At 68.7% G+C, this 111,690-nt stretch carries 106 protein-coding genes, 1 tRNA gene and 1 pseudogene (1 of these 108 only partly in view); 60 read left to right on the top strand and 48 right to left on the bottom strand.

Annotated elements, in window-relative coordinates; genetic code table 11:
• The 3 genes in view from KL771_RS08895 to KL771_RS08885 are tightly spaced (at most 7 nt apart) and all read left to right on the top strand, a layout consistent with a single transcriptional unit that may run on beyond the window.
• Positions 1–123: the end of a YciI family protein gene (locus KL771_RS08895; protein WP_261968195.1), read on the top strand. The gene continues 168 nt to the left of window position 1, outside the view; the window shows 123 of its 291 coding nt (coding positions 169–291); its start codon lies beyond the left edge, outside the window; the stop codon is at positions 121–123.
• 7 nt (positions 124–130) lie between these two features.
• Complete coding sequence (locus KL771_RS08890) at positions 131–547, top strand: EVE domain-containing protein (protein WP_261968194.1); 417 nt, start codon at positions 131–133, stop codon at positions 545–547.
• On the top strand, positions 544–1,218 hold the full coding sequence (locus KL771_RS08885) for a class I SAM-dependent methyltransferase (protein WP_261968193.1): 675 nt from the start codon (positions 544–546) through the stop codon (positions 1,216–1,218). Before KL771_RS08890 ends, KL771_RS08885 begins: the two co-directional genes overlap by 4 nt.
• Positions 1,219–1,230: 12 nt before the next feature.
• Here KL771_RS08885 and KL771_RS08880 read toward each other — a convergent pair whose 3' ends face one another.
• The gene (locus KL771_RS08880) at positions 1,231–2,916 is read right to left on the bottom strand and encodes an EAL domain-containing protein (protein WP_261968192.1); all 1,686 of its coding nucleotides are present in this window, start codon (positions 2,914–2,916) and stop codon (positions 1,231–1,233) included.
• Positions 2,917–3,137: 221 nt separating this feature from the next.
• Between KL771_RS08880 and KL771_RS08875 the strand changes: the two genes are divergently transcribed.
• Complete coding sequence (locus tag KL771_RS08875; RefSeq protein WP_261968191.1) at positions 3,138–3,476, top strand: hypothetical protein; 339 nt, start codon at positions 3,138–3,140, stop codon at positions 3,474–3,476.
• 65 nt (positions 3,477–3,541) lie between these two features.
• Here KL771_RS08875 and KL771_RS08870 read toward each other — a convergent pair whose 3' ends face one another.
• The 4 genes from KL771_RS08870 to mtgA all read right to left on the bottom strand — a co-directional run bounded on the left by KL771_RS08870 (position 3,542) and on the right by mtgA (position 6,887).
• A complete protein-coding gene (locus KL771_RS08870; RefSeq protein WP_261968190.1) occupies positions 3,542–5,131 on the bottom strand; it encodes a gamma-glutamyltransferase family protein in 1,590 nt (529 codons plus the stop codon).
• A gap of 141 nt (positions 5,132–5,272) precedes the next feature.
• Positions 5,273–5,692: a hypothetical protein gene (locus tag KL771_RS08865; protein WP_261968189.1), complete on the bottom strand. Its 420-nt coding sequence runs from the start codon at positions 5,690–5,692 to the stop codon at positions 5,273–5,275.
• A gap of 124 nt (positions 5,693–5,816) precedes the next feature.
• A complete protein-coding gene (gene rpmF / locus KL771_RS08860) occupies positions 5,817–6,002 on the bottom strand; it encodes a 50S ribosomal protein L32 (protein WP_054359841.1) in 186 nt (61 codons plus the stop codon).
• 204 nt (positions 6,003–6,206) lie between these two features.
• A complete protein-coding gene (gene mtgA / locus KL771_RS08855; protein ID WP_261968188.1) occupies positions 6,207–6,887 on the bottom strand; it encodes a monofunctional biosynthetic peptidoglycan transglycosylase in 681 nt (226 codons plus the stop codon).
• Between the two features lie 83 nt (positions 6,888–6,970).
• Between mtgA and KL771_RS08850 the strand changes: the two genes are divergently transcribed.
• On the top strand, positions 6,971–7,909 hold the full coding sequence (locus KL771_RS08850; protein ID WP_390866568.1) for a polyprenyl synthetase family protein: 939 nt from the start codon (positions 6,971–6,973) through the stop codon (positions 7,907–7,909).
• 93 nt (positions 7,910–8,002) lie between these two features.
• Here KL771_RS08850 and KL771_RS08845 read toward each other — a convergent pair whose 3' ends face one another.
• From KL771_RS08845 to KL771_RS08815, 7 genes are all read right to left on the bottom strand, one after another.
• Positions 8,003–9,214 (bottom strand): extracellular solute-binding protein, encoded by a 1,212-nt coding sequence (locus KL771_RS08845; protein ID WP_261968187.1) that lies wholly within the window; start codon positions 9,212–9,214, stop codon positions 8,003–8,005.
• Positions 9,215–9,702: 488 nt separating this feature from the next.
• Positions 9,703–11,115 (bottom strand): pyruvate kinase, encoded by a 1,413-nt coding sequence (pyk, locus tag KL771_RS08840; protein ID WP_261968186.1) that lies wholly within the window; start codon positions 11,113–11,115, stop codon positions 9,703–9,705.
• A 201-nt stretch (positions 11,116–11,316) separates the two neighbouring features.
• Positions 11,317–12,279 carry an ABC transporter ATP-binding protein gene (locus tag KL771_RS08835; RefSeq protein ID WP_261968185.1) on the bottom strand — a complete coding sequence of 321 codons (963 nt, stop codon included), beginning with the start codon at positions 12,277–12,279 and terminating at the stop codon, positions 11,317–11,319.
• Complete coding sequence (locus KL771_RS08830) at positions 12,276–13,406, bottom strand: ABC transporter ATP-binding protein (RefSeq protein ID WP_261968184.1); 1,131 nt, start codon at positions 13,404–13,406, stop codon at positions 12,276–12,278. The genes KL771_RS08835 and KL771_RS08830 overlap by 4 nt, the downstream gene beginning before the upstream one ends.
• Positions 13,403–14,284, bottom strand: coding sequence for an ABC transporter permease (locus tag KL771_RS08825; RefSeq protein ID WP_261968183.1), 882 nt, complete (start codon positions 14,282–14,284; stop codon positions 13,403–13,405). The genes KL771_RS08830 and KL771_RS08825 overlap by 4 nt, the downstream gene beginning before the upstream one ends.
• A 4-nt stretch (positions 14,285–14,288) precedes the next feature.
• Complete coding sequence (locus KL771_RS08820; RefSeq protein ID WP_261968182.1) at positions 14,289–15,245, bottom strand: ABC transporter permease; 957 nt, start codon at positions 15,243–15,245, stop codon at positions 14,289–14,291.
• A gap of 145 nt (positions 15,246–15,390) precedes the next feature.
• The gene (locus KL771_RS08815) at positions 15,391–16,953 is read right to left on the bottom strand and encodes an ABC transporter substrate-binding protein (protein WP_390866579.1); all 1,563 of its coding nucleotides are present in this window, start codon (positions 16,951–16,953) and stop codon (positions 15,391–15,393) included.
• 570 nt (positions 16,954–17,523) lie between these two features.
• Between KL771_RS08815 and KL771_RS08810 the strand changes: the two genes are divergently transcribed.
• Positions 17,524–18,705 (top strand): hypothetical protein, encoded by a 1,182-nt coding sequence (locus KL771_RS08810; RefSeq protein WP_261968180.1) that lies wholly within the window; start codon positions 17,524–17,526, stop codon positions 18,703–18,705.
• A gap of 75 nt (positions 18,706–18,780) precedes the next feature.
• On the opposite strand, the gene KL771_RS08805 is transcribed toward KL771_RS08810, so the two are convergent.
• From KL771_RS08805 to KL771_RS08790, 4 genes are all read right to left on the bottom strand, one after another.
• Positions 18,781–20,076 (bottom strand): TRAP transporter large permease, encoded by a 1,296-nt coding sequence (locus KL771_RS08805; protein WP_261968179.1) that lies wholly within the window; start codon positions 20,074–20,076, stop codon positions 18,781–18,783.
• Positions 20,073–20,570 (bottom strand): TRAP transporter small permease, encoded by a 498-nt coding sequence (locus KL771_RS08800; RefSeq protein WP_261968178.1) that lies wholly within the window; start codon positions 20,568–20,570, stop codon positions 20,073–20,075. Before KL771_RS08800 ends, KL771_RS08805 begins: the two co-directional genes overlap by 4 nt.
• A gap of 178 nt (positions 20,571–20,748) precedes the next feature.
• Complete coding sequence (dctP, locus tag KL771_RS08795; protein ID WP_261968177.1) at positions 20,749–21,750, bottom strand: TRAP transporter substrate-binding protein DctP; 1,002 nt, start codon at positions 21,748–21,750, stop codon at positions 20,749–20,751.
• A 97-nt stretch (positions 21,751–21,847) separates the two neighbouring features.
• Positions 21,848–22,816 carry a shikimate dehydrogenase gene (locus tag KL771_RS08790; protein WP_261968176.1) on the bottom strand — a complete coding sequence of 323 codons (969 nt, stop codon included), beginning with the start codon at positions 22,814–22,816 and terminating at the stop codon, positions 21,848–21,850.
• Positions 22,817–23,171: 355 nt separating this feature from the next.
• Between KL771_RS08790 and KL771_RS08785 the strand changes: the two genes are divergently transcribed.
• Complete coding sequence (locus KL771_RS08785; protein WP_261968175.1) at positions 23,172–23,846, top strand: TetR/AcrR family transcriptional regulator; 675 nt, start codon at positions 23,172–23,174, stop codon at positions 23,844–23,846.
• A 59-nt stretch (positions 23,847–23,905) separates the two neighbouring features.
• Positions 23,906–24,532 carry a bifunctional nicotinamidase/pyrazinamidase gene (gene pncA, locus KL771_RS08780; RefSeq protein ID WP_261968174.1) on the top strand — a complete coding sequence of 209 codons (627 nt, stop codon included), beginning with the start codon at positions 23,906–23,908 and terminating at the stop codon, positions 24,530–24,532.
• Between the two features lie 55 nt (positions 24,533–24,587).
• Here the strand turns inward: pncA and KL771_RS08775 are convergent, their stop codons facing one another.
• The 4 genes from KL771_RS08775 to KL771_RS08760 all read right to left on the bottom strand — a co-directional run bounded on the left by KL771_RS08775 (position 24,588) and on the right by KL771_RS08760 (position 29,438).
• Positions 24,588–27,815, bottom strand: coding sequence for an efflux RND transporter permease subunit (locus tag KL771_RS08775; protein ID WP_261968173.1), 3,228 nt, complete (start codon positions 27,813–27,815; stop codon positions 24,588–24,590).
• Complete coding sequence (locus tag KL771_RS08770) at positions 27,812–28,792, bottom strand: efflux RND transporter periplasmic adaptor subunit (RefSeq protein WP_261968172.1); 981 nt, start codon at positions 28,790–28,792, stop codon at positions 27,812–27,814. Before KL771_RS08770 ends, KL771_RS08775 begins: the two co-directional genes overlap by 4 nt.
• Positions 28,793–28,805: 13 nt before the next feature.
• Complete coding sequence (locus tag KL771_RS08765) at positions 28,806–29,006, bottom strand: YgaP family membrane protein (protein ID WP_261968171.1); 201 nt, start codon at positions 29,004–29,006, stop codon at positions 28,806–28,808.
• A 96-nt stretch (positions 29,007–29,102) separates the two neighbouring features.
• Positions 29,103–29,438, bottom strand: coding sequence for a rhodanese-like domain-containing protein (locus tag KL771_RS08760; protein ID WP_261968170.1), 336 nt, complete (start codon positions 29,436–29,438; stop codon positions 29,103–29,105).
• Between the two features lie 123 nt (positions 29,439–29,561).
• Here KL771_RS08760 and KL771_RS08755 point away from each other — a divergent pair, with 123 nt between their 5' ends.
• Together KL771_RS08755 and KL771_RS08750 are read left to right on the top strand one after the other, a co-directional pair.
• The gene (locus KL771_RS08755) at positions 29,562–30,854 is read left to right on the top strand and encodes an NAD(P)/FAD-dependent oxidoreductase (protein WP_261968169.1); all 1,293 of its coding nucleotides are present in this window, start codon (positions 29,562–29,564) and stop codon (positions 30,852–30,854) included.
• A 154-nt stretch (positions 30,855–31,008) separates the two neighbouring features.
• Positions 31,009–31,977 carry an SLAC1 anion channel family protein gene (locus KL771_RS08750; RefSeq protein ID WP_261968168.1) on the top strand — a complete coding sequence of 323 codons (969 nt, stop codon included), beginning with the start codon at positions 31,009–31,011 and terminating at the stop codon, positions 31,975–31,977.
• 65 nt (positions 31,978–32,042) lie between these two features.
• Here the strand turns inward: KL771_RS08750 and trxC are convergent, their stop codons facing one another.
• The 6 genes from trxC to KL771_RS08720 form a co-directional block, all read right to left on the bottom strand.
• On the bottom strand, positions 32,043–32,477 hold the full coding sequence (gene trxC, locus KL771_RS08745) for a thioredoxin TrxC (protein ID WP_261968167.1): 435 nt from the start codon (positions 32,475–32,477) through the stop codon (positions 32,043–32,045).
• A gap of 10 nt (positions 32,478–32,487) precedes the next feature.
• Positions 32,488–32,829: an ArsR/SmtB family transcription factor gene (locus tag KL771_RS08740; RefSeq protein WP_261968166.1), complete on the bottom strand. Its 342-nt coding sequence runs from the start codon at positions 32,827–32,829 to the stop codon at positions 32,488–32,490.
• A 115-nt stretch (positions 32,830–32,944) separates the two neighbouring features.
• The gene (locus KL771_RS08735) at positions 32,945–34,042 is read right to left on the bottom strand and encodes a YeeE/YedE family protein (RefSeq protein WP_261968165.1); all 1,098 of its coding nucleotides are present in this window, start codon (positions 34,040–34,042) and stop codon (positions 32,945–32,947) included.
• A 97-nt stretch (positions 34,043–34,139) separates the two neighbouring features.
• Positions 34,140–35,222, bottom strand: coding sequence for a YeeE/YedE family protein (locus tag KL771_RS08730; protein WP_261968164.1), 1,083 nt, complete (start codon positions 35,220–35,222; stop codon positions 34,140–34,142).
• Positions 35,223–35,243: 21 nt separating this feature from the next.
• The gene (locus tag KL771_RS08725; RefSeq protein ID WP_054359863.1) at positions 35,244–35,627 is read right to left on the bottom strand and encodes an ArsR/SmtB family transcription factor; all 384 of its coding nucleotides are present in this window, start codon (positions 35,625–35,627) and stop codon (positions 35,244–35,246) included.
• Positions 35,624–35,998 carry a hypothetical protein gene (locus tag KL771_RS08720; RefSeq protein ID WP_261968163.1) on the bottom strand — a complete coding sequence of 125 codons (375 nt, stop codon included), beginning with the start codon at positions 35,996–35,998 and terminating at the stop codon, positions 35,624–35,626. Before KL771_RS08720 ends, KL771_RS08725 begins: the two co-directional genes overlap by 4 nt.
• A 185-nt stretch (positions 35,999–36,183) precedes the next feature.
• On the opposite strand from KL771_RS08720, the gene KL771_RS08715 reads away from it, so the two are divergent.
• Together KL771_RS08715 and KL771_RS08710 are read left to right on the top strand one after the other, a co-directional pair.
• Positions 36,184–36,921: a cytochrome c biogenesis CcdA family protein gene (locus KL771_RS08715; RefSeq protein ID WP_261968162.1), complete on the top strand. Its 738-nt coding sequence runs from the start codon at positions 36,184–36,186 to the stop codon at positions 36,919–36,921.
• A gap of 36 nt (positions 36,922–36,957) precedes the next feature.
• Positions 36,958–37,524 (top strand): thioredoxin family protein, encoded by a 567-nt coding sequence (locus KL771_RS08710; RefSeq protein WP_261968161.1) that lies wholly within the window; start codon positions 36,958–36,960, stop codon positions 37,522–37,524.
• A gap of 69 nt (positions 37,525–37,593) precedes the next feature.
• Here the strand turns inward: KL771_RS08710 and soxX are convergent, their stop codons facing one another.
• Positions 37,594–38,229, bottom strand: coding sequence for a sulfur oxidation c-type cytochrome SoxX (soxX, locus tag KL771_RS08705; protein ID WP_261968160.1), 636 nt, complete (start codon positions 38,227–38,229; stop codon positions 37,594–37,596).
• A gap of 12 nt (positions 38,230–38,241) precedes the next feature.
• On the bottom strand, positions 38,242–39,030 hold the full coding sequence (soxA, locus tag KL771_RS08700) for a sulfur oxidation c-type cytochrome SoxA (RefSeq protein WP_261968526.1): 789 nt from the start codon (positions 39,028–39,030) through the stop codon (positions 38,242–38,244).
• A 231-nt stretch (positions 39,031–39,261) separates the two neighbouring features.
• On the opposite strand from soxA, the gene soxY reads away from it, so the two are divergent.
• The 7 genes from soxY (at position 39,262) to KL771_RS08665 (ending at position 45,735) form a co-directional block, all read left to right on the top strand.
• Positions 39,262–39,726, top strand: a complete 465-nt coding sequence (soxY, locus tag KL771_RS08695) for a thiosulfate oxidation carrier protein SoxY (protein ID WP_261968159.1) — start codon at positions 39,262–39,264, stop codon at positions 39,724–39,726.
• A gap of 53 nt (positions 39,727–39,779) precedes the next feature.
• A complete protein-coding gene (soxZ, locus tag KL771_RS08690; protein ID WP_261968158.1) occupies positions 39,780–40,109 on the top strand; it encodes a thiosulfate oxidation carrier complex protein SoxZ in 330 nt (109 codons plus the stop codon).
• A gap of 118 nt (positions 40,110–40,227) precedes the next feature.
• Positions 40,228–41,925: a thiosulfohydrolase SoxB gene (soxB, locus tag KL771_RS08685; RefSeq protein WP_261968157.1), complete on the top strand. Its 1,698-nt coding sequence runs from the start codon at positions 40,228–40,230 to the stop codon at positions 41,923–41,925.
• 40 nt (positions 41,926–41,965) lie between these two features.
• Positions 41,966–43,258 (top strand): sulfite dehydrogenase, encoded by a 1,293-nt coding sequence (soxC, locus tag KL771_RS08680; protein ID WP_261968156.1) that lies wholly within the window; start codon positions 41,966–41,968, stop codon positions 43,256–43,258.
• Positions 43,242–43,898 (top strand): c-type cytochrome, encoded by a 657-nt coding sequence (locus KL771_RS08675; RefSeq protein ID WP_261968155.1) that lies wholly within the window; start codon positions 43,242–43,244, stop codon positions 43,896–43,898. Before soxC ends, KL771_RS08675 begins: the two co-directional genes overlap by 17 nt.
• An 80-nt stretch (positions 43,899–43,978) precedes the next feature.
• A complete protein-coding gene (locus KL771_RS08670) occupies positions 43,979–44,347 on the top strand; it encodes a c-type cytochrome (protein WP_261968154.1) in 369 nt (122 codons plus the stop codon).
• Positions 44,348–44,460: 113 nt separating this feature from the next.
• Positions 44,461–45,735 (top strand): NAD(P)/FAD-dependent oxidoreductase, encoded by a 1,275-nt coding sequence (locus tag KL771_RS08665; RefSeq protein ID WP_261968153.1) that lies wholly within the window; start codon positions 44,461–44,463, stop codon positions 45,733–45,735.
• A 192-nt stretch (positions 45,736–45,927) separates the two neighbouring features.
• Here the strand turns inward: KL771_RS08665 and KL771_RS08660 are convergent, their stop codons facing one another.
• The 3 genes from KL771_RS08660 to KL771_RS08650 all read right to left on the bottom strand — a co-directional run bounded on the left by KL771_RS08660 (position 45,928) and on the right by KL771_RS08650 (position 49,659).
• Complete coding sequence (locus tag KL771_RS08660) at positions 45,928–46,482, bottom strand: YeeE/YedE family protein (protein ID WP_261968152.1); 555 nt, start codon at positions 46,480–46,482, stop codon at positions 45,928–45,930.
• A gap of 11 nt (positions 46,483–46,493) precedes the next feature.
• The gene (locus KL771_RS08655) at positions 46,494–47,045 is read right to left on the bottom strand and encodes a YeeE/YedE family protein (RefSeq protein ID WP_261968151.1); all 552 of its coding nucleotides are present in this window, start codon (positions 47,043–47,045) and stop codon (positions 46,494–46,496) included.
• A gap of 118 nt (positions 47,046–47,163) precedes the next feature.
• Complete coding sequence (locus KL771_RS08650) at positions 47,164–49,659, bottom strand: ATP-binding protein (protein WP_261968150.1); 2,496 nt, start codon at positions 49,657–49,659, stop codon at positions 47,164–47,166.
• A 145-nt stretch (positions 49,660–49,804) separates the two neighbouring features.
• Between KL771_RS08650 and KL771_RS08645 the strand changes: the two genes are divergently transcribed.
• On the top strand, positions 49,805–50,650 hold the full coding sequence (locus tag KL771_RS08645; protein WP_261968149.1) for a response regulator transcription factor: 846 nt from the start codon (positions 49,805–49,807) through the stop codon (positions 50,648–50,650).
• An 8-nt stretch (positions 50,651–50,658) separates the two neighbouring features.
• Here KL771_RS08645 and KL771_RS08640 read toward each other — a convergent pair whose 3' ends face one another.
• The 3 genes from KL771_RS08640 to KL771_RS08630 form a co-directional block, all read right to left on the bottom strand.
• Positions 50,659–51,003, bottom strand: coding sequence for an Hpt domain-containing protein (locus tag KL771_RS08640; protein WP_261968148.1), 345 nt, complete (start codon positions 51,001–51,003; stop codon positions 50,659–50,661).
• A 590-nt stretch (positions 51,004–51,593) separates the two neighbouring features.
• A complete protein-coding gene (locus tag KL771_RS08635) occupies positions 51,594–52,925 on the bottom strand; it encodes an HlyD family type I secretion periplasmic adaptor subunit (RefSeq protein WP_261968147.1) in 1,332 nt (443 codons plus the stop codon).
• Positions 52,922–54,709: a type I secretion system permease/ATPase gene (locus KL771_RS08630; RefSeq protein WP_261968146.1), complete on the bottom strand. Its 1,788-nt coding sequence runs from the start codon at positions 54,707–54,709 to the stop codon at positions 52,922–52,924. Before KL771_RS08630 ends, KL771_RS08635 begins: the two co-directional genes overlap by 4 nt.
• A 232-nt stretch (positions 54,710–54,941) precedes the next feature.
• On the opposite strand from KL771_RS08630, the gene KL771_RS08625 reads away from it, so the two are divergent.
• Both KL771_RS08625 and KL771_RS08620 read left to right on the top strand, forming a co-directional pair.
• Positions 54,942–55,631: an ankyrin repeat domain-containing protein gene (locus tag KL771_RS08625; RefSeq protein WP_390866567.1), complete on the top strand. Its 690-nt coding sequence runs from the start codon at positions 54,942–54,944 to the stop codon at positions 55,629–55,631.
• A gap of 61 nt (positions 55,632–55,692) precedes the next feature.
• On the top strand, positions 55,693–57,894 hold the full coding sequence (locus KL771_RS08620; RefSeq protein WP_261968144.1) for a glycoside hydrolase family 3 N-terminal domain-containing protein: 2,202 nt from the start codon (positions 55,693–55,695) through the stop codon (positions 57,892–57,894).
• 73 nt (positions 57,895–57,967) lie between these two features.
• On the opposite strand, the gene KL771_RS08615 is transcribed toward KL771_RS08620, so the two are convergent.
• The 3 genes from KL771_RS08615 to KL771_RS08605 all read right to left on the bottom strand — a co-directional run bounded on the left by KL771_RS08615 (position 57,968) and on the right by KL771_RS08605 (position 60,814).
• The gene (locus tag KL771_RS08615) at positions 57,968–58,939 is read right to left on the bottom strand and encodes an NADPH:quinone oxidoreductase family protein (RefSeq protein WP_261968143.1); all 972 of its coding nucleotides are present in this window, start codon (positions 58,937–58,939) and stop codon (positions 57,968–57,970) included.
• 90 nt (positions 58,940–59,029) lie between these two features.
• The gene (locus tag KL771_RS08610) at positions 59,030–60,199 is read right to left on the bottom strand and encodes a dipeptidase (protein WP_261968142.1); all 1,170 of its coding nucleotides are present in this window, start codon (positions 60,197–60,199) and stop codon (positions 59,030–59,032) included.
• 24 nt (positions 60,200–60,223) lie between these two features.
• A complete protein-coding gene (locus KL771_RS08605) occupies positions 60,224–60,814 on the bottom strand; it encodes a sigma-70 family RNA polymerase sigma factor (RefSeq protein WP_261968141.1) in 591 nt (196 codons plus the stop codon).
• Between the two features lie 394 nt (positions 60,815–61,208).
• On the opposite strand from KL771_RS08605, the gene KL771_RS08600 reads away from it, so the two are divergent.
• From KL771_RS08600 to KL771_RS08560, 9 genes are all read left to right on the top strand, one after another.
• Positions 61,209–61,745: an invasion associated locus B family protein gene (locus KL771_RS08600; protein WP_261968140.1), complete on the top strand. Its 537-nt coding sequence runs from the start codon at positions 61,209–61,211 to the stop codon at positions 61,743–61,745.
• A gap of 131 nt (positions 61,746–61,876) precedes the next feature.
• Positions 61,877–63,133, top strand: coding sequence for a 23S rRNA (adenine(2503)-C(2))-methyltransferase RlmN (gene rlmN / locus KL771_RS08595; protein ID WP_390866566.1), 1,257 nt, complete (start codon positions 61,877–61,879; stop codon positions 63,131–63,133).
• A gap of 176 nt (positions 63,134–63,309) precedes the next feature.
• Positions 63,310–63,771: a hypothetical protein gene (locus tag KL771_RS08590; RefSeq protein ID WP_261968139.1), complete on the top strand. Its 462-nt coding sequence runs from the start codon at positions 63,310–63,312 to the stop codon at positions 63,769–63,771.
• A gap of 131 nt (positions 63,772–63,902) precedes the next feature.
• Positions 63,903–64,520 carry a hypothetical protein gene (locus tag KL771_RS08585; RefSeq protein WP_261968138.1) on the top strand — a complete coding sequence of 206 codons (618 nt, stop codon included), beginning with the start codon at positions 63,903–63,905 and terminating at the stop codon, positions 64,518–64,520.
• Positions 64,517–64,876, top strand: coding sequence for a hypothetical protein (locus KL771_RS08580; protein ID WP_261968137.1), 360 nt, complete (start codon positions 64,517–64,519; stop codon positions 64,874–64,876). The genes KL771_RS08585 and KL771_RS08580 overlap by 4 nt, the downstream gene beginning before the upstream one ends.
• Before the next feature lie 105 nt (positions 64,877–64,981).
• Positions 64,982–66,172 (top strand): NAD(P)/FAD-dependent oxidoreductase, encoded by a 1,191-nt coding sequence (locus tag KL771_RS08575; protein WP_261968136.1) that lies wholly within the window; start codon positions 64,982–64,984, stop codon positions 66,170–66,172.
• A complete protein-coding gene (gene pdxY / locus KL771_RS08570) occupies positions 66,169–67,131 on the top strand; it encodes a pyridoxal kinase (RefSeq protein ID WP_261968135.1) in 963 nt (320 codons plus the stop codon). The genes KL771_RS08575 and pdxY overlap by 4 nt, the downstream gene beginning before the upstream one ends.
• An 80-nt stretch (positions 67,132–67,211) precedes the next feature.
• Positions 67,212–67,895, top strand: a complete 684-nt coding sequence (locus tag KL771_RS08565) for a DUF429 domain-containing protein (protein WP_390866578.1) — start codon at positions 67,212–67,214, stop codon at positions 67,893–67,895.
• A gap of 149 nt (positions 67,896–68,044) precedes the next feature.
• Positions 68,045–69,097: a MaoC family dehydratase gene (locus KL771_RS08560; protein WP_261968133.1), complete on the top strand. Its 1,053-nt coding sequence runs from the start codon at positions 68,045–68,047 to the stop codon at positions 69,095–69,097.
• A 28-nt stretch (positions 69,098–69,125) separates the two neighbouring features.
• On the opposite strand, the gene KL771_RS08555 is transcribed toward KL771_RS08560, so the two are convergent.
• Positions 69,126–70,532, bottom strand: a complete 1,407-nt coding sequence (locus KL771_RS08555) for a hypothetical protein (RefSeq protein WP_261968132.1) — start codon at positions 70,530–70,532, stop codon at positions 69,126–69,128.
• 301 nt (positions 70,533–70,833) lie between these two features.
• Here KL771_RS08555 and KL771_RS08550 point away from each other — a divergent pair, with 301 nt between their 5' ends.
• The 6 genes and pseudogenes from KL771_RS08550 (at position 70,834) to KL771_RS08525 (ending at position 75,850) form a co-directional block, all read left to right on the top strand.
• Positions 70,834–71,340, top strand: coding sequence for a DinB family protein (locus KL771_RS08550; RefSeq protein WP_261968131.1), 507 nt, complete (start codon positions 70,834–70,836; stop codon positions 71,338–71,340).
• Between the two features lie 611 nt (positions 71,341–71,951).
• A complete protein-coding gene (sdhC, locus tag KL771_RS08545; RefSeq protein ID WP_261968130.1) occupies positions 71,952–72,359 on the top strand; it encodes a succinate dehydrogenase, cytochrome b556 subunit in 408 nt (135 codons plus the stop codon).
• A gap of 11 nt (positions 72,360–72,370) precedes the next feature.
• Positions 72,371–72,715 (top strand): annotated as a pseudogene (gene sdhD / locus KL771_RS08540) (succinate dehydrogenase, hydrophobic membrane anchor protein); the annotation flags it as partial.
• A gap of 55 nt (positions 72,716–72,770) precedes the next feature.
• A complete protein-coding gene (gene sdhA / locus KL771_RS08535) occupies positions 72,771–74,600 on the top strand; it encodes a succinate dehydrogenase flavoprotein subunit (protein ID WP_261968128.1) in 1,830 nt (609 codons plus the stop codon).
• A gap of 1 nt (position 74,601) precedes the next feature.
• Complete coding sequence (locus tag KL771_RS08530; RefSeq protein WP_261968127.1) at positions 74,602–75,054, top strand: DUF3052 domain-containing protein; 453 nt, start codon at positions 74,602–74,604, stop codon at positions 75,052–75,054.
• A gap of 16 nt (positions 75,055–75,070) precedes the next feature.
• Positions 75,071–75,850 carry a succinate dehydrogenase iron-sulfur subunit gene (locus KL771_RS08525; RefSeq protein ID WP_261968126.1) on the top strand — a complete coding sequence of 260 codons (780 nt, stop codon included), beginning with the start codon at positions 75,071–75,073 and terminating at the stop codon, positions 75,848–75,850.
• A 188-nt stretch (positions 75,851–76,038) separates the two neighbouring features.
• Here the strand turns inward: KL771_RS08525 and KL771_RS08520 are convergent, their stop codons facing one another.
• Together KL771_RS08520 and KL771_RS08515 are read right to left on the bottom strand one after the other, a co-directional pair.
• On the bottom strand, positions 76,039–76,575 hold the full coding sequence (locus KL771_RS08520) for a GNAT family N-acetyltransferase (protein ID WP_261968125.1): 537 nt from the start codon (positions 76,573–76,575) through the stop codon (positions 76,039–76,041).
• 237 nt (positions 76,576–76,812) lie between these two features.
• Complete coding sequence (locus tag KL771_RS08515) at positions 76,813–77,388, bottom strand: GNAT family N-acetyltransferase (protein WP_261968124.1); 576 nt, start codon at positions 77,386–77,388, stop codon at positions 76,813–76,815.
• Between the two features lie 499 nt (positions 77,389–77,887).
• On the opposite strand from KL771_RS08515, the gene KL771_RS08510 reads away from it, so the two are divergent.
• The 3 genes from KL771_RS08510 (at position 77,888) to KL771_RS08500 (ending at position 80,724) form a co-directional block, all read left to right on the top strand.
• Entirely contained in the window at positions 77,888–78,454 is a 567-nt protein-coding gene (locus KL771_RS08510) for a protease inhibitor Inh/omp19 family protein (protein ID WP_261968123.1), read from the top strand.
• Positions 78,455–78,765: 311 nt separating this feature from the next.
• Positions 78,766–79,164: a carboxymuconolactone decarboxylase family protein gene (locus tag KL771_RS08505; RefSeq protein ID WP_261968122.1), complete on the top strand. Its 399-nt coding sequence runs from the start codon at positions 78,766–78,768 to the stop codon at positions 79,162–79,164.
• Positions 79,165–79,227: 63 nt separating this feature from the next.
• Positions 79,228–80,724, top strand: coding sequence for a hypothetical protein (locus KL771_RS08500; protein ID WP_261968121.1), 1,497 nt, complete (start codon positions 79,228–79,230; stop codon positions 80,722–80,724).
• 24 nt (positions 80,725–80,748) lie between these two features.
• Here KL771_RS08500 and KL771_RS08495 read toward each other — a convergent pair whose 3' ends face one another.
• Positions 80,749–81,123, bottom strand: coding sequence for a YkvA family protein (locus KL771_RS08495; RefSeq protein WP_261968120.1), 375 nt, complete (start codon positions 81,121–81,123; stop codon positions 80,749–80,751).
• 162 nt (positions 81,124–81,285) lie between these two features.
• Entirely contained in the window at positions 81,286–81,900 is a 615-nt protein-coding gene (thpR, locus tag KL771_RS08490) for an RNA 2',3'-cyclic phosphodiesterase (protein ID WP_261968119.1), read from the bottom strand.
• Between the two features lie 268 nt (positions 81,901–82,168).
• Here thpR and leuD point away from each other — a divergent pair, with 268 nt between their 5' ends.
• The 9 genes from leuD to KL771_RS08445 all read left to right on the top strand — a co-directional run bounded on the left by leuD (position 82,169) and on the right by KL771_RS08445 (position 90,766).
• Entirely contained in the window at positions 82,169–82,774 is a 606-nt protein-coding gene (leuD, locus tag KL771_RS08485; protein ID WP_261968118.1) for a 3-isopropylmalate dehydratase small subunit, read from the top strand.
• 189 nt (positions 82,775–82,963) lie between these two features.
• Positions 82,964–83,590, top strand: coding sequence for a LysE family translocator (locus KL771_RS08480; protein ID WP_261968117.1), 627 nt, complete (start codon positions 82,964–82,966; stop codon positions 83,588–83,590).
• Positions 83,591–83,612: 22 nt separating this feature from the next.
• On the top strand, positions 83,613–83,996 hold the full coding sequence (locus KL771_RS08475; RefSeq protein ID WP_054359906.1) for a RidA family protein: 384 nt from the start codon (positions 83,613–83,615) through the stop codon (positions 83,994–83,996).
• Between the two features lie 206 nt (positions 83,997–84,202).
• Positions 84,203–85,480, top strand: coding sequence for an acetylornithine deacetylase/succinyl-diaminopimelate desuccinylase family protein (locus KL771_RS08470; protein WP_261968524.1), 1,278 nt, complete (start codon positions 84,203–84,205; stop codon positions 85,478–85,480).
• Between the two features lie 53 nt (positions 85,481–85,533).
• Entirely contained in the window at positions 85,534–87,015 is a 1,482-nt protein-coding gene (locus KL771_RS08465) for an ABC transporter substrate-binding protein (RefSeq protein WP_261968116.1), read from the top strand.
• Positions 87,016–87,046: 31 nt separating this feature from the next.
• Complete coding sequence (locus tag KL771_RS08460) at positions 87,047–87,994, top strand: ABC transporter permease (RefSeq protein ID WP_261968115.1); 948 nt, start codon at positions 87,047–87,049, stop codon at positions 87,992–87,994.
• Complete coding sequence (locus KL771_RS08455) at positions 87,994–88,827, top strand: ABC transporter permease (protein WP_261968114.1); 834 nt, start codon at positions 87,994–87,996, stop codon at positions 88,825–88,827. Before KL771_RS08460 ends, KL771_RS08455 begins: the two co-directional genes overlap by 1 nt.
• The gene (locus KL771_RS08450) at positions 88,824–89,795 is read left to right on the top strand and encodes an ABC transporter ATP-binding protein (protein WP_261968113.1); all 972 of its coding nucleotides are present in this window, start codon (positions 88,824–88,826) and stop codon (positions 89,793–89,795) included. Before KL771_RS08455 ends, KL771_RS08450 begins: the two co-directional genes overlap by 4 nt.
• Positions 89,792–90,766: an ABC transporter ATP-binding protein gene (locus KL771_RS08445; RefSeq protein WP_261968112.1), complete on the top strand. Its 975-nt coding sequence runs from the start codon at positions 89,792–89,794 to the stop codon at positions 90,764–90,766. The genes KL771_RS08450 and KL771_RS08445 overlap by 4 nt, the downstream gene beginning before the upstream one ends.
• On the opposite strand, the gene KL771_RS08440 is transcribed toward KL771_RS08445, so the two are convergent.
• A complete protein-coding gene (locus tag KL771_RS08440; RefSeq protein WP_261968111.1) occupies positions 90,713–92,956 on the bottom strand; it encodes a glycoside hydrolase family 3 N-terminal domain-containing protein in 2,244 nt (747 codons plus the stop codon). The genes KL771_RS08445 and KL771_RS08440 overlap by 54 nt on opposite strands.
• 161 nt (positions 92,957–93,117) lie before the next feature.
• Here KL771_RS08440 and KL771_RS08435 point away from each other — a divergent pair, with 161 nt between their 5' ends.
• The 3 genes from KL771_RS08435 to KL771_RS08425 all read left to right on the top strand — a co-directional run bounded on the left by KL771_RS08435 (position 93,118) and on the right by KL771_RS08425 (position 95,369).
• On the top strand, positions 93,118–93,588 hold the full coding sequence (locus KL771_RS08435) for a tellurite resistance TerB family protein (RefSeq protein WP_261968110.1): 471 nt from the start codon (positions 93,118–93,120) through the stop codon (positions 93,586–93,588).
• Between the two features lie 76 nt (positions 93,589–93,664).
• Positions 93,665–94,426 carry a glutamine amidotransferase gene (locus tag KL771_RS08430; protein ID WP_261968109.1) on the top strand — a complete coding sequence of 254 codons (762 nt, stop codon included), beginning with the start codon at positions 93,665–93,667 and terminating at the stop codon, positions 94,424–94,426.
• A gap of 604 nt (positions 94,427–95,030) precedes the next feature.
• Complete coding sequence (locus KL771_RS08425) at positions 95,031–95,369, top strand: DUF2794 domain-containing protein (protein ID WP_054362133.1); 339 nt, start codon at positions 95,031–95,033, stop codon at positions 95,367–95,369.
• Between the two features lie 192 nt (positions 95,370–95,561).
• Here KL771_RS08425 and KL771_RS08420 read toward each other — a convergent pair whose 3' ends face one another.
• Complete coding sequence (locus KL771_RS08420; RefSeq protein WP_261968108.1) at positions 95,562–96,284, bottom strand: DUF1223 domain-containing protein; 723 nt, start codon at positions 96,282–96,284, stop codon at positions 95,562–95,564.
• 221 nt (positions 96,285–96,505) lie between these two features.
• A complete protein-coding gene (gene acnA, locus KL771_RS08415; protein WP_261968107.1) occupies positions 96,506–99,196 on the bottom strand; it encodes an aconitate hydratase AcnA in 2,691 nt (896 codons plus the stop codon).
• 289 nt (positions 99,197–99,485) lie between these two features.
• On the opposite strand from acnA, the gene ccmA reads away from it, so the two are divergent.
• The 3 genes from ccmA to KL771_RS08400 are packed head-to-tail and all read left to right on the top strand — an operon-like array spanning position 99,486 to position 101,919.
• Positions 99,486–100,130 (top strand): heme ABC exporter ATP-binding protein CcmA, encoded by a 645-nt coding sequence (gene ccmA / locus KL771_RS08410; protein WP_261968106.1) that lies wholly within the window; start codon positions 99,486–99,488, stop codon positions 100,128–100,130.
• Between the two features lie 5 nt (positions 100,131–100,135).
• Complete coding sequence (ccmB, locus tag KL771_RS08405; RefSeq protein ID WP_261968523.1) at positions 100,136–100,795, top strand: heme exporter protein CcmB; 660 nt, start codon at positions 100,136–100,138, stop codon at positions 100,793–100,795.
• 56 nt (positions 100,796–100,851) lie between these two features.
• A complete protein-coding gene (locus tag KL771_RS08400) occupies positions 100,852–101,919 on the top strand; it encodes a hypothetical protein (RefSeq protein ID WP_261968105.1) in 1,068 nt (355 codons plus the stop codon).
• 13 nt (positions 101,920–101,932) lie between these two features.
• Here KL771_RS08400 and ftsY read toward each other — a convergent pair whose 3' ends face one another.
• The 3 genes from ftsY to dapF are packed head-to-tail and all read right to left on the bottom strand — an operon-like array spanning position 101,933 to position 105,265.
• A complete protein-coding gene (gene ftsY / locus KL771_RS08395; protein ID WP_261968104.1) occupies positions 101,933–103,042 on the bottom strand; it encodes a signal recognition particle-docking protein FtsY in 1,110 nt (369 codons plus the stop codon).
• Positions 103,043–103,085: 43 nt separating this feature from the next.
• Positions 103,086–104,369, bottom strand: a complete 1,284-nt coding sequence (gene mtaB, locus KL771_RS08390; protein WP_261968103.1) for a tRNA (N(6)-L-threonylcarbamoyladenosine(37)-C(2))-methylthiotransferase MtaB — start codon at positions 104,367–104,369, stop codon at positions 103,086–103,088.
• On the bottom strand, positions 104,366–105,265 hold the full coding sequence (gene dapF / locus KL771_RS08385; protein WP_261968102.1) for a diaminopimelate epimerase: 900 nt from the start codon (positions 105,263–105,265) through the stop codon (positions 104,366–104,368). Before dapF ends, mtaB begins: the two co-directional genes overlap by 4 nt.
• A gap of 38 nt (positions 105,266–105,303) precedes the next feature.
• Between dapF and KL771_RS08380 the strand changes: the two genes are divergently transcribed.
• The 5 genes from KL771_RS08380 to KL771_RS08360 all read left to right on the top strand — a co-directional run bounded on the left by KL771_RS08380 (position 105,304) and on the right by KL771_RS08360 (position 111,286).
• Positions 105,304–105,963, top strand: coding sequence for a class I SAM-dependent methyltransferase (locus KL771_RS08380; protein WP_261968101.1), 660 nt, complete (start codon positions 105,304–105,306; stop codon positions 105,961–105,963).
• Positions 105,964–106,074: 111 nt separating this feature from the next.
• Positions 106,075–106,749, top strand: coding sequence for a GyrI-like domain-containing protein (locus KL771_RS08375; protein WP_261968100.1), 675 nt, complete (start codon positions 106,075–106,077; stop codon positions 106,747–106,749).
• A gap of 216 nt (positions 106,750–106,965) precedes the next feature.
• Positions 106,966–107,041 (top strand) — tRNA-Thr (locus KL771_RS08370).
• 196 nt (positions 107,042–107,237) lie between these two features.
• Positions 107,238–108,923 (top strand): vWA domain-containing protein, encoded by a 1,686-nt coding sequence (locus KL771_RS08365; RefSeq protein WP_261968099.1) that lies wholly within the window; start codon positions 107,238–107,240, stop codon positions 108,921–108,923.
• A gap of 311 nt (positions 108,924–109,234) precedes the next feature.
• Positions 109,235–111,286 carry a DUF4139 domain-containing protein gene (locus KL771_RS08360; RefSeq protein ID WP_261968098.1) on the top strand — a complete coding sequence of 684 codons (2,052 nt, stop codon included), beginning with the start codon at positions 109,235–109,237 and terminating at the stop codon, positions 111,284–111,286.
• The last annotated feature ends 404 nt before the right edge of the window (positions 111,287–111,690 follow it).

Raw genomic sequence — 111,690 nt, 5'->3', positions numbered from 1 at the left:
GAAACCGCGGATCTCGCCGCCGCCAAGGCGCTGTTCGCCGAAGACCCCTATGCCAAGGCCGGCCTGTTCGAGAGCGTCGAGGTCAAGCCCTGGCGCTGGACCATCGGCAATCCGGCGGCGTGAGGGCGCGATGGCGCATTGGCTCTACAAATCCGAACCCGGCGTCTGGTCCTGGGACGACCAGGTCGCGGCCGGGCCGGCAGGCACCTTCTGGGACGGGGTGCGCAACCATCTCGCCAACAACCACATGAAGGCCATGCAGGTCGGCGACCGCGGCTTCTTCTACCATTCCAACGACGGCAAGGCCGTGGTCGGCGTGGTCGAGGTGGTCAAGCCCTGGGCGCCCGACCCCAAGGACGAGGCCGGCAAGTTCGGCGCCGTCACCCTGAAGGCGGTCGCGCCGCTGAAGGTCCCGGTCGAGCTTTCCGCCATCAAGACCGATCCGCGCCTCGCCGAGATGGTGCTGGTCAAGAATTCCCGCCTGTCCGTGCAGCCGGTCACCGACGCCGAGTGGGACGCCATCCTGGAGCGCGGCGGCGGCTCGTGAGCGAGGCGCAGGCCGATCCGGATCTGGCGGCGCTGGCGGCCTTCGTGGCGGCCAATACCCGCCTGCAGGCGCCGCCGCATGTGCCGGAGATCCGGCTCCATCTCGCCGACGAGGCGGTCGATCTCTGGCACCGCACCGAGGCGGAGCTGGAGACGATCGGCCTGCCGCCGCCCTATTGGGCCTTTGCCTGGGCGGGCGGGCAGGCACTCGCGCGCCATGTGCTCGATCACCCGCACCTGGTGGCGGGCCGGTCCGTGCTGGTCTTCGCGGCCGGCTCCGGCCTGGAGGCGGTGGCAGCCGTCAAGGCCGGCGCGCGCCACGTGCTGGCGACCGACATCGACCGCTACGCGCTTGCCGCCATGACGCTCAATGCGGCCGCCAACGGCGTCGAATTCGCGATGTCGGGCGCGGATTGGATCGGCGCGCCGGTCGACGGCTACGAGGTCGTCCTGCTCGGCGACGTTTTCTTCGAACGTCCCTTGGCCGATCGGGTCGGCGCCTGGGCGGCATCGGCCGTTGCGGCCGGCGCGCTTGTGCTGGTCGGCGATCCGGGCCGGAGCTACTTGCCGCGCGACCGGATGGACGCGCTGGCCGACTATCGCGTGCCGACGACGCGGGCGCTCGAGGACGCCGAGGTCAAGCACACCACGGTCTGGCGGTTTCGCGGGTAGTGCGGGCCGGGTTCAGGCCGGCACCGACAGGGGATCGGGCGCGGGCGACGGTCGGTCGGCGACGCCCGGTCCGGCGAAGGGGCCGGTCATGCGGGAGGCACCCAGGGCGCGCAGGCGGATGGCGGCGGCGGCATCCGCAACGGCGTCGCCGGTCAGCTCCGCGCCGAGCGAGCGGACCATGGCGGCCAGCGCCGCGAGAAGGCCGGTCGCGCCGTCCTCGGCCGACTGCGCGACCAGTTCGCCGGCCAGTTCGATGCTGTCCGGGGCCAGGCGGCGCAGTTCGGCCAGATCGATCGGACCCCTGCCGAAATCGGTCGCCGCGATCCGGATCCCCAGCCCGCGCACTTCGGCGATCGCCTCGCGGACCGTGTCCGCCAACTGGGTCAGGGCCCGGCCGGGCAGTTCGATCGTCAGGCGGCCGGCCATGTCGGGCCTGCGCGCGAGGCGCTTGCGGATGACGGCCGTCCAGCGGCTGTCGCAGAGAACCTCCGGCATCGCCTGGATGGAGAGCCGAAGGGACGGTTCGGCCGCCAGATCGACGACGGCGCGGTTCAGCGCGCTGAGGTCGAGCGCGGCGGAGAGACCGGTGGTGGCAGCGACCCGGGCGATCCGCTCCGGATCGGGGTCGGCGCTGCAGACCAGGCGGTAGGACAGGATGCGGCGACCGCCGGCCTCCCGGCAAGGCTGGTAGAGATAGCCGACCGTTCCGGCGGCCAGCGCGGTGCCGAGGCTGCGGGCGAGCTCCAGATCGCCCGCGGAAGCGTGACCGGCCTCCGACAGGCTGCCGGCCTGGAACCCGCCGGGGCGTCGTTCGCGGCCGGCGGCCAGGGCGCGTTCCGCGGCGGTGACGATCGCCTCCAGGTCGGTATCCCGCTTGGCGATGCACAGGCCGCCGAGCGAGACGGACAGACCGAGCGGACCGGATCGCGTGTCGACCAGGGATCGCCGTACCGCAGCCGCGAAACGCTCGCCGACGACCGTGAGGGCCTTGTCGTTGCAGTCCATGATCAGAAGGCCGAACCGGTTTCCCGACAGGCGGCCGATCAGGTCGCCGGCCCGCAATTCTGCGCGGATGCGGTGTGCCGCCTCGGCGATCATGCGGTCGCCGATCTCGCTGCCGAAGGTTTCGTTGAGTTCGGCGAGTCCGTCGATGGCGGCGATCAGGAAGGCGGCCGGCTTGCGCCCGCGCCCCATGGCCGGCAGGGCGGCCTGGACGGCCGCGAGGAACTGGCTGCGCTCGAGCTGTCCGGTCAGCACGTCGTAGCGCGATCCCACCGTTTCCTTGGCGGCCTCCGCGCAGCTTTGGTCGAGAACGCGGATCAGGCCCTGGGCGCGCTCGGGGCGGCCGCGCGCATCGGCAAACCATCGGCCGACATCCTCGATGGCGAGCGCGGGCGAATCCGGCCCGTTGAGGCGCAGCCGGTATGTGGCCCGATACGGGACACCTTGCCCGCCGTCGGTATTCGCCGTCGCCCTGATCGCGTCGGCGCGGCCCTCCGGTGTCTCGGGATCGAGCAGGGCGTCGAAGCGCGAACCGGTCGCGATCCGGTCGAAGCCGGGCAGACCGAGGACGTCGGCGGCATTGGCTCCCCAGACGAGCGCGTCGGTGCGAAGCGTCCACTCGTAGACGGCGGCACGCACCGTCAGGAGAATATCGCGAGCGCTCGTTGGGCGGATTTCCGCGGGTTTCGTTGCCAAGTCCGCCTCTGATCGGGGATCGACACCAGGTCCGCCGGTCCCCCCCGCGAGATCCGGCGGCGCGCAGTGTCCTCCAGGATCGTCGAAATTCCGTTTAAGCCGGACGGTCGCGGCCGCAAGTTGCCTGTGGGCCCCTCCCCATCGGCACCGCTCTTGCCTATGTGTTACCGAAAGGTTGATCGTTCGTCCCGAAATGGGACGGATGATCGTCGGTGAGGCGGATGCGGATCGAAGCTGGCCCGAGCATCATGGCGGCGAACCCGAATGCGGGTCGCGCCCTGGTGCCCGTGGCCCGTGTCGGCGATCCGGCCGGCGACCGCCGGTCCGAAGACCGAGGCCGGCCGTCACGTCATCCGGCTACCCCCGAACCCGATCCGCGCCTGCCGCCCGGCCGCCTGTTTGCCCCGATCGTCGCGCAGATCCTGTCCGGCCGCGATACTGCGGCGGGCGCAGGTCCGGACCGCCGGGCCGGCACGGAAGCGGCGAACCGGGCCTATGGCGAGGCGATGCGCCGCACGGAAAGACTGCCGGCCGGCACCATGCTGGCCCGTTCTGCCTGACCGGGCAGGCCCGTTCTGCGTGACGGGCAGGCCCTTTCACCGGACCGCGGTTTTCGGCGGATCCGTCAATAGCCGAGCGCGCAGCCGTCCTTGCGCGGATCGGATGCGCCGATCAGCAGGTCGCGCTCCCAGTCGATCATCACGGCCTGACCGCCGCCGAGCGCAGCCGGGCGGCGTTCGACCGTGTGGCCCTTGGCGGTCAGGCCGGCGACGGTCGCGTCGGCAATGCCCGCCTCGGCTTCCACCACAGCGCCGCCGTCGCGCCAGAACAGGCGCGGGGCGTCGAGGGCTTCCTGCAGATCGAAACCGAAATCCACGACATTGCTGATGAAATGGGCGTGGCCGCAGGCCTGATACGCGCCGCCCATGACACCGAAGGGCATCACGGGCCGGCTGTGCTGCAACGCGAAGCCGGGGATGATGGTGTGCATCGGCCGTTTGGCCGGGCCGATCGTGTTCGGATGGCCGGGTGCGATGCGGAAGGCGGAGCCGCGATTCTGCAGCATCACGCCGGTCTTCTCGGTGCAGATGCCGACGCCGAACCCGTCATAGATCGAGTTGATGAAGGAGACCGCCATCCGGTCGCGGTCGACGATCGACAGATAGACCGTGTCGGCCTCCGGGATGCGCTCCGGCGTCACGTCCGCAAGGCGGTGCTGGCGGTCGATCCGGTCGGCAAGGCCGGCGCCGTAGCCGTCGGAGATCAGCGTGTCGACCGGCACCCGCATGGCGGCCGGGTCGGCGATGAAGGCGTCCCGGCAGGCATAGGCGAGGCGGGAGGCCTCGATCTCCAGATGCAGGCGCTCCGGCCCGTTCGGGTCGAGTCCGGCGAGATCGAACCGCTTCAGGATGTTGAGCATGATCAGGGCGGTGATGCCCTGGCCGTTCGGCGGCAGTTCGGCGATTTCGAGATCGCGATAGGCGGAGACGACCGGCACCACCGGCGTCGCCTCGGCACGGGCGAAATCGTCCAGCGTCAGAAGGCCCCCTCGGGCCGCCAGCGTGGCGACGATCTCGGCGGCGGCTTCGCCCTCGTAGAAGGCCTTGGCGCCGCCGGCCGCGACCGCCCTGAGCGTGCGCGCCAGCGCCGGCAGGCGGACGCGGTCGCCGATGGCCGGGGGTTGCCCGCCGGGGAGATAGTGCAGGCTGGCGCCCGGATCGGCAGCCAGTTTCTCGATGAAGCCGGCCCAGTCGTGGCCGACGCGCGGCGCCACCGCGAAGCCGTCGTCGGCGAATTCGATCGCCGGCGCCAGGCAGCGGTCGAGGCCGAAGCGGCCGAACCGGTCGAGCAGATGGGCCCAGGCGGCGATCGTTCCCGGCACCGTGACCGCATGCGGGCTGGTGGCCCCGATTTCGGTGAAGCCGCGCTCCAGGTACCAGTCGGTCGAGGCCGCGGCTGCGGCGCGCCCGGATCCGTTGACCCCGGCGAGCGCTTCTCCCGGTTTCGCCACGATCGCGAAGCAGTCGCCGCCGATGCCGGTCATGTGCGGCTCGACCACGGCCAGAACGGCCGCGGCGGTGACGGCGGCATCGACCGCGTTGCCGCCGGCCTTCAGGCAATCGAGTGCGGCGCCGGTTGCCAGCGGATGCGAGGTGGCGGCCATGCCGCGGCCGGCATGGACGGTGGAACGGCCCGGATGATGGAAATTGCGCAAGGGCGCCTCGGCTCGATCACGGAAAAGCGGCCGGCTGGATGCCGGTCTCGGCGGGTCTTCGGTCTCGGCGGGCTGCCGGGCCGGCAGGGCGCTTCGGCGCGCCGCCCGGGGGTGGGCCGGCGCGCCGGATCGCGGGACCGATCAGAGCTGGTCGGTTCGCTCGTAGCCGAAGTCGCGCCGGGCGCCGCGGATCGTGATCGAGAAGCCGCCGATCACGTCGATCAGCGAAATGGTCAGCAGGATGAAGAACACCCAGGTGGCGCAGTAGGACACCGCGATGAACTCGATCAGATAGACCACGAAGACGGCCATTGAGGCGGCATGGTCGAAGATCGAGTTCGAGCTGGTATGGGTCGCCTTCAGGATCTCGACGAACAGGAAGACGAGACCGGCGAGGACCATCAGGGCGCCGACCGTCAGCTTGAACTCGGTCCCCGAGACCATGGTGATCGACAGGATGGCATGTTCCCAATTGGCATCGGAATAGCCACCGAGCAGGCCGAGGCCCGTCAGATTGTAGACGATCAGCGGAATAATCGTGAAGGGAATGGCGAGCAGCATGTGCATAGTCCGTGATTGACCTGACCAGCCACCACCTATGCACGGGGTTCGCGAAAAAACAAAGGCCGGCGGGAGCCGGCCTTCGCACTTTCCGTTCGGTGAAACCGCGGCGCATCGGCGCCGATCAGGCGTCCGCCTTCGGCTCCAGGACCTGCTTGCCCCGGTACATCCCCGTCTTCAGGTCGATGTGATGGGGGCGGCGCAGTTCGCCCGAGTCCTTGTCCTCGGTATAGGTCGGCGCCTTGAGGGCGTCGGCCGAGCGACGGAATCCGCGCTTCATGCGCGACGTTTTTCTCTTGGGTACGGCCATCGTCGAAACTCCGGTCAGAACGGCGGACGACCTTACCGTCTTCCTGCCGAGGATACTGGCACCTGGTCGAAAACCGCTCGACCCGGATGGTGTCGCCCGGGGCCGAGGCGGTCGAATTCGGTGGAATGGGCGGCCTTATACAGAACTCGTGCCGGCTTGACCAGTCCGCAGCGACTTTTTTGTGAGACGGCGTCGGGCACCGGCTCATAAGACGCAGGGAACGCTGCCGTCCGGACCGGCGGCCCGCCGTTCGAGCCGATAGACGAGGCCGAGCTGGCCGCGGCCGGGGTGGCGCGGGTCCCTGAGGATCGGGTTCGGCAACGAGGTCGCCAGGATCGCCGCCTCGCGCGGGCCGAGGCTGTCGGCGGACTTGCCGAAGGCGCGCCGCGTGCCGGCCTCCGCGCCGTAGGTTCCCGGACCCCATTCGGCGATGTTGAGATAGATCTCCAGGATACGGCGCTTGGGCAGGACGAGGTCGATCCACAGCGCGAGCGGGGCCTCGACGATCTTGCGCAGATAGGAGCGCTGCGGCCACAGGAACAGGTTCTTGGCCACCTGCATGGTGATGGTCGAGACGCCGCGCGGCCGGCGTCCGGACCGCTCCGCCTTGGCCATGGCAAGATCGATGGCGGCCCAGTCGATGCCGGCATGGCTGCAGAAGCGGGCATCCTCGCTCGCCACGACGGCCCGGATCAGGCTCGGGGCAATGCGTTCCAGCGGCACCCAGCGGCGGTCGACCGGGCGGCCGAGCAGCCGGTCGGCCAGCATCAGAGTGGAGACCGGGTCGATCCACCGGTAGGCGACCGTCAGGCTGACGGGGACCAGAACGAGCGCGGCGAGCACGGCGGCCGCGACGAGGAGCGTCTTCCGGACAGCGGACGGCACGTCTTCTCCCGCGTTCGACTTCAAAGCGCGGCGATTTTCGGATAGCCAAGCCTGTCCGTCCACCCCAGAGCGAGCCCGCCGCCTTGACTCGTGCCAAGACCGCCTTCGAAGACGCCCTGGCGCAGACCGCCGCGGCCGTCGAAACCATGCTGGACGGCCTGCTCGGGCGCGAATCGCTGGCCGGCGAACTGGAGCGGCCGGTGCGTCTCCTGGAGGCGATGCGCTATGCGGTGCTCGGCGGCGGCAAGCGCCTGCGCCCGTTCCTGCTGATCGAGACCGCCCGTCTGTTCGGTGCGGAAGGCATGGGGGCCGTCCGCGCCGGGGCAGCCTTCGAGATGGTGCATGGCTACAGCCTGGTCCATGACGACCTGCCGGCCATGGACGACGACGACCTGCGCCGCGGCCGGCCGACGGTGCATCGCGCCTACGACCAGGCCACCGCGATCCTGGTCGGCGACGCGCTGCTGACGCTCGCCTTCGACGTGATGGCCGACCCGGCGACGGATGTCTCGGCGGATGTGCGTGCCGGGCTCGTGCTGCGTCTGGCGCGGGCCTCCGGGCTCGGCGGCATGGTCGGCGGACAGGTGCTGGATCTCGCGGCCGAGGGGCGCTGGACCCCGGAGGGCCGCCCGCTGGCGCTCTCGGCCGAACGCATCCAGCGGCTTCAGGCGATGAAGACCGGCGCCCTGATTGCCGCCTCGGTCGAGGCCGGGGCCCTGATCGGGCGGGCCGGGCCGGCCGAGATGGCGGCCCTGTCGACCTACGGCACGCTGATCGGCCGTGCCTTCCAGATCGCCGACGACCTGCTCGACGTTGAGGCGTCCACGGAGACCGCCGGCAAGGCAACCGGCAAGGACGCAGCCCGCGGCAAGGCCACGCTGGTCGGCCTGCACGGCGTCGACGCCATGCGGACGCGCCTGGCGGCGATCGTCGACGAAGCGGTCGACCGGCTCGGTCCCTTCGGCGATCGCGCCGCCGTGCTGGTCGAGGCGGCCCGTTTCATCGCCTTTCGCGACCGCTGAGTTTCGGCCCGCGCCGGGTCCAAGAAAAAGCCCCGGCGAGAGACCCGCCGGGGCAGTCTAGGGCTTGGGAGGAGCCCGAAACAAAGAGTGCGGTCAGCGCGCGGCGAATTCCGCGACCTCGGCGGCGAGGCGACGCTGCATCGCGGTCGCCAACGTCGAGACCGGGCGGTTGCGGACCGTCGGGTCGGCCGCGACCGGGGTCGCGAACCAGGCGGCCATGGCGGAGGACGGGACGATGCCGGGCCGCGCTGAGGCCGAGCCGAAGCGGTCGAGCTTGGCCTGCTGGACGGCAGCCGACATCAGGTCGTCGGCGAGCGCTAGCGCGGCGCCGGCATTGGGCGTGCCGCCGGCGACCGCAAGACCGACCGTTTCGGCGACCTGGCCGGGAATGGTGGTGACCCGGATCGACGCCGGCAGGGCGCCGCGCGCAGCCGCCTCGGCGATGTCGTCCTGGCCGGTGACCGCGACCTTCACGTCGCCGCGGGCGAGCCGCAGCAGGACCTCGGCCGGGGTGCGGGTGACCGAGGCATGCAGGCGCAGACTGCGGAAATAGTTGACCGCCGGCACCCCACAGGCGCCGTTGGCATAGTCGGCCGCTGCGCCGGGCGTCATTTCGGTGTCGTAGATGCGCGACAGGCAGACCGGGCTCGCCAGCGCGATGGTGGCGGTCTCGGCGAAGGAGGCGCGAGCGCCGCTCTCGCTCGGACGGGCGTAGCCCAGGCGGCCAGGATTGACCGAGGCATAGTTGGCGAGACCGGCGAGATCGGCGATCTGGTCCGGCTTCACGGCGTTGGAATCGTAGGCGACGACCTGGCGGGCGACATGGAACGGCACCGTCGCGCCGCCGGTATGGCTGGCGTCGGCCACCGTCGCCCCGGTCCAGCCGATGTCGCGGGCGTTCGGCAGCAGGCCGACCAGATCCAGGCCGGCGTCGAGGCCGGCGGCGATCAGGCGGCGCTGGTCGCGCTCGCCGAGCAGGACGAGGTCGGCCGGCGCCGGCACGCCGGCATCGCGAGCATTGGCCAACTCGGCGATGATCACGTCGGACGGCTTCACGACAAAGCGGACGACCATGCCGTGCGAGCGGGCGAAGCGCGGCGCGACGACCTCGGCGAACAGGCGCGAGAAGCGCGCCTCGTCGGCATAGACGGTCAGCGCGACACCGGGCTTCAGCGCCGGCAGCACGGCCTGGCGGAAATGGGTGCGGTCGAGATTGGCATGGGCGGAGACGGGCTCCGCCAGCGCGGCACCCGTGCCGGCCAGAAGGGCGAGGGCAGGCAGAACGGCGGTGGCAATGCGGGACATCGGTCTTCTCCTGATGGCGCGGATCGCGCGCCCTTGTGCGGTCGGAGCCGACCCTGTCTGAACGTTTCCGTACGATCAGGTCTTTTTGTTGCGGGCGCTCAGGCCTTGGTTGGCGGAACAGTATTCAGCGCCGCGCCACTGTCAAATCCGTGACAAAGATCAAATCACCGCACCGATATGTCGAGATGTCGCACCGCAGCATTCTTGATTGGGCGCGAACCGATTTAAGCCGCAGTAAGATTGCGGAGGGAGCGCCATGCCGGCAACATTCGTGCGTCAGGGCTAAAACGGATTGAAGGGGGGCTTCAGAAACTTTCATTCAAGGCTCAAGCGTTATCGAGCCTTTGAAACGATTAGACCTGCCGCGGCGTCGGGTGCACTGCCGGGTGAGTCGGAACAGGCGCGGTGCGGTGGCCGAAAGAAAATGCCCGGACGTCGGTCCGGGCATTCCGAAAAGTCATGCCTGCGGGCAGCGGCGGAACGGTCGGTCAGACCGTCACGACGCGCAGGTTGTTGGTCGATCCGGCGGCTCCGAAGGGCACGCCGGCGACCACCACGACGCTCTGCCCGGCCTGCGCGAAGTTATGGGCCCGGACCTGCGCGACCGCCTCCTCGACCATCTGGGAATAGCTGGTCACGTCGTCGGAACGGACATTGTAGGCGCCCCACAGCAAGGCCAGCCGGCGCGCGGTGTGCAGGTTGGGGGTGATCGCCAGGATCGGCACGCCGGTGCGCTGACGGGCGATGCGGGCGGCCGTGGTGCCGCTCGACGTGAAGGCGACCACGCCGGCGGCGCCGATCGTCCTGGCGACTTCGGCGGCGGCGGCGGAGACCGCATGCTGGGCGAGCGGCTCGACGGAAGGGTGCAGCGCCTCGATGATCGGAGGGTATGACTTGTGGCGCTCGGTATGGGCCACGATCCGGTCCATGGTGGCGACGGCCTCGAGCGGATACTGGCCGGAGGCGCTTTCGGCGGAGAGCATCACCGCATCGGCGCCGTCATAGATGGCGGTCGCCACGTCGGAGGCCTCGGCGCGGGTCGGGGCCGGCGCCTGGATCATGCTTTCCAGCATCTGGGTGGCGATGATCACCGGCTTGCCGGCCAGCCGGCACAGGCGGACGAGGTCCTTCTGGGCGCCGGGCACCTCCTCGGGCGGGATCTCCACGCCGAGATCGCCGCGGGCGACCATGATGGCATCGGCCAGCCGGAGGATGTCCTCGATCTCGCCGAGCGCGCGCGGCTTCTCGATCTTGGCCATCACGCCGGCACGGCCGCCGATCAGCTGGTGCGCCTCCATCAGGTCGGACGGGCGCTGCACGAACGAGAAGGCGACCCAGTCGACGCCGAGTTCGAGCCCGAAGGCGAGGTCCTCGCGGTCCTTCGCGGTGATCGGCGACAGCTGCAGCAGGGTGTCGGGCAGGTTGACGCCCTTGCGGTCGGAGACCACGCCGCCCGTGACCACCTCGGCATCGATGAAGTCGTGGCCGCAGCCATGGGCGACGAGACGCACCTTGCCGTCGTCGATGAGCAGCTTGTGGCCGGGCAGCATGCCCTCGAAGACCTCCGGATGCGGCAGCGGCAGCCGGGTCGGATCGGTCGAGGTCCTGTCGAGGACGAAGCGGATGCGGGCGCCGGTCTCGAGCCGGACCTTGCCGTCCGGCAGGGTGCCGAGGCGGATCTTCGGGCCCTGCAGGTCCTGCAGGATGGCGATCGGGTGACGGGCCTGCTCCTCGAGCCGGCGGATGGCGTCGTAGCGGCGCCGATGGTCTTCGTGGCTGCCATGGCTGAAATTCAGCCGGAACACGTCGACCCCGGCGCGAAACAGCTTCTCGATCATTTCCGGTTCGGACGACGCCGGTCCGAGCGTCGCGACGATCTTGGCGCGGCGGTTGCGCAGCATGCCGGTCTCTCCTCGTCTTGCGAGCGGCACGCTCCGCCGACAGCCGTCCGCCGGCGCGGTCCCGCCTTGTCGCCGCCTCTGACGGGCGGTCGGTCGCGACGAGAGCTTCGCTCCCGTCCGCCGCGTCGTCATGACACAGCAGGAGAGAAAGGAAAACCTCTTCCGGCAGAGCTTGCAGATTTCAGCGGGCCGCGGCGATGATCAACCGGCGAGCAGACAGGCGTCGCCGCGGGTCGGACTGCGCTGGACGAAGGCCGGACGCTCGGCGGCGCAACGGGTCTCGGCGACGACGCAGCGATCCCGGAAGGCGCAGCCGGCCGGGAGTTCGGCGAGATCGGGCGGCGCACCCGGGATGGTCTCGAGCCGGGAGCCCGGCACGGCATGCTCGACGCGGGCGGCCAGCAGACCGCGCGTATAGGGGTGTCGCGGCGTCCGGACCACGTCCGCCACCTTGCCCTCCTCGACGATGCGCCCCGCATACATGACCGCGACCCGGTCGGCGACCTCGACGGCGACGCCGATATCGTGGGTGACGAAGATCACCGACAGGCCGAGTTCGCGCTGCAGGTCGCGCAAGAGCAGGAGGATCTGGATCTGCACGGTGGCGTCGAGCGCCGTGGTCGGCTCGTCGGCGAGCAGGACCTTCGGATTGCAGGCGAGCGCCAGGGCGATCATGGCCCGCTGGCGCATGCCGCCGGACATCGAACTCGGATAGGCGGCGAGACGCCTCTCCGGCGCCGGGATGCTGACCTTCCTGAAGAGGGCCAGTGCGCGCGCCTCGGCCTCCGCCGTCGATACGCTCTCGTGGCGGCGGATCGTCTCGACGATCTGGCGGCCGACCGTATAGACCGGGTCCATGGCGAGGCCGGGATCCTGGAAGATCATCGAGACCTTGCGGCCGCGATAGTCGGCGAGTGCGCGCGGCGACAGGGCGAGCACATCCTCGCCGTCGACGCGGATCGTGCCCTCCATGCGCGACCGGGTCTTCGGATGCAGCCGCAGCAGAGAGCGCAGTGTGACGCTCTTGCCGGAACCGGATTCGCCGAGCAATGCGACCACCTCGCCCGGGGCGACCGAGAGGCTCACGTCGTCGACCGCGCGGACCGGCTTGCCGCGGCCGGTGAAGGTGACGCTCAGGTTGCGGATGTCGATCATCGGGGTCATGCGGACACCGCCAGGGCGGGAGCGCGGGAATGGCCGGAGCCGGCGGCGCGCATCAGGCAGGCGGCGGCGTGGCGGGCACCGGCCCGGTCGGTCCCGGTCGCGGCCATCGCCGGTTCGGTGGCCGAGCAGACCGCCTCGGCGACCGAACAGCGCGGGTGGAAGCGGCAGCCCGGCGGCGGGTTGATCGGGTTCGGCGGATCGCCGGTCAGCGGCGGCCGCTCGACGCGATGGTCGGGATCCATGCTCGGCATCGAGGCGAGCAGGGCGGCCGTGTAGGGATGGGCGGGCTGGCCGAACACCGCGTCGCGGCCGCCGAGCTCGGCGACCTTGCCGAGATACATGACCAGCACGCGGTCGACCATGAAGCGGACGACGTTCAGGTCGTGCGAGATGAAGATGTAGGTGAGGTTGAACTCCTGCTTCAGGTCCATGAGCAGGTTCAGCACCTGCGCCTCGACCGACTTGTCGAGCGCCGAGACGGCCTCGTCGAGGATGACGAGGCGCGGATTCATCGCCAGCGCGCGGGCGATGTTGATGCGCTGGCGCTGGCCGCCGGACAACTCGTGCGGGAAGCGGCCGGCGAAACGCGCCGGCTCCAGGCCGACGCGGGCGAGCAGGTCGTGGGCGCGCGAGATCGCCTGGCGCGCCGGCAGGCCATGCACCTGAGGCCCGAAGGCGATCGAATCCTCGATGGTCAGGCGTGGATTGAGCGAGGCGTAGCTGTCCTGGAAGACCATCTGCACCTGGCGGCGGTACTCGGTCAGGCTGAGCGCGCCGCCGAGTTCCTCGCCGTCGAAGACCAGCCGGCCGGCATCGGGCGGCATCAACTGCATCAGCAGCCGCGCGGTCGTCGACTTGCCGCAGCCGGACTCGCCGACGATGCCGAGCGTTTCGCCCTTGATCAGGTCGAAATCGACGCCGTCGACGGCGCGCACCACGGTGCCGTCGCCGAAGGGCGAGCCGCCGACCTTGAAATGCTTGACGAGGCCGGTGACGGAGAGCAGCGGCTGGGCCGGGCCGCCGCGGTCGCGCGGGTCGAGCACGGTCTTCTTCGGGGCGCGCCAGACGTCCGGCGGCCAGACCGATTCGGCGTTGCGGGTGGAGACCGGCGGGACAGGTCCGGTCATGCCTTTACGTCCATGGCGGAGCGCAATCCGTCGGAAAGCGTGTTGAAGGAGATCGAGGTGATGAAGATCATGATGCCCGGCAGGGCGGCGACCATCGGCTGGGTGTAGATCGCGGTGCGGAGCGTGTTCAGCATCAGGCCCCATTCGGCTTCCGGCGGACGCACGCCGAGGCCGAGGAAGGACAGGCCGGCGGCGAGGATCATCGAGACCGAGATCAGGCTGGTCGCATAGACGAAGACCGGGCCGAGCACGTTGGGCAGGACATGGATGCGGATGATCTTGGCGGCGCCGGCGCCGCTCGTCCGGGCCGCCTCGACATAGTCGAGACTTCGGACCTGCGTGGTGACGGCCTCGGCGATGCGGGTAACCGGCGGGATGAACACGATGGTCAGCGCGACCAGCGCGTTCAGAAGGCCCGCGCCGAGCGCGCCGGACAGCGCCACGGCGAGCAGGACCGACGGGAAGGCGAAAAAGATGTCGGCCGTGCGCATGATCACGGTGTTGAGGAAGCCGCCCGCATAGCCGGCGGTGACCCCCAGGATGGTGCCGATGACGAAGGCGACCGGGACCGGCGTGACGCCCATGATCAGCGACAGGCGCGAGCCGTAGATCAGGCGCGAGAGCATGTCGCGGCCGAGCTCGTCGCCGCCGAGCGGATAGCCGGGCGTGCCGATCGGCTTCAGACGGCGCAGCATGGTCGCCTTGGCGGGGTCGGCCGGCGCCAGATAGGGCGCGAGGATCGCCATCAGGACGATCAGCACCAGGATCGCCAGCGCCGCCATGGCGAGCTTGTCGCGGCTGAGGCGGGTGAAGACGCCGCTCCAGTAGCCGGGCGAGCGGGCGACCACGGTCGGCACGGCGGGCGAGAGCGACACCACGGCCTCAGCTCCTCTTCACACGCGGATCGACCGCCGCCTGGGCGACATCGACGACGAGGTTCAGGACCACGAAGAACATGGCCAGCACCAGGATGGTGCCCTGGAGCAAGGGCAGGTCGCGCTGGAAGATGGCGGTGTTGAGCAGGAAGCCGGTGCCCGGCCAGGCGAACACGGTCTCGATCAGGATCGAGCCGCCGAGCAGGTAGCCGAGCTGCAGGCCCATCACCGCAAAGGCGGTCGGAGCGGCATTCTTGACCACATGGGCGAAGACGCCGCGGTCGAGCAGGCCCTTGGCGGTCAGGCCCTGGACGAATTCCTGGCTCAGGATCTCGGCGACGAGGGCGCGGAGCGTGCGCGCGATGATGCCCATCGGGATCACCGACATGGTCACGGCCGGCAGGATCAGGAAGCGCAGATACTCCCAGTCGAGGCTGCGCGTGTCGGACGAGCCGTTCGGGCCGCCGCCGGTCGCCGGCAGCAGATTGAACTGCACCGAGAAGATGATCACCAGCACCATGCCGAGCCAGTAGTGCGGCACGCTGACGCCGATCACCGCCAGGAAGCTGGCCAGCTTGTCGATCCAGCTGTTGCGGAAATAGCCGGCGACGAAACCGAACAGGGAGCCGAAGAAGAAGCCGATCAGGGTCGCGGCCGCCGCCAGGATGACCGAATTGACCACCGCGCGGCCGACCTCGGCGGCGACCGGGCGGCCGGTGGCGATCGAGATGCCGAGATCGCCGGTCAGCACCCGGCCAAGCCAGAGGACGAACTGGACCGGCAGCGGCTGGTCGAAGCCGTAGAGCTTGCGCATCTCGGCCTGGGTCTCCGCCGAGGCGTCGGTCGGCAGGATGGCGGTCAGCGGGTCGCCCGGCGACAGATGCACGAGCAGGAAGCAGACCACGCTGACCCCCAGCGCCACCGGCAGGATCAGGAGCATGCGCTTCAGCACATAGGACAGCATGCGTCGGAAGCTCCGGGGCCGTTGGCCTTGAGAGGGGGGTGTTGCGGGGCCGCCGGGTGCCGGGACCCGGTCGGAAGGCGGCGAGAGACCCAGTCGGCGCCCGGGAAGGGACGGGCGCGGCGCGCGAGGCGCCGCGCCGGCCGGATCAGTCCATCGTGATGGAGGAGAAGTTCTGGAACCAGTTCTGCGCCTGCACGAAGCCCTTGACCTTCGCGCTCATGGCGCGGGCATTGACGTCGTGGGTGACCATCAGGAACAGCGCCTCGTCGACATACTTCTCGTGGATCTTCTCCAGGGTCTTCTGCTGCGCCGCCGGATCAAAGGTCGTGCGGACCTCGTCGAACAGCTTGTCCATCGCCGGATCGCAGTAGTAGCCCCAGTTGGTGCCGGCCGGCGGGGCCAGGTTGCACTGCAGGTGACGCATGAAGCCGGTGAAGGGGTCCTGGATGAAGTAGGTGTAGTTCATCCCCGTGGCGCCCTTGGAGCTTTCATGCTTCGCGCCGGCACGCCAGATGTTGATCAGCGTGTTCCACTCGACCACCTCGAACGACACCTTGATGCCGACCTCGGCGAGGTTCTGCTGCACGAACTCGTTCATCGGCAGCGGCAGCATATGGCCCGAGCCCGACGGCGAGATCAGGATCTTGGTCTCCAGCGGCTTGGACGGGCTGAAGCCGGCCTCGGCGAGCAGCTTCTTGGCCGCCTCGGGGTCGTATTTCAGCTTGAAGGTCGGCTTGCCGAACCACTGGTGGCCGGGCGGCATGAAGCCCTCGGCCGGGATCATCAGGCCGGACAGCAGTTCCTTCATGCCCTCGCGGTCGACCGCCAGATTGGCCGCCTTGCGCACGCGCACGTCGTTCCAGGGCGAGCCCTCGACGCGGGAGAGATGCCAGGTCCAGTTATGCGGATAGGCGTTGGTGACGATCTTGAAGCCGGCGGACTTCAGCGACGGCACCGTATCGGGCGCCGGATTCTCGATCCAGTCGACCTGGCCGGACCGGAGCGCGGCGACGCGGGCGGACGGTTCCGGCAGCGGCACGACGACCAGCTTGTCGAGCTTCGGCACGCGGGTCTTGTCCCAATAGTCGGGATTCGGGACCATCTCGGCCTTCTCGCGCGGGACGAAGGACACGATCTTCCACGGGCCGGTGCCAGACGGGCTCTTGGCGTAGTTGTCCCAGCTCTTGCCCTGCTTTTCCCAGTTGGCCGGGGAGGACATCATGATCCAGGCGAGCTGGTAGGGCAGGGTGGCGTCGGGGGTCTTGGTGACGATCTCGACGGTCAGCGGATCGATCACCTTGTAGCTGGCCACCGCCGGGATGCGCGAACGGCCCTGCGCCGACTGGCGCGGATCGAACTGGGCGGCATCCTTGTTGAGCAGCTTTTCGAAATTCCAGACGACGGTGTCGGCATTGAACGCGCTGCCGTCATGGAACTTGACGCCCGGACGGAGCTTGAAGGTCCACTTGGTCTTGTCGGTGGCGTCGACCGTCCAGGAGGTGGCGAGGCCCGGGATGATGGTCGACGGCTTGTCCGAGGCGGTCAGATCCCACTCGATCAGCGAATCATAGGCCGTATAGCCGAGGAAGCGCATGCCCTCGCCGCCATTGTCGGTCTGGCCGGTGGTCAGCGGGATGTCCGACGCGGTCATGCCGACGCGCAGGGTGCCGCCGGCCGAGGCCAGGACGGTCGAGCCGAGCAGAAGCATGCCGGCGGCGAAGGATTTCGAAAGAACGCTGGTGACCATATCGGACCTTCGGGCTGTTGATGAGGCTAGGCTCGGACATGCGGTCTTCAAGAAGCGTGCCGGGCGGGGCGCGCGCGACCGGGACCGCCGTCCGGAGGGCCGACGCCGGCTGTGCGAGCGGCGCGGGGCGCGGGAGAATTCGGAAAACTCCTGATGGATCGGTCCGGGCGGGCGCAGATGCCGTCGTGTCGGCCGTCGCACGGGGCCGGGCCGGAGCCGTGACCACGGCTGCCTTGATGGTGCACAAACATTGCGCATATTTCTTGATTTGATCAGAAAATAGTCAAATCTCGGTCCTGGGCCCGGCACCTGTGTGCTGCCCGTCGGGCGGGTCGCAGTCGATCATTTACAATCCGGAAATCGGGACACCTTCGGGCGATTCCAGATTGATCAGAAACATCATGTACTTGCAACCGTAAGGCTTGCTGTTCCGCGGTCCATCCGGCATTGTCCGGCCCGAGTTCGTGCGGAGTTCGTTTACCGACGGGGAAGCGGCCGGACGCGGTCGCCGGGTCAAGAGGAGAGTGCGTGATGTCGAGATGGGGGGCGGCGGCGCTGGGTCTGCCGCTGTTGGCGACGGCGGCGATGCCGGCGTTTGGCCAGCCGGGCTATCAGCAGGTGGACTATACCCGGGTCGGATCCTTCGCGATCCTGCAGATTTACGAGAAGGGACAGTTCAACCGGTGCACCGCCTCGATGGGGCCGGGTCCGACCATGCTGCGCTTCGCCGTGACGCCCCAAGGCCTCTACACCGTGTCGGTGCCCGATCCGGGCATCCGCGGTGGCCCCGTCCAGGCGACCTTTCTGTTCGAGCGCGGGCCGAACATCCCCCTCCCGGTCGGCGGCACCGGCGGGCGGGTCTGGTTCGCCATGCCGGATGCCATGGTGCAGACCGTCTCGGCCCATCGCGGTCAGATGATGGTCGACCTGACCGGTCCGGGCGTCCCCAACGGCATCGCCAGCTATCGCTGGACCTTGAACGGCATGACCACCGTGCTGACCGCGCTCAGCGAGTGCATCGCGGTGTCGACCGGCGGCGGCCAGGCCGCCGCCGCGCCGCCCCGGCCGCCGTCCGGCGGGTTCGGCCAGACCCAGCAGGGCTTCGGGCAGGCGCAGGGCGGCGGTCAGGCTCAAGGTTTCGGGCAGGCGCAAGGGTTCGGCCAGGCCCAGGGCGGCGGTCAGGGGCAGGGCTTCGGCCAGGCCCAGGGCGGGTTCCAGGGCCAGCAGGGCGGTGCGCCGGCGGCCGGCCAGCCGACGGGCATCCGCGAGGAATACGCCACGGCAGGTCCCTGGACGATCGAGTATTTCAAGCGCGATCCGCGCGGCAAGGTCCTGTTCTGCTCGACGACGCGGATCCTGGCGTCCGAGACGGCCATCCGCTTCCGCCTCAACGGCAAGTCCCTGCTGATCGACTTCATGGGCGAGTCCACCGGGGCGCTCGGCCGGCAGGTGCCGGTCAGCTACACCTTCTCGTCGAAGAAGTACAACACCCGCAACACGGTCAAGGGCGTCGCCGTCGCCACCACGGATCCCGAGGGCGTGGAGTGGCTGTCCCTCTCTGAGCCTAAGGGCACCGGCCACTACGAGCTCCTGGCCGATGCCGACACCGTGACCATCCAGGGCGGCGGCAAGACCTGGCGCTACGCCTTCGGCGAGACGACCGGCCCGATGGAGAGCGTCATGGAATGCGTTCAGAAGTACATTCCGTTCTGATCCTGTCGGGGATCGGCGAAACGAAAGCGGCGGCCGGAGCGATCCGGCCGCCGCTTGTTTTCGTGCGGTGTTCCGTCAGCCGACGTAGCCGAATAGACGCGGCAGGAACAGGACCGTCTGCGGCACCAGGAGCATGATCAGGAGCGCGATCCCCAGGACCCCGATATAGGGCCAGATCGCCTTGATGATGGTCCGGAGCGGAATGCCCGTGATCGCGTTGATGACGAACAGCAGCACCCCGTAGGGCGGCGTGATCAGGCCGATCATGCAATTCACGACGGCGGTGACGCCGAAATGGACCATGTCGATCCCGAGCGCCTTGCAGGTCGGGATGAACAGCGGAATGATCACCAGGATGATGGTGGTCGCATCGAGCAGGCAGCCGAGGATCAGGAACAGGACGTTGACGCCGAGCAGGAAGACCAGCGGCGAGACGTCGAGCCCCTTCATCAGCGCGGAGACCTGGGCCGGGATGTTCTCGGCGGCGACGATGTAGTTGAAGATCAGCGAGGCGCCGATGACCAGGCCGACGGAGGCGGTCGCCCGGCCGCTCTCCAGGAACACCGAATAGAGCGTGCCGAAGCTGACCGCGCGGTAGAAGAAGGTCGCCAGGATCAGCGCATAGAGCGCCGCGATGGCGGCGGCCTCGGTCGGCGTGGTCGCCCCGCCATAGATGCCGAACAGCAGGATGACCGGCATCATCAGTGCCGGGAAGGCACGCAGCGTCAGGCGCGGCAGTTCCGCGCGCGGCACGGGCACTTCGAGCGGGACATTCTCGATCCGCGCCATCCGGGCGTTCAGGATCATCAGGGCGATGCCCATCATGATGCCGGGGATGAAGCCGCCGAGGAACAGATAGCCGATCGAGGTGTCCGAGATCAGCGCATACATGACCATCGGGATCGATGGCGGGATGATCGGGCCGATGGTCGAGGCGGCCGCCGTGATCGCCGCGGCATAGCCGGCCGAATAGCGGTTCTCCCGCCGCATCATCTCGATGATGATCTTGCCGAGCCCGACCGCATCGGCCACCGCCGAGCCCGACATGCCGGCGAAGATCATGTTGGCGACGACGTTGACATGGCCGAGCCCGCCGCGGAAGCGGCCGACCAGGGCGAGGCAGAACTTCAGCAGCCGTTCCGAGATCGTGCCCGCGTTCATGATGTTCGCGGCGGTGATGAACAGCGGAATGGCGAGCAGCAGGAAGCTGTCGTAGATGCCCTGGATCATCTGCTCGGCGGCAAGCCCGACATCCTGTCCCTTCAGGAACAGGTAGAGGATCGAGGAAACGATCATCGACAGCGCGACGGGCGCGCCGATGCCGGCGAGGCCGAACAGCAGCGCGATGCACCAGTAGAAGGCGGGGCTCATAGGGAGTCCTCCCGCTCGAAGGCCGACATCGGCGCCCCCTTGGCCAGCCGGACCGCGCGGATCGCGTAGCGCACGATCATCCCGGCCAGAAAGGCCAGATAGACCGAGAACAGGTAGTCGAGCCGGATGCCGAGCATGTCGCTCGACCGGATCGCCTTGAAGGAGATGTAGTCCCAGGTGGCCGGCACCGAGGCCAGGAAGCCGCCGGCGAGGAGGACCGCGCTGATCAGCGCATAGATGCGCCGGGTCCGCTCGCGGCCGGCATTGTAGATCACGTCGAATTTCACGTGGTCGCGGTCGTCGAGCAGGAAGGCCGCGCCCCAGAACACGGCCCAGAGCCAGGTGTCGAGGATGACCTCGTAGGCCCAGTCGACCGGCGCATTGAAGACGTAGCGCGAACCGATCTGGACGATGAAGGCGGCGAACATGACCGCCATCAGGATGACGAGCACGTTCTCGGCCCGCTTGTGCAGAAAATGCATGACCGCCCGCATGGCCGGTTCCCCTCCCTTGGCCACAGCCGATAGGACGGCGGCCCCCATCCGCTTCAGCGCAGACGGGGACCGCCGCATGGCATCGCGTCCCTGTCCGGTCCGGGTCCGTTCAGCGGCAACCGGTCAGGGACCATGCCTCCGGCGGGGCGGGCATTGGGCCAGCCCCGCCTTCGGGCCGTCACTGGATGGCGTTGATCTTGTCGACCAGACCCGCCGGCCAGTCCTTCGCGAATTTGGAGGTCAGGTAGTCGGCCTGAACCTTCTTGCGGAAGGCGGCAACGTCGGGCGCATAGACCTTGAGGCCCTGCTGCTTGAAGAAGTCGACCAGATCGTCCTCGAGCTTCAGCTGGGCCTGGCGCGCGGCCTCGGCGGCGGCGTCGGCGGCCTTCTGGACGGTCGCCTGCTGGTCGGGGGTGAACTTGTCCCAGACCTTCTTGGAGAAGGCGAGATAGTTCTGGTCGACCAGATGGCTGGTCAGGACGATCTGCTTGGTGACCTCGTAGAACTTGGAGTCCTTGTCGGTCGGCAGCGGGTTGTCCTGGCCGTCGATGGCGCCGGTCTGCAGTGCGGTATAGATCTCCGTGAAGGCCATCGGCAGCGGGTTGGCGCCGAGCGCCTTGCCGAGGAACAGCCAGGCTTCCGAATTCGGCATGCGCAGCTTCATGCCGGCGAGATCCTCGGGCGTCTTGATCTCCTTCTCGGTGCGCAGGTTGAGCTGGCGGCGGCCGAGATACATGACCGAGAGCAGCTTGACGCCGAGCTTGTCCTCGGTGGTCTTCTTCAGGCCGTCCATCAGGTCGGAGGCGAACACCTTCTTCTGGTGCTCGGCGTCGCGCAGCAGGTAGCCGGCGGTGAAGATCGACCAGGCCGGGATCAGGGTGGCCAGTTCCTGCGCCGAGGTGATCGACATTTCGAGGTTGCCGCGGGCGATCGCCTCGAGCTCGGTGCCCTGCTTGAACAGCGTCGCGTTGTAGTGCGGCTGGTAGGTGGCGAAGCCGGCCACGGCCGGGCCGAAATGCTTCTCGAGGCCGATCGCGCGCTGGTCGGTCGGGGTCAGCGGCGCCGACATGCGCAAAAGCGGCTTGTCCGCCTGGGCGCGGGCGCTCGAAAGGCCGAAGCCGGCAACGGCGGCGCCGGCGAGGGAGGCCTGCAGAAGCGAGCGGCGGGAAAGTACGGTCATCGGGCTTCCTCCTTGGGTTCTTGCTTGGTTGTCAGCGGCTCTTCGTTAAGCCCTGGGGATCGCGGCCGCAATCTCGATCCCCGGGTCTTGCCCTGGATCATAGAACGTCGAAATGGGCCTGCATCCGATCGGGATCGGGTTCGGCTCCGGTGAATAGCCGGAAGGCGCCGACGGCCTGGAAGACCGCCATCCCGCCGCCGGCGAGAATCCGGCAGCCTTTGGCGCGCGCCGTCGCCAGAAGCTCGGTCTTGAGCGGGAAGTAGACGATGTCGGCGACCCAGTGGTCGGGCCGGATCAGCGCCTCCGGCAGCGGCAAGCCGGGATATTTGGCCATGCCGACCGGCGTCGCGTTGACGATGCCGGCGCTGCGCGCGGCATCCGCGGCCGAGCCCGCCTCGGCCCGTCCGGCACCGAAACGAGCGCACAGATCACCGGCCAGTCCGGCGGCCCGGGCCGGATCGGTGTCGACGACGGTCAACCGGCCGGTCCCGAGCGTCATGAGTGCGTGGGCGACCGCCACGCCGGCCCCGCCGGCGCCGAACAGGATGGCCGATTCGAGGGATTGTCCGGGCATGTTGCGCCGGAAGCTCTCGGCGAAGCCCCACCAATCGGTGTTGTGGCCGATGGCACGATCGCCCTCGAACACGACAGTGTTGACAGCGCCGAGCTCCCGGGCGTCGTCGGAGAGACCGTCGAGATGGGCGATGACCGCCTGTTTGAACGGGTGCGTCACGTTGAGGCCGGCAAAGCCGAGCCGGCGCGCGGCCGCAAGGATGCCGCCGAGTTCGCTGTCGGGGAGACCGAGGCGGTCGAAATCGATCAGGCGATAGACGTAACGCAGCCCGAGCTGGTCGGCCTCGCGCTCGTGCATGGCTGGCGTCTTCGAGAGCTGGATGCCGCGTCCGACCAATCCGACCACGAAGGACGGCGCGCGCAGGGGCGCGCGTTCGGTAGACGGACCCGTCGCGGGGCGTTCGGCAGCGGATGACGGCAAGGGCATGTCCTCGACCCGGTATGTGGCGTCCGGACCCGTCTGGCGCAGGTCTTCGAGCGTCCGATCCTTCATCCGGGTGCATGGCCGATCCGTTGCCGGGGCCCTTGCGCAGCCCGGACCCTGGCGGATCCGACGGGTCGGACTATGTACGAACCGGTTAGTATGTCAAGATTGCATCGATTCAGATGCCGCGATCCGCCCGTTCGGGGCGATCCCGAAACTTGCGAACATGCGCTACTGTCCCGCGCATCGATACGGTAGGCGGTGCGTCGGTCTCGCATCGGGTGGGGGGCCGGCTCCGGCCCGACGGCCGGGCATGCCGACAGCCGGGGCATGCGGGCGGGCGATGTGGCGGACAAGCCGACCGGGAGCCGGCATTCCGCAGAGGAGTTGGTTGATGAAGGACGGCGGAGTGCCTGACGGGGGAGTGCCTGACGGGGACAAGGGCGCGGGGCGGGACAGGCCGGCCGCCCGCGGCCCGGCCCTGCGCGCCAACGATCCGGAGAATACCCGCCGCAACATTCTCGACATTGCCAGCCGGGAATTCGCCGAGAAGGGCTTCACGGGCGCCCGCGTCGACGAGATCGCCGCCCGGACCGAAACCTCGAAGCGGATGATCTACTACTATTTCGGCGACAAGGAGGGGCTGTTCGTCGCCGTTCTGGAGGAGGCCTACAAGAGCATCCGCGCCCGCGAGGCGGAACTGAAGCTCGATCATCTCTCGCCCGAGGACGCGATCCGGGCGCTGGTCGGCTTCACCTTCGACTTCCAGAACGACAACGAGCAGTTCGTCCGCATCGTCATGACCGAGAACATCCACTACGGCGCGCATCTCGGCTCGTCGCGCATCCTGCAGGACCTGAATGTCTCGGTGATCGACACCATCCGCTCGATTTACTCCCGCGGCGTCGCCGAAGGCGTGTTCCGGCCGGGCATCGACGAGATCGACCTGCACCAGACGATCAGCGCGCTGTGCATCTTCAACGTCTCCAACCGCTACACCTTCTCGCGCATCTTCAAGCGCGACCTGACCGACCCGGAGGTACGCGCGCGTCGGCGGGCTTCGGTCATCGAGACCGTGGTCCGCTCTCTGAAGGCTTGATCGCGGCGGGCGGACCGGTCAGCCTGCCGGCCTCCCTTTGCCCAGACCGCGAGGCCGTCATGGTTCCCGATTCGAACAGCGTGCTCCTGGTCGTCGACGTGCAGAACGGATTCCTGCCGGGCGGCAGCCTGGCGGTGCCCGACGGCGATGCCGTCATCCCGGTGATCAATGCCCTCGGCCGGCATTTCGCCCAGGTCGTGCTGACCCAGGACTGGCACCCGGCGGGGCACATCTCCTTTGCGTCCAGCCATCCCGGCAAGGCGCCGTTCGAGACCGTCGAGCTTGCCTACGGCACCCAGGTGCTTTGGCCGGATCACTGCGTGCAGGGGACGGACAGCGCCGAACTGGCCGCCGGGCTCGACCTGCCGCAGGCGCAGATGATCATCCGCAAGGGCTGCCACCCGGCCGTCGACAGCTATTCGGCCTTCCGCGAGGCGGATCGGACGACGCGCACGGGTCTGGCCGGCTACCTGCGCGAGCGCGGCATCGAGACCGTCTATTGCGTCGGTCTCGCCACCGATTTCTGCGTCGCCTGGAGTGCGATCGACGCGGCGGAGGCCGGCTTCCGCACGATCGTGATCGAAGAGGCCTGCCGGGCGATCGATACCGGCGGCTCGCTCGCCCGGGCCTGGGTGGACATGGAGCGGGCCGGCGTGACCCGGCTTTCGGCCGCCTCGATCGGCTGAGGCGGCCGGACGGCGCGCGAGGCCGCCCGGATCGCCGGAACCGACGAGAGCGTCGTCAGGTCCGGAGCACCCGGTAGATGGCCGGGATGACCAGCACGGTCAGCAGCGTCGAGGAGGCGAGGCCGAACAGCAGCGACAGGGCGAGGCCCTGGAAGATCGGGTCGGTCAGGATCACGGCCGCGCCGATCATGGCCGCCAGGGCGGTCAGCAGGATCGGCTTGAACCGGATCGCGCCGGCCTCGATCAGGATGTCGGCGAGCGGCCGCGCCCGCGTGACCGGACCCTCGGGCGTGGCGACCGTCTCCTCGCGCGGGGCGTGGCGGACGAAGTCGACCAAGAGGATCGAGTTGCGCACGATGATGCCGGCAAGCGCGATGAAGCCGATCATCGAGGTCGCCGTGAACGGCGCATGGAACAGCCAGTGGCCGCCCAGGATGCCGATGAAGGTGAGCGGGATCGGGGTCAGGATGACCAGCGGCAGCTTGAAGGAGCCGAACTGGGCGACGACCAGGATGTAGATGCCGAGCATCGCCACCATGAAGGCGGCACCCATGTCGCGGAAGGTGACCCAGGTCACCTCCCACTCGCCGTCCCAGAGCAGCACCGGACGGCTCTCGTCGGCCGGCTGGCCGTGCAACGCGATGCGCGGCTTCTCCAGCCCGGTCCAGTCCTGCCGGTGGAGCGCCTCCTGGACGGCGAGCATGCCGTAGAGCGGGGCCTCATAGGCACCGGCGAGCTCCGCCGTGACCATCTCGGCGGCCCGGCCGTTGTGGCGGAACACCGGATAGCTCGCGGTCTCGTCGTTCAACCGGATCACGTCGCCGAGTTCGACAACGCCGCGGTCGCCGGGCAGGACATTGGCCGGGATCGGCGTGGTCAGGGCGCGTTCGTCCATGACCCGGTCGCCCTTGGGGCGCGCGAGCACGATCGGGATGGCGGCCCGGCCGCCGCCGCGATGCGAGTAGCCGACCGTGGTCGAACCGTTCAGGATCGCGAGCGTGTCGAGCACGTCGCCCTCCTCGACGCGGAAATACTCGATGTCGTCGGCCGACAGCGTCGCCCGGATGCGTCGTGCCGGCATGCCGTAGCTGTCGTCGACATCGACCACGAAGGGCACCGACCGGAAGGCCGCCGCGACCTTGTCGGCGGTGCGCCGCCGGGTCTCGGCATCGGGGCCGTAGATCTCGGCGAGCAGGGTCGCCATGACGGGCGGACCCGGCGGCGGTTCGACCACCTTCAGCGACGTTCCGGCCGGTACCGGCACGGCGGCGATCTGGCGGCGCAGGTCGAGCGCGATCTCGTGGCTCGAGCGGGTCCGTTCGGCCTTGGGCTTGAGGTTGAGCTGGACATCGCCGAGCTGCGGCTCGGCCCGTAGATAGGCGTGCCGGACGAGGCCGTTGAAGTTGAACGGCGCGGCCGTGCCGGCATGGGTCTGGACCGAGACGACCTCCTTCATGCCGAGCGCCACCTTGGCGATCGCCTGGGCGGCGGCGTCGGTCGCCTCCACCGATGCGCCTTCCGGCAGGTCGATGACCACCGCCAGTTCCGACTTGTTGTCGAAGGGCAGCAGCTTGACGGTCACGTCCTTGGTGTAGAACAGCGCCAGGGAGCCGAGGGTTGCGGCGCCGACGGCGAGCAGGAACACCCAACTCGCCGCCTTGGAGGCGAGAATCGGCCGGGCGACGCCGGCATAGAGCCGTCCCAGCCGACCGCCGGCGCCGTCATGGGCGTCATGCCCGTGCAGCGGCGCCTTGCCGGCGACCTTGAGCATCAGCCAGGGCGTGACCGTCACGGCGACGAAGAAGGAAAAGATCATCGCCGCCGAGGCGTTCGACGGGATCGGGCTCATATAGGGGCCCATCATGCCGCTGACGAAGAGCATCGGCAGCAGGGCCGCGACCACCGTCAGGGTCGCCACGATGGTCGGGTTGCCGACCTCCGCGACCGCCTCGATGGCGGCATCGCGCCGCGAGCGGCCGTCCTTCATGCCCCAGTGGCGGGCGATGTTCTCGATCACCACGATGGCGTCGTCGACCAGGATGCCGATCGAGAAGATCAGGGCGAACAGCGAGACGCGGTTGAGCGTATAGCCCATCAGCCGTGCGGCGAAGAGGGTCAACAGGATGGTGACCGGGATCACCACCGCGACCACCAGCGCCTCGCGCCGGCCGATCGAGAACCAGACCAGCGCGATGATCGACAGCGTGGCGAGCCCCAGATGGAACAGGAGCTCGTTCGCCTTCTCGTTGGCGGTCTCGCCATAGTCGCGCGTCACCGCGACCTCGATCCCCTTCGGGATGAGGCTGCCGGTCAGCCCGTGCACCCGCTCCAGGATCGCCTCGGCGACCGTCACCGCATTGGCGCCGGCACGCTTGGCGACCGCCAGCGTGACCGCCGGCACGCGGACGGCGACGCCGTCCGGCCCGCGCGCGACATGGGCGACATGAAGGTCGGCCGTATCGGAGACGAAGGCCACGTCGGCCACGTCGCGGACATAGACCGGACGGCCGTCGCGTGTCGTCAGGAGCAGGTTGCCGACAGCGGCCGGCGTCTGCAGCGTCTCGCCGGCGATGACGTCGATCTGGCCGGCCTGGCTGCGCACCAGCCCGGTCGGAACCGCACGGTTGGCGGCCTTCACCTTGGCGGAAAGCTGCTGCAGGGTGACGCCGTAGAGTGCGAGCTTGTCGGGATTCGGCGCGATGCGGATCGCGTCGCCGGTCTCGCCGACCAGATAGGTCAGCCCGACATCGTCGATCTTGGCGATCTCGGTGCGCAATTCGCGGGCGATGCGGGTGAGGTCGGCCGCGGTCACGCCGGCGGCGGCCTCCGGCTTCGGGGCCAGCGTCAGGGAGACGATCGCCACGTCGTCGATACCGCGGCCGACGATCTGCGGTTCCGGGATGCCGACCGGGATGCGGTCCATGTTGGCGCGCAGCTTCTCGTGCACGCGCAGGATGGCCGCGTCGGCCGGGGTGCCGACCAGGAAGCGGGCGGTGACCAGGGCGCCGTCGTCGCGGGTCTGCGAATAGACGTGATCGACGCCCGAAATCGCCCGGACGATGGTCTCGAGCGGCTCGGTGACCAGCTTGACCGCATCCTCGGCCCTCAATCCGGGCGCCGAGACGCGGATGTCGACCATCGGCACGGAGATCTGTGGCTCCTCCTCGCGCGGCAGCGTGACGAGGGCGACCAGACCCATGGCGAGAGCGGCGAGCAGGAACAGGGGGGTCAGCGCGGAACCGATGAAGGCCCGCGTCAGCCCGCCGGCAAGGCCGAGCTTCATGGTGTGACCACCTCGTCGCCAGCCGCGAGGCCGGTCAGGATTTCGACCTTGTCGCCGTCGCGCTCGCCGATCACGACCGTGCGTTCGACCGGCCCGCTGGGCAGCCGCACGGTCACGAAATCGAGCCCGGAGCGATGGACGATCGCCGCGGCCGGGATCATCGTCACCTTGCGCATTCCGATCGGGACGCGGACCAGCACGCGCGCGTCGACGAACAGGGTCGGCAGGCCCTGGACCTCGACATCGGCGACGATCCGGCCGTTGCCGATCTGCGGATAGAGCTTGACCAGCCGGCCGGTCGCCGGGCCGGTGTCGGTCTCCACCGTCAGGCCGGCGCCCTCCTTCAGAAGCGGCGCGTGGCGTTCTGGGATCGCCAGGCGCAGGAAGAAGCCGCCCGCGCCGATCGTCGCCACCGTCTCGCCCGGCAGCAGGACAGCGCCGCGGGTGACCGGCACGGTCAGGATCTTGCCGTCGGCAGGCGCCAGCACGTTGCCTTCGGTGCCCTGCTGCACGATGACGAGGCGTTGCGCCTCGGTCGAGGCGATCTGGTTGCGGAACACGTCGGCCTGGGTGCGCAACTGGTCGAGACGCTGCGCCGTGGCGACGCCCCGGTCGACCAGGGACTGGGTTCGGGCGAGTTCGGTCTCGGCATTCTGCAGTTGGGCGACGATCGCCTTCAGCTGGGAATCGAGCGCGGAGACCTGGAAGGCGATCTTGTCGTCATGGACGATGGCGATGCGCTGCCCGGCCTTGACCGCGTCGCCCTCGGAGACGAGCAGTTCGGTCAGGGTGCCGCCGACCCGGGCGCGCGCCGGGATCGTATCGCGCGCCTCGACGCGGCCGTAGACGGCCTTCCATTCCGGCACCGTGACGGGTTCGATCTTCAGGGAACCGGCCCGCGTCGGGGTGGGGCCTGCCAGGACGAGGCCGGCCAGGACCAGGGAAGCGGCGGACAGTGCGGCAAGGGCCAGGCGCATCGAAGTCCCCCGATCAGAAGGCGCAGCCGGGCTTCACGCCGAGAGCCTTGAAGACCATGGCGGCCGGACAGAAGCCGGTGAAGGCGGACTGGACCATATTCAGGCCGACGAAGACCGTCAGCCAGATAAACTGCGGATGGACCAGGACGGTCAGGATCACGGACAGGAGCACCATGGCTCCGGCGAAGGCGAGGATGATGCGGTCGAGCGTCATGGGAGACCCTTTCGTTTTGTAATTTAGAAAATACGCATGTACGAAAATAATTCAACCCTCACCGTATCATGCGATCGGGAAAAAGAAGCGGCCTTGTCAACGGGCCAGCGGCAGGCCGTGGGCCCGCCACGCCGAAATGCCGCCCGCCATATGGGTATCGTGTGCGAAGCCGAGCGCACGGCAAACCGTGATGGCCTGGGCCGATCGGGCCCCGGAAAGACAATAGAAGACGACGGGGCGTCCTCCGGGAAGGGTGCCGGCAAGGTCGCGCAACCGCGACAGCGGCATGTGGATGGCACCGGCGATATGGCCCTGCCGCCATTCGCCGTCCTCGCGGACATCGACCAGCGTAATCTGCCCCGACACCGCCTGCGCGTGGGCATCCTGAGGCGTGAGGCTGTGACCTGTCGGACGGCGACCGAAACCGAACATCGCGGGCTCCTTTTTAGTTTGTATTTTCGTATTCACTAATATAATGTGATATTGAAGATCGCAAGGGCAAAGCGGTCGCGGACCGGCACGGACCACCGAATGCCGGAACACGGGAGGATCAGCATGGCAAGGGTCGCAGTCCTCGGCGCCGGTCTCGGCGGCGTCATCATGGCCTACGAACTGAGGGACATCCTCGGGCCGCAGCACGAGATCGCCGTCGTCAACAAGGGCTCGAAATACTCCTTCGTCCCGTCCAATCCCTGGGTCGCCGTCGGCTGGCGCGACCGGGAGGCGATCGAGGCGGATCTGGCGCCGGTCTTCGCCAAGCGCGACATCCGGCTTCATCCGCAGGGCGCCGCTCGGCTGCATCCGGCGGAAAACCGCATCGAACTGACCGATGGGTCCTCCGTCGACTACGACTATCTGGTCGTCGCGACGGGTCCGGATCTCGCCTTCGACGAGATCGAGGGGCTCGGTCCCGACGGTCACACCCAGTCGATCTGCCAGGTCGACCACGCCCTGATGGCCAAGCAGGCCTTCGACCGCCTGGTCAAGGCGCCGGGTCCGGTCATCATCGGGGCCGCCCAGGGCGCCTCCTGCTACGGGCCGGCCTACGAATTCGCCTTCGTTCTCGACAAGGCGCTGCGCGACGCCAAGGTGCGCGACCGGGTGCCGATGACCTTCGTCACCGCCGAGCCCTATGTCGGCCATCTCGGCCTGGACGGCGTCGGCGACACCAAGACCCTGCTCGAAAGCGAGATGCGTCAGCATCACGTCAAATGGATCTGCAACGCCAAGATCGATCGGGTCGAGGCGGGTCGGATGCTGATCTCCGAATTGACCGACGACGGCGCCCCGAAGGCGTCGCACGAGCTTCCCTTCGCCTACTCGATGATCCTGCCGGCCTTCCGCGGCGTGCCTGCGGTCCGCGGCATCGACGGCCTGACCAATCCGCGCGGCTTCATCCTGGCCGACAAGCACCAGCGCAATCCGACCTTCCGCAACGTGTTCTCGGTCGGCGTCTGCGTCGCCATCCCGCCGGTCGGCAAGACGGCGGTTCCGGTCGGCGTGCCGAAGACCGGCTTCATGATCGAAAGCATGGTGACGGCCACCGCCCACAATATCGCCCGTCTGGTTGAGGGGCGCGAACCGGATGCCGAGGCGACCTGGAACGCTGTCTGTCTGGCTGATTTCGGCGACGGCGGCGTCGCCTTCGTGGCCCAGCCGCAGATCCCGCCGCGCAACGTCAACTGGTCCTCGTCGGGCCGCTGGGTCCATGCCGCCAAGATCGGCTTCGAACGCTACTTCCTGCGCAAGATCCGGATCGGCAAATCCGAGCCCTTCTACGAGCGCCTCGCCCTGCAGGCCCTCGGCATCGACAAGCTGAAGGCGGTCAAGATCGAGGAAGAGGTCTGACCGGATCCACGACGTCCGACCTCAGGCGCCGGGCGCCGCGGCGCGGCCTGCCATGCCGCATTTCGACGGCGCACGGTCGCAACTGATGTGAAACAATGGCGCCGGCGCCGGGTGGATGCACCGGGCTGCCGGCTCTTCTGCGACCGAGGGAACCATGACCGCACTTGCCGTGGCGCATTCGAGACTTGCCCATTTCCCGGTCGTCTTCTTCGCGACCGTGATGGGGCTTTCGGGCCTGGCGCTGGCGGTGACCCGGGCGGAGCATGCGCTCGGCCGGGCACCGGTGGCCGGCACGGCGGTCGCCGCGGTGGCGCTGCTGGTCTTCGCCGCAATCGCCGCGACCTATGCGCTGAAGGTCGTACGGCATCCCGACATGGTCGCTGCCGAATGGCGCCATCCGGTGCGGATGGCCTTCTTTCCGGCGGCGGCGATCTCGCTGATCCTGCTCGGCACGGCTCTGCAGGCGGCGGTGCCGTCCCTGGCCCAGCCGCTCTGGGCCGCCGGCGCCACCCTGCAACTGATCGGCAGTCTCTCGGTGGTTTCGGTCTGGATCGGCCATCGCGCCTTCGAGACCCCCCAGTTGACGCCGGCCTGGTTCATCCCCGCCGTCGGCAACGTCCTGGTGCCGATCGCGGGCGTCGGCTATGGCGCGCTCGAGGTCTCCTGGTTCTTTCTCTCGGTCGGGCTGGTCTTCTGGCTGATCCTGCTGACGCTGGTGTTCAACCGGCTGATCTTCCACCCGCCGATGCCGGACCGGCTGCTGCCGACGCTCGCCATCCTGGTCGCGCCGCCGGCCGTGGCCTTCCTCTCCTGGACGCGACTCGGCGGCGGCCTCGACCCGTTCGGACGCATCCTCTACTACGCCGCCGTCCTGTTCGCCCTGGTGGTACTGACCCAGGCCGGCCGCCTGCGTCAGGTCGGTTTCGCCATGTCCTGGTGGGCCTATTCCTTCCCGCTGGCGGCCCTCACGGTGGCGACCTTCGTCTATGGCGAACTGGCCGGCTCGGCCGCCCATGTCGGTGCCGGCTTCGGTCTCGCCGCACTGACGACGGCGGTCATCGGTGCGCTCGCCGCCCGGACCGTCGTCGGCATGATGCGGGACGAGATCTGCCGGCCGGAATGACGGCGGCGCCGGGTCGGTTGCCGGCCGGTGGCCGGGCGGTTTGAGGCGCAGCCGCCATCACGCAGTCAGGATGCCCGGGCGATCCATTGGGCGATCTGCCCGGCGCTCATCACGCCGGACTGGCGTGCCATCTCGCGGCCGCCCTTGAACAGGATCATGGTCGGGATCGAGCGGATGCCGAAGGCCGCGGAGGCTTCCGGCTCGGCATCGGTGTCGAGCTTGAGGAAGCGCGCCTTCGGGCCGGCCGCAGCGGCGGCTTCCGCGAATTGCGGCGCCATCATCCGGCAGGGTCCGCACCAGGCCGCCCAGAAGTCGACCACGACGGGGATGTCCGAGCGTTCGATCGCGCGATGCAGCGCCTCGCCGGTCGCGTCGACCGGCTTGCCCGGAAAGAGCGACGTTCCGCATTTCGGACATTTGGCCTGGCGCCAGTCGGCTGCCAGACGGTCCTCGGGGATGCGGTTGACGGCTTGGCAGCTCGGGCAGGTGACATGGGTCATGACAGGTCCCTCAACGGCAGTAGATGTCATAGAGGACGGCGATCAGGCGGCGGACCTCGTCGGAGGCGAGCCGATAGTAGATGGTCTGGCTCTCGCGCCGGGTCGCGACGATGCCGAGATCGCGCAGCCGGCCGAGATGTTGCGACAGTGCCGACTGGGTCAACCCGACCGCGTCCGCCAAGGCGCCGACCGACATTTCCTGGTCCATCAGACGACACAGCGCCATCAGGCGCTTGGTGTGGCCGAGTGCGTCGAGCAGGCGCGCGGCACGGTCGGCCTTGCCTTCGAGACGGTCCAGATCCCAGGCGGTCGCATCGCAGAGCGTCGGCTCCGTAGCCGGAATGGACGTCATGGCGCTCTCGTCAAATCGGCCTACATGCGGCCGCGCGGCCGGCCCGGGTCTTCGCAAAGATGGTCGCCGCTTCTTATTAGAAAGTATATTCGAAAGATCTAAAATTCAAGGAGCCTCACGCCGCTCCGGAGGATTTGACCTGGGATTGCGGCGCGGACGGCGCGGCGGCGCCTTCGGGTTGGGAAAGCAGGCGGTCGGTCAGGCCGGCGCCGACCCACATGGCGACCAACGTGATCCAGGCGACGGTGGCGAAGACCGCGGCGCCGGAGACGCCGGCCCCGACCGCGCAGCCGCCGGCCAGCATGCCGCCGAAGCCCATCATCACCGCGCCGGCGAGATAGCGGCGCATGGACCGGCCGCCCTCGAATCCCTCCAGGCGCAGCGTGCCGCCGAGCCAGGCGGCGAGAAACGCGCCGGCAAAGACGCCCGGCACCAGGGCGGTATCGAAATCCGGCAGGGCCGGGCGGTTGAGGACATACATCAGCGTGTTGGCCGACGGGCCGGTGAAGGACAGGCTGTGCACCGGCGTCGGGTCGAAAGCCAGTTCGGCGAGCCCGCTGGTGAAGACCCAGCCGGCGGCGACCGCCAGTCCGACCCCGATCGCACCAAGCCATTCCGACGGCCTCAATCCGGACCGCAGCGCATAGCCGAGGCCGGCTGCGAACCAGATCAGTCCGATGATCAGGCCGGCGGTCTCATTGAGACCGAAGACGGCCAGCGCGTCGAGCGTCTTGGGATCGCCGATCGTCCACAGCCCGGCCATCCAGTCGCGCAGCGGCGACAGCGCTCCGCGCAGCGAGGCCTGCGCGGTGACCGCGAAGACCAGCCCGGCAAGCAGCGCGCGCAGATTGCCGGTCGCCGACAGGACCAGCAGGCGGCTGGAACAGCCCCGCGCCAGAACCATGCCGGCACCGAACAGGAGACCGCCCAAGACGGCGCCGGACACCGACATCGGCGCCGACAGCTGGCGGATGCGCGAGGGCGAGATCAGTTCCCAGCCGAAGGCGAGCCGGGTCGCGATCAGGGCGGCCGAGAAGGCGAGCAGCCAGACGGCGATCCGGTCGGTGAAGCGGAGATGGAAGAAGTCGACCGCTGCAGCGCGCAGACAGAAACGGCTCCGCTCGGCTGCGGCCCCGAACAGGAGGCCGATCAGCGCGCCGCCGATCGCGGCCGCTGCGGCCTCGCCGACCCCGTCCACGAGCCATTCCAGCATGGCGATCTCCGGTCTCGCTATATTATGAAAGACGAATATAGCAGGCGGCCGATCCGTGTCTTGATCGGTATCAAGCCGGACGGCCGCCGGCACGCCGTCAGCGCGAGAAGAGGCTGCGCAAGGCCTCGGAGAGACGGCCCTCGAGGATGAAGGCGATGCCGAACCGGCCGCCGAGATAGAGGCCGGCGAGCGCGAAAGGCCAGCTGACGGCCAGCAGGGAGCCGGCCGTCAGGCCCTGTCCGATGGTGCAGCCGCCCGCCGCGACACCACCGAGCCCCATCAGGGCGGCGCCGGCAATGTGGCGCCGCATCTCGCGCTGGTCGTCGAAGGCTTCCCAGTGGAACTGGTCCTTCGCCCGCGCGGCGATCCAGGACCCGGCGATCACGCCGAACACGCTGGCGGCGCCGAATTCGGCTGCGTCGCCGGCCCCGATGACGAGGCCGAGCACGGCGCGCGCCACCGGGCCGACGAAGGTCAGGCTCTGCGGCCGCGCGGCGGCGAATTCGTCGGCGAGCAGCGTGGTCGCGGCCCAGCCGGCGACCACGCCGAAGCCGAGCGTCATCCCGGCGGCGAGCATGCGCGGCGTGCGCAGCAGGCGCCGGTCGCGCAGGATCCAGACGATCAGCGGCGCCACCAGCAGCCCCGTCGCGGCAAGCCGGCCGCCGGCCGTGCCGCTCCAGGCTTCGATCAGCGCCGGCAAGTCGGAGCGGGTGCCGTCGGGCATCGGCAGGCGGATGCGTTCGATCACGTCGATCCGGACCCCGTTCAGCGAGCCGCGCAGCGCCGCATAGGCCATGCCGGCAAAGACCAGCACGACCACCAGACTGCGCAGATCGCCGCCGCCGAGCCGGACCAGACTGCCGAGCCCACAGGTGCCGACCAGCGACATGCCGACCCCGAAGGCGAGGCTGCCGAAGACGATGCCGACGATCGGCACCGCCGCGGGCACATAGGTGGTATGGGCGGGATCGAGGAGACCGGCGACGACCAGCGCCTGGGTACCGACCAGGGCGATGACGAAGGCGAGCGCGAAAACCTTGAGCCGGCGCGCATCGCCGATTGTTATCCAATCCTCCAGGGCGCCGAAGGAGCAGAGCCGGCCGGCCCGCATGGCATAGCCGCAGGCGGCCCCGATCAGGAAGCCCGCCGCTCCGCCCGCCCAGTCCGCCGCGATGCTCACCCGGCCCCTCCCGGCGCCTGCTCAGTCGCCCGCATCGGCAGCCGACAGGCCGGGCTTGCAATAGATCGAATAGACCAGCGCGATGACCTGACGGACCTCCTCGCTGGCGAGGCTGTAGTAGATCGTATTGCCGTCGCGCCGGGTCTTGACCAGCCGGTCGTCGCGCAGGCGGGCGAGCTGCTGCGAGATGGTCGGCTGACGGAGCGACAGGATCCGTTCCAGATCCGAGACGGAGCGCTCCTTCTCGGCGAGGAGACAGAGCACGATCAGCCGGCTCTCGTGCGACAGCGCCTTGAGGAAGTCGCTCGCCTCGCGCGCGCGGCGCATCAGCTGCTCGAGCTCCGGGGAGAACTCGGCGCCGTCCGCAAGCTTCTCCTCCAGGGAGAGCGACACGATGCGGTTCATGGAACGGTCTCACCCTTGTCTGCGGCCCGGTCGGCCTTGGCGATCATGGCGCCGAGCAGGCCCCAGAACATGCCGTCATCGGCATAGCCCGTGATCCGCCCGATCTCCCGGCCCCGATCGGCGAGCACGAAGGTCGGCGTGAACAGAAGCGGCGCCCTCAACGTCACCTCGGCCGGTGCGGCGTCGATGTCGACCCGGCGCAGCGGCGCGCGGCGACCTTCGTCGGTCCTGGCGTAGACCGGGCCGACCTCCCGTGTCCAGCGTGCGCACCAGGCGCAGCCGGGCCGTTCGACCATGATGAGTTCCCACGCCGCGGCCGGCGAGGCCGCCAGCAGGGCCGCCAGAAGCGGAAGCAGGGAGAGAATGCGCACTGGCGTGCTCCGGAATCGCGGCGCGGGCGTTGCGAAGGCCTGCGAATGGTGCATTATAACGAAAAGCGAATATAGTTTCGAGGGCGAACTGCGTGAGACCGGCGGCGCTCGGAATCGCCGGCCGGACGTGAGGCTGCGCCCGGTGCCGGCCTCCTTTGCCGGCTCCTCATCTCCGGATCTTCGTCATGGCTTTCGATGTGACCTGGTCGGCCGCCTTCGTGGCCGGTCTCCTGTCGTTCCTGTCGCCCTGCGTGCTGCCGCTGGTGCCGCCCTATCTCGCCTATCTGGCCGGGACGGCGCTGGAGAGCGGCGGGGGGGACGGGGAGGGGACGGCGCGGCCCGGACGGCTGATGCCGGTCGCCATGGCCTTCGTGCTCGGCTTCGCGACCGTCTTCATCGCCCTCGGAGCGACCGCCAGCCTGATCGGGCAGCTGCTCGCCACCCATATCCGCACGCTCTCCATCGCGGCCGGCATCGTGGTCGCCGTCATGGGGCTGCATTTCCTCGGGGTCCTGCGCATCCCGCTGCTCTACCGGGAGGCCCGCCTCTCGGTCGCCGGGCGGCCGGCGAGCCTGATCGGGGCCTATCTGGTCGGGCTGGCCTTCGGGTTCGGCTGGAGCCCCTGCGTCGGGCCGATCCTGACCACCGTGCTGATGCTCGCCGCCGACCAGGAGACCGCTTGGCGCGGCGGGCTGCTGCTGGCCGTCTATGCGGCCGGGTTGGGCGTGCCGTTTCTCGTCGTGGCGGCCTTCACCGGGCCGTCGCTCGCGCTGATGCGGCGTTTCCGGCGACATCTCGGCCTCGTCGAGAAGGCGACCGGCGTCTTTCTGGTCATCACCGGGCTGGTGCTGGCGACCGGGACCATGCCGGCCGTGGCGCAATGGCTGCTCGAGACATTCCCGGCGCTCGGCCGCATCGGCTGACGGTCCGGCCCATCAAGAACGACAGGGAGGAAGCCCATGATCGACCGTCGCCACCTGATTCTCGCCGGAACCGCGGCCGCACTTTTTCCCGGGTCCGCGCGGGCCGCGCCCGAATTGGACGAATCCGGTCTCTACCAGCTGCCCTGGTTCCTCGACAGCTTCCTCGATCTCGGCGAGGACCTGACCGCCGCGACGCGCGAGGGCAAGCGCTTCGTCATCCTTTGGGGGCTGAAGGGCTGCCCCTATTGCAAGGAACTGCACACGGTCAATTTCGCCATGCCAGAGATCGAGGCCTATGTGCGGGAGAATTTCGTGCTCCTGCATCTCAATCATATCGGCGCGCGCGAGGTGACCGATTTCGACGGGGCGAAGCTCGGCGAAAAGGCCTTCGGCGAAAAATACGGCATCCGCTTCACGCCGAGCCTGCAGTTCTTCCCCGAGACGGCCGACGGGCTGGCCGGCAAGGCGCCACTCGCCCGCGAGGTCGCGCGGGTGCCGGGCTACATGAAGCCCGAGCCGTTTCTGGCCATGTTCCGCTTCGTCCGCGAGAAGGGCTACGAGGCCGGCTCGTTTCAGGACTGGCTGAAGAAGCGCGGCGCCTGACGGCGTCGTGGCGGGCGTCAGGCCAGGGGAGAGCCGCCCGCTGCGGCAGCGGCAGCGGGCGGCGGAGGGTCACTTGTTGACCGGGCTGTCGCGCGAGAAGAGCAGGGCCACGGCGTCCTTCATCTGCTGTTCGCTGAGGAAGCGGGTGGCGCCGAAGCGCGGCATGTTGGTGCAGGCGAAGGCGGCCTGGGCGTTGTAGATCTTGGCATAGGCTTCCTTCGCGGCGTCCGGCGAGAAGTCGCGGGCCTTGCCGTAGCCGGTCAGGCTCGGGCCGAGCGTGCCGAAGCTGACCTCCTTCGGATCCAGCTGGTGGCAGGCGTAGCAGTTGCCGCCGTTGACCGTGTTCGGCTCGTCGGAGAACTGTCCGCCGCGGCCGTTATTGGCGAGCGCCTGGCCCTTCTTCCAGTCGCCGATGACCTGGCCGTCGGCCGGATAGACCACCGTGGCCCGGTTCATCTCCATGATCTTGCGGGCGACGTCCGGCGGCGGATTGTTGCGGTAGAGATTGCACAGCCGCTGCGTCTCGTCGGTTTCGATCCGCGTCTTCCATTCGTCCGGCTTCACCTTCGACCAGCTGGTCTTGGCGGCGGCATCGAAGCCGGCCGGCTCGGGATAGGTCTTGGCCTCCTGTGCGCCGGCCGGGAGGCCGGTGGCGAGGCCCGCTGCGACGGCCAGGGCGGCGACTGCGATGATGTGTCTGTTCATGGACCGTCTCCGTCAGCGCTTGATCGAGGGAACCTGCAGTTCGCCGTCCTTGGCGACTGCGACCAGGTAGACCTGCAGGGCGGTCACCATGTCGGAGCCGTAGTCGACGGAGGGCAGGCGTTGCTGGCGGAAGCAGTCCCACAGCCGGTGCTGCATGGTGCGCAGGGCGGTCTGCGAGACGCGGTAGGTCGGCCAGGAGCCGATCGATTCCTGGGCCGACTTGTTCGGCTTGGAGAAGTCCGGAAGGTTTGTCGTGCGGATGCGCAGGCCGGTCTCGCCGTGGCAGGTGGCGCAGGAGAAGTCCAGCACGCCGGAGCGGCGGTAGAACATCGCCTCGCCGAGCGCATACATGGCCTTCTCCTCCGGCTTGCCGAGCTGCGGCTCGAACGTCATGCCGGAGGACTTGTTGGCGATGAAGGCGGTCAGGTCCTCCATGTCGGACTCGACGCCGGGCCGGGAGAAGCGACGCTTGATCACATCGGCCGTGTCGAGGCCCTGGATCGTGGTCATGCACCAGAGCAGGCGCTGTTCGACATCCATGACCTTGCCGGCATCGGCGAAGAAGCGCGGCAGCCGCGCATAGGCGCCGTCGAGCTTGCCCGGTCCCTCGCCGAGATCGCAGGTCTCCAGGGTGGCGTTCTTGCTGCCGCGCCTGGTCGACCACAGCGCCTCGCCGCGATCCACGGCCAGAAAGCCGGGATTCGACATCGGATCGCTGATCATCTCCCGATAGCGCTGGATCTCCGCCTCGCTCGATGCGCCATCCTGCGCCTCTGCGCCCATGGCCGCGAACAGCGACATGAGTGCCGCCGCCGTCCAGCCGGCGATCCTCCCGTTGATCGGCATGTGTCCTCCTTGATTTTGCAAATTATTGATTATGCAGCGTTCTGCGGGCCGATGGCGGCCGCCCCGGAGGTCCCCGCATCCGGGACCTTGATCACCCCTCTTGAATATTCACCGATCATCATATAGTTCTTGAACCGATTTGAAAAGCAGGTCCCGCGGCAATCGCGGACGGAACGGGAGGCAGGAATGACGATGACGAGCGCGGGCATCACCCGCCGGCAGGCGATCGGCAGCGCGGCCATCGCCGTTTTCGCGGCAGCCCTGGCGCCGCGTCTGGCGCTGGCCGACGAGGCCGCCGTGGCGGCGGAACTGAAGAAGCTCTATGCCGACAAGCCGATGACGGAAGGGCGCATCAAGCTCGACGTGCCGCAGATCGCCGAGAACGGGCTGGTCGTGCCGTTGAACATCGACGTGGAAAGCCCGATGACGGCGGCCGATCATGTCAAGGCCGTGCATGTCTTCGCCGACGGCAACCCGCTGCCGCAGATCCTGACCTATCGGTTCACGCCCGAGAGCGGCAAGGCCTCGGCCTCGATCCGCATGCGTCTCGCCCAGACCCAGACCATCATCTGCGTCGCCGAGATGTCGGACGGCAGGCTCTACAGCGCCAAGGCCGGCGTCAAGGTGACCATCGGCGGCTGCGGCGGCTAGGAAGCCAGCGCCTGCCCCGAGACAAGACCGACAAGATTCAAGAGGAAACGTCCATGGCCACCAAGTCCCAGCCGCGTGTCCGCGTTCCGGCGACCGCCAAGGCCGGCGAGATCGTCGAGATCAAGACGCTGATCAGCCACGAAATGGAATCCGGCCAGCGCAAGGACGGCGACGGCAAGCCGATCCCGCGCAAGATCATCCACGCCTTCGAGGCAAGCTTCAACGGCAAGGTCTTCTTTGCCGCGACCTGGTATCCGTCGGTCTCGGCCAATCCGTACCAGTCCTTCTTCTACAAGGCGACGGAGACCGGTGAGTTCAAGTTCACCTGGAAGGACGACGACGGCTCCGAGTATGCCGCGACGGCCAAGATGACGGTCGCCTAAGACCTCTGCCGATACGGCCGGCCCCTGCGGCCGCGCGATTCCCTCCTCTGGCGGTGCCTGCCGCCGGAGCGGTCCTGGCCGTGCCCGCCGCAATGGCGGTGCCTGGAGACGGCATCCCATGGTCTCTCGTCGCGAATTCCTGCAGGCCGCCGCCGCGGCCGGCGCCCTGCTCGCCGGGTCCGGTCTCGGACCGCTCGGCCGGGTTGCTGCCCAACAGCGGCTGACGGAAGAAAGCCTGCTCGCCTTCCCGTCCTTCGGCAATGCCACCATCCTGCATCTGACCGACGTTCATGCCCAGTTGAAGCCGGTCTATTTCCGCGAGCCCTCGATCAATCTCGGGGTCGGCGAGGCGCGCGGCGTGCCGCCCCATCTGACCGACGCGGAATTCCGCGCCTGGTACAAGATCGCGGCCGGCAGCGCGGACGCCTATGCGCTGACCAGCGAGGATTTCGTCGGGCTGGCGAAGAGCTACGGCCGCATGGGCGGGATGGACCGCATCGCCGCCCTCATCAAGGCGATCCGGGCGGGCCGCGGCGCCGACGCGACCTTGCTGCTCGACGGCGGCGATACCTGGCAGGGCAGTTGGACGGCGCTGAAGACCCGCGCCGCCGACATGGCCGAGATCATGACCGCGCTCGGCGTGGAAGCCATGGTCGGCCATTGGGAGTTCACGCTCGGCGAGGAGCGCGTCAAGGAACTCGTCGACGCGCTGCCGTTCCCGTTCCTGGCGCAGAACATCCGCGACAACGAATGGCAGGAAAAGGTCTTCGAGCCGCGCAAGACCTTCGTCAAGGGGGGCGCCAGGATCGCCGTGATCGGCCAGGCCTTCCCACGCACGCCGATCGCCAATCCGCGCTGGATGATCCCGAAATGGGAGTTCGGCATCCGCGAGGAGGAGATGCAGCGCCAGGTCGACGAGGCCCGTGCCGAGGGCGCCGACTGCGTCGTGGTCCTGTCGCATAACGGCTTCGACGTCGACCGCAAGATGGCGAGCCGGGTCAAGGGCATCGACATCGTCCTGACCGCCCACACCCACGATGCGCTGCCCGAGGTGCTCAAGGTCGGCAACACGATCCTGGTCGCCTCCGGTTCGCACGGCAAGTTCGTCTCGCGGATCGACATCGATGCCGGCGGCGGGCGGATGAAGGGCTTCCGGCACCGGCTGATCCCGGTCTTCACCGACGCCATCCGGCCCGACGCCGAGATGGCCGCCCTGGTCGCCAAGTGGCGTGCCCCCTACGAGGCCGAACTCGGCCGGGAGCTCGGCCGGACCGAGTCGCTGCTCTACCGGCGCGGCAACTTCAACGGCACCTTCGACGACCTGATCGCCGGCGCGATGCTCAAGGAGCGCGACGCCGAGATCGCGCTCACCCCCGGCTTCCGCTGGGGCGCGACGCTGCTGCCGGGCGATCCGATCACCTTCGAGGCGCTCGCCAACGCGACCGCGATGACCTACCCCAACTGCTACCGCCAGCAGATGACCGGCGAACAGCTGAAGACCATCCTGGAGGATGTCGCCGACAACATCTTCCACCCCGATCCCTATTTCCAGGGCGGCGGCGACATGGTCCGGGTCGGCGGCATGGGCTACCGCATCGACGTGGCCAAGCCGATGGGCGAGCGCATCTCCGAGATGACCCATCTGGCCTCCGGCAAGCCGATCGACGCGGCCCGCAGCTATGTCGTGGCGGGCTGGGCGAGCGTCGGCCAGGGCGTCGAGGGGCCGCCGATCTGGGAGGTCGTCGCCGGCCATGTCGCGCGCGAGAAGACCATCCGTCTCGAACCCAACGCATCCGTGAAGGTGGTCGCCGGCTGAGCGCCCGACAAGGGGGCCGCGCGATCGGGGAGAAGCAACCATGAACCAGACAGCCAAGGGGCTCGACCGGCGCCGCCTGCTTGCCGCCTTAGGGGGCGGTGCCGCCCTCGGGGCCGGCGCCGCCGCCGGCATCGGCCTCACCGCCCGCCCGGCCGCCGCCGCGGCCGCCAAGCCGGATCCGGCGATCACTGAAGTGCAGGACTGGTCGCGCTTTCTCGGCGAGGGGGTCGCGGCGCATCCCTACGGCAAGCCGTCGAAATACGAGGCCCATGTCGTCAAGCGCGACGTGGAATGGCTGACGGCGGGCCGGGAATCCTCGGTCAACTTCACGCCGCTGCACGAGCTCGACGGCATCATCACCCCGAACGGACTGTGCTTCGAACGCCATCACGGCGGCATCGCGGAAGTCGATCCGGCCAAGCATCGACTGATGATCAACGGTCTGGTCGACCGGCAGCTCGTCTTCACGATGGACGACATCAAGCGCATGCCGCGCACCAACCGGATCTACTTCCTGGAATGCGCGGCCAATTCCGGAATGGAATGGCGCGGCGCGCAGCTGAACGGCTGCCAGTTCACCCACGGCATGATCCATAACGTCATGTATACGGGCGTGCCGCTGCGCCTCCTTCTGGAGGAGGCCGGCCTCAAGACCAACGCCAAATGGATCATGGTCGAGGGCGGCGACGCCGCGGGCATGAACCGCTCGATCCCGATCGAGAAGGCGCTCGACGACTGCCTGATCGCCTTCAAGATGAACGGCGAGGCGCTGCGGGCCGAGCAGGGCTATCCGCTGCGCATCGTCGTGCCCGGCTGGGAAGGCAACATGTGGGTCAAGTGGCTGCGCCGGATCGAGGTCGGCGACCAGCCCTGGCATGCGCGCGAGGAGACGTCGAAATATACCGACCTGCTCGCCGACGGCCGCTCGCGCCGCTTCACCTTCGTGATGGACGCGAAATCCGTCGTCACCAATCCGAGCCCGCAGGCGCCGCTGAAGTTCAAGGGACCCAACGTGCTGACCGGCATGGCCTGGTCGGGACGCGGCACCATCACGCGGGTCGACGTGACCCTCGACGGCGGCCGCAACTGGCGCACGGCCCGGCTCGACGGCCCGGTCCTGCCGCGCTCGGTCGCCCGCTTCTATGTCGATTTCGACTGGCAGGGCGAGGAACTGATGATCCAGTCCCGCGCCATGGACGACACCGGCTACGTCCAGCCGACCAAGGCGGAACTGCGCGCGGTGCGCGGCCTCAACTCCATCTACCACAATAACGGCATCCAGACCTGGCTGGTCCGCGCCAACGGGGAGACCGAGAATGTCGAGATTTCGTAAGGTCTTCGCCGCCGCGCTCGTGATTGCCGCGACGGCCGGCGCGGCCGAGGCCGGCCGGCTCGGCCTGGGCCGCGAGGCCCTGCCCGAGGAGGTCGCCGCCTGGGACATCGACATCCGTCCGGACGGACAAGGCCTGCCGCCCGGCAAGGGTTCGGTCAAGGAGGGCGAGGCGCTGTTCCTGGAGAAATGCGCCGCCTGCCACGGCGAATTCGGCGAGGGCGCGGCGCGCTGGCCGGTGCTCGCCGGCGGCTTCGGCAGCCTGAAGAGCGCCGCCCCGGAAAAGACCATCGGCTCCTTCTGGCCCTATGCCTCGACCTCCTTCGACTATATCCGCCGGGCCATGCCGTTCGGACAGGCGCAGACCCTGTCGAACGACGAGGTCTACGCGCTGATCGCGTTCCTGCTCTCCATGAATGATGTCGTGAAGGACGACTTCGTGCTCTCGCGCGACAATTTCACCGCCGTGAAGCTGCCCAACGAGGACGCCTTCTATCTCGACGACCGGGAGACGGCGGAGAAGCATTTCTGGCGCAAGGATCCGTGCATGACGGCCTGCAAGGACAAGGTCGAGATCACCGGCCGTGCGCGGGTGATCGACGTGACGCCCGACGACAAGGACAAATCGATGAAGGTGGAATGATATGCCTCGACGCCGGGTACTTTCCGGCGTCGAATTGGCCGGAGGGGCCGGGCATGACGATCGGAGGGGAGGCCGGTCCGATGCGACACACGAAGAAGGCGACCATCCTGCTGGCCGCGATGGCGGTGGATGCCGGGACCTCCGGCATCGTCTCGGGCGCGACCTCGCCGCCGCCGCCGCCGATCGCCCGCGTGGTCGAGGGCGACCGCGCGCTCGGCGAATACCTGTCCGGAGAGTGCGTCACCTGCCATCAGCTGTCCGGCAACTTCGACGGGATCCCGTCGATCGTCGGCTGGCCGGCGCCGTGGCTGGTCGAGGCGATGAACGACTTCAAATCGCACAAGCGCGCCAACCCGGTCATGCAGACCATCGCCGGCCGCTACTCGGCCGAGGAGATCGCGGCACTCGCGGTCTATTTCGAATCGCTGATGAAGCAGCCGCCGCATTGATCGAGCCGCCCCGCCGGACCGGCCGCGCCGGCCGGACAGCGGGGCCGGACGGCAACAGCCAATCGGGATCGGCCGGCACCGACGACCGGCCGGCGCGCATCGGGAGGAACACCATGCAGACTTCTCGCAGGTCTTTGTTGGGCGGGGCGCTCGCCTTCGCCGGGGCGGCCGCGATCGGCGCGCCGGCGGTGCGCGGACAGGGCAAGCCGCGCGTGGTGGTCATCGGCGGCGGTGCGGGCGGTGCCACGGCGGCGCGCTACATCGCCAAGGATTCCAAGGGCGCCGTCGACGTGACCCTGGTCGAGGAGGGCAAGACCTACCAGACCTGCTTCTTCTCCAATCTCTATCTCGGCGGCTTCCGGACCTACGAATCGATCGTGCACGGCTACGACCGCCTCGCGTCGGAGCACGGCATCCGGCTGGCCCAACAGCGGGCCGCCCGGATCGACCGCGACAAGAAGACAGTCCAGCTCGCCGATGGCTCGATCCTGCCCTACGACAGGCTGGTGGTCGCCCCCGGCATCGACCTCAAATACGACAGCGTGCCGGGCTGGAGCCGCGAGGCGGAGGAACTGATGCCGCATGCCTGGAAGCCGGGCCGGCAGACCCAGCTTCTGAAGGCCCGCCTCGACGCGGTCCCGGACGGCGGCCTGATCGTGATGGTGGCGCCGCCCAACCCCTACCGCTGCCCGCCGGGTCCCTACGAGCGTGTCTCGATGATGGCCCATCTGCTGAAGGCGACCGGCCGCACCAAGTGCAAGATCGTCATCCTCGACCCGAAGGACCGCTTCTCCAAGATGGGCCTGTTCCAGGAGGGCTGGGAGGCGCACTATCCGGGCATGATCGAGTGGCTGGCGCCGGGCGTGCACGATGGCATCAAGTCGGTCGATCCAAAGACCAACACCGTCGTGACCGGCTTCGAGACCTACCAGGCGGCGCTGGTCAACGTCATTCCGGCCCAGATGGCCGGCGCCATCGCGCGCGAGGCGGGGCTGGCCGGGGCGTCGGGCTACTGCGCCATCGACCCGGCCTCGATGAAATCCGCGGTCGATCCGAACGTCTTCGTGCTCGGCGACGCCTGCGTGGCCGGCGACATGCCGAAATCGGCCTTCTCGGCCAACAGCCAGGCCAAGGTGGCGGCGATGATCATCCGCGCCGAACTGACTGACAGTCGCGCCTTCCCGGCCCGCTACGCCAACACCTGCTGGAGCCTGATCGAGACCGACGACGGCGTGAAGGTCGGCGGCCGCTACGAGCCGACGCCGGAAAAGATCAAGGAGGTCGAGGGCTTCGTCTCCAAGACCGGCGAGAGCAAGGAACTGCGCCGGCAGACCTACGAGGAATCGGTCGGCTGGTATGCCGGCATCACGGCCGACATCTTTGGATAGAGCATCGTCCGATCTGAAGGGATCGGACGATGCTCTGCATGTTTCTGTATATGCAAGCTTTTTCCGATCGGAGCGGGCCGCTCCGATCGGACCTTGCTCTAAGCGCGAGCCGGGCGGATCGGCGGGAATCGGCCCGGGAGCGAGGCGGGACATGAGCGAGGCGGGACATCGGTCCCGCCTCGCTTGTCTGCGTCAGGCGGTCCGGCCGCTGCGCTCGATCGCCACGAAGGCGACGATCGCCACCGCGGCCAGGATGCCGAACAGCGTCAGGTCGCTGAGCCCGGTCAGTTCCGGCAGGCGCATCTTGCCCCATTTGGCGACGCTGATGACATTGTCGCGCAGCCACGGATAGGACAGGGCATAGAGGATGCCGCCGAGGATCATGCCGAAGAAGCCGACCGCGGCGTGGATGCTGCCCGATCCCATGGCGGCGATCGCGGTGCCCGGGCAGTAGCCGTAGAGCACCATGCCGATGCCGAAGATGCCGCCGCCGAGCGCGACCGCCAGCATGTTGGCATCCTTGATGTGATACTTGGCCAGCCCGCCGTCGATCAGGGCGAGCACGCCGATCCCGCCGACCAGGATGGCGGTCAGCATCACCTTCAGGACCGTGAAGTCCTGGAAGCGGAACTGATTGACGATGGTATCGAAGCTGGCGACGCGGCCGCGATGGAGCAGCCAGCCGAAGGCGAAGCCGAACAGCACGGCGAGGACGAGCGCGGCGGTACCGGAAACGGGGAGCGACATGGCGGCGGTCCTCAGGCCTTGCGGAACAGAAGGGCGGCGGTGACCAGCCCGGTGGCGAACATGGCGGCCAGGAAGGTCCAACCCGAAACGGCAAGCTGCAGTCCGCCCGAAATGCCGTTGCCGCTGGTGCAGCCGTTGGCGAGGCGGGCGCCGTACATCGCGATCAGGCCGCCCAGGAAGGCGACGGCGAGGCGCTTGGCCGGCGATCCGCCGAACCGCTCGCGCCAGACCGTCGGAACGACCTCGAAGCGGAAGCTGCCGGCGGCCAGAGCGGAGGCCATGCCGCCGAAGAAGGTGCCGACCAGGAACAGGGTGCCGTAGTCGAGCGTGAAGGGATTCGATTTCCAGTAGGCGTTCTGGGCGACGGCATCGGCGCCGAGGATCGGGGCGGCGGCACCGCCGGCGACCTGCGACAGGGCGGTCGTGATGCCGAGCGGCGCATTGACGACCGCGAAGGCCAACCAGCTGAGGACTCCGATCCCGACGCCGACCAGGTAGGGCGTCCAGTCGATGCGGATTCCGGTCACGGAGCGGGCATCGCCCGATGTTGCGGTGAGACTCATTTCGTCCTCCCTCCTGAGAAGAAGGGGATATTATAATATTAGGATTTTCTAACGCAATATGCCTGCGCGTACCCTCGTCCCGGCGGCGCCGGCATTCGGCACGGCGCCGGCCACCATCTCAGGACGCCTTGGTGCGCGCGGCGGCGAGTGCGATGACGCGGTCCAGTTCCGTGAATTTGAAAGGCTTCACCACCACCACGTCGATGCCGCTTTCCAGCGCCTCGGCGGTCGTCTGCGGCGTGGCGTCGGCCGTCAGGGCGACGATCGTGATCGACTTCGGGCGATCGGCTGTTTCCTGCCGGATCAGCCGGGCGGCGTCCATGCCGCCGAGCCGGGGCATCTGCAGGTCGAGGAGGGCGAGATCGAAGTCGTTGGCGCGGGCCCATTCGACGGCCTCCTGACCGTCGACGACGCAATGCGCGTTGTGACCCTTTCGCTTCAGCAGCGTCTCCATGAGCATGCGCGACACCGGTACGTCCTCGGCGACCAGGATCGTCAGCGGCAGTGGGGCGTCGATAGGATCCGCCGGGGTTCCGCACTCCGAGGCCGCCGGCAATTCGGCGGAGGGCAGCGGCAGCGTCAGCCGGAAGCGGGTGCCCCCGCCCGGATTGTCGTCGATCGTGACAGTCCCATCCATCAGGCGGACCAGTCGCCGGCTGATCGCAAGACCGAGGCCGGTTCCGCGCAGGCCCTGTTCGTTCAGCCGCTCCAATTGACGGAACGGTTCGAACACCTTCTCCCGGTCCCCGGCCGGAATGCCCGGTCCGGTATCGGCGACGACGAGTTCGATCCCGCCTCCGTCCGGTAGGCATGCGGCCTGGAGCAGGATCTGACCGTCATCGGTGAACTTGGCGGCGTTTCCGGCGATGTTGATCAGAATCTGGCGGATGCGGATCAGATCGCCGCGGCGCGAGCCGATATCCGGAGCGACCTCGGTCCGGATCGTCACCGGCTTGGTGCCGACCAGTCCACGGGCGATCGCGGCAACCTGCTCCACGCAGTCCTTGACGTCGAACGGCGCCTGCGACAGGGCCATCTCGCCGGCTTCGAGCTGGCTGAAATCCAGGACGTCCGTGACGAGCGCCGAAAGGTGCTCGGAGGAGGCGACGATCGTCGCCGCATAGCCGGCGGCCCGGCCGCCGATCGGTTCCTCGGAAAGCAGGCGCGCATAGCCCGTGATGGCGACCAGAGGCGTGCGCAATTCGTGGCTCATGGTCGCGACGAACTGGGTCTTGGCCCGGTTCGCGGCGTCGGCGGCCTCCGCCAGCAGTTTCAGCCGCTCGCGACCGGCGGCCAGTTCGGCTTCGCGGCGGCGCTGCTCGGTGACCTCCACCCGGATCGCCACGGTGTCGCCGGCCTCGGTGCGGCGCTGGGTGATCGTGAATGTCCGGTCGCCGAAAGCGCGGAACTCGTAGTTCGGCTCGACCGCCTCGAACAGGCGCTGTCGCGCCGCCACATAGTCTTCCGGGTGCTTGCCCGCATCCGGGAAGGTGCCGATTGCGACGCCCCTGCGGACGAGGTCCTCATGCGCGCGTCCGATCGCCTCGGCGGGGCTATCGAGGCCGACGAAGGCAAGAAATGCGCGGTTGCATGCGACCAGGCGCCCAGACGGGTCGTACATGGTGAAGGCATCCGGCAGGGCGTCGACCGCCTCTCTCAGCCGCCTCTCCGAAGCGGTCGAGCGGCGCTGCTCGGCGGCGAGATGGTTCTGAGACCGCCAGACCAGCGCGGCCATCAGCAGGATCGAGAGGGTGGCGAGCGCGCCAACGGTCAACAGGGCCGGAACATGGATCAGGGATGCGACCTTGCTGCGGGCCATCTCGGCGGAGACGAGCAGGGGGAAGCCCTCGACGGCCCGCAGACTGACGAGGGCGGACTGATCCGCCTGGAAGACCCCCTGGCCGCCCGCCGCATCCAGGGCGGCGACCGTGGCTGAAAAGTCCGGATTGTCTGCCAGGGCTTGTTCGACGTCGTCCGATTGCGCCCGAAGGACGCCGTCGCGACCGATCAGGCGCAGGCAGATCGGCTGGTTGCCGATCGTCTTGGACCAGAAGCGTTCGAAGAAATGGGGGTCGAGGGAGGCGACGACGACGCCGACGAGGCTGCCGTCCGCCCTTTCGATCCGTCGTGTGATCTGGATCGACCAACGCTTCGAGACCCGGCCGACGACCGGTTTGCCGACAAAGAGCCCTTCGGTCTTCCGGTCGAGGTGGACACGGATATGCTCGCGATCGGCGACCGACGTGACATTCGGATCCGGTCCCCTGTCGGTCCCGAGCGTGAGGCCCTGCGGATCGACGAAAGCAAGCTGGACCAACAGATCGAGATCGATAACCTTGCGCTGGACCAGGCGGCGGAGGGCGTCCGGAGACGGGTCGTCGGCGATCCCGCTCGCCGCGAAGCGCAGCACGTCGTCGATCGATCGGATCACGCGAAGGGCCTGCTCGGAGAAGATCGCGGCAGTTGTGGTAACATCTTGCCGTGTCGCGTCTTCGGCCCTGCGTTCATCGATGTAGAGAACGCCGAAGACCGCAGCCCAGGCCACAGCAATCAGGGCCGCGGCAACGGCCAGAATCAGCCCGCGCGGTTCGAGACGGTGCCTTGCGACGTTCATCGTGCCTGCTCGTCGTTGTTGGAATTGTTCTAGCATTTCAGATCGGGACCGGTTGCAGGGCTCATGTCATCGCGGCCTCGAAATCCGACTTTGTCATTGCCAAATCATTTCGTGAAACCACCCCCTATTCATGAAAGGGGGTGGCGTGCCACTTGCCGAAGGACTATGTGATAACGGCTGGCTATGGACTCAGCCGGGCGACTCGCCACCATGGCGAAGTCCGTTGGCTTTCTCCTTTATCCGGGATGCAGGCGTGAGTTTTCCCGTTCTCGTCGTCGACGACGATCCGATCACCCGCGAAGTCTATGCCACTGCCTGCCGGCAGGAGGGATTCGAAGTCCATGAGGCCGCTACGGTAGCCGAGGCCCGTAATCTCTGCCTGACAGTGCAGCCGAGCGTCGTGGTGCTGGATCTGGTCCTGCCGGACGCGTCGGGATTGGAAATCATCCGCACGTTCCGAGATTTCCGTTTCGGCATCCTGGTCGTTTCCGCGCGCGGGGAGCCGCTCGATCGGATCGTGGCGCTGGAGCTCGGGGCGGACGACTTCCTGGTGAAGCCGGTCGTCCTGCGCGAAATGGTGGTGCGGGTCCGTCGCATCCGCGAGCGCCTGTTCGGCACCGAAGTCGCCCGCGTCAGCGACGTGGTCTACCGGTTCGGCCCATTCCGTCTCGATCTGAAGCGGCAGGAACTGACCGTCGACGGCAAGCCGGTCGAATTGACGCGCGGGCAGTTTCGGCTTCTGGAACTTTTCGTCGATCAGGCCGACGCGGCCCTGACGCGCGCCCAGATTTCGATTGCGCTGCATGGTCACGGCGGGCGCTCCGACAACCGATCGGTCGATGTGCTGGTCAGCAAGTTGCGGACGGCCCTGTCCGCCCATGGCGGCGAGGATTATCTGAAAAGCGTCCGCGGGCTCGGCTATCGTTTCGCGGTCCCCGTCGAAACCGTCTCGGCCGGACCGACCCGCGGCGAAACCGGATGGCAGGCCTGAGGCTTCCGTCATCCGGAATGCTTGGCAATCCGCGCCTTCAATCCGCGAACCGCCGCATCGACCAATCCGCACAGGGCGTCGATCTCTCCCGCGGCGGGTGACAATCCCTTGCCCATCGTCTCGATACGGCGCGCACCGGCTTCGGCGGCCCGGGCTCCGAACAGGGCCAGCATGCCGGTCAACCGGTGTGCGGCCGCGCGCCGCTGATCATCGTTCCCGGCCGAGACCGCCGCGGCAATTTCGGCAAGTAGGCCGCCGGCGTCGACCTCGAGCTTGTCGACCAGTTCGGTCAGCCGGGGCGCGCCGACGACCGCGATCAGGGCCAGAATGCTATCATCGTCGAAATCGGGCATCGATACTTCGCTTCTTCAGCCGAGGCTCGTTCCTGAACGGGATATGCCTCGGATCCGGACGACAGCACGCAATGGGACAACGCGAGGCCACACCCCTGGTCCGGCACGGCGGCGGTCAGTCGGAGCGGACCCGCCTTCCGAGACTATCGGCACGGAAGGCCGGATCGCGCGTCGGGCAGATGTCCGTCCCCGTACAGGCGAACCTGATCGGAACCAGGGCCACGACCTCGCGGCACGGTCCGGAAAGCATTATTACAGCACGACGTAGCGAAACAATCGACCCTGGGTTGAGTAGTCAATAAATATCTGTTTTGTAATAGTATTTTACGGTACAAATCAGAAAATATGCAGAAACAAATTGAAATGCCATGTAATTAAAGAGAATTCAATAAGAATATCCTCCCAATCAGTACCGCGGAATGTGCATCCGTAGGAATACATACTACCGATCTCGGTTTGGTTGACTTCCAGCGAAGCCCGAATAGTTGATGGGGAAGCAATGCCATGCCCGGAGCCGATCGGGTCACCCGCGCCGCAGGTGAAAGGGAGGCGGAGATGCGGACCACGAGACGAACGCAGCGCTCGCGGCATCAGTCTTCGCGGAAGGAGCGTGCCATCTGATCGGTCAACGGCTTCAACAGGAAGGACAATGCCGTACGTTCGGCTGTCTTCAGGTGGACCTCGGCCGGCATGCCGGGAACGAGACGCGTCTCGGCCGAAACGGCGGTACCGCCACCGTCGAGCTTGAGCCTCGCAAGGTAATAGGAAATGTTCAACTGCGGGTCGCGTTGCAGGTCCGCCGAGATGAAGATCACCCGCGCGGAGACTTCCGGCGTCGTTTGCTGATTGAAGGCGCTGAGCCGGATCGCCGCCGGCTGGCCGATACTGATCCGGTCAACCTCCTGCGGCGAAATGCGGGCCTCCACCACCAGGCTGTCCTCGGCGGGAACGATCGTCATCAGCGGCTCGCCGGCGCCGATCACGCCGCCGACCGTGTGGAGCGCCAGTTCGTGAACAACACCGTTGCGCGGGCTGCGGATGTCGACCCGCTTCAGGATGTCGACCGCCGCGGTACGACGTTCGGCGAGTTCCGCGCTGCGCGCCTGGACGTCGCTGAGGAGCCGGGAGGCCTCAGAACGCACGTCCTGGTCGATTTGGATCGCCTGCAGGGCGATTTCGGCGATCCGGCCGCGGCTCTGCGCGATCGACGCGACGAGGCGGCCGCGGTCGCCGTCGAGGCGGGCGGCGTCGCGCTCGAGCGCGGTCAGGCGGGTCAGCGGCGTCAGCTTCTTCTGGAACAGTTCGCGCACGCCCTCCAGTTCGATGCCGATCAACTCGGTCTCGCGCCGGTTGGCGGCGAGCTGTGCCTCCAGCCCGGAAATCTCGTTCTCAAGCTGCCGGCTGCGCTCCACCAATTGCGACTTCTGGCCGGCGCGCGCCTCGCGCCGGTTCTCGAACAGCCGCGTCTCGGCGGCAAGTATTGCGGCGACCGCCGGATCGCCGCCGCGTTCGGCCAGGTCCGGCGGAAAGAAGAGTCGCTCGAGATCCTGCTGTTCGGCGCGCAGGCGGGTCTCGACGGCAGCCAACTGGTCGAGCTGGCCGGACAGAACCTGGAGATTGGCACGGGCTTGCGTCTCGTCGAGCCGGACCAGGATGTCGCCCTCCGCGACGTGGTCGCCGTTCTTCACGCGAATTGCCGCGACCACGCCGCCGCTCGGGTGCTGGACCTTCTTGCTGTAGCTGTCGACGACGAACACCCCCTGCGCGATCACCGCACCGGCCAGTGGCGTGATCGCCGCCCAACTGCCCAGGCCGCCGATGAGCCCGACGACGGCCAGGAGGACGAGTCGCACCAGCCGCGCAATCCGGCGGGTCGCGGCAATATCCGGATCGATCGGGATGGCGGGACCGGACGCCGTCATGGCGCCTCCGGCCGCGGTTCGCGCCGGTCGGCCAACGCCGTGACGGTCGCGCCGGTCGAGGCCGCACCGGTCGTCGCCTCGGCAGCGGGGACACGGCCCGGCGGCCGGACTGTCGCGCGCAGCACCTCGTCCTTGGGCCCGATCGCGGCAAGACGGCCGTTCTGCACGAGCGCGACCTTGTCGAGCGCGGCCAGCGCGCTCGGCCGATGTGCGACCACAACGGCGATGCCGCCGCGTGCCCGGACGCCCCGGATCGCCTCGGCCAGCGCTGCCTCGCCATCCGCGTCGAGATTGGAATTCGGTTCGTCGAGCACGACCAGGAACGGGTCCCCGTAGAGAGCCCGGGCGAGCGCGATGCGCTGGCGCTGGCCGGCCGAGAGCGCCAGGCCGCCCTCGCCGATGCGTGCATCGTAGCCGCCGGGCTGGCGCAGGATCAGGTCGTGCACACCCGCGGCCCGGGCCGCGGCCACCAGCGCTTCCGGAGCGGGCGACGGATCGAACCGGGCGATGTTCTCCGCGATGGTGCCCTCGATCAGCGCGATCTCCTGCGGCAGGTAGCCGATCGCCCGGCCGATCGCATCCGGCGCCCAATGGTCGTGTGTCGAGCCGTCGAGCCGGACCGTGCCGCGTCGCGGCGGCCAGACGCCGACCAGGGCGCGCATCAGCGAGGACTTGCCCGACGCGCTCGGTCCGATCACGCCGAGCCCGTCGCCGGCCGAAAGGCGGAACGAGACATCGGCCAGGATGGCGCGGTCCTGTCCGGGCGCGGCCAAGTGCAGCCCGTCCACGACGAGGTCCCGGGTCGGCAGGGGCAGGGAGGTGGCGGGCTCCGGCCGGTCGAAACGCGCCAGCGTCTCGCCGAGCCGGGCATAGCTGTCACGAGCGGCCAGGAAACCGCGCCAATTGGCGATCGCCACCTCGATCGGGGCCAGCGCTCGGGTCACGGTGATCGACGCGGCCAGGATGATGCCCGGCGTCGCCTCCTGGTGGATGACCAGCCAGGCGCCGATGCCCAGAATGATGGATTGCAGGAACAGGCGCAGGACCCGCGAGATGGCGCCGAGCAGGTTGCCGGTCAGGCTTGCGGTCTCGCTCGCCGTCACGAAGCGTGCGGCGCGCTCGGCGAAACGCTCGCCGAGCCGGCCGCGCATGCCCAGAGCTGCCACCGTTTCGGCCTGCCTCCGGGCCGTGTCGGCCAGTGCATTGCGGGCAGCTCCCGCAAAGGCGGCGTCGCGCACGGGCTCGCGGCTCAGCCGTTCGGCGAGCGCCGTCAGGGCCACGATGACCAGCGCGCCGATCAAAGCGGCCACGCCGAGGGCCGGATGGATCAGAAAGACCAGGGCGAGCAGCAGCGGCGACCAGGGCAGGTCGACCAGGGCGGCCGGGCCGAGACCGGCGGCGAAGCTGCGGATCTGGTCGAGGTCGCGCAGCGGCGTGCCGGCCGCGACCGCGTCGGCCCCGGCAAGCGACAGGCCGAGGGAGGCGTCAAAGACCGGCCGGCGCAGCTGCTGGTCGATGCGCCCGGCGATCGCGGCGAGCAGGCGCAGGCGCAACTGGTCGAAGACCGCGTAGCAGACATAGAGCAGGGCCAGCAGGACGGTCAGCCCGATCAGCGTCGAGACGCTGCGCGCCGGGATGACGCGATCATAGACCTGCAGCATGTAGACCGAGCCGGACAGCGACAGGAGATTGACCATTGCGCCCGCCAGCGCGACGCCGACGAAGCCCGCGCGGCTGCGGCGCAGGATGTCGGCCGGGCCGACCCCGGCCCCGGCCGCGCGCATCTCGCCTGTCCGGCCTCCCGACGACGGCCCCATCCGATCCCCTCGGCCGTCCTTCGGCCTTCAGCGTTGTATGCGCGACAGACTACAGGAGAATCCTGCCAAAAGTCTTCCGAACGGGCCTGGGGCTGCATATCGCGCCCGGTCCCATCCGAAGAGACCATAGCCTTGCGGCCGCCGCGCCGGTGTCGCATTCATGACTGCGAGATCTCCTTCAACCCGCCCCCGGGATGCCATGCCGATCTGTCGCCGCTCCCTGCTCCGCCTGCTGGTGGCCGCCCCGGCGGGCGTCATCGCGTTCGGGCGCCGCGCATCCGCCCAGACCGGAGGACCCGTGTCGCCGCTTCATGATGCCGTCGCTGCCGGCGATGCCCCCGCCCTCCGCCGCCTGATCGCCGCCAAGGTACCGCTCGACGCCCGCGACGCAGGCGGCCGGACCGCCCTCCTGGTCGCCACCCATCAGGACCGGGTCGAAATCGCCCGGCTGCTGATCGAGGCCGGCGCGGACGTGAACGCCAAGGACGCCATCTCCGACAGCCCCTATCTCTATGCGGCCGCGGAGGGGCGGCTCGACATTCTGCGGCTGACGCTGGCCCATGGCGCCGATCTTGCGGCCACCAACCGCTATGGCGGGACCGGTCTGATCCCGGCCGCCCATCACGGCCATGTCGAGGCGGTGCGCATCCTGCTCGGCACGCGGATCGACCGCGACCACGTCAACCGGCTCGGCTGGACGGCGCTGCTCGAAGCCATTGTGCTCGGCGACGGCGGGCCGGCCCATACCGAGATCGTCCGCCTGCTGGTCGAGGGCGGGGCCGACCCGAACCTCGCCGACGGCAACGGCGCCCGCCCGCTCCGGCTGGCGCGCGAGCGCGGCCAGACCGCGATCGCCGCCATCCTGGAACGGGCCGGCGCCAGGCCTTGACCCGCACCATCGCTTCGGCCACAGCACCGATCCCCGCCCGGAAGCCAGACGGATCCCCGCCTTGACCCGCACCCTGTCCGCCGCCTCCATCGCCCTGGCGGCTCTCGTCGCCGTCGTGCCGCCGGCCGCCGCCGATCCTGCGATCGAAGCGCGCATCGACGCGCTGATCGCCCGCATGACGCTCGCCGAGAAGATCGGCCAGCTGACGGTCGAATCGCACGGCCCCTTCGGCACGCGCGAGCGGATCGCCACCGGCGAGATCGGCAACGTCATCAACTACGCCAATGCCGGCGAGACGACCGACGTGCAGGCCGAGGCCGCGAAAAGCCGGCTCGGCATCCCGCTCCTGACCGGCCTCGACGTGCTGCATGGATATCGGACCCTGTTCATGGTCCCGCTCGGCCAGGCGGCGAGCTTCGATCCCGACCTGAACCGCCGGGCCGCGGAGGCGATCGCGCGCGAGACGACGCTGCAGGGCGTCAACTGGACCTATGCGCCGATGGTCGATATCGGCCGCGATCCGCGCTGGGGCCGGGTCGTCGAAGGCGCCGGCGAGGATCCCTGGCTGGCGTCGCGCATGGCGGCGGCCCGCGTCACCGGCTATCGGGCCGGCGGGCTGGTGGTGACGCCGAAGCATTTCGTCGGCTACGGGGCGCCGGCGGCCGGGCTCGACTATGCGCCGGCCGACATGTCCGAGGCGACGCTCCGGGACGTCTACCTGCCGCCGTTCCGCGCCGCGGTCGAGGCCGGCGCTGAGGCGATCATGCCGGCGCTGAGCGCCCTCAACGGCATTCCGGCCAGCGTCGACGGCCGTCTCCTGACCGGGGTCCTGCGTGGCGAATGGGGCTTCCGCGGCTTCGTTGTCTCCGACTGGGGCGCCATCGACCAGCTCGGCAACCACGGCATCGATCCCGACCGCGCCGTCATGGCGCGCAAGACTTTCGCGGCCGGCATCGACATGGACATGGCCTCGGGCACCTACCGCACGCGCTTCGCCGAGGAGGTCGCGGCCGGCCAGGTGTCGGAGGCCGCGATCGATGCTGCGGTGCGCCGGGTGCTGCGGGTCAAGTTCGAGGCCGGGCTCGACACACGCAAGCCGATCCCCTGGAAGGAGGCCGAGGCCGGCATGCTGGCGCCGGCGACGCGCGAACTCGCCGTCGAGGTCGCCCGCCGCAGCATCGTGATGCTGGAGAACCGGCGCGAGACGCTGCCGATCGAGGGGCGCCGCAAGGTGCTGCTGGTCGGCGCGCTGGCTGACATCGCGCGCGAGCATGTCGGGCCGCACGCGGCGCAGTACCGGGAGCAGGATGTCGTCACCATCCGCCGGGCGCTGGCCGAGCGGGCCGCCAGGGCCGGCATGGCCTTCGACTTCCAGCCCGGCTGCGATGCCTTCTGCACCGACGAACGCGGCTTCGGGGCGGCGGTCCGGGCGGCCAGGGCGGCCGACGTGATCGTGGCCGTCCTGGGCGAGCCGGGCGACATTGCCGGCGAGGCGGCCTCGCGCGCCGATCCGAACCTGCCGGGCCGCCAGCAGGCCTTGCTGGAGCGTCTGGTCGCGACCGGCAAGCCGGTCGTGCTGGTGATCATGGCCGGCCGCCCGCTGATCGTGCCCTGGGTGGCCGAGCATGTCTCCGCCCTGCTGACCACCTGGTATCCGGGCACCTACGGCTCGCGCGCCCTGGCCGAGATCCTGTTCGGCGACACCGCGCCGTCCGGCCGGCTGCCGATGACCTGGCCGCGCCATCCCGGCCAGATCCCGATCAGCTACGATCGCCTGCGCTCCGGCCGGCCGGCCGAGCGGGACCAGAAATTCACCTCGAAATATGTCGATGTCGACTGGACGCCGCAATTCGCCTTCGGGCACGGCCTGTCGACGACCCGCTTCGCCTATGACGGCCTGCGCCTCGATCGGACCGAGGTCGGCACCGACGGCCGGCTGACCGCCACGGTCACGGTCACCAATACCGGTCGGCGGGCGGGCCGCGAGGTGGTGCAGCTCTATGTGCGCGACGTGCAGGCGAGCCGGGTCCGGCCTGACCGGCAGCTGAAGGGCGTCGCCAGCGTCGATCTGGCGCCCGGCGAGGCGAAGCCGGTTTCGATCCCGATCGATGTCGCCGATCTCGGCTTCCACGATGAGACCGGCACCTACCGGGTCGAGGCCGGGCGCTTCGAGATCTTCGTCGGCGGCTCGTCCGAGGCCAGCCTGTCGGTCGCCTTCACGGCCACCGGCCCGGATCTCGTCCGCCCGCCGGCAAGCCGCTGAGGGCGAGGCGCCCCGGCTGGCCCGGGGCGGATGGTTCGCGTTGGGCCTGTCGCTTGCAGACGACCGGGGGCGGTCAGGGGACGACCAGCACCTTGCCCTTGACCTTGCGGGATGCGATCGCCTCGAGGGCGGCGGCGGTCTCGTCCAGCGGATAGGTGGCGTGAATGTGCGGCTTCAGCTGACCGGCCGCGATCCAGTCCATGATCTGGGCCATGTTGTCGGCATGGTCTTCCGGTTCGCGCAGGATCGACTCGCCCCAGAACACGCCGCGCAGGTCGCAGCCCTTGAGCAGCAGCAGGTTGAGCGGTATGCGCGGGATCTCGCCAGCCGCGAAGCCGACCACCAGGAGCCGCCCGCGCCATGCCAGCGCCCGCACCGCCGGCTCGGTATATTTGTCGCCGACCGCATCATAGACCACGTCGACGCCGCGCCCGTCGGTCAGTTCCCGCAGCCGGAGCTTGAGGTCTTCCTGGTCGTAGGCGATCACCTCGTGGGCGCCCATCTCGCGGCAGAAATCGAGCTTCTCGGACGACGAGCAGGCGATCACCCGGGCGCCCATCAGCCGGCCGATCTCGATCGCCGCCTGGCCGACGCCGCCGGAGGCGCCGAGCACCGCCAGCGTCTCGCCCTCGACCATGTCGGCGCGGTTGCGCAGGGCATGCATGGTGGTGCCGTAGGTGACCACGACGGCAGCCGCCTGCTCGAAGCCGACCGCATCGGGAATGGTGATCAGGTCCTCGGCCGGGACCACGGTCTTTTCCCGGCAGGCATTCCATTTCGAATAGACGACGACCCGCTCGCCGATCAGGGTCGGATCGGTATCCGGACCGACCGCCTCGACCTCGCCGGCCAGCTCACCGCCCGGCGAGAAGGGCAGGGCGGGTTTGTACTGGTACTTGTCCCGGATCGCGAGCGTATCGTAAAAATTGAGACCGGCCGCACGCACGCGGACGAGGGCCTCGCCGGGACCGGGCACCGGCTCGGGAATGTCCTCGACGGTCAGGCTCGACGGCGGGCCAAAGGCCCGGCACAGAACAGCTTTCACGGTTTCGACCCCCCAGCGCTCCCGCTCATTAAGGTTCTGTTAACACGAGGGCAGGCCGTGCGGAAGGCGGTGAAATTGGCAGTATTTCAGTCAGGTCTCCAGCCGCCCCATGGCTGGCTGCTCGTCCCGCGACAGGCGCCGGCCGGTCCGCTCCACGGCCCGCAGCACCCGCAGCAGATTGCCGCCCATCAGGTCGGCGAGATCCGGATCGCTCCAGCCGCGGCGGACGAGTTCGGCGATCAGTTCGGGGAAGCGCGAGACATCCTCCAGCCCGACCACCGGCGGGCCGCCGAAGAAATCGGAGCCGATGCCGACATGCTTCCGGCCGGCCCGGGCGGCCATGTAGTCGATATGGTCGCAGACCTCGCCGATCGAGGCGCGCGGCCAGGGACCGAGCTCCGCCCGGCGCGCCGGCATGGCGGCGGACCAGTCCACGTCCGGCCGCGTCTTGCCGAACTCGTCCTTCATCGGCCGCATCCAGTCGCGCGAGGCCTGCGAGACGAAGTCCGGCACGAAGGTCGCCATGACGATGCCGCCATTGGCGGGGATTCGGGCGAGCACGTCGTCGGGGACATTGCGCGGGTGGTCGCAGAGCGAGAACGCATTGCAATGGGTGAAGGCGACCGGCGCCCGGGTCACGTCGAGCACGCGGCGCATGGCGTCGTGCGAGGTGTGCGCCAGGTCGACCATCATGCCGAGCCGGTTCATCTCGCGCACCACGGCTTCCCCGAACGGGGCGAGCCCGCCGTGGCGCGGCGCGTCGGTGGTCGAATCGACCCAGTCGAGCGTCTCGTTGTGGCAGAGCGTCATGTAGCGCGCGCCGAGGTCGTAGAAGGTGCGCAGCATTTCGAGGCTGTTTTCCAGGCCGACGCCGCCCTCGACCGCGATGAAGCTGGCGATCCGCCCCTCGCGCTTCGCCCGCATCACGTCGGCAGCCGAGCGGGCCGGCCGGAAGGTCTCCGGGTGGGCGGCCTCCATGCGGCGGATCAGATCGATCTGCTCCAGCGTCGTGCGGGCCGGATGCGGCACATGGGTCGGAATGAAGGCGGCCCAGAACTGCGCGGCCAGTCCGCCGGCCCTGAGGCGCGGAATGTCCGTATCGCGACCTTGGCGGGCCTGATCGAGGCGGGCCTTGTGCACGTCGCCGGCCGCCTCCGCATCGATTCGGATGACCCATGGCAGGTCGTTGTGCCCATCGACCAGAGGAAAACGCGCGATCAGCTCGCGGGCATGGGCGAGGGCGGCGTCGGCATTCGGCATCGGACGAGGCTCCGGACTTTCGGATCAGAATTCGGTCAGGCCGTCATCCTCGAGCGCCTTGCGCAGGCGCGAGAAAGCCAGCCGGATGCGGGACTTGACCGTGCCGAGCGGAAGCCCGGTGCTGTCCGCGATCTGGCTGTGCGACAGGCCGGAATAGAAGGCGAGCCGGACCAGTTCGATCTGCTCCGGCGGCAGCACGGCGAGGGCGACGCGGATCTTGTCCTCGCGGCGCCGGGCGTCGATGATCTCGTCGGCATCTTCCGGGGCGGAGGGCTGCAGAAGGGGCTCTTCGGGGTCGAGCGCGGCATCGCGGTTGCGGCGATGGACATCGATGCGCCGGTTGCGGGCGATCCGGTAGAGCCATGTACCGACGGAGGATTTGGCACGATCGAACAGGGCGGCCTTGCGCCACAGCGTGACCATCGCCTCCTGGGCGAGTTCCTCGGCCGATGCGGCATCGGACCCCAGGCGGATCAGATAGGCTTCGAGGCGCGGTGCGAAATGATCGAACAGCCGCCCGAACGCCTCGCGGTCGCGATGGCGGGCGATCCGCTCGACGAGATCGGCAAACTCATCCCGCTCCGATGTCATGCGCCCGGGATCCGCGATACTCATGCGACCTCGAAAGCCCTCTCCAGTTCGGGCGGTTGCGGAGCGGGGCGAGACATTCTGGCCCGGCGACCGGGACGGTCCTGTCCGGGATGCCCCATTGTCGCCGCCTTTGGATCGAACCGTTCGCCTGTCGTCACGATGTTAGCCTCAGATCACGGGATCGGCCAATCTGCAAGTCACATGCATGCCAACCTGACGGCACACACTTAACGATCGCCGGTCGGGTCGGGCCGGACGCCCCGGCGCGGCAACGGTTCGGTAACCTGAATCGTGTTTTGGTTAACGGGACGTGACACTGCCGTCGGCACGCTGGCCGGCGGAATGCGGGCCGACTGGATGCCGAAAGGCGCTCGATCCGGTCTCCGCCAAGGACATTCGAACAGGGAATTGGGACGGCATGGACACGAACTCACCCCTCGCGCTTGCTCTCCGGGCCGGTCTGATCGCAGGCGCTGCCGCACTGGTCGGCATCGCCTCGCCGGCTTCGGCGCAGCAGAGCCCGCTCCTGCTGGTCCAATCGAAGGATTGGAGCGCCGTCACGGCCGGCGCTCAGAAGGCCAAGGTCTGCTACGCGATCACCAAGCCGACCAAGATGGAGCCGGCCAGCCTGAACCACGGCGAGGTGTTCTTCTTCATCTCGATCTGGCCCGGCGACAATGTCCGCAACGAGCCGAGCCTGCAGGTCGGCTACCCGTTGAAGGAAGGCAGCAAGGTCACGGTCGAGGTGGACACGCAGAAATTCTCGATGTTCACCCGCGGCGACGGCGCCTGGCTGCAGGACAAGACCGACGAGGTCAAGCTGGTCGACGCCCTCAAGAAGGGCAAGAAGCTGACCATCGGCGGCCAGTCCGGCCGCGGCAACGCGACCACCTATGCGTTCTCGCTGCAAGGCTTCTCCGGTGCGCTCGATGCCGCCCTCAAGGAATGCAAGTAGTCGACCGGCCGTCTGCAGCAGCTGCCCTTTGAAGATTCCCGCCGGATCGCCTATGTAGGGCGCTCGGATCGAGACCCTGGGCGCCGCCTCCGGCGCGCCGATATCGCGCAGGGCTCGCGGAAGGACGCAGCATGACCCTCTCGACTGTCCCGGCGGACGGCGTTGCCGTGCCGCCCGGCGCGATCGCGCCGATCATGAAGATGGCCGAGGCGCAGCCGGTGCGCGACGCCAAGCCCTCGCTGATGGGCATGACGCGCGAGGATCTCGGCGACGCCTTGCGCTCGGTCGGCATCGAGGAACGCCAGGTGCGCATGCGCGTCGGGCAGCTTTGGCACTGGATCTATTTCCGCGGCGCCGACTCCTTCGACCGGATGACCAACGTCTCCAAGGATCTGCGCGCCCGACTGGCGGAATCCTTCGTCATCGCCCGGCCGGAGATCGTTTCCGAACAGATCTCAGTCGACGGCACCCGCAAATGGCTGCTGCGCTTTCCGCCGCGTGGCGCCGGCCGGCCGGTCGAGGTGGAGACCGTCTATATCCCCGAGGAGGGCCGCGGCACGCTGTGCGTCTCCTCCCAGGTCGGCTGCACCCTGACCTGCTCGTTCTGCCATACCGGCACGCAGAAGCTGGTGCGCAACCTGACCAAGGAGGAGATCGTCGCCCAGGTGGTGGTCGCCCGCGAGCGGCTCGGCGACTTTCCCGACCGCGCGACCGAGGCCGGCGCGATCGTGCCGAAGGAGGGCCGCTTCGTCTCCAACATCGTCATGATGGGCATGGGCGAGCCGCTCTACAATTTCGACAATGTCCGCGACGCCCTGCAGGTTGCGACCGACGGCGAAGGCCTGTCGATGTCGCGCCGCCGGATCACGCTGTCGACCTCCGGCGTGGTGCCGATGATCGCGCGCGCCGGCGAGGAGATCGGCACGCTGCTCGCCGTGTCGCTGCATGCGGTGCGCGACGACCTGCGCGACGAGCTGGTGCCGCTCAACCGCAAATATCCGATCGCCGAACTGATGGCCGCCTGCCGCGACTATCCGGGCCTCTCTAACGCCCGCCGCATCACCTTCGAATATGTGATGCTGAAGGGCATCAACGACAGCCCGGCCGATGCCCGCGAACTGGTCCGCCTGCTGCGCGGCATTCCGGCCAAGATCAACCTGATCCCGTTCAATCCCTGGCCGGGCTCGCGCTACGAATGCTCGGACTGGGACACGATCGAAGCCTTCTCGGACATCGTCAACCGCGCCGGCTATGCCAGCCCGATCCGCACCCCGCGCGGACGCGACATCCTGGCCGCCTGCGGACAGCTCAAATCCGCCACCGAGCGGCTGCGCATCCGTGAGCGGCTGGCGCTGGAAGCGATGATCGGCGGGGCCGACGAGGACTGACCCGATCCGGTATCGCATTGCCGACGAAGCCCTACAGCCGAGGGTGACGACACGGTAGGATCGCCGTGTGATCCGCGTGATTCGCGCGCGGGCGCATGCGGGGACCGAAATCGTCCATGGCCAGTCCATCCGATCCCAGGCCGTCCGATCCCAGGCAGCATCCGAACAGGCCGCCGATGATCCCCGGCGGGCGCCTGCCGCGCCTGGTCGTCGGCTATCTGGCGGCCTGCCTGGCCGCCGCCATCGTGCTGCCGCTCGGACAGATCGCCCATGACGCGCTCGCCCTCGGACCATCTCGTGCGCTCGGTTCGGCCGGTATCACGGGCATCTGGGTGATCGCCGTCTTCGCCTTCGCCATCCTGATGGTGGTGGCGGCGCCCTTTGCGGTCGGACTGGTGCTGTTCGGTGCCGCCCGGGGGGAGCTGTCGGCCCTGATCCAGACGCTCTACGGCGCCTTTTCGGGCCTGCTCGTGCAGGCCGTCTGGGCGACATCCGGGATGGGCAACGCGGCGCGTTCTAATCTGGCGGCCTTCCTGCTCTTTGCAATCGTCGGCGCCGTTGCCGGCTGGGTCTTTGCCCGCGTCGGTGCGCCGCAGCGTCGGTCTCGGCCGCCGCAGCGTGCGCCGGAGAACCATTGAGCCCGCGATACCGGATGCCTGCCATTCAGCCGGATTGCGTCGCGGCCGGAAACCGGCGAGGCTCGGCAATGCCCCGGTAAGCCGGGTTCCGGCCGATTTGGCAGCCCGTTCGAACGGTGGCGGACAAACCGATGATCGTCTTTCGCCTCTTGTGGCGCCTCATCGTCATCACGGTCGGCTATCTCGCGGCGGTGTCGCAGGTGCTGAGCCATCTGCCGCCGGAGTTTCGCGATGCCGCGGAGATCTGGCGCAGCTTCGGACCTCTGGCCGACTTCGGGGCCTTCCTGGTCGCCTATGCGATCGTCCTCTCGGTCTCCTTCGTGCCGGGCATCCTGCTGGCGCTGGTCAGCGAGATCATCGGCCTTCGCAGTCTCGGCTACTATCTGGTCGCCGGCGGGCTGATCGGGCTCTGGGCGGCCCGCCCCCCGCTCGGCATTATCGCGGCGCAGCCTTTCGCACCGGCGCTCGCGGCTGGTTTCGTCGGCGGTTTCGTCTACTGGCTGATCGCTGGCCGGGGCGCGGGACGGTCGCAGCCGATGCCGGCCGCGACGTCCGGTCAGGGACCCGTTCCCGAACCAAGGCGGACCGGCGGCCCGCATTCCGCTCCGCCGCCATCACCTTCGCCATCGCCCCGCAGACCGGCTTCGGCCGTGCCGAGCATTGCGCCGCCGCATACCGGCCCCCGCCGGCCGCCGCCGCCCCCGAGCACGCCGCCGCGCCCGCCGGTGGTCGATCGGAAATCGCGATGAGCGGCGAAGCCGGCTTTGGGGTCCGCGCGCCGGTGGCGCTGGTGGCCGGCTTCCTCGGCGCCGCCTTGGGGGCGGCGGCGGTCGCCTTCGGCTATGTCGTGATCCTGCTCTGGCTGATCGCCCCGTTCGGCGAGGCGGTCACCTGGCTGGTGATTATCGCGGCCCTGGCCGGCACCCTGCCGATCCTGGCCGGGCTGGCGCTGACGGTGCTGGTCTCGGCGTCGGTATCGGTCCTGATCCTCCGATTCGGCGGCGTTCCCACGGCGTGGTGGTCAATCCCGATCGGGGCCGGCGTCGAGCTGGCGCTCGGAGCGTCGATCTTCGTCGTCGACGGGGTCGTCTCCCGCCTGCAGTGAGGAGCCCTGCGATGCGGGCATTTCACCCGCGGTCCGGCTTCGGCTATGGTCCGGCCCCGCGGTGACCCTGCGTCGCGCGCCTCCATCCGCCTTACGGAGCCCGTTGTGCCCGGCCCTTCCCCCGCCCAGTCCTTCGACGTCGTCATTGCCGGCGGCGCCATCGTCGGTTCGTCCGTCGCCTACTTCCTGAAGCATGAGCTCGGTTTCACCGGCTCCGTGGCGGTGATCGAGCCCGATCCGACCTATGCCCGCTCGGCGACGACCCTGTCGGCGGCCTCGATCCGGCAGCAATTCTCGACGCCCGAGAATATCCGCCTGTCGCTGTTCGGCGTCGACTTCATCCGTTCGCTCAAGGCGCGTTTCGGCGCCGAGGCCGAGATCGGCTTCCACGAGGGCGGCTATCTCCTGCTGGCGAGCCCCGAGGGCCTGCCAATCCTGCAGGCGAACCACCGCGTCCAGGCGGCCGAAAAGGCCGACATCGCCCTGCTCGATCCGGCCGGGCTGACCGCCCGCTTCCCCTGGCTGTCGACCGACGGCCTCGCCGCCGGCGCCTTTGGGGTGACGGGGGAAGGCTGGTTCGACGCCCATTCGCTGCTCGATCTGATCCGCAAGGGCGCGCGCGCCGCCGGGGCGACCTATATCCAGGGGCGCGTGACAGGCATCGGGCGCGACGGCAACCGCATCACCGGCGTGACGCTCGCCGACGGCAGCACGCTCGCCTGCGGGGCCTTCGTCAACGCCGCCGGTCCGGCTGCCGGCGATGTCGCCGCGCTCGCCGGCATCGCGCTGCCGGTCGAGCCGCGCAAGCGCTTCGTCTTCGTCATCCATTGCCGCGAGAAGCTGCCCGGCATGCCGCTGCTGGTCGACACCACCGGCGTCTATGTGCGGCCGGAGGGCGAGTATCACATCTGCGGCGTCTCGCCCGAGGACGGGCCGGACCCGCGCCCGGCCGACGACGATTTCGAGGTCGACTACGCGCTGTTCGAGGACTTGATCTGGCCCGCGCTCGCCACCCGCATCCCGGCCTTCGAGGCCGCCAAGCTGATCCGCGCCTGGGCCGGCCACTACGACTACAACACGCTCGACCAGAATGCCGTCGTCGGGCCGCATCCGGAGATCGGCAACTTCTTCTTCGCCAACGGCTTTTCCGGCCACGGCCTGCAGCAGGCCCCGGCCGCCGGGCGCGCGATCGCCGAATGGATCGTCGCCGGCCGCTCGGTCTCGCTCGACCTCTCCGTGTTCGGCTTCGAGCGGATCGCGGCCGGGCGGCCGGTGCGCGAGCTCAACGTGATATGACCGGCGCGGCCGCTCCCCATCCCGCCCTCCATCCGGCCCCCGACCGCGGCAAGCCGGCCGTGATCGTCGTGTCGAGCCTGGTGGCGCGCGGCTCGGTCGGCGGGCGCGGGGCGGTGTTCGCGCTGCAGCGGCTCGGCTTCCCGGTCTGGTTCGTGCCGACCGTGACCCTGCCCTGGCATCCCGGCCACGGCCGCGCCACCCGCATCGTCGCGCCCGACGAGGCCTTCGCGGCGCTGGTCGACGACCTGGCCGGATCGCCCAAGCTCGGCGAGGTCGGGGCGGTGCTGACCGGCTATTTCGGCGCGCCCGGCCAGGTCGAGGCCGCCGCACGCCTGATCGCCGCCGTCCGGGCGGCGCGACCGGCGGCCCTGCATCTCTGCGATCCGGTGATCGGCGATGTCCGGCCGGACGGATCGGGCGGCCTCTACGTGCCCGAGGCGACCGCGGCGGCGATCCGCGACCATCTGGTGCCGGGCGCCGACATCCTGACCCCGAATCGCTTCGAGGCCGGCTGGCTCTCCGGCCTGCCGACCGGCTCGACCGCCGAGACCATCGCGGCTGCGCGTGCGCTCGGCCGGCCGAGCGTGCTGGTCACCTCCGCGCCGGCCATGATGGCGCGCGCCTTCGCCAATCTGCTGGTCACCGCCAAGGGCGCCGTGCAGGCCGAGCATCCGCTGGTCGAGGGGGCCCCGAACGGCACCGGCGATATGCTCGCCGCCCTGTTCCTGGCGCGCATCCTCGACGGCGCCGGCGCCGAGACGGCCCTGGAGCGGGCCGCCGCGACGGTGTTCGACATGGTCGCCCGCTCGGTCCGCGCCGGTGCCGACGAACTGCTGCTCGCCGCCGAGCAGGACGTGCTGGCCCATTCGATGGCCACGGTCTCTATGCGCACCCTGGCCGAGCCCGGCCGCCCGCGCGGCGAGGGACCGCGTCGCGCGCCGAAGCCGGGCGCGCTGTGACGGTTCCGCCGCAGGGCCGGACCCATGATCCGGCGGCCGGGCCGGTCGTCGGCGTTGATGGCTGCCCGGCCGGCTGGGCGATGGTCTCGCTTGGCCCCGGCGCACCGCATTTCTCCGTCCAGTCCGATTTCGCCGCCATCCTCGCCTCGGACGCCGCCGTGGTCGCCGTCGACATGCCGATCGGCCTGCCGGACCGGGTCGGCCTCGGGGGACGCGGGCCGGAACGGCTGGTCCGCCCGCTGCTCGGCGACCGGCAGTCCTCGGTCTTCTCGGTGCCGAGCCGGTCCGCCGTCTGGGCGGTCGACAATCTCGACGCGCCCGACGCCTACCGGACGATCTGCGACGCCGCCTTCGCCACCTCGGAACCGCCGCGCAAGATCTCGCGCCAGTGCTTCCACATCCTGCCCAAGATCCGCGAGATCGACCGGCTGATGACGCCGGCGCTGTCGGGGCGCGTCTTCGAGGTCCATCCGGAGCTCGCCTTCTGGCGGCTGAACGGCGGAAAGGCGATGAGCCTGCCCAAGAAGGTCAAGAACCGCGCCGCCGAACCTGGCCTCGCCGAGCGGATCGAGCTGCTCGTCCGCCACGGCTATCCGCGCGCCTTCCTGGAGCAGGCCCTGCCGCGCGGCGTCGGCCGCGACGACCTGATCGATGCCGCCGTCAACGCCCTGATCGCCGTTCGGATCGCGGCCGGCGAGGCCCGGCCCTTCCCCGATCCGCCCGAACGCGACGGCCGCGGCCTGGCGGTGGCGATCTGGGCCTGAGCCGGCCGTCGCTCGTCGCGGTCACCGCCGGTCCTGGCTGCCGACGGGTCTGCGACCACCGTGTGATCTGCGACCACCGGAGGGCTGGACAATCCCGCGCCGCCCGGTCACATCGGAGGCATGGTGCAGTGCGACAGGCGGGGATCGCGATGAGCAAGACCAATCCGGGCAATTTCTTCGAGGATTTCCGCATCGGGCAGGTGATCCGCCATGCCACGCCGCGCACCGTCACCACCGGCGACGTGGCGCTCTACACGGCCCTCTACGGCCCGCGCTTCGCGGTCCAGTCCTCCGACGCTTTCGCCCGGGCGATCAACTATCCGCGCGCGCCGCTCGACGACCTGCTCGTCTTCCACGTCGTCTTCGGCAAGACGGTGCCGGACATCTCGCTCAACGCCATCGCCAATCTCGGCTATGCCGGCTGCCGCTTCCTGGCCCCGGTCTATCCGGGCGACACGCTGTCGACCGTCTCCGAGGTGATCGGCCTGAAGGAGAATTCCAACCGCAAGACCGGCGTCGTCTATGTCCGCTCGACCGGCTACAACCAGGACGGCACGGAGGTGCTCGACTATGTGCGCTGGGTCATGGTGCGCAAGAGCGACGAGAGCGCCGGCATCGCCGACGAGCATGTGCCCGAACTGCCGGCGGTGCTGGCGCCCGACGTGATCGGCGCGGCCGTGCCGCTGTTGGACGTTGCCGGCTACGACGCGGTGCTGGCCGGCAGCCCGCACCGGTTCGAGGACTACCGGCCGGGCGAGCGGATCGACCATGTCGACGGCATGACGGTCGAGGAAGCCGAGCACCAGATGGCGACGCGGCTCTACCAGAACACCGCCAAGGTGCATTTCAACCAGTTCACCGAGGGCCAGGGCCGCTTCGGCCGCCGGCTGATCTATGGCGGCCACGTCATCTCGCTCGCCCGCGCGCTCAGCTTCAATGGCCTCGGCAACGCCTTCCATGTCGCCGCCATCAATGGCGGCCGCCACGTCGCCCCGCTCTTCGCCGGCATGACCGTGTTCGCCTGGTCGGAGGTGCTCGACATGGCCGACCTGCCCGGCCGCACCGATGTCGGCGCCCTGCGCATCCGCACCGTGGCGACCAAGGACCGCCCCTGCACCGACTTCCCCTATAAACTGGAGACGGGCGACTACGATCCGTCCGTCATCCTCGATCTCGACTACTGGGTGCTGATCCCGCGGTGAGGCGCGGGCGGGACGGCGCGACCTGAGGTCAGACGATGGCCTTCAGCGTCGGATCATCCGAGATCATCACGTCGAACATGCTTTCGTCGAAGCGGTCCAGATAGGTTTCGTAAAGCGTCGAGCGCGCCAAAGCGGTAGCCTGCTCGAACGCAGCTTTCGACTGCGGATCGGTGGGGTTGCTGCGCCGGTCCGCCGCCTTCTGACGGAACTGGGAGATGTCCTGCTCGAGGCGCGTGCGGGTGTCAGAGGGTGCCACGCTGCCGACCACATAGGCGAGTTGGCTGATACCGCTCAGGAAGACGATCTCCTGAGGCAGTTCGAAGCCGGACAGTCCGGTCGCAGTGCAGCCCAGGATGCTGAAGGCGATCAGCGCGGTGAACAGCAAGGCCTGCACTTTCGCGACATCGACTTCGCCATGGGTTTCGAGGAGGTCCGAGAGATGCGGCTTGTCCTTGCTGATGCGGAGCAGCCCGCCGCCGATCAGGAGGCGCCGTGTGGCTGGCGAGATACCCGCCCAATCGTTGGCGATCCGGGCCAGGGTGCTGCCGCCGACGGTCACGCCGAGCAATTGCAGGATCGTTGTCGACATGGTCGGTAATGTTCCTAGATAAATGTAAATGTACAGTAGAACAAACCCAACGATAGTGGTGAATATAAGAATCTGAAATCGACTTAGGCTTCCGTAGCCTAGTGCATTTTGAGATATGAATATGGGGTTCGCAGCGATTCTTGCGCGTTTCAAGAAGATATATCTGGATGAATATTGGAGAATTTGTTCATTGGATTCGATCGAGATTAGTTTGTCAATCTTCTTTCTATTCAGCCGCCAAGCTACGAAGGTGATCAGGCTCCAGAACGCACTCAAAGCAAAGATAGACCAGCCCCATGCGTAAATGGGTTTGACGATTTCGACATCGACGATTGTGTAGCCGAGCAGGGTTTTCGTTGTGCCGTCGCAAAGGGCGGCGACAAGCTGCCAGTGCTCGGTGAAGGGCTCGATTTTCGGGGCGTCCAGCCTGACGACGATGGAATCGGTGCCTCGGGTATCGATTTTGGTGTTGATCGGCAATTTGACCGGCGGCGGCGCGTCACGGAACTCCGACGCCGAGTTGACGCCCCACACGACCTTGGGCTGGGCAGCACCATTCGTGTAGATCAGGGTCGGAGCGTCTTTCGAGGGAAGTTCAATCCTCGCGAGCGCCGCGCCACCGACTGCGACACGAATTTCGTCGGACCGCAGAAATCCCGCGCTGTCGTAGATGTTCTTCGTCCGGCTTGGGAATAGCACAGGTGCCGCAACTGTCGGATCCGTGTTCTTGAAATTCACGGTCTTCTGAAACAGTTCCTCGGAATTCGACCATTGGCAGGCCTGAGCCTGAGGGTCGGCGTGACTGCTCCCGATGCCCAGCGCCAGGACAGAAATCAGAGCCAGCATGGCGATTGTGAAACAAGTCGGAATCCGTCTTTTCATAGCGCGACCCCTGAAAGTGGAAGAGGGGATACTGAAATTTAGGATTGTTATTGCCGTGACCCTAGGCCTGCATTGGATGGCATGCAACTAAAATGAGATTCAGGCCATATAACAATCTTAAGTAAGGAACGCCTTATGAAGAACCGCCAACGAGGGGTGCACCTGCACATCGGCCGGAAGACAAAACGATCGCAAAGGGGCCGGTTGCATCAAGGGCCGGGGCCGGGCTAACTCTGGCTCGACCACTGACGACAAAGGGCGCCGGATGCTCAACCATTTCCGCATGTTCGCCGGTTACAATGCCTGGGCCAACCGCCGGCTCTACGAAGCCGCGGCGGCGCTGCCGGAGGCCGACTATCGGGCCGATCACGGGGCTTTTTTCGGCTCGCTGCATCGGACGCTGAACCACATCCTGGTCGGCGACCGCATCTGGATGCGCCGGTTCACTGGCGCGGGCGAGGCGCCGAACCGGCTCGACACGATTCTGCATGACGACCTTGCGGGGCTGACCGAAGCTCGCTTCGCCGAGGACCGGCGCATCGTCGACTGGGTCGGCGGGATCGACGCGGCGCGTCTCGCCGCCCCCTTCAACTATGTGCCGGTGACGCGGCCCGAGCCGGTGACCCAGCCGCTCGCTCCGGCGCTCGCCCATCTCTTCAACCACCAGACCCACCATCGCGGCCAGGCCCATGTCATCCTGACCCGCACCGTCGGCCGGGCGCCGGATCTGGACCTGATCGTCTTCCAGCGCGAGACCGGCATGGGGATGTGAGCCGGGGCATTGCCCGATGCCCGAAGCCGGGAACGGACCGTCAGATCCGTATCGTCCCGAAGCTGACGAACCGTACCGGACGTCCGATGAACCGCCGGGCGCTCCATGGCCTGCCCGATATTCGGATGAGGCCTTTCGCATCGGCCCGCCGCCCGAGCGGAAGGCGCCCGGTCCGGGCCGGTGGCGTCGACGGGGAATTTGATCTCGAATCAAACTCTTGCGAGCGCGGACCCGGCGGCCATGCCGTGGCCGGTCCGTTCGGCCGGCGGCGTGGCGAAACGCTGCCCGTCGCCTTCTGCATGCTGCAGTGCAAGGTCTTGTACGCATGACGGCTTCATGCGTATCGGTGCGAGGTTTTTCAGGTATATGGCATGCCAGGATAGCAATGGCGGAGCATTTTTTCCCGCTGCAGGCCGTCCGGAGGATGGATTGCGACGTAATCCCTTTGGACGTTTTGACGCAGAGCAGCAAAAGGGATTAGAACCTAGACCCGTCGGGCGGGGGGCCTGCAGAACGAGGCGTGTCGGGAGACCCCGACGCCGCTCTCGTTTCGGATCGCCCGCACGAGTTCGCTTCAACGACGACCGCCTTCAACGGACGGACCAGTGCCGATGTCGACCACGGAAAGCAAAGTGAGCGGACCGGCGCGCCCGCTCTCGCCGCACCTGCAGATCTACCGGTTCTCCTGGACGATGGCGATGTCGATCGCCCATCGCATCACCGGTGCGGCGCTCTATGGCGGCACGCTCGTGGTCGCGATCTGGCTGGTCGCTGCCGCGTCCGGCAAGGCGAGCTACGATACCGTGCAGTGGTTCTTCGGCTCCTTCCTCGGCCTCGTGGTCCTGTTCGGCTTCACCTTCGCGCTCTGGCACCACACGCTCGGCGGCATCCGCCACCTGATCTGGGACACCGGCAAGGGCTTCGAGCTGCACAGCCGCATGGCGATGGCCAAGTTCACGCTGATCGGGTCGGCCGCCCTGACGGTCCTGACCTGGATCGTCGCCCTCGTGGTCCGTTGAGGAGATCTCCGATGTCGATGCGCACCCCGCTCGGCCGCGTCCGCGGTCTCGGCTCCGCCCATGACGGCACCCATCACTTCTGGCAGAAGCGCGTCACCTCGGTGGCGCTCGTCCCGCTGACCCTGATCGTGGTCGGCGTGGTGATCGCGATCCCCGGCCGCAGCCATGCCGACGCTGTCGCGCTGCTCGGCCATCCGCTGGTCGCCATCGCGCTGCTCGCCACGCTCCTCGCCGGCATCCACCACATGCATCTCGGCATGCAGGTGGTCATCGAAGACTATATCCACACCGAGCCGACCAAGACGGCGCTGGTTCTCGCCAACACCTTCTTCTGCGCCCTGATGGCCATCGCGTGCGTCTGGGCCGTCGTGAAGCTCTCCTTCGGCATCTGAACGCTCGGACACAGCACCCATGGCCGAATCCAAGACCACCGCCGCCCCCTCCGCGCTCAACGGCGCCTATCCGTTCATCGACCACACCTTCGACGTGGTGGTGGTCGGGGCCGGCGGCGCGGGGCTCCGGGCCGTGACCGGCTGCTCCGAGGCCGGTCTCAAGACGGCCTGCATCACCAAGGTCTTCCCGACCCGCTCGCACACCGTCGCCGCCCAGGGCGGCATCTCGGCCTCGCTCGGCAATATGGGCGAGGACGATTGGCGCTGGCACATGTACGACACCGTCAAGGGCTCCGACTGGCTCGGCGACCAGGACGCGATCGAGTATCTGTGCCGCAACGCGCCGGATGCGGTCTACGAGCTTGAGCATTGGGGCGTGCCCTTCTCGCGCACCGAGGAAGGCAAGATCTACCAGCGGCCCTTCGGCGGCATGACGACCCATTTCGGCAAGGGCCGCGCCCAGCGCACCTGCGCCGCCGCCGACCGCACCGGCCATGCCATCCTGCACACGCTCTACGGACAGTCGCTGCGCTACTCGGCCGAGTTCTTCATCGAGTATTTCGCCATCGACCTGATCATGGACGACGAGGGCGCCTGCCGCGGCGTGATCGCGCTGTGCATGGAAGACGGCACGCTGCACCGCTTCCGCTGCGCCAAGACCATCCTGGCGACCGGCGGCTACGGCCGCACCTATTTCTCCTGCACCTCCGCCCATACCTGCACGGGCGACGGCAACGCGATGGTGCTGCGCGCCGGCCTGCCGCTTCAGGACATGGAGTTCGTGCAGTTCCATCCGACCGGCATCTACGGCGCCGGCGTGCTGATCACCGAGGGCGCCCGCGGCGAGGGCGGCTACCTGACCAATTCCGAGGGCGAGCGCTTCATGGAGCGCTATGCCCCCTCGGCCAAGGACCTCGCCTCGCGCGACGTGGTCAGCCGCGCCATGACCATCGAAATCCGCGAGGGTCGCGGCGTCGGCAAGAACAAGGACCACATCCACCTGCACTTGAGCCATCTGGATCCGGCGATCCTGGCCGAGCGCCTGCCGGGCATCACGGAATCGGCGAAGATCTTCGCCGGCGTCGACCTGACCAAAGAGCCGATCCCGGTCTTGCCGACCGTCCACTACAACATGGGCGGCATCCCGACCAACTATCACGGCGAAGTGCTGACCAAGAAGGGCGGCGATCCGGATTGCATCGTCCCGGGCCTCTTGGCGATCGGCGAGGCGGCCTGCGTCTCGGTCCACGGCGCCAACCGCCTCGGCTCCAACTCGCTGATCGACCTCGTTGTGTTCGGCCGCGCCGCCGGCCAGCGCTGCGCCGAGACGATCCGGCGCGGCGAGCGCCAGCCCGACCTGCCCAAGGGCGCGGGCGACCTGGCGCTGTCGCGGCTCGACCGCTTCCGCTACGCCTCGGGCGGCACCCCGACGGCCGAACTGCGGCTCAAGATGCAGCGCGTCATGCAGACCAACTGCGCGGTGTTCCGCACCGGCGACGTGCTGAGCGAGGGCCAGAAGCTGATCCACGACGTGTGGAGCGGCATCGGCGACGTGAAGGTCACCGACCGTTCGATGGTCTGGAACTCCGACCTGATCGAGACGCTCGAATTCGACAACCTGATCTCCCAGGCCGTCGTGACCATGGAGTCCGCCGCCAACCGCCAGGAAAGCCGCGGTGCCCATGCCCGCGAGGACTTCCCGGACCGCGACGACGCCAACTGGATGAAGCACACCCTGGCCTGGGCCAGCGACGACACCCGCAAGGTGACGCTCGACTACCGCCCGGTGCACACCTACACGATGTCCAACGACATCGCCTATATCGAGCCGAAGGCGCGGGTCTACTGATGTGACCGGGGCGGGCTACTCGGGCACGCCTCTGCCGCGCAAGCTCGGGCTTGCGGACGGCCAGCAGGTGGCCTTCGTCGGCCTGCCTGCGGAACTTGAGGCGCTCGCCGCGGCGGCCTCCTTTGCCGGCATGATCCGGACGGAGGCGTGGGTGGGTTTCGGCCCGCCGGCCCGGCTGGATCTGATCCTCGGCTTCACCGCCCGGCGCGCCGATCTCGCGGCGGGCCTGGCGGGGATGATGGCGGCGATCAGGCCGGCCGGAATGATCTGGGTCGCCTGGCCCAAGAAGGCCGCGAAGGTGGCGACGGACGTGACCGAGGATGGGGTCCGCGACGTGGGGCTGCCCTTGGGGTTGGTGGATGTGAAGGTTTGCGCGGTCGACGCGATCTGGTCGGGCTTGAAGCTCGTGATCCGCAAGGATCTGCGCCGGACGGTCGGAGCGCAGGACGGTTGAGGCGAAGGACGACACGATGGTCGAGCTTGCACTGCCCAAGAACAGCCGCATGCAGCTGGGCAAGACCTGGCCCAAGCCGGCCAATGCGACGCGGCTGAAGGAATACCAGGTCTATCGCTGGAACCCGGATGACGGGCGCAATCCGCAGATCGACACCTTCTTCGTCGATCTCGACGATTGCGGGCCGATGATCCTGGACGGTCTGCTCTATATCAAGAACAAAATCGACCCGACGCTGACCTTCCGCCGCTCCTGCCGCGAAGGCATCTGCGGCTCCTGCGCGATGAATATCGACGGCCTCAACACGCTCGCCTGCACCAAGGGCATGGACGAGGTGAAGGGCGCCATCAAGATCTATCCGCTGCCGCATATGCCGGTGATCAAGGATCTGGTGCCGGATCTGACCAATTTCTATGCCCAGCACCGCTCCATCGAGCCCTGGCTGAAGACGGTGTCGGCGACGCCGCAGATCGAGTGGAAGCAGTCGCGCGAGGATCGCGAGAAGCTCGACGGTCTCTACGAGTGCATCCTGTGCGCCTCGTGCTCGACCTCTTGCCCGAGCTACTGGTGGAACGGCGACCGCTATCTCGGACCGGCGGTGCTGCTGCAGGCCTATCGCTGGCTGATCGACAGCCGGGACGAGGCGACCGGCGAGCGCCTCGACAATCTCGAGGATCCGTTCCGCCTGTACCGCTGCCACACGATCATGAACTGCGCCAATACCTGCCCGAAGGGCCTGAACCCGGCCAAGGCGATCGCCGAGATCAAGAAGATGATGGTCGAGCGGCGGGTCTGACCCGCCCTCGCCTGGGCTGCCGGGATGTTGTTTGTGATTGCGGCCGTCGCCGGAAGGTGGCGGTCGCATTTTTTCAGGCGCCTGGAGAGGGTTCGCAGGCTGCTGCCGGCCGCAGCCGGGCGGCCATCGCCCGTCACCCAACGTTGATGCGCGTGCAGGATGCGACCGACCGGTCCGCGGGCCTCGGCCTACGCAGTCCGGGCGGTGCTGCGGAAAGGGTTCCACCAGCGCGAGGAGGGCGTTTCGCCGGTTTCCTCGCGGCCGCGACCGTCGAGCGTCAGTTGGTAGGTCACCGTGCGCCGCCCGCCCTGCGAGCGGAAACCGTGGCCGAGCGCGATGGCGCGCATGGCCTCGTCGGTTCCCTCGATGTCGAGGCGGACCGCGCCGACCCCGCGGCGGCGGGCCTCGGCGATCGCCTCGGCGGCGAGTTGCCGGCCGAGCCCGCGGCCGCGCCAGGGCTTTTCGATCGCCATGACCAGTTCGCCGGTCGCCCCGTCGTCGTCGACCTCGATCTCGGCCGCGCCGCGCAGGGTGCCGTCGACGAAAAGGCCGACCAGGCTGGTCCGCGAGACGATCATGTGCAGGCAGTGCGACAGGATGAAGTGATCGTCGACGCCGGCGGCGAAGCGCTGGGCGCGGGCCGGTCCGTCGAGGCGCATCATGTGGTCGAGATAGGCCTCGAGTTCCGAGGCGCCGAGAAGCCGTACGAGGATGTCTTCACTCATGTCCGGGTCCCGCGCGTGCTCGAACTGGCTCTTCGCCGACGCCCCGCGAGACCATTCGCCCGCCTCGTACCGTGCGCCGGAGGCCGGCGGCGACCCCGTCCCCGCGCCGGCCGTGCGACGCAGGAGGGCCGGGTCGCCCGCCTTCGAGTCAATTTCGGCGAAAGGGGTGAACCATCCGTTAACCGCGTCGGGAATGCCGAGGCCGCTCAGCGGCTTGGGACCCCGAAACGGCGCCGATCAAGCCTGTGTCGGCGCCACCAGGCGACGCTGCAGGTCGAAGATGGCGGTGGTCCAGCCGTGGGCGTCGGCGACGGCCTCCCGGAAGTAGCTGCCCGGGGTCGGGCCGTCCGGCAGGACGAGGCCGACGACGTCGCCGGATTCGAACTCCAGTTCCGCACCGAAGCGCCGGGCGAGGCGCTGCATGTGCCGGTTCGAGGCGAGGCAGTTCATGTAGACGCGCCGGATGCGCCGGTTGCGGGCGGCGAGCAGCGTCTTCTCCATCAGCGCTGAGCCGACGCCCTTGAGCTGCCAGTCGGCCTCGACGCTGAAGGCGGCCTCGGCTTCCCTCGTGTTCTGCGGCAGGCCGCGCAACTCGCCGGCGCCGACCAGTCGATCGTCCACGAACCAGCCGTGAATCAGCGTGTCGAGGTTGAAGCTCGTCTCCGCATAGCGGATGACGAAGTCGTCGGACGCCCCCATCGCGAAGCGCTGGTGGCGGGAGATCGGGTCGAGACGCAAAAGATGGTCCCGAAAGGCGCCGCGGTCGGCGAGCCAGAGCTTACGCACTGTGCCCCCGTCGGTGTTCGTTTTCATTGTCATGTCCTCGCGCGCCCGGCTTGCGACGGCCGGGTGGCCCGGTTGGGATTCGACCCGTCTGGTCCACCGGCCCGGTACGGGTTCTGCGGCGGCGGGTCGGCGGCGGTCCGCGGCCAGGTCCGGCAGCGGAGGGCGTCCCTCATGGTCTATATTGCACTGCAATATGGGGCGGCTCTATGGCAAATCCAGACCCACTTGGCATCGCTGCCATCACGAATCTGCGCAACGGACGTTTCGCCGCCGCCGGGGGCCCCGTGCCGGCCGGTGTGCGGTGGCGACCGGCCCCCGGGCGGCCGAATCCTGAGGACAAGGCGCCGAATCGGCGATCCCCGGTACGGGATCCGGTCGGGCATCGAAAAATAGCCATCAACGGCGGTCAGACACGGCCGGAACGCCGGTCCGCGGCGGATTTCCGGTCGCCCTGATGCGGCCGGATGCGGTATTGCTGACAACGCGACGAATCGGTTCGGTCGCGATGGGGATCGGAGCAAGAGACATGACGGGACGCCACGCGGCCGTGCTGGCGCTGGTCGCCACCACCATGCTGGCCGGCTGTGGCCGATTGGGGATGTCGGATATGGGTGGGCCGGCGCCGGCCGCCCAATACGAGCCTCTCCCCGCCGCACCGACCAAGCCGGTCACCCAGGGCTCGCTCCAGCCGCTGCCGCCGGTTCCCGGACAGCCGGGCCCCGGCATGGCCGGCGACATGCCGCCGCCGGGCGCGCCCGGAGCCGTGGCGGCCGTCGATCCCGGTCCGCCGCCTACGCCCGAAAAGGCGCCGCCGATCGGTCGCACCGAAGTCCTCGGGGCCTGGAAGATCGCCTCGGGGACCGACAATTGTCAGCTGTTCATGACGCTGACCACGTGGTCCGGCGGCTATCGCGCCAACACCCGCGGCTGCACCTCGCCGCAGTTGCAGCGGATCTCCGCCTGGGATTTGAGCGGCAAGCAGGTTGCCTTGAAGGGAGCGGACGGCTCCATCGTGGCGACGCTCTATGGCGCCGGACCGGAGCGTTTCTCGGGCCAGACCAGCGAGCGGCTCCCGGTCAGCGTCTCGCGCTGACCTGGAGAAGGAGATCAGCGTCTCGCGCTGGCTCGGGAGAGGGTGTTCGGCGCCTCGCGCCGACCCGCGGCGGATTGCGACGGATCGAAGGTCCGGGAGGTACGCCTTGAAGGCTTTCGGCCTTCGCCTCGGTCCTGTCGTGCCGCGCCGCCATGGGCGGGCCGGTCGGCGCCCGAGAGGCGAGCCGGCGTCCGGAGAGTGAGTCGTCGCGGCTTTACCGGCCCGAACACCAGTGCCGGCGATGGGCCATGCGCCGTCTTGACCCCGTCGGCGGCGTCGGCGACCTTGCGGGCTCGCAAGGAACCCCTGCCATGGCCACCATGCCGCTGCTCGCCGACGATCAGATGACCCCTGAGGCCAGGGCGGTGATCGACGACATCCGCGCCACCCGCCAGACCGATTTCATCAACAATTTCTGGCGTGCGCTCGCCAATGATCCGGCCCTGCTGAAGCGCACCTGGGACAGCCTCAAGGCGGTGATGGGCCCGGGTCAGCTCGATCCGAAGGTCAAGGAACTGATCTACATCGCGGTCTCGGTCGCGCAATCCTGCGAATACTGCATCCATTCCCACACCGCTGCGGCGCGGGCCAAGGGCGTGAGCGATCAGGAACTGATGGAACTCTTCGCCGTGATCGGCATGGCGGCCGAAACCAATCGGCTGGTGACCGCCATGCAGGTCCCTGTGGACGATGTTTTCAAGGTCGGCTGATGCCGGCGGAGGTCGGGCGGGGGCCGTCTTCCGCCCGGTGCGCCAAGGCGGACACGGAGCGCGATGACCAGCGTCGGATTGCAGAATTCCAGGAATGCGCCGGCGCCCGGCGGATCGAAGCCTTCAGGTGCGCTGCCAAAATGGCTGGAATGGCAAGGGCAGGGGGGAACCTCCGGCTGGCGCTTCCTGGTCCATCAGCGCGACGGCCTGGGCGCGCGCCTCAGCTGCCTGATCAATGCCCTGGCGCTGGCGCGGCGAACCGGTGGGACGGTCGAGCTGGATTGGCCGCCGATGACGGCCGGTGATCCGGCCAGCCATGCGATGGGGTCGGTCTCGGAGATTTTCGCGCCTGCCTTCGTGGAGCGGCACCGCGGTCCGGGCGCGCCGAAAGGCCTGTCGGGGGTCGCCGAACTCGGCGCCGTCCGGGACGCGATCCAGTGCGGCAAGCCGCCGCCGCAGGGTGTCGTTGCGGTGAGGGCGCATTGGCGCTCGATCGGGCATGAAATGCCGCAGTTCTGGACCGGCCAGGAATACCGCGCGCTCTGCCGGGCGGCGTTCGATTCCATCGCCTTCGTCCCCGCGCTCGAGGCCGCGCGCCGCAAGGCGGCGGCCTTGCCGCTGCCCGCGAGAGCTGTTGGGGTGCATTTGCGGGCCGGCGACGTGATCTATGGCGACTACCGGACGGATGCCCGCATGGTCACCAAGGCGATCTCCTATCCGGTCGCCGAGGCGATCGTGGCGCAGGAGCGGGCCGCCCGGCACCCGGTCATCCTGTTCGGGGAAGATCGGGCCTTCATGGCCCACCTGGCGAAGCGCCATGCGGCGAAGCCCATCGCCGACATGGTCGAACTCGCGGCGATGTCGAAATTGGAGCGGGCCATTTTCGAGATCACCCTGATGACGCGCCTGCAGCGCCTTCATGCCGGACAGAGTGCCTTTGCGGGGACGGCCGCGCTGGCGGGGCCCGTCCAACTGGCCCCGTCAAACGGCGGTCTCGAACCGGACGAGATCGTTTCGCTGATCCGGACGCGGCTCGCCGCCGACGCGGTGGCGCGCGAGGTCGCGATATCTGGCCGCCAGACGGCCTTTGCATGCCGCGTCGCCCTGCGTTTCGACAGGATCTCGACGGCGGCCAAACTCGAGCCCGGCGAGCGGCTCGCCCTGATCGACCTGGCGCTTCGCCACGACGCCTTCAACGCCCATCTGCATATCGTCCGGGCGGCGCATTGCTACGCCGAGGCCGATCCGGAGGCGGCCGATGCCGCCCTGGCGCAGGCGGCCGTCGTGGCCCCGTCCAAGGATCTCCGGGCCGTGCTCCGGGACGCGACCCAGGGTCATGGCGATGCCGCAGGGCTGGACCTGCGCACCGGGCTGGAGGCTGCGGCGGCTGCCGGCAGGCCGATGGCGGCCTTCGTCCTGGCCGTGCTCGACACCGAAAAGGATCGCGCCCTCGCCGCATCGCGGGCGCAGATCTTTCTGGCCGGCCGGCCGTCGCATCTCGCCTGCCTGGAGCACCATGTCGGTGCTCTTGCCGGGACGGGGCCGGCGCCCGTCGATTGATCGCGGCCCGGGCCGACGGACCGGCTATTGTGGGGGCGCAGTGCCTTCGGACAGGGCCTTTTCGGCCGCCTGGCGGTGCTCGTCGCGGATATGCCCGGCCACCATGCCGATCGCGGTGACGAGCACGGTGGCATCGTCGGTGAAGCCGACCAGAGGCAGGACGTCCGGCAACAGATCCGCCGGCATCACGAAATAGGCGAGGGCGCCGAGGAGCGTCAGGCGGACCCGCCGCGGCGTGGTCGGATCGAGCGCGCAATAGTAGGCGGCGACCAGGTCGGTCGAGAACGGGATGGAGCGTGCCGCGCGGCGCAGGGACGCCCAGAAACCGGCCCGGACCTTCGCCTCGCGCTCGCCTTCCGGCCCAACGATTTCGGGGTCGAGAAAGATGCGCTGGTCCATGGTTCTGGCGATCTCCCGATGGGCCGGCCCTGCATGCGGGCCGGCGAGGTTACGACCGGACAAAGCCGCGGGCGCGGAACGGTTCCGCCGGCATGGCGGCATCGCAGCCGGCGACATCTCCTGAAATCGTGACGCCGGTCACAAATTCAAGATCGCGCGGGTTCAGGAGGCAGGTACCGAACGGACCGAACGCGGATACATCCGCGCGGCCACCACCGGATCGCGCCGCGCCGCCGGCACCGCAGCCACGAACGGATACTCGTCCTCGACGATATAGGGGCCGCCGCCCTTCGAGGCCCTGGACGAGAACAGGACGGCGCGTTCGGCGCGGAAGCGTCCGCCGGGGAAGCCGCCGCGGACATCGAGCCAATGCGCGACGTCGCGCGCCTGCGCGCCTTTGACCCGCGCAATGGTGATGTGCGGATGGTACTTGCGGCCTTCGGGTTCCAGCCCGAGCCGCTGCATGATCCGCTCATGCTCGGCCTGAAGCTCCATCAGCGCAGGTGTCGGTTCGACCTTGGCGAAGACGGAATGCGGTTGCCGGCCGCCGAAATAGTCGATGCCGCGGATCTTCAGGTCGAAGGCCGGACGGCGGACCCGGGCCAGAGCGTCGGCGATCTCGTCGGCGATGCGCTCATCGACATCGCCGATGAAGCGCAGGGTGACGTGATAATTCTCCGGATCGATCCAGGTCGCCCCCGGAAGGCCGCCGCGCAGTTCGGTCAGTGTGAGGGCGAGATCGGCGGGGATCTCGAGGCCTGTGAAAAGCCTTGGCATGGTGCGCGCCTCCCGAATCTCTCTGGGACCCCACGTACGCCGACGTTAGCGGACCCATTCGGCGGTGCAACACGGAAAGAAGCCGCGGCGCCGCGGCCGCTCCCTCGCCGCCGCGCGGCGGCATTGCGGTCGAGCCCCTTTGATCCGGCGCGAAAACAGGCTATTCACCCGCGCGACGAAATGCATGATCCGTCAACGACGGGCGTCATGTCTTGCCGGCGACCCCGCGTTGCGAGGCGGCCGGCTGCCGAGGACGGGAGACGAGGCCATGGACAAGTTCACGACGCTCACCGGTGTGGCCGCGCCGCTGCCGATCGTCAATGTCGATACGGACATGATCATCCCGAAGCAGTTTCTGAAAACGATCGAGCGGACCGGTCTCGGCAAGGGCCTGTTCTTCGAGATGCGCTTCGACGAGGCCGGCGTCGAGAAGCCCGAATTCGTGTTGAACCAGCAGGCCTACCGCAAGGCGCAAATCCTGGTCGCCGGCGACAATTTCGGCTGCGGGTCGAGCCGCGAGCATGCCCCCTGGGCGCTGCTCGACTACGGCATCCGCTGCGTCATCTCGACCAGCTTCGCCGACATCTTTTACAACAACTGCTTCAAGAACGGCATCCTGCCGATCGTGGTCTCGCCGGAGGACCTGGAGAAGCTGCTCGACGATGCCGGCCGCGGTTCCAACGCCACGCTGACCATCGATCTGCCGGCGCAGGAGATCCGCGGCCCGGACGGCGGCACCGTGAAGTTCGAGGTCGACGCCTTCCGCAAGCATTGCCTGCTGAACGGGCTCGACGACATCGGCCTGACCCTCGAGAAGGCCGACAAGATCGCCGGCTACGAGACGAAGCTCGCCGAAGTCCAGCCCTGGGCCTGATTTCGAACGGCGGTCTCCGCGGTGAGAGGTCCGCCCCGAAGCCGTCAAGCACCGATGCGGCCAGCTGACGAGTGGTTCGATCGAGACGGACGGGAACCATCCGTCTCGTGAATCCGAACCACTGACTTTTTGACCACCGGGCCGGGTGCCGCCGGCCGAGGCGCCTTCCTGTCCCAAGGGCTCTCTGCGATGTCACCGGAAACCTGGGCCCTGTTCGTGCCCGCGGCCTTCGCGCTCAACATGTATCCGGGTCCGAACAACGTCCTGGCGATGACCAACGGCGCCCGCTACGGCTTCGGCACGGCGCTGCTGGCCTCGGCGGGGCGTTTCCCGCCCTTTGCCGGTTTCGTTCTGGGGGCTGCGGTCGGGCTGGGTGCGGCATTGGCCGCCTCGGCCGCGTTCTTCACCGCGATCAAGATCGCGGGAGCGATCTATCTTGTCTGGCTGGGATTGAAGATGGTGCTCGGCGGCGCCTCGGATCTCGCCGAGACGGTCGGCTCCTCGCGCCTTTCGGCTCTGGCGCGGCGGGAGTTTCTGACCGCGATCACCAACCCGAAGGCGATGCTGGTCTTCACCGCCTTCTTCGCCCCCTTCGTCGACCCGACGCAGCCCGCCTTCGGCCAAATCCTGCAGCTCGGCGGTGCCGCCCTGGCACTCGAAGCCGTCGCGGTCGCGCTTTATGCCTTCGCCGGCAGCCGTCTGGAGCGCTTCGTGCGCGATGCACGCCGCCTGGCGCTGGTCAATCGCATCTCCGGCACGGCGCTGATCGTCGCCGGTGGCCTCCTTCTGTTCGCGCGCCGCCCGGCGCAGGCTTGATCTTCCCGACCCAGGAGTTCCCATGACCCGCAAGCTCGTCTCTACCGGTTCGCCCTTCGAGAAGGTTGCCGGCTATTCGCGTGCGGTCGCCGACGGCGACTGGTGCTGGGTGTCCGGCACGACCGGCTACGACTACGCCGCCATGCAGATGCCGGACAGCGTCGAGGACCAGACCCGCAACGCCATGGAGACGATCCGCAAGGCGCTGGCGGAGGCCGGTTTCGACCTCGCCGATGTGGTCCGCGCGACCTACTACGTCACCGAAGCCGGCATGATGGACACCGTCTTTCCGGTCGTCGGCAGCTACTTCGCCGACATCCGTCCGGCCGCGACCATGATCGTCTGCGGGCTGGTCAAGCCGGAGATGAAGGTTGAGATCGAGGTCACCGCGAAGAAGCGCGGCTGAGCCGAGCGCCTTCGCGTCGGCGGCCTCCGGCATGACCGGAGCCGAGGGCGTGCCACTTTCGGATGCCGGTTTTCGTATTTGAACCGGCGGCCCTTCGGGCGGTTGCGGTGCCGACGGCGGGCACTATAGTGGCCCGCATGCCCTTGGACACAGACGCGATCCCGGCATCCGCACGCCCCGACGCCGCCGGCCCGCTGCCGGCCGGCATCGCCGAGCGTCTGTTCGCCCGGGTCGATTCGCTGCGCGACGACCTGATCGCGCTGACCGGCGACCTGATCCGCTTCCCGACCGTCAATCCGCCCGGCGAAGGCTATCGCGAGTGCGCCGAATATCTCGGCCGACGGCTCACTACCGCCGGTTTCGCGGTCGACTATCCGCGCGCCATAGGGGTGCCGGGCGACAGCGACCGCTATCCGCGCGTCAATGTCGTCGCCCGGCGCGAGGGCGGGCGACCGGGACGCACGGTGCATTTCAACGGCCATATCGACGTGGTCGAGGCCGGCCACGGCTGGACGGTCGATCCCTTCGCGGGCGTCGTCCGTGACGGCCGGGTCTATGGCCGCGGCGCCTGCGACATGAAGGGCGGCATCGCGGCGAGCGTCATCGCCGCCGAGGCGATCCTGGCCGAATGCCCGGACTTCGCCGGCGCGATCGAGGTCTCCGGCACCTGCGACGAGGAATCCGGCGGTTTCGGCGGCGTCGGCTGGCTCGCCCGCAACGGCTGGTTCGATCGCAGCAAGGTCGACCACGTGATCATCCCCGAGCCGCTCGATGTCGACCGGGTCTGCCTCGGCCATCGCGGCGTCTGGTGGGCCGAGATCGAGATGAAGGGTCGTATCGGCCACGGCTCGATGCCGTTTCTCGGCATCAACGCCATCCGCGGCATGGCCGCGTTCCTCAGCCTCGTCGAAGGCGAACTGCTGCCCGATCTCGCCCGCCGGCAGACGCGCATGCCCTGCGAGCCGCCGGGCGCCCGCAGCGCGACGCTCAACTACAATTCGATCCATGGCGGCCTGGCCGAGCCGCGCGACGAGACGCTGCCGGCGCCGGTCGTCGCCGATTCCTGTCGGCTGGTGATCGACCGCCGCTATCTGGTCGAGGAGGATTTCGCCGCCGTGAAGGGCGAGATCCTGGCGCTCCTGGAGCGGGTCAAGGCCGGCACGCCGGGCCTCGACTACCGGCTTGACGAAATCATGACCTTCCAGCCGACCATGACCGAGCCGGATGCACCGGTCGTGCAGGCGCTCGACCACTATATCCATCGCGTGCTCGGCAAGCCGTCGCGCCATATCGCTTCGCCGGGCACCTACGACCAGAAGCACATCACGCGGCACGGATCGGTGATCGATTGCGTCGCCTATGGGCCCGGCATTCTGGACCTTGCCCACCAGCCGGACGAGTATGTGGTGATCGACGACATGATCGCCTCGGCCAAGATCATGGCGGCCGCAGCGCTGACGCTGGCCGGAGGCGCATCGTCCTGACCCGCCGGCCTCGGCCGGCGGCGCGTTTCGAGAAGAATCCAGGGGGAATCACCATGCCGTACCGACGTTCCGTTCTGCTCGCCGCGCTGGTCGCGGGCGGGATCGCCTCGCCGGCCCTGGCTCAGGACAAGAGCCAGGTCGTGCTGTGCCAGACCCTCGAGCCGACCGTGCTCGACCCGACCGCGGGTGCCGCGCAGGCGATCCGCGAGGTCACCTACGGCAACATCTTCGAAGGCCTCGTCGCCATCGACCGCGCCGGCAAGATTGTGCCGAAGCTCGCCGAAAGCTGGCAGATCTCGGCCGACAATCTCGTCTACACTTTCAAGCTGAAGTCGGGCGTCACCTTCCATGACGGCACGCCGTTCACCTCGGCCGACGTGAAATACAGCCTGGAACGGGCGGTCGCGCCGGATTCCAAGAATGCCCAGAAATGGATCTTCACGCCGATTGCCTCGATCGAGACGCCCGATGCGGCGACCGTGAAGGTCACCCTGAAGCAGGTCGCAGCCAATTTCCTGTACGGGCTCGGCTGGGGCGATGCGATCATCGTCTCCGAGAAGACGGCCGCCGCCAACGCCACCACCCCGGTCGGCACCGGGCCCTACAAGCTCGACAAATGGACCCGCGGCGACCGGCTCAGCCTGGTCGCGGCCGAGGGCTGGTGGGGCGGCAAGCCGGCGATCGCGCGCGCCACCTTCCGCTTCATCAACGATCCCCAGGCGCAGCTGGCCGCGATCCAGTCCGGCGACTGCGACGCGCTGACCAATTTCGGCGCGGCGGAGGCCCTGCCCACGCTCAAGGCCGACAAGCGGCTGACGGTCACCATCGGCAAGACCGAGGGTGAGACCATCATCGCCATGAACAACGGCAAGAAGCCGCTCGACGATCTGCGCGTGCGCCGCGCCATCGCCCATGCGGTCGATCGCAACCAGGTCAATCTCGGCGCCATCAACGGCACCGGCACGCCGATCGGCAGCCATTTCTCGCCGGCCCAGCCGGGCTATGTCGATCTGACCGGCCGCTACCCCTATGATCCGGCCAAGGCCAAGGCGCTGCTCGCGGAGGCCGGCTACGGCTCCGGCTTCGATCTGACGCTGAAGGTGCCGCCGCCCGCCTATGCCCGGCGCTCCTCGGAGATCGTCGCCGCCATGCTGGGCGAGGTCGGCATCCGGGTCTCGATCGAAAATGTCGAGTTCCCGCAATGGCTCGACCGCGTATTCAAGAACAAGGACTACGATCTCACCATCATCTCCCACACCGAGCCGCTCGACATCAACATCTATGCCCGGCCGGATTATTACTTCAACTACAAGTCCCAGGCCTTCGTCGACCTGATGAAGAAGGTCGATGCGGCCGTCGACGACAAGACCCGGCTGGCGCTCTACGGCGATGCGCAGAAGATGCTGGCCGAGGATTCGGTCAACGTCTTCCTGTTCGTGCTGCCCAAGGTCACGGTCTCCAAGGCGGCTCTCACCGGCATGTGGGCCGACTGGCCGCTGCCGGCGACGCCGCTGACCGATCTCGCCTGGCAGTGATCGCAACGCGGGCGGCCGGACCGGGGGATCGATGCTGAGCTTCCTCGTCCGGCGTCTGGCGGGACTGGCGGTCACGCTCCTGGCGACCGCCCTGGTGGTGTTCGTCGTCCTTGAAATCCTGCCCGGCGATCCGGCCGCGGTCATCCTCGGCGTCAGCGCGACGCCCGAGACCGTCGCGGCACTGCGCACCGAATTCGGCCTGGATCTCCCGGCACCGGAGCGCTTCATCCGCTGGATCGGCGGGCTCCTGACCGGCGATCTCGGCACCAGCTACGGCTACCGCGTGCCGGTCGCGCAGCTGATCGCCGAGCGCCTGCAGGTGACGCTGCCGCTCGCCTTCGCGGCGATCCTGCTCGCCACCCTAGTCGGCGTGCCGCTCGGCATGCTGGCGGCCTCGCGGCCCCGGGGGCTGCGCGATGCCGGCGTGATGGTCTTCGCCCAGGCCGGGCTGGCGCTGCCGGATTTCTGGGTCGGCATCCTGCTGGTGCTCGCCTTCGCGATCGGCCTGCACTGGCTGCCGTCGGGTGGCTTTCCCGGCTGGGACGCCGGCCTCGGCCCCGCGCTCGCCTCGCTGGTGCTGCCGGTGATCGCGCTCGCCCTGCCGCAGGCGGCGATCCTCGCCCGAGTGACGCGCTCGGCGACGCTCGAGGCGCTGCAGGAGGATTGGGTGCGTACCGCGCGCGCCAAGGGGCTCGGCGCGGCGGCGACGCTCTACCGGCATGTCCTGCGCAACGCGCTCGTCCCGGTCGTCACCATGCTGGGCGTGCGCTTCTCCTTCATGATCGCCGGCGCGATCATCATCGAGGATGTCTTCTCGCTGCCCGGTCTCGGCCGGCTGATGTTCCAGGCGATCGGCCAGCACGACATTATCGTGGTCAAGGATCTGGTCGTCGTCTTCGCCGCCCTGGTGGTCGGCATCAATTTCCTGGTCGACATCGCCTACGGCATCGTCGACCCACGGCTGCGGCGGAGGGCCTGATGGGCTTCGCCTGGTATCGCCATCCCGGCCTGCTGGTGGGCGGCGCCATCGCCCTCGTGCTGATGGCGGTTGCCGCGCTCGGCTTCGTCTGGACGCCGTTCGATCCGACCCGTCTCGCCCTTACCGACCGGCTGCAGGGCCCGTCGGCGCTGCACTGGCTCGGCACGGACCATCTCGGCCGCGACACCGTAGCCAGACTGATGGTCGGTGCCGGCAATTCCCTCAAGGTCGGGCTCCTGTCGGTCGCACTTGGGCTCGTCGCCGGCACCGCGCTCGGCACCTGGGCGGCCAGCCGCAACGGCTCGCTGCTGGACGAGGCGGTGATGCGGACCAACGACTTCGTGCTCGCCTTTCCGGCCGTGCTGACCGCCGTGATGATGGTCCACCTGATCGGCCCCGGCGCGGCGAACGCAATTCTGGCCATCGCGGTCTTCAACATCCCAGTCTTCGCGCGCCTAGCCCGCAGTGCCGCCCTGCAGGTCCGCGCGCGCGACTTCGTGCTTGCCGCCCGGGCCGCGGGATTGACCGAGACCCGGATCGCCATCGCCCATATCCTGCCCAACATGGCCGGGCTGCTGGTCGTGCAGGCGACCATCCAGTTCGCCATCGCCATCCTGGCCGAGGCCGGGCTCAGCTATCTCGGCCTCGGCACCCAGCCGCCGGCGCCGAGTTGGGGGCGGATGCTCTACGAGGCGCGCACCTACATGCAGACCCAGCCCTGGCTGGCGATCTTTCCGGGCGCCGCCATCGCGCTGACCGTGCTTGGATTCAACCTGCTCGGCGACGGCCTCCGCGACCTCGTCGACCCCAGGGCCCGGAGGGCGCGGACATGAGCGCGGCCCTGCTCGACGTGCGCAATCTCTCGGTGACGCTGCCGTTCCCGTCCGGGCCGGCGCGGGTCGTGCGCGATCTCTCATTCTCGCTCCAGGCCGGCGAGCGGCTCGGCATCGTCGGCGAATCGGGCTCCGGCAAGTCGATGACCGCGCTCGCCCTGATCGGGCTCCTGCCGTCCATCGCGCGTGCCGAGGGGGAGATCCGGTTCGAGGGGCGCGATCTGGTCACGCTGCCGGAGCCGGCGCGGGCGGCCCTGCGCGGTGCCCGCATCGCGATGGTGTTCCAGGAACCGATGACCTCGCTGAACCCGGTCCACCGGATCGGCGACCAGGTCGCCGAGCCCCTGCTGATCCATGGCCGCGCCGACCGCGGCACGGCCCGGGCCGAGGCGCTGCGCCTGCTCGACCGGGTCGGCATTCCGCATGCCCGCGAACGGCTCGACGCCTATCCGCACGAATTGTCGGGCGGCCAGCGGCAGCGGGTGATGATCGCCATGGCGCTCGCCTGCCGGCCGGCGCTGCTGGTCGCCGACGAGCCGACCTCGGCGCTCGACGTGACCGTTCAGGCCGGGCTGATCGAGCTCCTGAAGGAGCTTTCGGTCGAACTCGGCATGGCGCTGGTGATCATCTCACACGATCTCGCCGTGATCGGCGCGATCGCGGAGCGCTCGCTGGTCATGTATGGCGGCGCCGCCATGGAGGAGGGGGCCAGCCGGGCGATGTTCCGCAATGCGATCCACCCCTATACGCGCGGGCTGGTCGGCGCTTCGCCGGGTCGTCATGTGGTGCGCGGCGCGCGGCTCGCCGCCATCCCGGGCACGGTGCCGCCGCCTGACAGGATCCCGCCCGGCTGCCCGTTTCACGGCCGCTGTCCGCGCGGGACGGACATCTGCCGGGACATGCCGCCGCCCGTGATGGCAGGCCCGGCCAGCCGCGCCGCCTGCCATCACCCGGAGATGGCGCCATGACCGGGCCCCTGCTCGTCGCCGAGGCGCTGGTGCGGCGCTATCCCGTCGGCCGTGGCGGCCTGTTCACGCCGGCCGCACGGGTTGCGGCGGTGGACGGCGTCAATTTCACGGTCGAACCCGGCGTCAGTCTCGGCATCGTCGGCGAATCGGGCTCCGGCAAGTCGACGCTCGCCCGCCTCGCCATGGCGCTGGAGCGGCCCGACGCGGGCCGCATCCTGTTCCGCGGCGAGGATCTGAACGCCCTTTCGGCGGCGGATCTGCGCCGGCGCCGGCGGCATTTCCAGATGGTGTTCCAGGACCCCTACGGCTCGCTCGATCCCCGCCTGACCGTGGAGCGGATCGTCGCCGAACCGCTGACCGTCGCCGAGCCGGGTCTTGACCGGCGCGCGCGGCGCGAGCGCGTGCTGGCCATCCTGGAGGCGGTCGGCCTGCCGGCGGCGGCGCTCCACCGCTATCCGCACGAATTCTCCGGCGGCCAGCGCCAGCGCGTCGCGATCGCCCGGGCGCTGATCACCGAACCGGCCCTGGTGGTCGCCGACGAACCGGTCTCCGCGCTCGACGTCTCGGTCCAGGCGCAGGTTCTCAACCTCTTGATGGACCTGAAAGAGCGGCGCGGGCTGACCTATCTGTTCATCAGCCACGACCTGGCGGTGGTCGAGCATGTCGCCGACCGGGTCATGGTCATGCTGCGCGGCCGGGTGGTGGAAAGCGGGCCGGCGGCGGCGCTGTTCGCCCGGCCGGCCCATCCCTATACCCGCGCCCTGGTCGATGCCCTGCCGGATTTCGATGCCGATCCGGGCGCCCATGCGGACGCCGCCTTCCGGCTCGGCGATCCGGGCGCAGCGGAGGCCGGCGCCTGCCCGCTCGCCGACCGCTGCCCGCGCGCGCAAGCCCGGTGCCGCGCCGAGATGCCGGTGTTATGGGCGCTTGCCGATGACCGTCATGTGGCCTGCTTCGAACCGCTCGGCTGACAGGCCGGCCGGCGGTGCCTCGTAGCCGGGCGAAACCGTCACGCTGCCGATCAGCGGCGCGGCGGCGTTGGAGCCGAGATAGACGTCGAAGCGGCCCGGCTCGACCACATAGCTGCCGTCGTCGCGATGGAAGCCGAGGCTGCGCACGGGCACCGACAGCACCACCTCGCGGCTCTCGCCGGGCTCCAGGAGCAGCTTGCCGAAGGCCTTCAGCTCGCGCACCGGCCGCGCGCGGCTGGCGACCACATCGCGCACATAGAGCTGCACGACCTCGCGGCCCGGCCGGTCGCCGGCATTGGCGACGGTCACCGAAACGGTCAGCCGGTCGTCCGGGCCGAGCTTGCGCGCCGCAATGCTGGCGTCGGACTGGGTGAAGCGGGTGTAGCCGAGGCCGTGGCCGAAGGGGAACAGCGGCCCGAGCCCGACATCCAGATAGCGGCTGGTATAGCGGTCCTCGACCTTGCCGGGCCGGGCGGTCGGCAGGGCGTCGTAGGTGATCGGTACCTGGCCGACATGGCGCGGGAAGGTGACCGGCAGCCGCCCGGCCGGATCGCGATCGCCGAACAGGGTCTCGGCGACGGCATGGCCGCCTTCGCTGCCCGGATACCAGGCGAGCAGGATCGCCGCGGCCGGATCGACGGCTTCCGACAGCGTCAGCGGGCGGCCGGCGAAGAGCACGACCACGACCGGACGGCCGGTGGCGGCGAGGCGGCGGAGTAGGTCGGTCTGGCGACCGGGCAGTTCCAGACTGGCGCGCGAGGCGCCTTCGCCGGAATGGTCCTGTGGCTCGCCGAGCACGGCGACGATCAGGTCGGCCTCGGCGGCCTTGGCGACGGCGGCCGCGAAGCCGGCATCGGAAGTGCAGACGGTGTCGCAGCCCTCGACGAAATCGACCCGGGTTCCGGCCGGGGCGCGAGCCCTGATGCCGTCCAGCACCGTGATGGTCTCGGCCGGAAGCGCGCGGGCGGCGTTGTTGCCGAGCGTGTCCGTCTGGGAGGCCGCCAGGGCGCCGACGACGGCGATCGAGCGCGTCTCCGGCCGGATCGGCAGCACGTCGTCCTTGTTCTGCAACAGGACGAAGGTCTCGGCGGCAAGCGCCCGGCTCGCCGCGCGGATGTCGGCGCGGCCGAGCACCACAGCGGCTGCGGCCGGGTCGAACGGCGGCTCGTCGAACAGGCCGAGCCGCTCCTTGGTGGCCAGCACCCGGGCGACGGCCCGGTCAAGCGCGGCCTCGGGCAGAGTGCCGTCGCGCACCAGCCCGGCCAGTTCGGTGATATAGACCTCGCCGTCCATGTCCTGGTCGACGCCGGCTTCCAGCGCCAGTTTGGCCGCCTCGCCGTTGCCGTCGGCGACCCCGAGCAGCGCGATCTCCGGAATGGCGTTCATGTCGGAGACGACATAGCCCGGGAAGCCCCATTCGCCGCGCAGGATATCGGACATCAGGCGGCGGCTGGCCGTGGTCGGCGTGCCGTTGAGCGGGATGTAGGAGGTCATGACCACGTCGACGCCGGCCTCCACGGCCATCCGGTAGGGCGGCAGGTAGCGGTCGCGCAGCGTGCCCTCGGAGATATCGGCCGGTGCATAGTCGCGCCCGCCCTCGACGGCGCCGTAGCCGGCGAAGTGCTTCAGCGTCGCGCCGATTCCGCCGCTGTGGAAGCCGCGCACGCGGGCCGCCGCGAACAGGCCGGCCAGCATGGGATCCTCGCCGCCGCCCTCCACGATCCGGCCCCAGCGCGGGTCGCGCGCGAGGTCGGCGACCGGCGAGAAGGTCAGATTGAGGCCGGCGGCGCGGCTCTCCACCGCGGCCCACCGGGTCGCCTGTTCGGCCACGGCCGGATCGAAGCTGGCCGCCTCGGCGAGCGGCATCGGGAACAGGGTGCGGTAGCCGTGGATCACGTCCAGGCCGAAGATCAGCGGGATCTTCAACCGCGACTGCGCGTTCAGCGCCCGGATTTCGGCGATCTCCCGCGGGCTGCCGAAATTCAGCACGCCGCCGGTCCGCCCGGCCGCGACCCGTGCCGGGTCGTAATGCCCGCCATGGGACGGCATGTCGAGCTGGCCGATCTTCTCCTCCAGCGTCATCCCGGCGAGGAGGCGGCGGACCCGCTCGGAGGGCGCCGGGTCGGCGCCGGCCGTGGCGATCGGGGCAAGGAGGCTGGCGATCGCCGCCAAAAAAATCGTGATCCGCATGGGCACCGTGGCAAGGCTCTGTCTCGGTTTCCTATAGGAAATGCACGCGTTTCTGTCACCGGCCGATGCGCGCATGCCGGCATTCGACGGCCGGCTTCTTGTCGAAGCGGCGCCGGCCCCTATGATCCGGTCTTCCACTCAGCCGACGATCGGCGGTCACGATGTTCGATGCCTTGAAAGCCTATTTCGCCGATCTCACCGGCGGTGCCCCGGCCCCGGCGCCTGAGGACGAGGTCCGGCTCGCCACCGCGGCCCTGATGGTCCATCTGATCGGCATCGACGGGACGGTTTCGGGGCCCGAGCAGGCGATCTGCCGACGGCTCCTGATGCGGCATTTCGATCTCGACGAGGCCGGCCTCGCCGCGCTCCTGGCCGCCGCGCAGAGCGCCGACCGGGAGGCCGTCGACCTCTATCGCTTCACCGCGGTCCTGAAGCGACGGCTGCCGTCGGAAGACCGGCAGGCGCTGGTCGAAATGTTCTGGGAAATGGTGCTGGCCGATGGTGCGGTGCATGAATTCGAGGACAACACGGTGTGGCGCCTGGCCGAGCTGCTCGATGTCGGCACCCGCGACAGGGTTCTGATCCGCAAGAAAGTCGAAGCGCGCCTCGACAAATCCGAAGACGACGGTTGATTCGGCCACATTTCCCGGGCCATTGTTTCAGGAGTGTGATGGTTCGCACTTGCGAACGAATCTTCGCCCGGACGCCATGGCCAAGCCGCTCCCGCGCATCCTTATCGTTCTCCACCAGGAGACCTCCTCGCCCGGCCGTGTCGGTCAGATGCTGACTCGCCGCGGCTACGTGCTCGACATCTGCCGCCCGCGCTACGGCGATCCCCTGCCGGAGACGCTCCGGGACTATGCCGGTGCAGTGGTGTTCGGCGGCCCGATGAGTGCCAACGACGAGGACGACTTCGTCAAGCGCGAGATAGACTGGCTGGCCGTGCCGCTGGCGGAACAGAAGCCCTATCTCGGCATCTGCCTCGGCGCCCAAATGCTGGTGCGCCAGCTCGGCGGCAGGGTCGGCCCCAATCCGCACGGGCTGGTCGAGATCGGCTACTACCCGCTCTGCCCGACCGAGGCCGGCAAGGCGCTGATGGCCTGGCCGACCGAGGTCTATCAGTGGCACCGGGAGGGCTTCGACCTGCCTCGCGGCTGCACCTTGCTGGCCGAGGGCGAGAGTTTTCCGAACCAGGCCTTCCAGGTCGGTCCGGCCGCCTACGGCATCCAGTTCCACCCGGAGCTGACCCTCGCCATGATGCATCGCTGGACGACGCGGGGCGCCGAGCGCTTCGATCTGCCGGGCGCTCAGGGCCGGCCGCATCATTTCGAGGGCCGCGCCCTCTATGACGCCCAGACCCGGCTCTGGCTGGAGCGTTTCCTCGATCTCTGGCTCGATCCCGCCCGGCATGCGGGGGCATCCGCCGTCGGGTCCCGGCCGCAGTCCCTGCCGTCGGTGGCGGCCGAATAGGCGGCTCCCGTCCGGGGACTTGTCCCGACGGCATCCGGCCGCGCAACCGAGCGCAGCGCGTTCGCCCGGGGGATGCCCGACAAACGGACGGGCCCTCGCGGGGCCCGTCAGGTCAGGTCGTCATTCGATCGGGGGTTTCGGGGTTCCGGAGGTCCGACCCGACAGCCCGTCCGGGGGGCTGGGGGGCTGAATAAACCGGTCGAGCCATCGGGCCGAACCAACCGGAACCGATACCGACTGTCGGTGGGCAACGTGGCTCGCGATTGTCCGGATTGCGGCGAAAGCAAGAAAACAGAGCGGAAACAATTCTCCTTTAAGTTATTGATAAATATTATATAATTCGTCGAATTCGAGACCCCGTGGCGGACTCGGCGGGGCGCCGGTCTCCGACTGCCGGCCCGGCGATGCGGCCGGTGCGCAGGCGGTTCTTGCCTTCCCGGGCCGGCAACGCGATGATCAGCCGGCTCGCTGTTTCCAGGCGCCGGAATGCGGTCCCGCTGCAGACCGCGCGGGCTGCCCGATATCGGGGTCAAGGACGGAGGAGGGGTGCGGATTGAGCGAATGGGACCAGAGTGACGAACCCAGCCGGCCATCCGCCGACGGCGTGGTGTTCGCCTTTCCCCATGGCGGTGGAAAGACCGTTCTGCCCGTCACCTTCGATCGGCGCGAATTGTTCGAGATTCTGAAGCTCTACGGGCGCATGGTGGCCGATGGCGAATGGCGCGACTACGCCATCGACCATCGCCGCGACCGAGCCGTCTTCTCGGTCTTCCGTCGAACCGCCGAAGCGCCGCTCTATCGAATCGAGAAGGACCCGAAACTGGCCGGCCGCCAGGGCCAGTATTCGATTGTCGCGCAAGGCGGCATGGTTCTGAAGCGCGGCGCCGACCTCGGCCGCGTCCTCGCGGTTCTGGAGAAGAAACCGAGGCTGGTCGAGTTCTAGAGCGGCACCCGATCCGAAGCGGTCGGATGGTGTTCCGCATTCTTGTTTGCGCAGAATGCTCCCGATCGAAGCCGGTTGCCCGGAGAGAGCCTTGCTCTCCATCTTCGATTTCACCGCCATCGCGGTCGAGCATGCGCGGAACGCAGATGCCGGACCTTTGTCGTCAAGTGGCCGGACGAGCGGCGGGCCGGATCAGCTGGACGGACCGGTCAGCATGGCGGCGCCCAGGATCGGACCCAGCCCGGAGTCCCGATCGGGCTGGAGCATGATCGCCATGCCGACATCGCGATCCGGCATCAATTCGTGACGGGGCAGTTCCACCGTCATCGCCTGGCCTTTCCACATACCGATCGGCTGCACCTGGCGCACGACATGGCTGTAGACGACCGTCCGACCCTTGTTCTCGCCACGTGCGATCGGTACCGAGCGGCGCAGGTCGTAGGTGACCAGCCAGAGCGTGGCCTTGGTCTCGACACCGGCCACCGAGCCGCCGACCCTGGCGACGACCACATCGCCCTTGATATCGATATCCAGGTCAACCGGCAGGGCATCCATCCGCTCGTGACTGGCCACCGTCCGCTCGATTGCGGCCTGATTGCTGCCGACCACATGTTCGCGGCCATTGACCACCATCTGCGGGGTATAGACCGCCCGATCATGCCGGCCGGCGGCATAGCCGCGCTGGCGCTGCGTATATTCGGGACGCGCGAACGTATCCTTCCAGCCCAGAAAATCCCAGTAGTCGACCGGGAAGGTCAGGGCCAGCAGGCTCTTGTCCTCGACGATCTGGTTCATCAGGGCATCGGCAGGCGGACACGACGAGCAACCCTGGCTGGTGAACAGCTCCAGGACCGCTCGCGGCTTTTCGCCCGCCTCGGCGGGGGTCAAGGCGCAGCTTCCCGCGGCGATGGTCATCGCGATTCCGACGAAGTAACTCACCGCTCCACCGCCTCTGCCTTCCAACCTGTCCCCTGGCTCATACGCCCGCGGCGCTTCAAGTGCGAGTCACGTCGGTGTGACGCTCACCCAAGTTGAGGTGCTTGATGGTGAAAGCCGCGAACGATTCGGACGACCCGAAAAAAAGAGCCGCCGGAGAGGCCCCGGCGGCTCGATGATCTGTATTTCTGCTTTGTTGCTCAGGCCGCGACCAGGCTGCGCAGCACATACTGCAGGATGCCACCGTTCTTGAAGTAGTCGAGCTCGTCGAGCGTATCGATGCGGCAGATCAGATCGACCGAGGTCTTGGAGCCGTCGGCACGCGTGATCTCGGCGGTCAGAATCTGGCGCGGCTTGAGGCCGGCCTCCAGACCCAGGATGGTCACCGCCTCGTCGCCCTTCAGGCCGAGCGCCTGCCAGCCGTCGCCGTCCTTGAACTGCAGCGGCAGGATGCCCATGCCGACCAGGTTGGAACGGTGGATGCGTTCGAAGGACTGGGCGATGACGGCGCGGACGCCGAGCAGGTTGGTGCCCTTTGCGGCCCAGTCGCGCGACGAGCCGGTGCCGTATTCCTTGCCGGCGAAGACCACCAGCGGCACGCCCTCGCTCTTGTACTGCATAGCGGCCGTGTAGATCGGAAGCTCCTTGCCGGACGGATAGTGGATCGTGTTGCCGCCTTCCTTGCCGCCGAGCATCTGGTTCTTGATGCGGATATTGGCGAAGGTACCGCGCATCATGACTTCGTGGTTGCCGCGGCGGGTACCGTACTGGTTGAAGTCCTGCGGGCGGACCTGATGGTCGCGCAGATACTCGCCGGCCGGGCTCGCTGCCTTGATCGAACCGGCGGGCGAGATGTGGTCGGTGGTGATGGAGTCGAGGAACAGGCCGAGCACCCGGGCCGAGCGGATGTCGGTAACCGGCGCCGGGGTCGCCGACATGCCGGCGAAGTAGGGTGGGTTCTGCACGTAGGTCGAGGTCGACTGCCAGGAATAGGTCAGACCCTTGGTGATCTCGATGCCCTGCCAGCGCGCGTCGCCCTCGAAGACCGAGGCGTATTTCGAGGCGAACACATCACGGGTGATGTACTGCGCGATGACCGCGTCGATCTCCTCCTTGGTCGGCCAGATGTCCTTCAGATAGACCGGCGTGCCGTCGGCCGTGGTGGCGATCGGATCGTTGGCGAGGTCGATCTGCATGGAGCCGGCGATGGCATAGGCCACGACCAGGGGCGGGGAGGCGAGGTAGTTGGCCTTCACGTCCGGATTGACGCGGCCCTCGAAGTTGCGATTGCCCGAGAGCACCGCCGCGGCGACCAGGTCGGCCGCGTTGATCGCCTCCGAGATCGGCTCGTCGAGCGGGCCGGAATTGCCGATGCAGGTGGCGCAGCCGAAGCCGACCACGTTGAAGCCGAGCGCGTCCAGGTCGGTCTGCAGGCCCGACTTGTTGAAGTAGTCGGCGACCACCTGGCTTCCGGGCGCCAGCGAGGTCTTGACCCAGGGCTTGGCCTTCAGGCCGAGCGCATTCGCCTTGCGGGCGACCAGGCCGGCGCCGATCATCACGCTCGGATTGGAGGTGTTGGTGCAGGACGTGATCGCGGCGATCACCACGTCGCCATGGCCGACGGTGAAGTCGCGCCCGGCGACCGGCACGCGCTTGTCGATCTCGCCGGGCTTCTTGAACTCGCCCTCGAGCGAGGCGGCGAAGCCGGCCTTGACGTTCTTGAGCACGACGCGGTCCTGCGGACGCTTCGGGCCGGCCAGCGACGGCTCGACGGTCGACAGGTCGAGTTCGAGCGTGTCGGTGAAGACCGGGTCCGGCGTGGCGTCGGTGCGGAACATGCCCTGGGCCTTGGAATAGGCCTCGACCAGGGCGATCCGGTCGGTCGCGCGCGCAGAGGTGGTCAGATAGGCGAGGGTTTCGTCGTCGACCGGGAAGAAGCCGCAGGTGGCGCCGTATTCCGGCGCCATGTTGGCGATGGTGGCGCGGTCGGCCAGCGACATGGAGGCGAGGCCCGGGCCGAAGAATTCGACGAACTTGCCGACCACGCCCTTCTTGCGCAGCATCTGGGTGACGGTCAGCACCACGTCGGTGGCGGTGATGCCGGGCGCCGCCTTGCCGATCAGCTTGAAGCCGATCACCTCGGGGATCAGCATGGAGATCGGCTGGCCGAGCATGGCCGCCTCGGCCTCGATGCCGCCGACGCCCCAGCCGAGCACGCCGAGACCGTTGATCATGGTGGTGTGGCTGTCGGTGCCGACCAGCGTGTCCGGATAGGCGTAGGTGACGCCGTCCTCGGTCTTGGTCCAGACGGTCTGGGCCAGATATTCGAGGTTGACCTGATGGCAGATGCCGGTGCCGGGCGGCACGACACGGAAATTCTCGAAGGCGTTCTGGCCCCAGCGCAGGAAGCGGTAGCGCTCCTGGTTCTGCTCGTATTCGCGCTCGACGTTGCGCTGGAGCGCGGTTGCGTTGCCGTAGAAGTCGACCACGAAGGAATGGTCGATGACCAGATCGACAGGGATCAGCGGGTTGATCTTCTCCGGATCGCCGCCGAGCGCCTTCATGGCGTCGCGCATCGCGGCGAGGTCGACCACCGCCGGCACGCCGGTGAAGTCCTGCATCAGCACGCGGGCGGGACGGTAGGCGATCTCGCGCTCGGCCTTGCCGCGATTGACCAACCATTCGGCGACCGACTTCACGTCGTCGGCCGTGACCGAGCGGCCGTCCTCGAAGCGCAGCAGGTTCTCGAGCAGCACCTTCATCGAGAAGGGCAGGGCCGAGACGCCGGCAAGGCCGTTCTTCTCCGCCTCGACGAGGCTGTAATAGGTGTAGGACTTGCCACCGACCTCGAGGGTCTTGGCAGACTTGAAGCTGTCGAGGGATGTGGTCACGGCGGCCTTCCTTCACGGCTGGAGACGGGGACCCCTGGTCGGGCTTGTCGTCGCGGTGCGCCTGCCGGCGTTTTGCGATGCACCTGCGGTATCCTGCGAGGACACCGGCGGCCGCGACGGACCGTCTCGGGAAAAACCCGGAGCCCGCGGCCAGTCGCCGCGGGTTGCGCGCCTTGTAGCCAATTTCGTAAGACGAGGCCAGTCAGACGAGAGTCGCGTGGGTCAACGGGCTGCAGCTTTTTTGTGCGGCGCAGCGGGTGGCGCTCCAACCGGATCGGAATCAGCCGAAATGCCTGCCTTTCCGCCACTTCGGCTCGATGCGCGAGGGCTTGCCTGCCAGCGCGGCGGGCGGCTCGTCTTCCACGATCTCGCCTTTTCCGTTTCGGGCGGTGAGGCGCTCGTCGTCACCGGCCCAAACGGCGCCGGCAAGTCGACGCTTTTGCGGGTGATCGCCGGCCTGGTCGCGGCGAGCGAGGGCAGGATCGCGCTGGAGGGGGGCGATGCGGACCTTTCGATCGCCCAGCAGGCGCATTATTTCGGTCATGCCGATGCCCTCAAGCCGGCCTTGACGGTCGAGGAAAATCTCGGCTTCTGGCGCGGCTTCTTCGGCCGGCGGGCGGCGAGCGCGGATGCGGCGCTGGAGGCGGTCGGGATTGGCCATCTGGCCGGCCTGCCCGCCGCCTATCTCTCCGCCGGTCAGCGCCGGCGGCTGTCGCTCGCTCGGCTCCTGGTCTCGAACCGCCCGATCTGGCTGCTCGACGAGCCGACCTCGGCGCTCGACGCCGCCTCCGAAGCCCGCTTCACGGCGATCGTTGCCGGCCATCAGCAGGCCGGCGGCATCGTCGTCGCCGCCACCCACCAGCCGCTGCTGTTCTCCGCCGTCCGGTCGCTCGTCCTGGCGCCGGCCGGCATGGCCGAGGAGATCGCCGGATGAGCCCGATCGGTGCGCTGTTCATCCGCGAGCTGCGGCTCGCCACCCGGGTCGGCGGTGGCGCCCTGATGGGCGCGCTGTTCTTCCTGATCGTCGTCACCGTCTACCCGTTCGGGGTCGGGCCGGACCTGAACCTGCTCGCCCGGATCGGCCCGGCCATCCTGTGGATCGGCGCCCTGCTGGCAACCCTGCTCTCGCTCGACCGGCTGTTCCAGGCCGACCGCGACGACGGTACGCTCGACCTGATCCTGATGGGCGAGGAGCCGCTGGAACTGGTCGTGCTGATCAAATGCGCCGCCCATTGGGTCGCCACCGGCCTGCCGCTGGTGTTGATCTCGCCGCTCCTGGCGGTGTTCATGAACATGGAGCCGATCGCGATCGGCTCGACCATGCTGACGCTTGCGGTCGGCACGCCGGCGCTGACCTTCATCGGGGCGATCGGGGCGGGGCTGACGGTGACGCTGCGCCGCGGCGGGCTACTGCTCGCCATCCTGGTCCTGCCGCTGACGGTGCCGATCCTGATCTTCGGCGTCGCCGCCGCCAACGCACCCGTCCTGCAGCCGGCCCCGTTCCTGACGCCGTTCCTGCTTCTCTCGGCGCTGACGCTGTTTTCCGCCGTGATCGGCCCGATCGCCGCCGCCGCGGCGCTGCGGTTCACGAGCGACTGACCGATGCCGTCGGTACCGTCCTTTCTGCCGCAACCCCGTCGAGGCGGAGCAGCGTCGTGAAGGTTCTGATCGGCACGAACCATCTCGCCGATATCGCCGGCTCCGAAATGGTCGCCTTCGAGTTCACGCGCCATTTCCGCCGGTCTGGCGCGGATGTGACGGTCTTCGCCAACCACGCCGACGATCCGATGGCCGGCCTGTTCCGCGCGCAACTTGGGCTCGCGATCGAGACCCGTCCCGAGCGGACCGATCCGCTGGCCTTCGACCTCGTCTATTTTCAGCATCAGGTGGCGGGACTGTTCGACTACCGGATCGGGTCGGAGACCACGGCGCGCACCGCCATCCTGTTCGGGCGGCTGTCGCGACACAGCTTCATGGAAAGCGGCGGCTGGGCTTTCGATGCCGCGTTGGGCGACCTGTCGCTGGCCAATTCGGACTTGACCGCGGAGCGCCTGCGGGAGACCGGCGTCCGGCATCCGATCGCTGTCTTCTACAACGCCGCTCCCGCGGCCTTCGCCGCGCCGCCGCGGCCCCGGCCCGATCGGCCGCGCCGCATCCTCTGCGTCTCCAACCATCGCGACCCGGACCTTCTGGCGATGCTGGCGCGCCTCGGCCGCGTGTCGGACCTGACCCATCTCGGCCGCTTCGGCGACATGGTGCGGATGGTGGAGCCCGCCGACATTCATGGGGCCGATCTGGTCGTCTCGATCGGCAAGACCATTCCGTATGGGCTGATCGCCCATACGCCGGTCTATGTCTACGACCATTTCGGCGGCCCCGGCTACCTGACGCCTGAGAACCGGGACCGGGCGGCCCGGTACAATTTCTCGGGGCGCTGCACGGAGCGGCGCCTGACGCCGGACGCGGTGGTCGAGGAGATTATGAGCCGCTATGCCGACGGCGTTCGCTTCGCGGCGACCACCGACGAGGATTTTCTCGATCGCTACCGACTGGAGCCGCATCTCGATCGATGGATGCAGCTTGCCGGAACGTCCAACGCGGATCGGGTGGCGCGTCTCGCCGCCGATCATGGGCGGCTTGAGATCGAGCGCCAATTGGCGGCCCATGTGCGCAAGTCGTATCGTCAACTGAAGCGGGCAGAGGCGTCGGCCAAAACCCGCTGACTGGTGGCGCCGGTCAGCGCTCGAGCCCGGCGATCGCCTTGGCGAAATCGGCGGCGTCGAAGGGTTCCAAATCGTCGATGCCCTCGCCGACGCCGATATAGTGGATCGGCAGTTTGAACTTCGCCGCGATGGCGACCAGGATGCCGCCGCGGGCGGTCCCGTCCAGCTTGGTCATGACCAAGCCGGTGACGCCCGCCACCCGGCCGAAGATCTCGACCTGATTGAGCGCATTCTGGCCCGTGGTCGCGTCGAGGGTCAGCAGCACCGAATGCGGCGCCTCCGGGTCCTGCTTCTTGAGGACGCGGACGATCTTCTCCAACTCGGCCATCAGCTCGGCCTTGTTTTGCAGGCGACCGGCGGTGTCGATGATCAGGACATCGCGGCCCTCGTCGCGGGCCTGCTTCAAGGCATCGAAGGCGAGGCCGGCCGCATCCGCCCCGGGCTCGCGGGCGATCACGGGCGCACCGACGCGGCCGCCCCAGATGCGCAGCTGGTCGATTGCCGCCGCGCGGAACGTATCGCCGGCGCAGAGGATCACGGACCGGCCGGCGCGGGTCAGCTCCGCGGACAGCTTGCCGATCGTGGTCGTCTTGCCGGTGCCGTTGACGCCGACGACCAGCACGACATGCGGTTTCTTCGCCGGGTCGATGGTCAGCGGCACCGCATGCGGCGCCAGCACCTTCTCGACCTCGGCGGCCAGCACCGCACGGACCTCCTCGTCGGAGATCTCCTTGTCGAAGCGGTCCCGGCGCAGGGTCTCGGTGATCCGCATCGCCGTATCGAGGCCGAGATCGGCCTGGATCAGCACGTCCTCGAGCTCTTCGAGCGTGGCCGCATCGAGCTTGCGCTTGGTGAAGATCGCCGTGATGCCGGTGGTCAGCGACGACGAGGTGCGCGCCAGCCCCGATTTGAGCTTCGACCACCAGGACGGCTTCGGCCCGTCGGCAACGGCCGCCGGCTCCGGGGCCGCGGGGGAGGGGGCGGATGCTTGCTCGATCGCAACGGGGACCGGCGCCGCTTCCGTGGGGGCGGGTTCGATCGGCGCGGTCGGGGCCGCCACCGGCTCGGGGCCGCCGCCGAACATGCGCTTCCAGAAGCCGGGCTTCGCCTTGTCGTCACTCATGGTGCCCCGAACTCCCCGGCCTCGATCGATTGCGCGGCCCCGCTCATGCCGCCTCGGCCAGCGTCGCCGTCAGGGCCCGGACGGTATGGCCGGTGATCCGGGCGGTCAGGATGGTGCCGGGCCGCACGGGGCCGGATGCGGGCGGGGCCGCGATCTCGCACAGAGTGAAGTGCTCGGTCCGCCCGATCCCGTCCTTCTCGACCAGGATCTGGCGCAGGCGGCCGATCTCGGCGTCGAAATGGGCGGCGAGCGCCGCCTCGCCGGCCTCGCGCAGGCGCTGCGCGCGGGCCTTGATGGTCGCCCGGTCGAGCTGCGGCATGCGCGCGGCGGGCGTGCCCGGGCGCGGCGAGAACGGGAAGACATGCAGATGCGTCAGCCCGCAATCGGCGACGAGCTTCAGCGAATTCTCGAACATCGCCTCGGTCTCGGTCGGGAAGCCGGCGATCAGGTCGGCGCCGAAGACCACGTCCGGGCGCCGCGCACGCACGTCCGCGCAGAAGCGGATCGCGTCGTCGCGCAGATGCCGGCGCTTCATGCGCTTCAGGATCATGTCGTCGCCGGCCTGGAGCGACAGGTGGAAATGCGGCATCAGCCGCGCCTCCGCGCCGATCAGGTCGATCAGCGCCGGGTCGGCCTCGACCGAATCAATCGAGGAGATGCGCAGGCGCTGCAAGTCCGGCACATGCCGCAAAAGGCTGCCGACCAGGTCGCCGAGCTTTGGCGTGCCGGGCAGATCCTGGCCCCAGGAGGTGATATCGACCCCCGTCAGCACGATCTCGGCATAGCCGTTGCCGGTCAGCCGCCGAACCTGCTCGACCACCGCGCCGGCCGGCACGGAACGCGAATTGCCGCGGCCATAGGGGATGATGCAGAAGGTGCAGCGGTGGTCGCAGCCGTTCTGGACCTGCACGAAGGCGCGGGTGCGGCCCTCCAGGCCCTCGATCATGTGGCCTGCGGTCTCGCGCACCGAGAAGATGTCGTTGACGCGCACCTTCTCGGTCGCCTCGATGCCGAAATCCTTCAGGCCGCGCCAGCTCGCCGCCTCGAGCTTGGCGTCGTTGCCGAGGACGAGATCGACCTCCTCCATGCCGGCGAAGGTGTCGGGTTCGACCTGGGCGGCGCAGCCGGTGACCACGATGCGGGCGGCCGGATTGTCCCGGCGCGCGCGCCGGATCGCCTGGCGCGCCTGACGGACGGCCTCGCCGGTCACCGCGCAGGTGTTGACCACGACGAGATCGCTCAGACCCGCCGCTTCCGCCTCGCGCCGGATGGTCTCGGATTCGACCGTGTTCAGCCGGCAGCCGAAGGTCAGGACGTCGATCGTCACTCCGCCGCTCCCCGGACCGAGGCGGGCGGATCGAGGGTGACGGCGAGCGTGTCGCGGTCGATCGTGCCGGTGAAGTCGGTCTCGACCGGCCCGGTCATCATCACGTGGTTGTCGCTCTCGCGCCAGGTGATGACCAGATCGCCGCCCGGCAGGGTCACGCGCACGCGCCGGCCGGTGCGCCGGGTCCGCGCCGCCGCCACCGCCGCCGCGCAGGCGCCGGTGCCGCAGGCGCGCGTCAATCCCGCGCCGCGCTCCCAGACCTTCAGGATCAGCGAGTCCGGGCCGGTCACCTGGGCGAGCGAGATGTTGGCGCGCTCGGGGAAGATCGGGTGATGTTCGAGCATCGGCCCGAGCTTCGCCAGATCGTAGGCCTCCACGTCGTCGACCCAGAAGATCGCGTGCGGGTTGCCCATGTTGACGACCGCCGGCGAATGCAGGATCGGCGCATCGATCGGCCCGATCTGCAGTTCGATCGCGCGGGTGTCGCGGAACTCCTCGGCGAGCGGGATGTCGCGCCAGTCGAACTTCGGCTCGCCCATGTCGACGGTGATCAGTTCCGGCTCGCCCGCATCGGAGGCATAGAGCAGCCCGGCGCGGGTCTCGATGCTCGCCGCCGCGCTGCCCTTCTCCTGCATCAGGAGCCAGCCGACGCAGCGCGTGGCGTTGCCGCAGGCCGAGACCTCGGAGCTGTCGGCATTGTGGATGCGCATGAAGGCATCGGCACCGGCGCCCGACGGCTCCAGGGTGATCATCTGATCGAAGCCGATCCCGGTCTTGCGGTCGGCGAGGCGCAGGATCTCGTCCGCGGTCAGGCGCACGGGGTCGCGCCGCGCGTCGAACACGAGGAAATCGTTGCCGAGGCCGTTCATCTTGCGAAAGCGGAAGGTCGCGGACATGCGCGCCGGGTCCTGATGCTCTTGAGATCACCGTCTATATGGCGAAAGATGCCCCGGATTGCCAGCCGGAAAGCCTGAAAGCGCCGATCATGCCGGTCCCCGACGCCAAGCCCTACCACGCGCCGCAGGCGCCGTCCGACTGGGCGGCCCGTTTCCTGCCGGCGGTCCGGCCGGGCGGCACCGTGCTCGACCTCGCCTGCGGGACCGGCCGGCATGTCCGTCTGGCGCGCAGCCTCGGCCTCGCCGTGGTGGCGGTCGATCGCGATCCGACCGGTCTGGCGGCCTTTGCCGACGACGCCGGTGTCGAAACCGTGATCGCCGACATCGAGGCCGGTCCCTGGCCTCTCGGTGATCGCCGGTTTGAAGCGGTGCTGGTCACCAACTATCTCTGGCGGCCGCTGTTCCCGGCGATCGTGGCGGCCGTCGCCGCGGACGGAATGCTGATCTACGAGACCTTCGCCCGCGGCCAAGAGCGGCACGGCCGCCCGCAGCGGACGGAATTCCATCTGCAACCGAACGAGTTGCTGGCCCCGGTCCTCGCCGCCGGGCTGATCGTGGTCGCCTACGAGCAGGGCGAACTGGCCGGCCGCTTCTGTTCCGGCGGTGGCGCCAAGATCGTGCAACGGATTGCGGCCGTCGGACCCGACCATCCGGCCGCGCTGGCCAAGCCCCTCGCTCTCGTGCCAAATCGCGGTTGACGCAGGGACGTGCGGCGGCCTCTGAGTGAGGCGTGCGGCCGATGTCTTCGAATCGTCCACGATCCGGTCTAGGCTCAAGGATCGGGACCGAGCTGCCCGAGGGAGATGATCATGGTTCGTCCGTTCCGCGCCGTATCGGCTGTCGCCGTGGCGATCGCGCTGTCCGTCGGTGGTTCGGCCGTCGCACAAACGACGACGGATACGCCGCCTCCTTCCGGGCAATCCACGCCGGCGCCGACCCCGCCGCCCGCCGCGACGCCGGAAACGAGCAAGGAAATGCAGTCGCCGGCCGATGTCGGCAAGGCCGATGCGCATGGCGACATCACCCTGGCGCCGCCGGAATCCGTGACGCTGACGGCCCGGCCCGTGCTGTTCGTCACCGGCAAGTCGACCTGGGACGATGCCGAGGAGGGGATCGGCAATGCCGTCAACGCGATCTTCGCCGCCATCGCCAAGGGCAACCTGAAGGCCGCCGGATCGGCCATGATCGAGTATCTCGATTCCGGCGACGAGGAATTCCAGTTCAAGGCCATGGTGCCGATCGAGGCCGCGCCCGCCAAGGCGCCCGGCAAGGACGTGAAGGTCGGCCAGAGCCCGGCCGGCCCGGCCCTGAAATTCGTCCACCAGGGCGCCTTCGAGGATCTCGAGGAGGTCTACAACCGCATCGACGATTTCCTGGTCGCCAAGAGCCTGAACATGAAGAAGGTCTACGAGGAATACGTGACCGATCCGACCGTCACGGCGCCCGAGAAGATGATCACCAACATCTACGTGGTCACCGAATAGGCCTGCCGTCGATCGTGCGGGACCCGCCGATCGACGCGGCGTCGGACCGGGCCATGCCGGCTCCTCGCGTCGGGCATCCGCCGCCGGGCCCTGTCCTGCGGCCTGGCCCAAAGCCAGTCGTTCCGGCATTTTCCGCCCCGTCACGCCCAGCCGCATCGCACCGTCGTTTCCAGCCTTGCCAGCCGCGCACTTTGCGTCTATCTAGCCGCACCGGTCGCCGCAGTAGCTCAGCTGGTAGAGCACGTCATTCGTAATGATGGGGTCGGGGGTTCGAGTCCCTTCTGCGGCACCAGTTTTCCCTTTGTCCAGCCTCGACACATGGGGAACGGTTTGTACCGGTAGCAGGGGCTGACCCCGTGCGACGTACCGTCAATCCGTGCGGGATCGACCGGTTTCCGGCAGCGGTCATCCCTCCGTAGAAAAACGTTCACGCAGGCTTCAGGCAGGTTTCGCGATTGTTGCATCCAACGCAACATCGAGGGGCCCCCATGACCCGCGCCGCCGCCACGCTTCTCCTGCCTGCCCTGCTTTCCGCCGCCTTGCCGGTCGTCGCGACGCCCGCCGCGGCGCAGCCGCAGGGCACCGACACCATGCTGATCCTCGACGCCTCCGGCTCGATGTGGGGGCTGGTCGACGGCCGGACCAAGATCGCCGGCGCGCGCACCGCGGTCGGCACCATTCTCGGCCAGTTCAAGCCCGGCGACCGCGTCGGCCTGATGGTCTACGGCCATCGCAGCAAGGGCGAGTGCCGCGACATCGAGACCGTCGTGCCGCTGTCGCCGCTCGATCCCGATCGGATCCGCGCCGCTGTCGCCGGAGTCGAGCCGAAGGGCCGCACCCCGATCGCCGACAGCCTGCGTCAGGCCGCGGCCGCGCTGAAGGGCGGCGAGGCCCGCGCCAACGTCATCCTGGTGTCCGACGGCCTGGAGACCTGCAATGCCGACCCCTGTGCGGTCGCGGCCGAACTGAAGCGCGCCGATATCGGGTTGGTCGCCCATGTCATCGGCTTCGACGTGGCCGACCCGGTCGCCAAGCGGCAGCTCGCCTGCATCGCAGGGGCGACCGGCGGGGTCTATCTCGACGCCGCCAATGCCGACGGCCTCGCCACCGCCCTGACGCGCGCCGTCGCCGCGACCCGTGCGCCGGCCGCCGCGCCGAAGCCGGCCCCGACCGTCCAGGCCGAGCCCGACCCGCTGGCAGCCAACAACCTGCGCGCCATCGCCCGCCTCGCCGTAGGCTCCGACCCGGTCACCGATTCCGGGCTGGCCTGGGCCCTGCACGCCAAATCGGGCGCCGAAGCCGGCGCCTGGCTGTCGACCGACTATGGCGCGCGGCTGGCGCGCGGCCAGGAGCCGGGCGACTACGTTCTGCGCGTCACGCTCGGCGCCGTCACCCGCGACCTGCCCGTGACCGTCCGGCGCGACGGCATCACCGACGTCGATGTCGTGCTCGATGCCGGCACGGTCACCAGCGAGGGCCGCATCGTCGGCTCCGGCGCCAAGGCCGAGGGCGTCGCCTGGGAAGTGCGCGATTCGGCCGGCCAGTGGATCGCCACGCAATACGATGCCGTCCCGCGCTTCGTGCTGCCGGCCGGCGCCTATGAAATGACGCTGACCAAGGGTTCGGCATCGGCCAAGAAGGCCTTCGCGCTGGCCGCCGGCGACAGCATCAATCTCGGGCTCGCCCTCGATTCCAGCCGCCTGACGGTCGATGCCGTCTTCGCCGCCGACGAGCCGGTCGAGACCGGGCTGGTGGTCGAGGTGCGGGAGCCGCGGCGCGAGGCGACGGCGCCCGGCCGCTGGATCGCGACCCAGTACGACACCCTGTCGGCCTTCGATCTGCCGTCCGGCACCTACGAGGTGATCGCCCGGGCGGGCCTCGCCGAGAAGAGCCGGATCGTCGAAATCGGCGCCGGCGAGCCGATCAAGGTCACCTTCGATCTCCAAGCCGGCTTCGCGGCCCTGACCGCCTCCGGTGCGTCCAAGATCGAGATCGCGGCCGCCCGCAAGTCGATCTCCGGCCAGCGCAAGCTCCTCGACACCGTCTTCGCCGAGACCTTCGAGAAGGCCATGCCGGCCGGCGACTATGTGGCGATCGTGACCCGCGGCACGAACACGAGCGAGGTTCGCTTCACCGTCACTGCCGGCGAGCGGATCGAGCAGTCGCTCGACTGAGCGCGCGCCATCCGGACGCCGGGACGGTGCCGGCCTACGACCGGAGGGCTCCGGCCCGGGCGGACCGCCGGGCGGTGCGAAAAGTCGGTCCGGGTGGGAGACCGACCGGGGCGGAAACCCGATCGGGGCGGACCGCCGGCCCTCGCCAGGCTCGGCATCGTGCCGGCCTGTGGCCAGTCGGGTGCCATGACGGCGTCACCGAAGCCTGCGACCGCTAGAGCCGCTCTTCCGCTTGCCCGTCGCCACGGTTCCGGCGCGATCCTCCCGTGAGATCGTCGCCGGGCGTGCGGAAAGCAACGAGGGAGAACCCCATGTCGAAAGCGCTGGTCTCGAGCCTGGTCGGTCTGATCGCCGCCGGGCCGGCCGTGGCGGCGGAATTCCGGCCCGAAACCGTCAAGCTGTCCTCCGGCGGCCTGGCCGAGATCGCCGGGACGGTTGCGGTCGCCGGGCGGACCGTGATCGAGTTCGACGCCCCGCTCGCCCAGGTCGACGACATCCTGAAGAGCCTCGTCGTCCAGGGCCGCGACCTGCGCATCCTCTCGGTCGATCTGCCCGGCCGCGAACGGCTCGGCGATACCTTCGCAGGGCTGCCCCTGAAGCCGGCCGACCTGGAGAATTCCGTCACGCTGCTCGCCGCTCTCAAGGGGGTTCGCGTCGAGATCCGGCGCAGCGACCGCAATCTGGCCGGCTTGGTGATCGGGGTCGAGGCGGTCGACGGCGGCCAGGCTCAGGGCCGCCGCGCCCGATTGGCGCTGGCGACCGACGACGACGCCATCGAGCATGTCGAGATCGACGAGGCGACCCGGGTGGCGATCGCCGATGATCGGATGCGCGGCGCTCTCAAGGCGGCCCTGAAGGCGGTGGCGGCCGACCGCGCCGCCGACAAGCGGCGCATCGCCGTCACCGTCGAGGCATCCGCCGAGACGCGCGCCCTGGTCACTTATGTGGTCGCCGCACCGGTCTGGAAACCGACCTGGCGCGTCGTGCTGCCGGCGGGGCAGGCGAGCGCGCGGTTCCAGGGCTGGGCCGTGCTGGAGAACCGCACCGGGCTCGACTGGAAGGGCGTCGGGCTGACCCTCTCGTCCGGCACGCCGGTCGCCTTGCGCCAGAATCTCTATGAGAGCGTCAGCGTGCCGCGGCCGGAAAGCCCGCTGCGCGTCGGCCAGCGGCTGCGGCCCGACATGGATCGTGGCGTCGCGGCGCCACGCCCGGTCGCGCCGCCGTCTCCGCTTGCCGGCGGCGTCATGGCCAAGAAGCCGGCCGCCTTTGCCGGTCGGGCCGAGATGGACGCCCGTCCGGCCCTGGCCCTGGCGGCGCCCGCCCCCGCATCGTTGGACCTCGCCGAACCGCCCCCGGTCGCCAGCGGCGTCGACGTGGCGGCGGTCGAGACCCTCGCGGCGGCCAGCTTCGCCCTGCCGGGACCGGTCGATCTGGCCGTCGGCCGGTCGCTGACGCTGCCCTTCTTCGATGGCGCCGCCACGGCGACGCGGGTTTCCGTCTTTCAGGCCGGCGTCAACGACCGGCACCCGATCGCGGCCGTGCGCATCAAGAACGACAGCGCGGTGACGTTGCCGGGCGGCATCGTCACCGTCTACGAGGGGGCGGAGGCGACCCGGTCCGGCGTCGGCTTCGTCGGCGATGCGGAATTCGCCGGTGCGGCACCCGGCGAGGAGCGCACCATGGCCTATGCGCTCGACGCGAAGATCGGCGTGTCCAGTGACGTGAAGGACAGCCGGGCGATGAAGACCGTGAAGGTCGAGAACGGCGTTCTGATCGTCGAGTACGGCCGGCAGAAGCGGACGGTCTATGCCCTGACCGGCGACCCGGCCGGCCCGCGCAGCCTGTCGATCGAGCATGTCGCCAATCCCGGTTGGACCGTGACGACCGATGGCAATCTGGTCGGCCGCGACGGGCGGCGCGCGCGTATCGGCGCCGATCTTGCGGCCGGTGAGAGCCGCAGCGTGACCGTGACCGAGACCATCGTCGACCGGGAACGCTGGTCCATCCTGGAAACGCCCGACGCGGTCGTCGCCGAAGTCGTCTCCAGCGGGGACCGGATCGAGCCGGCCTTGCGTGAGCCGTTGCGCCGCATCGCCCAGGTGCGCCGCGACACCGCGGAGTTCGAGCGCACGATCGAGCGCGTCGACGAGGCGATTGGGCGGATCCGGGAGGACCAGGAGCGGGTGCGCGGCAATCTCGCGGCAGTCGATCGCAACGGCGAACTTGCACGCACCTATCAGGACCGCCTGAAGCGCCAGGAGGCGGAGATGAGCCGGCTCGAAAAGGAACGCGACGCCGCCCAGACCGGCCTGCAGACCCTACGCCAGGACCTCGCCCGACTGGTCCGTCAGCTCGGCGGCTGATCCACGACCGAATTTCCGGCGGATTGCCTCGGGTTCTGCCATGTCCATCGCGATGCAGCGAATTTTTTCAAAAAAAGGGGCTTGCGTGGGTCCGGGGCTTCGCATAGATAACCGCCACCGACGCGGGGCGCACCACTGAGCGCTGCCCCGGTTCTCCTTCGAAGGCGAAACGATCGGCTCCGAGTAAGACGGAGTGGATCGGTTGCCTCCGGGTCCCGGATGGGACGAATACGGAGTTGTCGGTGGGTCCCGCGACGACGTTCGCCGGATAGTTTCAAGCCAGGGCTCCGGTTCTGGCATCGACGAAGGTTTGATCCTTGGTCGCGATCATTGACAAGATGGATCGAAGAAAGAGAAACGTGGACGGCGTGGTCCTTGCGGGGATGCCTGAGAGGGCATCTTGT

The organism is Prosthecodimorpha staleyi (assembly GCF_018729455.1).
GTDB lineage: Bacteria > Pseudomonadota > Alphaproteobacteria > Rhizobiales > Ancalomicrobiaceae > Prosthecodimorpha > Prosthecodimorpha staleyi.
The sequence above is the reverse complement of the archived record's forward strand: the minus strand, read 5'-3'. Positions and strand labels throughout refer to the sequence as shown.

What these genes read in the sequence shown, in the direction of transcription:
- KL771_RS08735 (WP_261968165.1), bottom strand. Translation starts at nt 34,042, where the DNA reads ATGCTGGAATGGCTCGTGGACGGGGTCGGCGAGGCCGCAGCGGCCGCG.
- KL771_RS08810 (WP_261968180.1), top strand. Translation starts at nt 17,524, where the DNA reads ATGTCGAGATGGGGGGCGGCGGCGCTGGGTCTGCCGCTGTTGGCGACG.
- KL771_RS08790 (WP_261968176.1), bottom strand. Translation starts at nt 22,816, where the DNA reads ATGAAGGATCGGACGCTCGAAGACCTGCGCCAGACGGGTCCGGACGCC.
- KL771_RS08835 (WP_261968185.1), bottom strand. Translation starts at nt 12,279, where the DNA reads ATGACCCCGATGATCGACATCCGCAACCTGAGCGTCACCTTCACCGGC.
- KL771_RS08455 (WP_261968114.1), top strand. Translation starts at nt 87,994, where the DNA reads ATGGGCTTCGCCTGGTATCGCCATCCCGGCCTGCTGGTGGGCGGCGCC.
- KL771_RS08635 (WP_261968147.1), bottom strand. Translation starts at nt 52,925, where the DNA reads ATGACGGCGTCCGGTCCCGCCATCCCGATCGATCCGGATATTGCCGCG.
- KL771_RS08710 (WP_261968161.1), top strand. Translation starts at nt 36,958, where the DNA reads ATGATCGACCGTCGCCACCTGATTCTCGCCGGAACCGCGGCCGCACTT.
- pncA (WP_261968174.1), top strand. Translation starts at nt 23,906, where the DNA reads ATGGTTCCCGATTCGAACAGCGTGCTCCTGGTCGTCGACGTGCAGAAC.
- KL771_RS08610 (WP_261968142.1), bottom strand. Translation starts at nt 60,199, where the DNA reads ATGCCGAATGCCGACGCCGCCCTCGCCCATGCCCGCGAGCTGATCGCG.
- KL771_RS08445 (WP_261968112.1), top strand. Translation starts at nt 89,792, where the DNA reads ATGACCGGGCCCCTGCTCGTCGCCGAGGCGCTGGTGCGGCGCTATCCC.
- ccmA (WP_261968106.1), top strand. Translation starts at nt 99,486, where the DNA reads ATGCCTGCCTTTCCGCCACTTCGGCTCGATGCGCGAGGGCTTGCCTGC.
- soxB (WP_261968157.1), top strand. Translation starts at nt 40,228, where the DNA reads ATGGTCTCTCGTCGCGAATTCCTGCAGGCCGCCGCCGCGGCCGGCGCC.
- KL771_RS08515 (WP_261968124.1), bottom strand. Translation starts at nt 77,388, where the DNA reads ATGAAAACGAACACCGACGGGGGCACAGTGCGTAAGCTCTGGCTCGCC.
- KL771_RS08815 (WP_390866579.1), bottom strand. Translation starts at nt 16,953, where the DNA reads ATGCTTCTGCTCGGCTCGACCGTCCTGGCCTCGGCCGGCGGCACCCTG.
- KL771_RS08440 (WP_261968111.1), bottom strand. Translation starts at nt 92,956, where the DNA reads ATGCGGATCACGATTTTTTTGGCGGCGATCGCCAGCCTCCTTGCCCCG.
- dctP (WP_261968177.1), bottom strand. Translation starts at nt 21,750, where the DNA reads ATGACCGTACTTTCCCGCCGCTCGCTTCTGCAGGCCTCCCTCGCCGGC.
- KL771_RS08875 (WP_261968191.1), top strand. Translation starts at nt 3,138, where the DNA reads ATGCGGATCGAAGCTGGCCCGAGCATCATGGCGGCGAACCCGAATGCG.
- KL771_RS08555 (WP_261968132.1), bottom strand. Translation starts at nt 70,532, where the DNA reads ATGCTGGCTCTGATTTCTGTCCTGGCGCTGGGCATCGGGAGCAGTCAC.
- KL771_RS08670 (WP_261968154.1), top strand. Translation starts at nt 43,979, where the DNA reads ATGCGACACACGAAGAAGGCGACCATCCTGCTGGCCGCGATGGCGGTG.
- KL771_RS08865 (WP_261968189.1), bottom strand. Translation starts at nt 5,692, where the DNA reads ATGCTGCTCGCCATTCCCTTCACGATTATTCCGCTGATCGTCTACAAT.
- KL771_RS08650 (WP_261968150.1), bottom strand. Translation starts at nt 49,659, where the DNA reads ATGAACGTCGCAAGGCACCGTCTCGAACCGCGCGGGCTGATTCTGGCC.
- dapF (WP_261968102.1), bottom strand. Translation starts at nt 105,265, where the DNA reads ATGTCCGCGACCTTCCGCTTTCGCAAGATGAACGGCCTCGGCAACGAT.
- KL771_RS08430 (WP_261968109.1), top strand. Translation starts at nt 93,665, where the DNA reads ATGGCCAAGCCGCTCCCGCGCATCCTTATCGTTCTCCACCAGGAGACC.
- KL771_RS08480 (WP_261968117.1), top strand. Translation starts at nt 82,964, where the DNA reads ATGTCACCGGAAACCTGGGCCCTGTTCGTGCCCGCGGCCTTCGCGCTC.
- thpR (WP_261968119.1), bottom strand. Translation starts at nt 81,900, where the DNA reads ATGCCAAGGCTTTTCACAGGCCTCGAGATCCCCGCCGATCTCGCCCTC.
- KL771_RS08450 (WP_261968113.1), top strand. Translation starts at nt 88,824, where the DNA reads ATGAGCGCGGCCCTGCTCGACGTGCGCAATCTCTCGGTGACGCTGCCG.
- KL771_RS08800 (WP_261968178.1), bottom strand. Translation starts at nt 20,570, where the DNA reads ATGCGGGCGGTCATGCATTTTCTGCACAAGCGGGCCGAGAACGTGCTC.
- KL771_RS08580 (WP_261968137.1), top strand. Translation starts at nt 64,517, where the DNA reads ATGAGCGGCGAAGCCGGCTTTGGGGTCCGCGCGCCGGTGGCGCTGGTG.
- leuD (WP_261968118.1), top strand. Translation starts at nt 82,169, where the DNA reads ATGGACAAGTTCACGACGCTCACCGGTGTGGCCGCGCCGCTGCCGATC.
- KL771_RS08770 (WP_261968172.1), bottom strand. Translation starts at nt 28,792, where the DNA reads ATGCGCCTGGCCCTTGCCGCACTGTCCGCCGCTTCCCTGGTCCTGGCC.
- KL771_RS08590 (WP_261968139.1), top strand. Translation starts at nt 63,310, where the DNA reads ATGATCCCCGGCGGGCGCCTGCCGCGCCTGGTCGTCGGCTATCTGGCG.
- KL771_RS08460 (WP_261968115.1), top strand. Translation starts at nt 87,047, where the DNA reads ATGCTGAGCTTCCTCGTCCGGCGTCTGGCGGGACTGGCGGTCACGCTC.
- KL771_RS08665 (WP_261968153.1), top strand. Translation starts at nt 44,461, where the DNA reads ATGCAGACTTCTCGCAGGTCTTTGTTGGGCGGGGCGCTCGCCTTCGCC.
- ftsY (WP_261968104.1), bottom strand. Translation starts at nt 103,042, where the DNA reads ATGAGTGACGACAAGGCGAAGCCCGGCTTCTGGAAGCGCATGTTCGGC.
- KL771_RS08755 (WP_261968169.1), top strand. Translation starts at nt 29,562, where the DNA reads ATGGCAAGGGTCGCAGTCCTCGGCGCCGGTCTCGGCGGCGTCATCATG.
- KL771_RS08765 (WP_261968171.1), bottom strand. Translation starts at nt 29,006, where the DNA reads ATGACGCTCGACCGCATCATCCTCGCCTTCGCCGGAGCCATGGTGCTC.
- soxA (WP_261968526.1), bottom strand. Translation starts at nt 39,030, where the DNA reads ATGTCGCTGTTCGCGGCCATGGGCGCAGAGGCGCAGGATGGCGCATCG.
- KL771_RS08420 (WP_261968108.1), bottom strand. Translation starts at nt 96,284, where the DNA reads ATGACCATCGCCGCGGGAAGCTGCGCCTTGACCCCCGCCGAGGCGGGC.
- KL771_RS08475 (WP_054359906.1), top strand. Translation starts at nt 83,613, where the DNA reads ATGACCCGCAAGCTCGTCTCTACCGGTTCGCCCTTCGAGAAGGTTGCC.
- trxC (WP_261968167.1), bottom strand. Translation starts at nt 32,477, where the DNA reads ATGACCCATGTCACCTGCCCGAGCTGCCAAGCCGTCAACCGCATCCCC.
- rpmF (WP_054359841.1), bottom strand. Translation starts at nt 6,002, where the DNA reads ATGGCCGTACCCAAGAGAAAAACGTCGCGCATGAAGCGCGGATTCCGT.
- KL771_RS08505 (WP_261968122.1), top strand. Translation starts at nt 78,766, where the DNA reads ATGGCCACCATGCCGCTGCTCGCCGACGATCAGATGACCCCTGAGGCC.
- KL771_RS08465 (WP_261968116.1), top strand. Translation starts at nt 85,534, where the DNA reads ATGCCGTACCGACGTTCCGTTCTGCTCGCCGCGCTGGTCGCGGGCGGG.
- KL771_RS08520 (WP_261968125.1), bottom strand. Translation starts at nt 76,575, where the DNA reads ATGAGTGAAGACATCCTCGTACGGCTTCTCGGCGCCTCGGAACTCGAG.
- KL771_RS08365 (WP_261968099.1), top strand. Translation starts at nt 107,238, where the DNA reads ATGACCCGCGCCGCCGCCACGCTTCTCCTGCCTGCCCTGCTTTCCGCC.
- KL771_RS08675 (WP_261968155.1), top strand. Translation starts at nt 43,242, where the DNA reads ATGTCGAGATTTCGTAAGGTCTTCGCCGCCGCGCTCGTGATTGCCGCG.
- KL771_RS08805 (WP_261968179.1), bottom strand. Translation starts at nt 20,076, where the DNA reads ATGAGCCCCGCCTTCTACTGGTGCATCGCGCTGCTGTTCGGCCTCGCC.
- KL771_RS08380 (WP_261968101.1), top strand. Translation starts at nt 105,304, where the DNA reads ATGGCGAAAGATGCCCCGGATTGCCAGCCGGAAAGCCTGAAAGCGCCG.
- KL771_RS08550 (WP_261968131.1), top strand. Translation starts at nt 70,834, where the DNA reads ATGCTCAACCATTTCCGCATGTTCGCCGGTTACAATGCCTGGGCCAAC.
- soxX (WP_261968160.1), bottom strand. Translation starts at nt 38,229, where the DNA reads ATGAACAGACACATCATCGCAGTCGCCGCCCTGGCCGTCGCAGCGGGC.
- KL771_RS08725 (WP_054359863.1), bottom strand. Translation starts at nt 35,627, where the DNA reads ATGAACCGCATCGTGTCGCTCTCCCTGGAGGAGAAGCTTGCGGACGGC.
- KL771_RS08740 (WP_261968166.1), bottom strand. Translation starts at nt 32,829, where the DNA reads ATGACGTCCATTCCGGCTACGGAGCCGACGCTCTGCGATGCGACCGCC.
- KL771_RS08625 (WP_390866567.1), top strand. Translation starts at nt 54,942, where the DNA reads ATGCCGATCTGTCGCCGCTCCCTGCTCCGCCTGCTGGTGGCCGCCCCG.
- KL771_RS08760 (WP_261968170.1), bottom strand. Translation starts at nt 29,438, where the DNA reads ATGTTCGGTTTCGGTCGCCGTCCGACAGGTCACAGCCTCACGCCTCAG.
- KL771_RS08360 (WP_261968098.1), top strand. Translation starts at nt 109,235, where the DNA reads ATGTCGAAAGCGCTGGTCTCGAGCCTGGTCGGTCTGATCGCCGCCGGG.
- KL771_RS08750 (WP_261968168.1), top strand. Translation starts at nt 31,009, where the DNA reads ATGACCGCACTTGCCGTGGCGCATTCGAGACTTGCCCATTTCCCGGTC.
- KL771_RS08375 (WP_261968100.1), top strand. Translation starts at nt 106,075, where the DNA reads ATGGTTCGTCCGTTCCGCGCCGTATCGGCTGTCGCCGTGGCGATCGCG.
- KL771_RS08890 (WP_261968194.1), top strand. Translation starts at nt 131, where the DNA reads ATGGCGCATTGGCTCTACAAATCCGAACCCGGCGTCTGGTCCTGGGAC.
- KL771_RS08640 (WP_261968148.1), bottom strand. Translation starts at nt 51,003, where the DNA reads ATGCCCGATTTCGACGATGATAGCATTCTGGCCCTGATCGCGGTCGTC.
- KL771_RS08510 (WP_261968123.1), top strand. Translation starts at nt 77,888, where the DNA reads ATGACGGGACGCCACGCGGCCGTGCTGGCGCTGGTCGCCACCACCATG.
- KL771_RS08600 (WP_261968140.1), top strand. Translation starts at nt 61,209, where the DNA reads ATGGACACGAACTCACCCCTCGCGCTTGCTCTCCGGGCCGGTCTGATC.
- KL771_RS08845 (WP_261968187.1), bottom strand. Translation starts at nt 9,214, where the DNA reads ATGTCCCGCATTGCCACCGCCGTTCTGCCTGCCCTCGCCCTTCTGGCC.
- KL771_RS08660 (WP_261968152.1), bottom strand. Translation starts at nt 46,482, where the DNA reads ATGTCGCTCCCCGTTTCCGGTACCGCCGCGCTCGTCCTCGCCGTGCTG.
- KL771_RS08775 (WP_261968173.1), bottom strand. Translation starts at nt 27,815, where the DNA reads ATGAAGCTCGGCCTTGCCGGCGGGCTGACGCGGGCCTTCATCGGTTCC.
- KL771_RS08630 (WP_261968146.1), bottom strand. Translation starts at nt 54,709, where the DNA reads ATGCGCGCGGCCGGGGCCGGGGTCGGCCCGGCCGACATCCTGCGCCGC.
- soxZ (WP_261968158.1), top strand. Translation starts at nt 39,780, where the DNA reads ATGGCCACCAAGTCCCAGCCGCGTGTCCGCGTTCCGGCGACCGCCAAG.
- KL771_RS08605 (WP_261968141.1), bottom strand. Translation starts at nt 60,814, where the DNA reads ATGAGTATCGCGGATCCCGGGCGCATGACATCGGAGCGGGATGAGTTT.
- KL771_RS08655 (WP_261968151.1), bottom strand. Translation starts at nt 47,045, where the DNA reads ATGAGTCTCACCGCAACATCGGGCGATGCCCGCTCCGTGACCGGAATC.
- pyk (WP_261968186.1), bottom strand. Translation starts at nt 11,115, where the DNA reads ATGCTGCGCAACCGCCGCGCCAAGATCGTCGCGACGCTCGGACCGGCG.
- sdhA (WP_261968128.1), top strand. Translation starts at nt 72,771, where the DNA reads ATGGCCGAATCCAAGACCACCGCCGCCCCCTCCGCGCTCAACGGCGCC.
- KL771_RS08715 (WP_261968162.1), top strand. Translation starts at nt 36,184, where the DNA reads ATGGCTTTCGATGTGACCTGGTCGGCCGCCTTCGTGGCCGGTCTCCTG.
- KL771_RS08560 (WP_261968133.1), top strand. Translation starts at nt 68,045, where the DNA reads ATGAGCAAGACCAATCCGGGCAATTTCTTCGAGGATTTCCGCATCGGG.
- KL771_RS08495 (WP_261968120.1), bottom strand. Translation starts at nt 81,123, where the DNA reads ATGGACCAGCGCATCTTTCTCGACCCCGAAATCGTTGGGCCGGAAGGC.
- KL771_RS08830 (WP_261968184.1), bottom strand. Translation starts at nt 13,406, where the DNA reads ATGACCGGACCTGTCCCGCCGGTCTCCACCCGCAACGCCGAATCGGTC.
- KL771_RS08525 (WP_261968126.1), top strand. Translation starts at nt 75,071, where the DNA reads ATGGTCGAGCTTGCACTGCCCAAGAACAGCCGCATGCAGCTGGGCAAG.
- KL771_RS08820 (WP_261968182.1), bottom strand. Translation starts at nt 15,245, where the DNA reads ATGCTGTCCTATGTGCTGAAGCGCATGCTCCTGATCCTGCCGGTGGCG.
- soxY (WP_261968159.1), top strand. Translation starts at nt 39,262, where the DNA reads ATGACGATGACGAGCGCGGGCATCACCCGCCGGCAGGCGATCGGCAGC.
- pdxY (WP_261968135.1), top strand. Translation starts at nt 66,169, where the DNA reads ATGACCGGCGCGGCCGCTCCCCATCCCGCCCTCCATCCGGCCCCCGAC.
- KL771_RS08565 (WP_390866578.1), top strand. Translation starts at nt 67,212, where the DNA reads ATGGTCTCGCTTGGCCCCGGCGCACCGCATTTCTCCGTCCAGTCCGAT.
- sdhC (WP_261968130.1), top strand. Translation starts at nt 71,952, where the DNA reads ATGTCGACCACGGAAAGCAAAGTGAGCGGACCGGCGCGCCCGCTCTCG.
- rlmN (WP_390866566.1), top strand. Translation starts at nt 61,877, where the DNA reads ATGACCCTCTCGACTGTCCCGGCGGACGGCGTTGCCGTGCCGCCCGGC.
- KL771_RS08500 (WP_261968121.1), top strand. Translation starts at nt 79,228, where the DNA reads ATGACCAGCGTCGGATTGCAGAATTCCAGGAATGCGCCGGCGCCCGGC.
- KL771_RS08585 (WP_261968138.1), top strand. Translation starts at nt 63,903, where the DNA reads ATGATCGTCTTTCGCCTCTTGTGGCGCCTCATCGTCATCACGGTCGGC.
- KL771_RS08435 (WP_261968110.1), top strand. Translation starts at nt 93,118, where the DNA reads ATGTTCGATGCCTTGAAAGCCTATTTCGCCGATCTCACCGGCGGTGCC.
- soxC (WP_261968156.1), top strand. Translation starts at nt 41,966, where the DNA reads ATGAACCAGACAGCCAAGGGGCTCGACCGGCGCCGCCTGCTTGCCGCC.